Source organism: Novosphingobium sp. BL-S-33, assembly GCF_056857025.1.
Genome location: NZ_CM166475.1, coordinates 747,979 through 863,321, shown reverse-complemented (window position 1 = coordinate 863,321; position 115,343 = coordinate 747,979). Strand labels below are relative to the sequence as shown.

At 64.2% G+C, this 115,343-nt stretch carries 88 protein-coding genes (2 of these 88 only partly in view); 42 read left to right on the top strand and 46 right to left on the bottom strand.

All coding sequences use genetic code 11. The features are described from left to right. From AC1VVM_RS20505 to AC1VVM_RS20495, 3 genes are all read left to right on the top strand, one after another. Positions 1-81 carry the 3' portion of a dienelactone hydrolase family protein gene (locus AC1VVM_RS20505; RefSeq protein ID WP_482905594.1) on the top strand. The gene continues 663 nt to the left of window position 1, outside the view, so only the last 81 of its 744 coding nucleotides appear in the window; the start codon falls outside the window, past its left edge; the stop codon is at positions 79-81. 559 nt (positions 82-640) lie between these two features. Next, positions 641-1,360 (top strand): cold-shock protein, encoded by a 720-nt coding sequence (locus AC1VVM_RS20500; protein WP_482905593.1) that lies wholly within the window; start codon positions 641-643, stop codon positions 1,358-1,360. A 964-nt stretch (positions 1,361-2,324) separates the two neighbouring features. Next, complete coding sequence (locus AC1VVM_RS20495; protein ID WP_482957268.1) at positions 2,325-3,218, top strand: CsgG/HfaB family protein; 894 nt, start codon at positions 2,325-2,327, stop codon at positions 3,216-3,218. A gap of 145 nt (positions 3,219-3,363) precedes the next feature. Here the strand turns inward: AC1VVM_RS20495 and AC1VVM_RS20490 are convergent, their stop codons facing one another. From AC1VVM_RS20490 to AC1VVM_RS20460, 7 genes are all read right to left on the bottom strand, one after another. After that, a complete protein-coding gene (locus AC1VVM_RS20490; RefSeq protein WP_482957267.1) occupies positions 3,364-5,619 on the bottom strand; it encodes an FdhF/YdeP family oxidoreductase in 2,256 nt (751 codons plus the stop codon). 227 nt (positions 5,620-5,846) lie between these two features. Next, positions 5,847-9,272 carry an SbcC/MukB-like Walker B domain-containing protein gene (locus AC1VVM_RS20485; protein ID WP_482957266.1) on the bottom strand — a complete coding sequence of 1,142 codons (3,426 nt, stop codon included), beginning with the start codon at positions 9,270-9,272 and terminating at the stop codon, positions 5,847-5,849. Continuing rightward, entirely contained in the window at positions 9,269-10,015 is a 747-nt protein-coding gene (locus tag AC1VVM_RS20480) for a DUF4194 domain-containing protein (protein WP_482905590.1), read from the bottom strand. The genes AC1VVM_RS20485 and AC1VVM_RS20480 overlap by 4 nt, the downstream gene beginning before the upstream one ends. Beyond that, positions 10,008-11,420 (bottom strand): Wadjet anti-phage system protein JetA family protein, encoded by a 1,413-nt coding sequence (locus tag AC1VVM_RS20475; RefSeq protein ID WP_482957265.1) that lies wholly within the window; start codon positions 11,418-11,420, stop codon positions 10,008-10,010. The genes AC1VVM_RS20480 and AC1VVM_RS20475 overlap by 8 nt, the downstream gene beginning before the upstream one ends. Before the next feature lie 288 nt (positions 11,421-11,708). Further along, positions 11,709-12,548 carry a hypothetical protein gene (locus tag AC1VVM_RS20470; RefSeq protein ID WP_482905588.1) on the bottom strand — a complete coding sequence of 280 codons (840 nt, stop codon included), beginning with the start codon at positions 12,546-12,548 and terminating at the stop codon, positions 11,709-11,711. Positions 12,549-13,040: 492 nt separating this feature from the next. Continuing rightward, on the bottom strand, positions 13,041-13,451 hold the full coding sequence (locus AC1VVM_RS20465; protein ID WP_482905587.1) for a VOC family protein: 411 nt from the start codon (positions 13,449-13,451) through the stop codon (positions 13,041-13,043). Then, positions 13,448-14,056, bottom strand: coding sequence for a pyridoxamine 5'-phosphate oxidase family protein (locus tag AC1VVM_RS20460; RefSeq protein ID WP_482957264.1), 609 nt, complete (start codon positions 14,054-14,056; stop codon positions 13,448-13,450). The genes AC1VVM_RS20465 and AC1VVM_RS20460 overlap by 4 nt, the downstream gene beginning before the upstream one ends. 76 nt (positions 14,057-14,132) lie before the next feature. Between AC1VVM_RS20460 and AC1VVM_RS20455 the strand changes: the two genes are divergently transcribed. The 3 genes from AC1VVM_RS20455 to arcC all read left to right on the top strand — a co-directional run bounded on the left by AC1VVM_RS20455 (position 14,133) and on the right by arcC (position 16,609). Then, entirely contained in the window at positions 14,133-15,026 is an 894-nt protein-coding gene (locus AC1VVM_RS20455; protein ID WP_482957263.1) for a LysR family transcriptional regulator, read from the top strand. Positions 15,027-15,192: 166 nt separating this feature from the next. Beyond that, positions 15,193-15,636, top strand: coding sequence for a DUF2147 domain-containing protein (locus AC1VVM_RS20450; protein ID WP_243652742.1), 444 nt, complete (start codon positions 15,193-15,195; stop codon positions 15,634-15,636). A 34-nt stretch (positions 15,637-15,670) separates the two neighbouring features. Further along, positions 15,671-16,609 carry a carbamate kinase gene (gene arcC / locus AC1VVM_RS20445; protein WP_482957262.1) on the top strand — a complete coding sequence of 313 codons (939 nt, stop codon included), beginning with the start codon at positions 15,671-15,673 and terminating at the stop codon, positions 16,607-16,609. A gap of 9 nt (positions 16,610-16,618) precedes the next feature. Here arcC and AC1VVM_RS20440 read toward each other — a convergent pair whose 3' ends face one another. Then, on the bottom strand, positions 16,619-17,296 hold the full coding sequence (locus AC1VVM_RS20440; protein ID WP_482957261.1) for a FadR/GntR family transcriptional regulator: 678 nt from the start codon (positions 17,294-17,296) through the stop codon (positions 16,619-16,621). 12 nt (positions 17,297-17,308) lie between these two features. Next, positions 17,309-18,655, bottom strand: a complete 1,347-nt coding sequence (locus tag AC1VVM_RS20435; protein WP_482957260.1) for a GntT/GntP/DsdX family permease — start codon at positions 18,653-18,655, stop codon at positions 17,309-17,311. A 451-nt stretch (positions 18,656-19,106) separates the two neighbouring features. On the opposite strand from AC1VVM_RS20435, the gene dxs reads away from it, so the two are divergent. From dxs to AC1VVM_RS20420, 3 genes are read left to right on the top strand one after another with little or no spacing between them, the layout of a single operon-like run. Then, on the top strand, positions 19,107-21,035 hold the full coding sequence (gene dxs, locus AC1VVM_RS20430; protein ID WP_482957259.1) for a 1-deoxy-D-xylulose-5-phosphate synthase: 1,929 nt from the start codon (positions 19,107-19,109) through the stop codon (positions 21,033-21,035). Beyond that, positions 21,016-21,489 (top strand): DUF2141 domain-containing protein, encoded by a 474-nt coding sequence (locus AC1VVM_RS20425; RefSeq protein WP_482957258.1) that lies wholly within the window; start codon positions 21,016-21,018, stop codon positions 21,487-21,489. Before dxs ends, AC1VVM_RS20425 begins: the two co-directional genes overlap by 20 nt. A gap of 32 nt (positions 21,490-21,521) precedes the next feature. Then, positions 21,522-24,095, top strand: coding sequence for an MMPL family transporter (locus AC1VVM_RS20420; protein WP_482957357.1), 2,574 nt, complete (start codon positions 21,522-21,524; stop codon positions 24,093-24,095). Here the strand turns inward: AC1VVM_RS20420 and AC1VVM_RS20415 are convergent. Together AC1VVM_RS20415 and AC1VVM_RS20410 are read right to left on the bottom strand one after the other, a co-directional pair. Beyond that, positions 24,092-25,117 (bottom strand): MlaA family lipoprotein, encoded by a 1,026-nt coding sequence (locus tag AC1VVM_RS20415; protein ID WP_482957257.1) that lies wholly within the window; start codon positions 25,115-25,117, stop codon positions 24,092-24,094. The two genes, AC1VVM_RS20420 and AC1VVM_RS20415, sit on opposite strands and share 4 nt — an antisense overlap. Next, positions 25,114-25,713, bottom strand: a complete 600-nt coding sequence (locus tag AC1VVM_RS20410; protein WP_482905576.1) for an ABC transporter substrate-binding protein — start codon at positions 25,711-25,713, stop codon at positions 25,114-25,116. The genes AC1VVM_RS20415 and AC1VVM_RS20410 overlap by 4 nt, the downstream gene beginning before the upstream one ends. Before the next feature lie 203 nt (positions 25,714-25,916). Here AC1VVM_RS20410 and ispH point away from each other — a divergent pair, with 203 nt between their 5' ends. Then, entirely contained in the window at positions 25,917-26,906 is a 990-nt protein-coding gene (gene ispH / locus AC1VVM_RS20405) for a 4-hydroxy-3-methylbut-2-enyl diphosphate reductase (RefSeq protein WP_132391092.1), read from the top strand. Positions 26,907-26,915: 9 nt separating this feature from the next. Next, on the top strand, positions 26,916-28,061 hold the full coding sequence (gene hpnH, locus AC1VVM_RS20400; protein ID WP_482905575.1) for an adenosyl-hopene transferase HpnH: 1,146 nt from the start codon (positions 26,916-26,918) through the stop codon (positions 28,059-28,061). Positions 28,062-28,067: 6 nt separating this feature from the next. On the opposite strand, the gene AC1VVM_RS20395 is transcribed toward hpnH, so the two are convergent. The 7 genes from AC1VVM_RS20395 to hpnA are packed head-to-tail and all read right to left on the bottom strand — an operon-like array spanning position 28,068 to position 35,727. Then, positions 28,068-28,712, bottom strand: a complete 645-nt coding sequence (locus AC1VVM_RS20395; RefSeq protein WP_482957256.1) for a phosphorylase family protein — start codon at positions 28,710-28,712, stop codon at positions 28,068-28,070. After that, the gene (gene shc / locus AC1VVM_RS20390; protein WP_482957255.1) at positions 28,709-30,646 is read right to left on the bottom strand and encodes a squalene--hopene cyclase; all 1,938 of its coding nucleotides are present in this window, start codon (positions 30,644-30,646) and stop codon (positions 28,709-28,711) included. The genes AC1VVM_RS20395 and shc overlap by 4 nt, the downstream gene beginning before the upstream one ends. A 9-nt stretch (positions 30,647-30,655) precedes the next feature. Continuing rightward, a complete protein-coding gene (hpnE, locus tag AC1VVM_RS20385; RefSeq protein ID WP_482957254.1) occupies positions 30,656-31,912 on the bottom strand; it encodes a hydroxysqualene dehydroxylase HpnE in 1,257 nt (418 codons plus the stop codon). Then, complete coding sequence (gene hpnD, locus AC1VVM_RS20380; protein WP_482957253.1) at positions 31,909-32,736, bottom strand: presqualene diphosphate synthase HpnD; 828 nt, start codon at positions 32,734-32,736, stop codon at positions 31,909-31,911. The genes hpnE and hpnD overlap by 4 nt, the downstream gene beginning before the upstream one ends. Continuing rightward, positions 32,733-33,569 carry a squalene synthase HpnC gene (gene hpnC / locus AC1VVM_RS20375; RefSeq protein WP_482957252.1) on the bottom strand — a complete coding sequence of 279 codons (837 nt, stop codon included), beginning with the start codon at positions 33,567-33,569 and terminating at the stop codon, positions 32,733-32,735. Before hpnC ends, hpnD begins: the two co-directional genes overlap by 4 nt. Beyond that, the gene (locus AC1VVM_RS20370) at positions 33,569-34,711 is read right to left on the bottom strand and encodes a glycosyltransferase (protein ID WP_482957251.1); all 1,143 of its coding nucleotides are present in this window, start codon (positions 34,709-34,711) and stop codon (positions 33,569-33,571) included. The genes hpnC and AC1VVM_RS20370 overlap by 1 nt, the downstream gene beginning before the upstream one ends. Beyond that, the gene (hpnA, locus tag AC1VVM_RS20365; RefSeq protein WP_482957250.1) at positions 34,708-35,727 is read right to left on the bottom strand and encodes a hopanoid-associated sugar epimerase; all 1,020 of its coding nucleotides are present in this window, start codon (positions 35,725-35,727) and stop codon (positions 34,708-34,710) included. The genes AC1VVM_RS20370 and hpnA overlap by 4 nt, the downstream gene beginning before the upstream one ends. Positions 35,728-35,843: 116 nt before the next feature. Between hpnA and hpnI the strand changes: the two genes are divergently transcribed. The 5 genes from hpnI to AC1VVM_RS20340 are packed head-to-tail and all read left to right on the top strand — an operon-like array spanning position 35,844 to position 41,226. After that, complete coding sequence (gene hpnI, locus AC1VVM_RS20360) at positions 35,844-37,007, top strand: bacteriohopanetetrol glucosamine biosynthesis glycosyltransferase HpnI (protein WP_482957249.1); 1,164 nt, start codon at positions 35,844-35,846, stop codon at positions 37,005-37,007. Beyond that, entirely contained in the window at positions 37,004-38,449 is a 1,446-nt protein-coding gene (hpnJ, locus tag AC1VVM_RS20355; RefSeq protein WP_482957248.1) for a hopanoid biosynthesis associated radical SAM protein HpnJ, read from the top strand. The genes hpnI and hpnJ overlap by 4 nt, the downstream gene beginning before the upstream one ends. A 40-nt stretch (positions 38,450-38,489) precedes the next feature. Beyond that, entirely contained in the window at positions 38,490-39,335 is an 846-nt protein-coding gene (hpnK, locus tag AC1VVM_RS20350) for a hopanoid biosynthesis-associated protein HpnK (protein ID WP_482957247.1), read from the top strand. After that, a complete protein-coding gene (locus AC1VVM_RS20345) occupies positions 39,332-40,240 on the top strand; it encodes a ferritin-like domain-containing protein (protein WP_482957246.1) in 909 nt (302 codons plus the stop codon). The genes hpnK and AC1VVM_RS20345 overlap by 4 nt, the downstream gene beginning before the upstream one ends. Next, positions 40,237-41,226, top strand: coding sequence for a lysylphosphatidylglycerol synthase domain-containing protein (locus AC1VVM_RS20340; protein ID WP_482957356.1), 990 nt, complete (start codon positions 40,237-40,239; stop codon positions 41,224-41,226). The genes AC1VVM_RS20345 and AC1VVM_RS20340 overlap by 4 nt, the downstream gene beginning before the upstream one ends. Before the next feature lie 67 nt (positions 41,227-41,293). Here AC1VVM_RS20340 and AC1VVM_RS20335 read toward each other — a convergent pair whose 3' ends face one another. From AC1VVM_RS20335 to AC1VVM_RS20310, 6 genes are all read right to left on the bottom strand, one after another. Next, entirely contained in the window at positions 41,294-41,926 is a 633-nt protein-coding gene (locus AC1VVM_RS20335) for a glutathione S-transferase (protein ID WP_482957245.1), read from the bottom strand. A gap of 126 nt (positions 41,927-42,052) precedes the next feature. Further along, positions 42,053-44,173: a TonB-dependent siderophore receptor gene (locus AC1VVM_RS20330; RefSeq protein WP_482957244.1), complete on the bottom strand. Its 2,121-nt coding sequence runs from the start codon at positions 44,171-44,173 to the stop codon at positions 42,053-42,055. A 685-nt stretch (positions 44,174-44,858) separates the two neighbouring features. Further along, entirely contained in the window at positions 44,859-46,718 is a 1,860-nt protein-coding gene (locus AC1VVM_RS20325) for a glycoside hydrolase family 84 protein (RefSeq protein WP_482957243.1), read from the bottom strand. Positions 46,719-47,070: 352 nt separating this feature from the next. Continuing rightward, positions 47,071-50,097 carry a TonB-dependent receptor domain-containing protein gene (locus tag AC1VVM_RS20320; RefSeq protein ID WP_482957242.1) on the bottom strand — a complete coding sequence of 1,009 codons (3,027 nt, stop codon included), beginning with the start codon at positions 50,095-50,097 and terminating at the stop codon, positions 47,071-47,073. 107 nt (positions 50,098-50,204) lie between these two features. Continuing rightward, positions 50,205-51,215 (bottom strand): glycosylasparaginase, encoded by a 1,011-nt coding sequence (locus tag AC1VVM_RS20315; RefSeq protein WP_482905558.1) that lies wholly within the window; start codon positions 51,213-51,215, stop codon positions 50,205-50,207. Between the two features lie 254 nt (positions 51,216-51,469). Then, positions 51,470-53,812: a GH92 family glycosyl hydrolase gene (locus AC1VVM_RS20310; protein WP_482905557.1), complete on the bottom strand. Its 2,343-nt coding sequence runs from the start codon at positions 53,810-53,812 to the stop codon at positions 51,470-51,472. Positions 53,813-54,362: 550 nt separating this feature from the next. On the opposite strand from AC1VVM_RS20310, the gene AC1VVM_RS20305 reads away from it, so the two are divergent. The 5 genes from AC1VVM_RS20305 to nagE all read left to right on the top strand — a co-directional run bounded on the left by AC1VVM_RS20305 (position 54,363) and on the right by nagE (position 61,877). Beyond that, entirely contained in the window at positions 54,363-55,112 is a 750-nt protein-coding gene (locus tag AC1VVM_RS20305) for a copper homeostasis protein CutC (protein WP_482957241.1), read from the top strand. 210 nt (positions 55,113-55,322) lie between these two features. Next, positions 55,323-56,381, top strand: coding sequence for an SIS domain-containing protein (locus AC1VVM_RS20300; protein ID WP_482957240.1), 1,059 nt, complete (start codon positions 55,323-55,325; stop codon positions 56,379-56,381). Continuing rightward, positions 56,381-57,511 carry an N-acetylglucosamine-6-phosphate deacetylase gene (nagA, locus tag AC1VVM_RS20295; RefSeq protein ID WP_482957239.1) on the top strand — a complete coding sequence of 377 codons (1,131 nt, stop codon included), beginning with the start codon at positions 56,381-56,383 and terminating at the stop codon, positions 57,509-57,511. The genes AC1VVM_RS20300 and nagA overlap by 1 nt, the downstream gene beginning before the upstream one ends. A 29-nt stretch (positions 57,512-57,540) precedes the next feature. Next, positions 57,541-60,147, top strand: coding sequence for a phosphoenolpyruvate--protein phosphotransferase (gene ptsP / locus AC1VVM_RS20290; protein ID WP_482957238.1), 2,607 nt, complete (start codon positions 57,541-57,543; stop codon positions 60,145-60,147). Continuing rightward, positions 60,144-61,877, top strand: a complete 1,734-nt coding sequence (gene nagE, locus AC1VVM_RS20285) for an N-acetylglucosamine-specific PTS transporter subunit IIBC (protein ID WP_482957237.1) — start codon at positions 60,144-60,146, stop codon at positions 61,875-61,877. Before ptsP ends, nagE begins: the two co-directional genes overlap by 4 nt. 15 nt (positions 61,878-61,892) lie before the next feature. Here the strand turns inward: nagE and AC1VVM_RS20280 are convergent, their stop codons facing one another. From AC1VVM_RS20280 to rpoD, 9 genes are all read right to left on the bottom strand, one after another. After that, positions 61,893-62,738, bottom strand: a complete 846-nt coding sequence (locus AC1VVM_RS20280; RefSeq protein ID WP_482957236.1) for a hypothetical protein — start codon at positions 62,736-62,738, stop codon at positions 61,893-61,895. A gap of 133 nt (positions 62,739-62,871) precedes the next feature. Beyond that, the gene (locus AC1VVM_RS20275; protein ID WP_482957235.1) at positions 62,872-65,172 is read right to left on the bottom strand and encodes an arylsulfatase; all 2,301 of its coding nucleotides are present in this window, start codon (positions 65,170-65,172) and stop codon (positions 62,872-62,874) included. A 116-nt stretch (positions 65,173-65,288) separates the two neighbouring features. After that, the gene (alkB, locus tag AC1VVM_RS20270) at positions 65,289-65,930 is read right to left on the bottom strand and encodes a DNA oxidative demethylase AlkB (RefSeq protein ID WP_482905549.1); all 642 of its coding nucleotides are present in this window, start codon (positions 65,928-65,930) and stop codon (positions 65,289-65,291) included. Beyond that, the gene (locus AC1VVM_RS20265) at positions 65,920-66,621 is read right to left on the bottom strand and encodes a 2OG-Fe(II) oxygenase (protein ID WP_482905548.1); all 702 of its coding nucleotides are present in this window, start codon (positions 66,619-66,621) and stop codon (positions 65,920-65,922) included. The genes alkB and AC1VVM_RS20265 overlap by 11 nt, the downstream gene beginning before the upstream one ends. Positions 66,622-66,644: 23 nt before the next feature. Continuing rightward, positions 66,645-67,199, bottom strand: a complete 555-nt coding sequence (locus tag AC1VVM_RS20260; protein ID WP_482957234.1) for a methylated-DNA--[protein]-cysteine S-methyltransferase — start codon at positions 67,197-67,199, stop codon at positions 66,645-66,647. 194 nt (positions 67,200-67,393) lie between these two features. Further along, a complete protein-coding gene (locus AC1VVM_RS20255) occupies positions 67,394-67,927 on the bottom strand; it encodes a CAP domain-containing protein (protein ID WP_482905546.1) in 534 nt (177 codons plus the stop codon). Between the two features lie 100 nt (positions 67,928-68,027). After that, positions 68,028-69,437 (bottom strand): methyl-accepting chemotaxis protein, encoded by a 1,410-nt coding sequence (locus tag AC1VVM_RS20250; RefSeq protein WP_482957233.1) that lies wholly within the window; start codon positions 69,435-69,437, stop codon positions 68,028-68,030. A 178-nt stretch (positions 69,438-69,615) separates the two neighbouring features. Then, entirely contained in the window at positions 69,616-70,719 is a 1,104-nt protein-coding gene (locus AC1VVM_RS20245) for a GGDEF domain-containing protein (RefSeq protein ID WP_482957232.1), read from the bottom strand. Between the two features lie 328 nt (positions 70,720-71,047). Next, on the bottom strand, positions 71,048-73,096 hold the full coding sequence (gene rpoD, locus AC1VVM_RS20240; RefSeq protein WP_482957231.1) for an RNA polymerase sigma factor RpoD: 2,049 nt from the start codon (positions 73,094-73,096) through the stop codon (positions 71,048-71,050). Between the two features lie 362 nt (positions 73,097-73,458). On the opposite strand from rpoD, the gene AC1VVM_RS20235 reads away from it, so the two are divergent. Both AC1VVM_RS20235 and AC1VVM_RS20230 read left to right on the top strand, forming a co-directional pair. After that, positions 73,459-73,674 carry a hypothetical protein gene (locus tag AC1VVM_RS20235; RefSeq protein WP_132391034.1) on the top strand — a complete coding sequence of 72 codons (216 nt, stop codon included), beginning with the start codon at positions 73,459-73,461 and terminating at the stop codon, positions 73,672-73,674. Positions 73,675-73,906: 232 nt separating this feature from the next. After that, a complete protein-coding gene (locus AC1VVM_RS20230) occupies positions 73,907-74,248 on the top strand; it encodes a hypothetical protein (protein ID WP_132391032.1) in 342 nt (113 codons plus the stop codon). Between the two features lie 99 nt (positions 74,249-74,347). Here AC1VVM_RS20230 and AC1VVM_RS20225 read toward each other — a convergent pair whose 3' ends face one another. Together AC1VVM_RS20225 and AC1VVM_RS20220 are read right to left on the bottom strand one after the other, a co-directional pair. Continuing rightward, entirely contained in the window at positions 74,348-76,153 is a 1,806-nt protein-coding gene (locus AC1VVM_RS20225; RefSeq protein WP_482957355.1) for an IlvD/Edd family dehydratase, read from the bottom strand. A 5-nt stretch (positions 76,154-76,158) separates the two neighbouring features. Beyond that, positions 76,159-77,730: an aldehyde dehydrogenase (NADP(+)) gene (locus AC1VVM_RS20220; RefSeq protein WP_482957230.1), complete on the bottom strand. Its 1,572-nt coding sequence runs from the start codon at positions 77,728-77,730 to the stop codon at positions 76,159-76,161. A gap of 365 nt (positions 77,731-78,095) precedes the next feature. On the opposite strand from AC1VVM_RS20220, the gene AC1VVM_RS20215 reads away from it, so the two are divergent. The 3 genes from AC1VVM_RS20215 (at position 78,096) to AC1VVM_RS20205 (ending at position 87,775) form a co-directional block, all read left to right on the top strand. Beyond that, complete coding sequence (locus AC1VVM_RS20215) at positions 78,096-78,626, top strand: nuclear transport factor 2 family protein (RefSeq protein ID WP_482957229.1); 531 nt, start codon at positions 78,096-78,098, stop codon at positions 78,624-78,626. Between the two features lie 167 nt (positions 78,627-78,793). Then, complete coding sequence (locus AC1VVM_RS20210; RefSeq protein WP_482957228.1) at positions 78,794-80,563, top strand: ShlB/FhaC/HecB family hemolysin secretion/activation protein; 1,770 nt, start codon at positions 78,794-78,796, stop codon at positions 80,561-80,563. A 15-nt stretch (positions 80,564-80,578) separates the two neighbouring features. Then, complete coding sequence (locus AC1VVM_RS20205) at positions 80,579-87,775, top strand: MBG domain-containing protein (RefSeq protein WP_482957227.1); 7,197 nt, start codon at positions 80,579-80,581, stop codon at positions 87,773-87,775. Positions 87,776-87,832: 57 nt separating this feature from the next. On the opposite strand, the gene AC1VVM_RS20200 is transcribed toward AC1VVM_RS20205, so the two are convergent. Next, a complete protein-coding gene (locus tag AC1VVM_RS20200) occupies positions 87,833-89,590 on the bottom strand; it encodes a chloride channel protein (RefSeq protein WP_482905537.1) in 1,758 nt (585 codons plus the stop codon). Positions 89,591-89,693: 103 nt separating this feature from the next. Between AC1VVM_RS20200 and AC1VVM_RS20195 the strand changes: the two genes are divergently transcribed. From AC1VVM_RS20195 to AC1VVM_RS20185, 3 genes are all read left to right on the top strand, one after another. Next, on the top strand, positions 89,694-90,101 hold the full coding sequence (locus AC1VVM_RS20195) for a MarR family winged helix-turn-helix transcriptional regulator (RefSeq protein WP_482905536.1): 408 nt from the start codon (positions 89,694-89,696) through the stop codon (positions 90,099-90,101). 178 nt (positions 90,102-90,279) lie between these two features. Next, positions 90,280-90,678 (top strand): nuclear transport factor 2 family protein, encoded by a 399-nt coding sequence (locus tag AC1VVM_RS20190; protein ID WP_482905535.1) that lies wholly within the window; start codon positions 90,280-90,282, stop codon positions 90,676-90,678. Between the two features lie 58 nt (positions 90,679-90,736). Beyond that, entirely contained in the window at positions 90,737-91,405 is a 669-nt protein-coding gene (locus tag AC1VVM_RS20185) for a hypothetical protein (RefSeq protein ID WP_482905534.1), read from the top strand. Positions 91,406-91,410: 5 nt separating this feature from the next. Here AC1VVM_RS20185 and AC1VVM_RS20180 read toward each other — a convergent pair whose 3' ends face one another. The 8 genes from AC1VVM_RS20180 to AC1VVM_RS20145 are packed head-to-tail and all read right to left on the bottom strand — an operon-like array spanning position 91,411 to position 98,174. Continuing rightward, complete coding sequence (locus AC1VVM_RS20180; RefSeq protein ID WP_482905533.1) at positions 91,411-93,126, bottom strand: complex I subunit 5 family protein; 1,716 nt, start codon at positions 93,124-93,126, stop codon at positions 91,411-91,413. Then, the gene (locus AC1VVM_RS20175; RefSeq protein WP_482905532.1) at positions 93,123-93,458 is read right to left on the bottom strand and encodes an NADH-quinone oxidoreductase subunit K; all 336 of its coding nucleotides are present in this window, start codon (positions 93,456-93,458) and stop codon (positions 93,123-93,125) included. The genes AC1VVM_RS20180 and AC1VVM_RS20175 overlap by 4 nt, the downstream gene beginning before the upstream one ends. Then, on the bottom strand, positions 93,455-94,387 hold the full coding sequence (locus AC1VVM_RS20170; RefSeq protein ID WP_482957226.1) for a hydrogenase subunit MbhD domain-containing protein: 933 nt from the start codon (positions 94,385-94,387) through the stop codon (positions 93,455-93,457). Before AC1VVM_RS20170 ends, AC1VVM_RS20175 begins: the two co-directional genes overlap by 4 nt. Then, positions 94,384-94,680 (bottom strand): monovalent cation/H(+) antiporter subunit G, encoded by a 297-nt coding sequence (locus AC1VVM_RS20165; RefSeq protein WP_482905530.1) that lies wholly within the window; start codon positions 94,678-94,680, stop codon positions 94,384-94,386. The genes AC1VVM_RS20170 and AC1VVM_RS20165 overlap by 4 nt, the downstream gene beginning before the upstream one ends. Continuing rightward, a complete protein-coding gene (locus AC1VVM_RS20160; RefSeq protein ID WP_482905529.1) occupies positions 94,677-94,949 on the bottom strand; it encodes an MrpF/PhaF family protein in 273 nt (90 codons plus the stop codon). Before AC1VVM_RS20160 ends, AC1VVM_RS20165 begins: the two co-directional genes overlap by 4 nt. After that, the gene (locus tag AC1VVM_RS20155) at positions 94,942-95,463 is read right to left on the bottom strand and encodes a Na+/H+ antiporter subunit E (protein WP_482905528.1); all 522 of its coding nucleotides are present in this window, start codon (positions 95,461-95,463) and stop codon (positions 94,942-94,944) included. Before AC1VVM_RS20155 ends, AC1VVM_RS20160 begins: the two co-directional genes overlap by 8 nt. A gap of 13 nt (positions 95,464-95,476) precedes the next feature. Further along, the gene (locus AC1VVM_RS20150; protein WP_482957225.1) at positions 95,477-96,718 is read right to left on the bottom strand and encodes an arginine deiminase; all 1,242 of its coding nucleotides are present in this window, start codon (positions 96,716-96,718) and stop codon (positions 95,477-95,479) included. A gap of 25 nt (positions 96,719-96,743) precedes the next feature. Then, a complete protein-coding gene (locus tag AC1VVM_RS20145) occupies positions 96,744-98,174 on the bottom strand; it encodes a basic amino acid/polyamine antiporter (protein WP_482957224.1) in 1,431 nt (476 codons plus the stop codon). A gap of 682 nt (positions 98,175-98,856) precedes the next feature. Between AC1VVM_RS20145 and AC1VVM_RS20140 the strand changes: the two genes are divergently transcribed. From AC1VVM_RS20140 to AC1VVM_RS20120, 5 genes are read left to right on the top strand one after another with little or no spacing between them, the layout of a single operon-like run. Next, positions 98,857-99,660, top strand: coding sequence for an SDR family NAD(P)-dependent oxidoreductase (locus AC1VVM_RS20140; protein WP_482957223.1), 804 nt, complete (start codon positions 98,857-98,859; stop codon positions 99,658-99,660). A gap of 14 nt (positions 99,661-99,674) precedes the next feature. Continuing rightward, positions 99,675-100,205 carry a nuclear transport factor 2 family protein gene (locus AC1VVM_RS20135; protein ID WP_482905524.1) on the top strand — a complete coding sequence of 177 codons (531 nt, stop codon included), beginning with the start codon at positions 99,675-99,677 and terminating at the stop codon, positions 100,203-100,205. Further along, positions 100,202-101,236: a zinc-binding dehydrogenase gene (locus AC1VVM_RS20130; protein ID WP_482957222.1), complete on the top strand. Its 1,035-nt coding sequence runs from the start codon at positions 100,202-100,204 to the stop codon at positions 101,234-101,236. Before AC1VVM_RS20135 ends, AC1VVM_RS20130 begins: the two co-directional genes overlap by 4 nt. 17 nt (positions 101,237-101,253) lie before the next feature. Next, positions 101,254-102,090: a sugar phosphate isomerase/epimerase family protein gene (locus tag AC1VVM_RS20125; protein WP_482957221.1), complete on the top strand. Its 837-nt coding sequence runs from the start codon at positions 101,254-101,256 to the stop codon at positions 102,088-102,090. Continuing rightward, positions 102,083-102,889 carry an SDR family NAD(P)-dependent oxidoreductase gene (locus AC1VVM_RS20120; RefSeq protein WP_482957220.1) on the top strand — a complete coding sequence of 269 codons (807 nt, stop codon included), beginning with the start codon at positions 102,083-102,085 and terminating at the stop codon, positions 102,887-102,889. The genes AC1VVM_RS20125 and AC1VVM_RS20120 overlap by 8 nt, the downstream gene beginning before the upstream one ends. Before the next feature lie 10 nt (positions 102,890-102,899). Here AC1VVM_RS20120 and AC1VVM_RS20115 read toward each other — a convergent pair whose 3' ends face one another. Next, the gene (locus AC1VVM_RS20115; protein WP_482957219.1) at positions 102,900-103,538 is read right to left on the bottom strand and encodes a TetR/AcrR family transcriptional regulator; all 639 of its coding nucleotides are present in this window, start codon (positions 103,536-103,538) and stop codon (positions 102,900-102,902) included. A gap of 151 nt (positions 103,539-103,689) precedes the next feature. Between AC1VVM_RS20115 and AC1VVM_RS20110 the strand changes: the two genes are divergently transcribed. Genes AC1VVM_RS20110 through AC1VVM_RS20100 form a run of 3 tightly spaced genes read left to right on the top strand, consistent with a single transcriptional unit; the run spans position 103,690 to position 109,333 of the window. After that, positions 103,690-105,144, top strand: coding sequence for an efflux transporter outer membrane subunit (locus tag AC1VVM_RS20110; protein ID WP_482957218.1), 1,455 nt, complete (start codon positions 103,690-103,692; stop codon positions 105,142-105,144). Continuing rightward, positions 105,144-106,229, top strand: coding sequence for an efflux RND transporter periplasmic adaptor subunit (locus tag AC1VVM_RS20105; RefSeq protein WP_482905518.1), 1,086 nt, complete (start codon positions 105,144-105,146; stop codon positions 106,227-106,229). Before AC1VVM_RS20110 ends, AC1VVM_RS20105 begins: the two co-directional genes overlap by 1 nt. Beyond that, complete coding sequence (locus tag AC1VVM_RS20100; RefSeq protein WP_482905517.1) at positions 106,226-109,333, top strand: efflux RND transporter permease subunit; 3,108 nt, start codon at positions 106,226-106,228, stop codon at positions 109,331-109,333. Before AC1VVM_RS20105 ends, AC1VVM_RS20100 begins: the two co-directional genes overlap by 4 nt. Positions 109,334-109,341: 8 nt before the next feature. Here AC1VVM_RS20100 and AC1VVM_RS20095 read toward each other — a convergent pair whose 3' ends face one another. After that, a complete protein-coding gene (locus AC1VVM_RS20095; RefSeq protein WP_482957217.1) occupies positions 109,342-110,376 on the bottom strand; it encodes an endonuclease/exonuclease/phosphatase family protein in 1,035 nt (344 codons plus the stop codon). 145 nt (positions 110,377-110,521) lie between these two features. On the opposite strand from AC1VVM_RS20095, the gene AC1VVM_RS20090 reads away from it, so the two are divergent. The 5 genes in view from AC1VVM_RS20090 to AC1VVM_RS20070 are tightly spaced (at most 42 nt apart) and all read left to right on the top strand, a layout consistent with a single transcriptional unit that may run on beyond the window. Next, positions 110,522-111,238, top strand: coding sequence for a hypothetical protein (locus AC1VVM_RS20090; protein ID WP_482905515.1), 717 nt, complete (start codon positions 110,522-110,524; stop codon positions 111,236-111,238). Positions 111,239-111,245: 7 nt separating this feature from the next. Next, on the top strand, positions 111,246-111,968 hold the full coding sequence (locus AC1VVM_RS20085) for an RNA polymerase sigma factor (protein ID WP_482905514.1): 723 nt from the start codon (positions 111,246-111,248) through the stop codon (positions 111,966-111,968). Next, positions 111,952-112,908 (top strand): FecR family protein, encoded by a 957-nt coding sequence (locus AC1VVM_RS20080; RefSeq protein ID WP_482905513.1) that lies wholly within the window; start codon positions 111,952-111,954, stop codon positions 112,906-112,908. The genes AC1VVM_RS20085 and AC1VVM_RS20080 overlap by 17 nt, the downstream gene beginning before the upstream one ends. Further along, a complete protein-coding gene (locus AC1VVM_RS20075) occupies positions 112,886-115,288 on the top strand; it encodes a TonB-dependent receptor (protein ID WP_482957216.1) in 2,403 nt (800 codons plus the stop codon). Before AC1VVM_RS20080 ends, AC1VVM_RS20075 begins: the two co-directional genes overlap by 23 nt. A gap of 42 nt (positions 115,289-115,330) precedes the next feature. Then, a protein-coding gene (locus AC1VVM_RS20070) for a glycosyltransferase (protein ID WP_482957215.1) crosses the window boundary here: on the top strand, positions 115,331-115,343 show its beginning. 1,160 nt of this gene lie beyond the right edge of the window; the window shows 13 of its 1,173 coding nt (coding positions 1-13); the start codon lies at positions 115,331-115,333; its stop codon lies beyond the right edge, outside the window.

Below are 115,343 nucleotides of genomic sequence, written 5' to 3'. Positions count from 1 at the left end.
GATTTCCCGATTTTCGACGCTGAAGCGACGGAACGCGGCTGGGGTGAAGCGCTGGCACTGTTCGATGCCCACATGAAGTAAGCGGACGCCATCCGTGCCAAGGCCCGGAATCGGATAAATCTTCGTTGGAGCGTGATCCGAACGCTGAATCGGATCACGCTCTTTATTCTTTGTTCTCCGCATATTCCGAGTCGCCGGAGGATGTCTGGAAATTCGCCGAAAGCGAGTTTTCCGGCACCGACCGGCATTTTCCAACAGACTCTCAGGGGCTTAGGCCGCGATTGAAAATGCCCAAAAATTCGTAGCATACGACAGAGTTTTTTCGGAGGGTGAAAACCCGGATTATGTGCTGTCGAGGCTCGAATCACCTCTGTCCGATATGGTCAGACAAGGCCGCCGATCACCGTATTTGCGATGGAATTCGCGGTTTTTCTCATTCGCGATGGCGGCGGCGGATACCGAAATTGGCCGCCTTACGGAATTACTTAGCTATTGATCTTCTGCCGCTGCCATAGGCATAATCGCTTTACAGGTACGCGCTGGGCTTTTTTCCTGCTACTACGTCCTGACGCCCTGCGTGCTGCGTCCACGCGCATGGGTGAATTTTTTTACTGAGCGCAGCGAAGGTACGTTCGTAGTCATGGCATTTGACAGAGGAAATCGCGGGAACGGCCGCGGCAAGCGGGATCGTTTCGGAGAGGGCGATTCGAACCCATTTGGTGGTGATCGTTTCGGCGGTTCCGACCGGTTTGGCGGCGGTGGTGACCGCTTTGGTGGCGGCGGCGATCGCTTTGGCGGCGGCGGCGGCGGTTTCGGCGGCCCGCGCGGCGGCGGCGGTGGCGGCTTCGGCGGCCCGCGCGGCGGCGGTGCCCCCTCGGTAGTCGTTGGCGAAGGCCGCGGCGTTGTGAAGTTCTTCAACTCGGATAAGGGCTTCGGCTTCATCCAGCGCGAAGACGGTGGCGACGATGTGTTCGTGCACATCAGCTCGGTTGAGCGCGCCGGTCTCAGCGGTCTGGCCGAAGGTCAGCAGCTTGAATTCCAGCTCGTCGATCGCGGCGGCAAGATCTCGGCCAGCGAACTGGTGGTCGTGGGCGAAGTGATCGCCGTTGCCAAGCGCGAATCGGCTGCGCCGCAGCGCCAGCTGACCGGCGAAAAGGCCACCGGCACCGTGAAGTTCTTCAACTCCATGAAGGGCTTCGGCTTCATCACGCGTGATGATGGCCAGCCGGACGCCTTCGTGCACATCAGCGCTGTCGAGCGTGCGGGCCTCTCGGGCTTGAACGAAGGCGATCAGCTTGAGTTCGAGATCGAAGTCGACCGCCGTGGCAAGACCTCGGCTGTAAACCTGGCGGCACGCTGAGTTTACACCGACTGCGAGCCGCTCTTGCGAGACGGCTCGGGAGCTTGATGCTCTGATAATGTTCTCGCGGTGGAGCGATTTGGGCGGCTACGTCCGAAGTCTCTCCACCGCGTAGGGCTCGGCCGACGGGCTGCGCGGGCCCAAATTCATCCCCACTCGAATTTCAGCGGACGCGAAGAGACATGTCCTCGCGTGATGCGTTCTGCTGTCCGAATATCCGGATGGTTTGTTCGCCGGACGCTGGCGATCCCCTTGGCAACGCGCGCTCAGACTCATGTCGTCCACGGCCACTACCCGGACCGTCCGCGAAGAAGGCGCCGCCTTTACCGCGTTGTAGCGCTACATGTCCGTCTCAATCGTCGATCCGCAATGGTGGCTTTATTCATCAAGGCCACTGAATAGATCATCCAAGATGGCGGATCCTCAACGGGCGGCGGCGGCCGCATTCCATTTTCCAGTAGCCGATTTGACGTTCTGTTTTCCCATCGATCCGATTGGGGGGCGGGATGAGGGCTTCATCTGCCTGCCAAGAGCACTGTCGTGCACTGGTGAGACGTTCGTCCCTCGCAGCGCCACAGTCCGGAAAAGCCGTTTGTTAATGAAAAATAACGAAAAATGAATATACGGGCACCCGAACATGCCGGGTGCCCTTTTTGTAAGATAACGATTTGGCCTTCTCGATGGCGGCATTGCGCATTGGAAGAATTTTTTTTGAATCTCGCGAAACAAAATAAAGAGTAATAAAATTAAAATAAATATCCAGATGAATAGCATTTTATTTCTTATAATTCGTCATATTCAGAAAAACTATTCGACCGAAATCAAATAATTCGTGTTCGGAAGATGTTTTCCAAATATATCCGTGTTGATGGAATAATTTATTGTTTCCAAAAGGAGGACTTCATTGCTTCGGTTTGTTTTAATTTCGTCGGCCGCAATTTTGCTCGCCCCTTCCACTTCGGCGTTGGCTGCACAGCCAACGGGCGCGCAGAAGGCGCAGGTCGCAGCCGAGAATGACGTTCCCCACTGTGAGCGCAAGCTGGGCACCGTGTCGGTAGCTGATGGAGACGATCCGTTTGGATGGACCCAATTCAGCCTTGCGCCGCCTTCCAAGCTGCTCAAGGTGCTGATCCAGCGGTCGGGCTGCTTCAATCTGGTCGATCGCGGCACGGGCCTTCGCGCGGCCGAACAGGAGCGCAACATCGGCAACGGCCTCGGTTTGCAACGCGGGGCCAATGTCGGCGTGGGTCAGATCAAGGCCGCCGATTATGTCCTTGTGGCCGAGGTTCAGGCCGCGAACCGCAACGCCAGCGGAAGTTCCGTCGGTGGTCTTGTGGGCGGTCTGGTCGGAGGGCGCTTCGGAGCGCTGGCAGGCGGTATCAATAGCCGCAAGATGGAGGCGAACACGGTGTTGTCGCTTACCAACGTGCGGACCACCGAGACTGTACAGACCGCCGAAGGCTATGCGGTCAAGAACAGTCTCTCGTTCGGTGCGGGCGGCGGATCCGGGTTCTTTGGAGGCGGTATCGGCGCGGTCGGCGGCGGGTATGACAATACCGACATCGGCAAGATCGTGACGATGGCCTTCATCCAGGCCTATTCGAAGATGGTGACCGATCTCGGTCTGCTCCAGCCGGGTTCAGCTGCCACGGCCGAGGCCGCCCCGACCAAGACCTTCACGGCGATCGGTCCGGTCGCGATGCACAAGACGGCCGCCGCTGGCGGGGTCATTCGCACCCTGCCATCGGGTGCGATGGTCTACCAGACCGGCAAAAAGAATGGCCTGTGGTGGGAAATCGCCGACGAGAACGACAATGTCGGCTGGGTGCTCAATACCAAGCTCGCGCCTACGCAGTAATTCCCGGCCCGATGGCCCGATAATCGCCTGACGTTGCCGGCCTCATTGAAGAGAGCCGGCAGCGCTTGGTTGGCGCGGCATGCCGCCGCCCGCTGGACTGAGCAGCGACCGGCTATTGAGATGTACGAAGCGACACTTCCTGCATTTATGCATCCGCCGTCGATCGGGACATGGATACCGCGATCGATTTGTAGGCAGGCGTGCCGCTGGCGGGATCGAAATCCTCCAGCGGAACAAGGCAGTTCGCCTCCGGATAGTAAGCCGCCAGCGAGCCTCGGGCGATGGCGTGCTTGATTACCGTAAAGCCCTTGAGCGCGCGCCCGGAGGGCGTAGTCACGTCCACCACATCGCCATGGGCAAGGCCCAGCATGCTGAGGTCTACTTCGTTGGCGAAGATCACGTCGCGCCGCCCGGTCACGCCGCGATAGCGGTCGTCCAGGCTGTAGATCGTGGTGTTGTACTGGTCATGGCTGCGGATGGTGGTGAGCAGCAGCGGCCGCGCGCCTTCGTGCGGCACGATGGGATGGGCGATGAACTGCGCCTTGCCGCTGGGCGTGCTCCACACGCGGTTGGTCGGCCCGATGGTCAGGCGAAAGCCGCCGGGCTCTCGCACGCGGATGTTGAAATCGTGGAAGTCGGGATAGACCTGCTCGATGCCCTCGCGAATGCGGTCGTAGTCGGCCACGAGCGCGTCCCAGTCCACCTGTGTATGCGGCATCGCCGCCTTGGCCAGACCCGCGACGATGGCAGGTTCGGACCGGACATGCGGCCCCGGCGCCTTCAGCTTCCCGCGCGAGGCGTGGACCATGGACATGCTGTCTTCCACGGTGACGAACTGCGGGCCCGCCGCCTGCACGTCCAGTTCCGTCCGGCCGAGGCAGGGCAGCACCAGCGTTTCCTTGGCGATCAGCAGGCAAGTGCGGTTGAACTTGGTGAGGATGTTTACCGAGAGATCCAGCTTGCGTACAGCCGCGAAGCAGGCCTCGGGATCGGGCATGGCTACGGCAAGGTTGCCGCCCAGCGCGATCAGGGCCTTGGAGTGGCCGTCGCGCATGGCTTCCAGCGCCTCGACCGCGTTGTGGCCGTGTTTGCGGGGGGCGGCGATCCCGTAGGCGGCGTCCAGCCGTTCGAGCATCGCCTCGGCCGGGATCTCGGTAATGCCCACCGTGCGGTCGCCCTGCACATTGCTATGGCCGCGCAGTGGGCAGATCCCGGCGCCCGCCTTGCCGAAATTGCCGCGCAGCAGCAGGAGATTGGCGATCGACTGCACGTTCTGCGTGCCATGGCGATGCTGGGTGATGCCCATGCCGTAGCAAACGATCACCCGCTCGGCGTTCATGTAGACTTTCGCCATCGCTTCGATGGCATCGCGGGTCAGGCCGGACGTGGTCTCGATCCAGTCCCACGAGGTTGCGTCGAGATCGGCCCTGAGCGCCTCGATCCCCTCGGTGTGTTCGGCGATGAAGGCATGGTCGAGCGCATCCGCCTCGATCACCAGCTTCATCATGCCCTTCAGCATCGCCATGTCGCCGCCGATCCGCACCTGATGATAGGCGGAGGCCAGCGGCGTCGCATGGGTGGAGAGCATCTCGGTGGGATGCTGCGGAGACTTGAAGCGCTCCAGCCCGCGTTCGCGCATCGGATTGGCGACCACGATCGGCACGCCCCGCTTCGATGCTGCGGCCAGCGTGGAGAGCATGCGCGGATGGTTGGTGCCGGGATTGTGGCCGATGCAGAAGATGGCGTCCGCATGGTCGAAGTCTTCCAGCGTCACCGTGCCCTTGCCGATGCCGATCGACTTGGGCAGGCCCACGCTCGTCGCCTCGTGGCACATGTTGGAGCAGTCGGGGAAGTTGTTGGTCCCCAACTCGCGCGCGAAAAGCTGGTAAAGGAATGCCGCCTCGTTGGAGGCGCGGCCCGAGCAGTAGAATTCGCAGGCGTCCGCATGGTCCAGCCCTTGAAGCACCGCTCCGGCGCGCGCGAAGGCCTCGTCCCATGGGATCGGCACGAAATGGTCGGTCTCGGAATCGTAGCGCAGCGGCTCGGTCAGGCGGCCCGCGTCCTCCAGCGCGTGATCGCTCCAGGTCCACAGCTCGCTGACCGTATGGCGGGCGAAGAAGTCGGGATCGACACGCTTGACGGTGGCCTCCCAGGTCACCGCCTTGGCGCCGTTCTCGCAGAATTCGAACGAGGACGTGTGCTTGGGATCGGGCCAGGCGCAGCCGGGACAGTCGAACCCGTCCGGCTGGTTCATCTGCAACAGCGCGCGGGTATCGGGGCTGGCCTTCATCTGCTCGCGCACAGTGCGCGCAACGGCGCCCAGTGCGCCCCAGCCGCCGGCCGGGCCCCTGTAGTCGCTAATGCCCGTAAGCGTGTCATCGGCGGTCCGATTGTCGGCCATTGCTGGGGTTCCTTCCGGTTATCCTCGATCCCGCTCGTGCGGCGGATTCCAGCTTCGCAGGGATGGTGGATGATTCCGCCAAGGGTTCAAGCACGATGTGACCAAACGCGCTATTGCTGACGGAAACGTGGTAGTGTCGGTGGGGATCCTGCGCCATCGATGTTGCCCCAGTGTCAGTACTCAGGCGGGCTGGCCGCGCCGGGAAGTCCCCTTATAAGTCAGGCACGTCACTGGGCAGCATCGGCGGCTTGTGCTTCCTGCGAGAATCTCTCCTTGAAGAGGTCAAAGGGCTCGTTGCCGGGATTGGCCTCGCGGAACGCCTCGCGGCCGGCGTCTTTGAGATAGTCGGCATAAAGCATTGTCGTGGTGCCGATGCGCCGCACGGAGAGGACGGTGTCCATTTGCTCCATGAATACGCCGAGCTTTTCAATTGGCGCGCAGGCGATGACCTGGAGATTGAACTCTCGAAGCAATGCCAGGCAGCTGTTCACGTTTCCGCCGTCGAGCGCGTTGAATGCCTCGTCGAACAGGATGATCCCGAGCCCAAGCCTGTCCCGATTGTCTTCCGACGAGTGGCACACGTTCGACATCGCGCAGGCCATGGCGATGTAGAACGGTACTTGCTTCTCGCCGCCTGAGCCGCTGCCCTGGCGCTTGGCGTAGTCCGAAGTGACGCGCTCGCCGTCGAGCGTGGTGGTTTGCAGATCGAAGTGCAGATAATTGCGATAATCGCTGATCTGCTCGACGTTGTCGCCCTCGTCGATCATCCGCTTGATGCGCTCGACGCCTTTCATCAGACTCGGTTCGATTCCCGAATTTGCATCGTCGAACAGCGTGCTGACATCGATGCTGTTGAGTTGCACCCGGCGTGCAATCTCTACGATCTCGGCAAAGAAGCGATCGGGCTTCACGTCAAACCGATAGAGTTCACCATGGAACGGTCGCATCTGGAGGCTGCGATTGAGACTGCGGATTTGCCGTTTCGCGCCTTCGATGCGGTCATGCAGTTTGACCAGCATGTCCGTTTTGAGCGACGTCTCGATCGACGTACGCGCTTCCTGGGCTTGCTCGCGGTAGTCGCTTAGCGCGTTGTTGACGATGGCTGCCAGTTGCTTCTCAAGCCATTCCAGCTGGATGGCCGGGGCATCCTCGCGTCGGAACTGGTCGGAAATACCGGCTTCGAAGGCGTAAGCGTAAGCTTTCTGCGGCGCCTGCACTGCCAGGTGACTGACGCGGCTGCGTGCTCTGGTGGCCATGTCCTGCGCCGCGATCTGCACGTTTTCGAGCAGCCCGCCCTGTTCACGCATCAGGTGCTCGAAATCGGCCATGGCCGCGTCGCGCTCGTCGGACGGCAGGATATCGCGGTCGGCGAACACGCCTTGCGCCTTTTCGAGACCTGCTTCGGCGCCCGACAGTTTTTCCTTCACAATCCCCACCATGGGGCCGGCGACGCGTTCGGCGGCCGCGTCGGCTTCAAGTTGCTGACGCAGATCTTCGAGATCGGATTTCAGCCCTTCGAGGCGGTCCTGAATTTCAACGGGCCGCTCACCTTCCAGAGTTCGGATGTTGTCCCGGATCTGTGCGACCGCTTCAGCGGCATGATGGCGAATGCGTTCCAGCTCTTCGAGGTTGCGACTGCCGCCGACTTCCAGGAATTTCTGGATGCCTTCGATAAGACCCTTCAGCGCTGCGGCATCGGCCTCGTGACGCGTATAGGCGCGCTCCTGCGATTCCAGCAGGTTTTCGAGGATGGGGATGTTCTTGCGATTGGCGTCCTTGCCGAGCCGGTGGACCCGGGCCGGGCGCCGATTCTCGATCGAGCCGCCCGACGCAACGAGACAGTCGGGCGTAACCGCGCGGTCGAAGCGGAGCAAGTCGTGCTCGCTGTCGACCCGGCGCACCGCGTTCAACCGGCGGTTGATGAAGGCTCGCGCATGAACGCTCTCGGTGGCGATGATGTCGGCCAGGCTGCCTGCCGTCGGCGCTTGTCCAATTTCTCCGGTCTTCGTGGTGTTTACGATCTGCGTGCCGGGATAATCCCTGCGTTGCTGGCGGAGCAGGGTAATCGCGCGCTGCGCTTGATCGGGCTCGACCACCAGCGCTTCGCCTGCCGCACCCAGCAGCGTTTCGGCGGCATCGGTCCAAAGCTCGTCGGTGACTTCGACGAGTTCTGCGATAGGGGTGGCTTCGATGTCGTGCGCGGCCAGATACTGAATGAGCCGCAATGTCGGGTCCGCGATCAGCGCCTTGCCGCCGGAGAGACGCTGCAACTGCTCCCGGTTTTCGCGGATCTGGGATCTCAGCGTGACGAGATTGGTGAGGTGGCTGTCCCGTGCGCCCTGAGCTGCGACGGCATAGCGCTCCAGCGGCTCGAGCGTGCGATGAACGATCTGATCGACATCGCGCGCGGCAAGGCTGGTCTCGCCGCCTACTCTGGCGCGCAAGGCCGCCAGTGCATCGCGTGCCTGTTGATATTCGTCCTGCGCATAGACCAGCACCAGTTTGTCGGCGAGGCTGGCCGCGGCCGCGACGGAGGCGAAATAGGCCTGATAGGCTTGCTCGGCATCCGTATGCGCGCGCTCGGCATTCGGCAGGTTGATCTCGCGAAACCCGCGGATCGCCTGCTCCCGGCTATCGTTGTCGAGAGCCCGGGTGATTTCCTTGATCTCGTCCTGCGTCCGCGTGAGCGCCTCGCGGGTTTGCTTCACCCGGCGCTCCGCCAGTTCCCACTCTTCCTGCTTGCGGGCGAGCTGATCGGTTACCGCCTTGACCCGCTCGGCCAGTCGGTCGCGTTCGGCCTTGCCCGCCACCCAGCGCATGCGGACTTCTTCCGACATGCGGTCGAGCAGTTCGCGGTAGGCTGTTACCGCTTCGGTGACTTGCTGCTTCTGCTTCTCCAGCTCGTCGATCTTTTTGAGTAGGCCGCGCCAGGTCGCGACCGACTTTCTCAGCTCCTCGATATTGAGCCCGGCCGGATCGAGTAGGAATTCACGCACGAACTCGGTCGCCGACTTCATCTCGCGGATGCGCAGGCCGTTTTTCAGCGTCTTGAGAAACTTCTCGGCATCGGCGTGATGGCCTTTGCCGCCCAGCGCCATGAGCACGCGCCGGGTGAAATGGGTGGGGCGATGCCCGAGATTATCGAACCCCGGCACGCGCCTGAGCCGTGTTACCAGCTCGTCGTACGGCACGACATAGGGCTTGCCGTCGATGTCCTGAAGAAAATCGGTGTCACGCAGGGCCTGATCGGGCGCGATGAACGCCCCCAGTACCTCTTCGCTTTGCTGTCCTTCCACGGCGCTCATGCCGACGCCGATCGTCCAGCATTTGCCATCGCGTTCCCGTTCGAACACGAGCGAAACGTAGCTGATGCAATTGCTCCGCAGCGTCTCTCCGGCGACCCTGCCAAGGCAATAATCGTACACCGAGCGAGTTTCGCCGACTTTGCGGGTCTGGCCCGCCGTGACGTTGGCGCTGGCGTTCAGCTGGAAATAATTCCTGTTGTTGCCGGTCAGCACGACCTGGATGGCGTCGAGTATTGACGATTTGCCCGCCCCGTTCGGGCCGATCAACGACGTGCTGCCGCGCACGTCGATGGTCAGGCTTTCAAAGGTGTACCAGTTGATCAGATTGATGCGGCTGAGTTTGATCATTGCACAATTGCCTCGTCCGCGAGGGCGTCTTCGCCCTCATCCGATGTAAAGGCGGCGTCATCGACGGGGGTGCCGTCGTCGCCGTCATCTTCTGCGAAGTCGGAGAGCCCGCCGGGGATTTCTGCGGTGTCCTGCCGCGCATGGGTGGCGGCAATCCACTCCGCGATCCGTGCCTGATAGGCCTCGCCGGTGACGCTTCGGATCGCCGGCCGGATGGTGATGGCGACCCCGTTCTCCAGCGGAATATCCTCGCCAAGGTCGATGAAGCGGCGCTTGCGGAATGCCTCAAGGATCTTGCGAACGCGCGGCCACGGCGGCCGGGGCCGTGCAACCCACTGGTCGTAGCGCTCCAGAACTTCCATGGAAGTCGTCGCGATGAGGCCGAATTCTTCCTGGCTCATCGACACGACGCCCTGCTCGAAGGTGGCTCGCAGGGCGAGGAGAATGATCGTCTCGTCAAGCGAGAGCATCGTGCGGGTCAGGCTGTCCTGAGGCCGCAGTTCGATCATCATCTCGTCGGGCTTTATCACGAGGTCGCGTCCGAGTGCATCGAACAGCCCGCCAAAATAGCCTTTGTGGCGCACGATCAGGTCATAGGTTCCCGAGGCATTGTAATCGTCGCGGAAGAGGCATTGTTGCGCCAACAGACGATCTGCCGCTTTGACCATCATCTCCTTGGTGAGATCGCGGTTCTGAGGACGGTCGAGCAGCTCTTCGAGATCGTAGAGCGTTGCGTTAGCCATGATCGATTTCCAGATTTTCGGGAAGATTGCGGTAGACGCTGAAGGCCGAAAACGCCGACCAATCGGTGTCTACCAAGGTGTCGAGATCGTGCGACACGCGGAACCGGCGCAGCAATTCCTTGCTGCCGAACATATCGAGTTGCCGGACCCCTTGCAGAAGCAGGGCATCCTCGGGTGTTTCGACGACAAAATCACGGGCATGAAGTTCCGCCGCGGATCCGAGGTTGCGCTCGATGTAGCCGGCGATCTTGTCCGGGGTGACGGAGAGACGCACCAGATAGGCCTGCTGCGCCCGGTCGTAAGCGTAGAGCGCAGGATCGATTTGCGTTTTCTGTACCGAAGTAGGTGTTGCCGTGACGCGCCGGGATGATGGGCTGGCCAGGTTTCCGGGCCCCCAGTGACGCACCGGATCGGCGAGGTCGGATGGAACGGGAAGCAGGGCGTCCCAATCGAGATCGGTCGCGCCGACATCCCGCAGCAAATGGGTCAGGCGTACGAGAGTAGAGCCATCTATCTCGTTCATATAGCTGATGGTCCGCGCAATGCGCTGTTCCAAACGGCTGCGAAAGGCGTCGATGTCATCCAGCCGTTCCTCGGCGGCATCGAAGATCCGCTTCACCTGGCCGAGATGCTGACGCACTTTGGAAATCGCGATTTCGTACGAGGAGGCAAGGCCCTGGGCGACATACCCCTCGGCAAAGGCGGCAACGATCTCGTTGTCGTGTTCGTAATCGGAAATGATCTGGATGATCCGATTGCGATGACGAAACGGATTGTTGGTCGTCTTGATGGCGCGGTAGTCCGAGATCAGCACTTCTTCGACGAATTGAAAGAAGCTTGCCAGGATCCGCGTGGGCTGGGGATCGGCAACGATGCGCTGCTCATGCGCGCGCAAATTCCCGATGATGGCCGACAGGTGCTGCTGGAAACGACGGGCCCGCGCAGCACTGTCCGCCAGGGATGAGGCCTTGTCGAGCGGGTTGTCGCCCAGTCGCTCGATGACGCTTTCGAGCGCGGCGATCGTGCCGCCGAAATGAACTGCCTCGCCCTCTTCGATCGCGCTTAGCGTTTCGAGAAGCATCGAAACCGAGGCTTCAAGATCGACCATCTGCACATAGCCGCGGCGATGTTCGACCAGCCAACCGGCCTGCTTCAGGCGGAGATAGACGTTATTCGGGTTCTGGCTTGCATCCGCGTTTGCAGCGTCCGCGGCAAAGTCCTCCACGAGATCGGACAACCTGTCGATCTGCACGGCAATGAAGGCAACAAGCTCGTCCTTGCGAACAGGCTTGGCGTAATTCTCTCCGAAGAACTCGCGATAGATCCACAAGATCAGCCGGGCATAGTCACGCTTGGCAGCGGACGCCAGAATACCAAACAGACTCGGCGGAAGATGCCCAAACAACGTATCTTTTATTGTACCGTCTTGCTCTGACTCGCTTGCTTCGTACATCGTAACCTTGTCGGGTGTGGGCGGCCCATTCGCTGCGCGGCGGTTCTTTCGCAGCGCGGGCTGGGGCGGATAGAGCGCGCCGTTTATGACCGCAACCAAGTCCGATTTTCTATGAACATGTTATAGCATCGGGCAGCGCGGGCGTGCACGCCCCCGCTGCCCGTGAAGGGGATGAACCCATCCTCCGGCGCGGGATCGAGGCCGCATTTGGCCGCGTTCCAGCGCCGAGACATGTTCCGGTCAGCGATGCGGGCCGCGGTAGTAGCCGTGATAACCGCCCCGGTACCCGTATCCCGGGCGACCGTAGTTATAGTGGCGATAATAAAAGGCGTGATAGGGATAAGGCCGGTAGGTCCAGCGGTTGTCGATGAATATCCACGGACGATACCATTCCGGTGCGGCATAATAATAAGGCTGGCCATAGCCTTCGTAATAGAAGGCCGGCGCGCCGCCGCGCATGACATAGCCCGGCGGGCAGCCCGGGCTGGTTTCCCCGGTGCTGGCGCTGCCTACCGCTGCCCCGCCTACCGCACCCATGGCGCCGCCGACGATTGCGCCCGTGCCATGGTCATGCCGTCCCGCGACACTGGATCCAAGCAGGGCGCCGAGCAACCCGCCGATCAAGGCGCCCGATCCGGCATTGTTGCCCGAACGCACGCAATAATGCTGGGCCCAATCTTCGGCACGGGCTTCGTAATAACGATCCTGCTGGATCTGCTGCGCGTAAGCCGGGTCCTGCTGATAGCCCGGCGGCGGCGGGGGCGGTTGCGATCCATCATAGCCGCGCGGCGCCGCGGCGGCATAGCTGTCAGGCGGCGGCGGCGCGTATTGCCCGCCGTACTGGCCCCCATACTGGCCCTGATACTGGTTTGGATATTGGCCTTGATACTGGCCGTCCGGCCGCGGCGGGCTGTATTGCTGGTCGTACTGGCTCTGATTTTGCGCAGGATATTGCCCCGGATCCTGACCATTCGGCGCAGGCGGCGGAGGCGGATAATTGCCGGACGATTCGGGCGGCGGGTAGTCCTGCGCCGAAGCGGAGGCGAGCGGTGTCGCGACCGCGACCAGACCCACCATCATATACGCTCCTGCTTTTTGCAGCCTGCCAGTCATGTCCACTCGTCCTGTCCAATTTCGAGCGGCGAATCTGCCATCCCAAGTGTGAACTGCCGCTGACGCGCAATGTTATGAAATATCTTCAAATGTAACAGGCGGGTCGCAAGACCCTTCGGTTGCGGTGCCGGACCGAGATCCGCTGCGCGCGTCCTGCGGTCGGGAGAGGGGAGGGAGAAGCAAATCGACGTGATTTCCATCACGCGCGTCCTGCGGGCTTCGCATTATCGGAGGGTCTGGGTGCGACGCGAAAAGACATATGGACTTTGAAATGATCGCAATTGCGGCGCGAATTTTGTGCCACTTCAATCAGCACGGCCGGGGCGAACATGCGCGCTGGAACGGTGTTCGCTGGGAAAGCGATTGCAGCCGGTGCGGCGCGCCCATCGTGCGCATCGCACATCGGGTCTGGCACCGGCGGCAGTAGCTGAAGCCCTTTCCGGTTCGGCGGGCATCGCTTCACACAAAGGGTGTGGCGAATTCCATCCGGATGCCGCCGGGAATGAACACCAGGAAATGACGCGTTGTTGCCCCCGGGCGGATCGGGCTGGGCGGGACATCGACAATGACTTCCGGATGAGCGCTCACCTTGCGCCATGCCTCTTCCAGCGCATCGTCGTCCGCCACGGCCAGGGAAAGGTGGTGCAGGCCGATATTGGCGCGCCGGTCGAATACGCGGGCGGTCATCGGGTCGGCGGCGCGCCAAAGGGTCAGCAGGACGGTGCCGTCCGACACGAAGATCGAGGGGTAGTCCGGTACCCCGCCGACTTCATCGAACCCCAGAACACCGCAGAAGAACGCGCGCGCCTGATTGAGGTCCGGGACAGTCAGGCCAACGTGATGGACGCCGTGTGTTAGTGTGTCGGTCATGAGTTCATTCCTTCCAGTTCGGAGACGCGGGCGCGCAGCCGGGCCAGTTCGTCGAGCAGGGGCCGGACGCCCTGCGCGATCTGTGCTTCGGTGAAACGCGGGGTGATGTGCTGGGGGCAATTCCAGTCGAAACCGACCACATCGATCACGAAAGCCCGTTCCGGCTCGGCGTCGTAGTCGGGTACCATCAGCGCCGCGATGTCCGCCGGATCCTCGCTGGCATGGGCATGGCCGATCATCTTGAGCCGGCGCCGGCTTGGATAGTCCATAAGGAACAGTGATACGCGGTCGTCAGCGGAGAGGTTTGCGGCTGACAGATACTGCCGATTGCCGCGATAGTCGGCAAAGCCGATGCGATTGCCCGCGAGCTGCCGAAGAAACCCGGCCGGACCGCCGCGATGCTGGATGTAGGGCCAGCCGTCTTCGCTGACGCTGGCCATGTAGAAGCTGTCACGGGCGGTGATGAAGTCCAGCTCGCGCTGGGTCAGAATGTCCATTTCGCCCGCGTGGGCTTCCATTCGCGCGTAAGAGCTGCGCGAACCCGCCGCCTCCTGCAAAGCGCGAGCCCCGGGGCCGAACATGGTGTGGAGGAAAGTCTGTGCCATGCGACGGAACGTAATGCATTGCCGTTGACATTATAATCGGTGAGGATCGGCGTTCACTATTCCGGTTTGGAGAATAATGGATCGCTTCGAAACTCTGACCGCGTTTGTCGCCGTGGCCGACAAGCGCGGCTTCGCAGCGGCGGCGCGTGCTTTGGACGTCTCGCCTCCGGCCGTGACGCGGGCCGTCGCGGCGCTGGAACGGCACTTTGGCGTGTCTCTGTTTCACCGCTCCACCCGGGCGGTTTCGCTGACTGACGAAGGGGCGGCCTTTCTCGACCGGGCGCGCCGGATTCTGGCTGACTTGCGTGAGGCGGAGCAGGTCGTCATGGGCGGACGATCGGTGCCGCGCGGGCAACTCTATATCACCGCGCCGGTCATGTTCGGGCGGCTGCACGTGTTGCCGGCGATCGGTGCGCTTCTGGCAAAACATGACGGCTTGAGCGCGCGGATGATGCTGCTCGACCGCAATGTGCGCATCGTGGAGGAAGGGATCGACGTGGCCGTGCGGATCGGAGCGCTTGCGGACAGCGCGCTGCGCGTTGTCGCAATCGGGTCGGTGCAGCAGACGATCGTGGCGAGCCCGGCTTATCTCGCAAGTCACGGCATTCCGGCACTCCCCTCCGACCTGAAAGGCCATAGCTGTATCGTCGGCAGCGGTGTCCGGATCGGCAGCGCGTGGCCGTTCGGGGGCAAGGATGAGCCACCCGTTGAAATCGTGCCCCGCCTCACAGTCAATACGGTCGATGCTGCGATCGAGGCGGCTGAGGTCGGGCTCGGATTCGCCAATGTGCTGAGCTATCAGTCAGCCGAAGCCATTGCGGCCGGGCGACTGGTCCGGGTGCTAGCGGATCATGCGCCTGCGCCGATGCCGGTGAATTTGCTCTACGATGCCGGTCGCGCGGCGATGCCCTCGGTCCGAGCATTCATCGATGTCATGCGCGAGCGGGCGCGGCAAAGAGCGTGGAGTTAGCGAGCAGCCCGAAGTTGAGACATTCAAGCAAGCTGTCATTCGGATCACGGACCAGATTTGAGTTGCGCGACCTTGCCGGCTTCGGCAGTCTGAAACTGCGGCGAACAAAGGCAAACTCCATCGGTGAGAATGCGCTCAGCGGCAACGCTGATCGAGCCTGACGGAGATGACCGAAAGGGTGCTGCGCAACGAAGGGAAGGTCCACGCCATGGGTCGTTACCTGCTTTTGGCAATCTCGTTGGTACTGGCATCGCCTGCTTGGGCAAAGTCAGACAGTCAGTCTCTGGGAGTCTGGAAAAATCCACAGAACAGCGTGCATGTCCGCGCTGAACGGTGCGGCAATCAGATGTGCGGTGTCGTCGTTTGGGCAAACGACAAGGCAAAGGCCGATGCAAAACGCGGCGGCACCAATAACCTGGTGGGCATGAACCTCTTCCGGGATTTCACGCAAGAGAAGCCCGGCGTGTGGCGTGGCCGGGTGTTCGTGCCTGACATGAATCGCACGTTCTCCGGCAGAGTCACGATGCTCGATCACAATCGGCTGGAAGGGAGAGGCTGCCTTACCGGAAATATCGGCTGCCGATCTCAGACCTGGACGCGGCTGAATTAAAGCAAGGTTGGTTGAGGCTTCGGGGCGAGGTGCGATGGGGCGCATAGTCGTGGCGCTTGGCGGCAATGCGCTGCTGAAACGCGGCGAGCCGATGACGGCTGAAAACCAGCGCCGCAATGCACGCATAGCCGCCGAAGCCTTGGCGGGACTGTGCGAGACTGAGCAAACCGTCATCACGCACGGGAATGGCCCGCAGGTTGGCCTCCTTGCCTTGCAGGAAGTGCTGAACACCGACATCGAGGACTATCCGCTCGACGTGCTCGTCAGCGAGACGATGGGGATGATCGGCTACATGATCGAGCAGGAACTGGGCAATATCCTGCCGCTCGAACATCACATCGTCACGCTGTTGACGATGATCGAGGTCGATCCCGACGATCCTGCCTTCGGCGATCCTGCCAAGTTCATCGGCAAGCTCTATACTGCGGATCAGGCGAAAGCCGCCGCCACCGCGAACGGATGGACCATGAAGGTGGACGGCGCTCACTGGCGGCGCGTCGTTCCCTCACCGAAGCCGAAGCACATCGTTCAGACTCAGGCGATCGAATGGCTGCTCGAAAAGGGGGCCACGGTGATCGCCGCCGGTGGCGGCGGCATTCCGACGATGCATAAGTCCCCTACCGATCACCGGCTGATTGGCGTTCAGGCGGTGATCGACAAGGACCTGGCATCTTGCCTGCTTGCCAAGGTGATCGGCGCCGATTGCCTTGTCATCGCGACGGACACGGATGCAGTCTATCTGGACTGGGGCAAACCCGGACAGCGCGGTATCCGGTCGATCACACCGGATGCGTTGGACAGTTATGAATTTCCGGCGGGCTCGATGGGCCCCAAAGTCGAAGCGGCGCAGGATTTCGCCCGTGCGACGGGCCAGCGCGCGGTGATTTGCGCACTCGGCGATGTTCCGGCAGCGATCCGGCGCGAAAAGGGGACTACGGTCGATATCCACGCGGGGGAAACGACGTTTCATTGATGGCGTAATCTACGGCATCAGTCGGCGGCGTCCTTCCCAGAGATGCCAACGCATCGCCAGCGCCGCGCCATCGCCATCCTGCACCCGGATGGCTTCCACGATTACCTCGTGCTCGCGCAGCATGGTGGCAATGACGTCCGGATGTCGGGAGCGCGAGATATCGAGGCCCGCGCGCATGACTTTCTCGATGCCGGACCGGAGCGCGTCAAAGGCGATCAGGAATGCGGGATTGCCCGTTGCACTGGCGATGCGGCGGTGGAGTTCCATGTCCTCGGCATGAGCCGGCGCGCCCGACAGCAGGGCGGAGCGCAGCATGTCCATGCCTTCCTCGACATGGGCCATCTCCGGCGATGTGCGCCGGGTAGCGGCGAGCCGGGCGGCTTCCGCTTCCAGCACGAACCGCACCTCGAAGCTGCCCATCGTCGCGGAAAGCTCGCTCATCGGCATGAACGCTGCCAGTCGTTCCGAAGGACGGTTCTTGACGAACGAGCCGGCTCCCCGCCGGGCTTCGGTGATGCCGTCCGATGCGAGCCGGACCAGCGCTTCGCGCACGATTGCCCGCGAGACGCCGAACATCTCGGCCAGTCCCGCTTCGGAGGGCAATCGCGCGCCGACTTCGAGGTTCCTCGACTTGATGATCTCGACGATGCCCGCATAGGCGTGATCGGAAAGCCGTGGCTGGTTCATGCTCCTGCTGCCCTAGAAGACGCTGCTGGCCAGAAGTACCAGCAAGAGCCCGACCACAGCGACGACGGTTTCCATGATCGACCATGTGCGGAAAGTGCCGGGCATGTCGGTGCCGAGATAGCTCTTTACCAGCCAGAAACCCGGATCGTTGACGTGCGAGAAGAACAGCGATCCGGCACCGATGGCCAGCACCATCCACTCGGGTTCGACACCCGAACTGGCGGCCAGACCTTGCATGACCCCCGCCGTGGTGATCGTGGCGACAGTGGCCGAGCCGGTCGCGAGACGGATGCAGACAGATACGCCCCAAGCAAGCAGCAGGGGAGAGATCGCGCCGTCACCAGCAAGACGAACCAGCATGTCCGACAGGCCGGCGGTCACCAGAACTTGCTTGAGCGCGCCGCCGGCGCCGATGGCAAGGAGGATGCCGCCTGCAGGGGTCATCGCTTCCAGCCAGATCGCGTCCTGGATGCGGCGCTCACCAAGGCGCCATCCAAACAGCAGCGGCAAGGCGAAGAGGTTGGCGAGCAGCAGGGCGATGACCGGATTGCTTACCCAGCCCAGCCAGGCCAATCGGGCTGCGACGGGGGGCGGGGCGATAGCGACGGCCTGCCCTGCGGCGATCAGCACGACCGGCAGCAGGACGGCAGTCAGCGCGCGGCCGACGGAGGGCGTGTCTATGTCGATCGTCTTGGGCGCGAGCAGGGGCGGGCTGAGCTTGACGCCGCGCACGGTGAAGCGAGCGAGCACGGGGCCGGCGACCACGGCGGTGGGAATGCCCACCAAAAGCCCGTAGGCGAGCGTCAGGCCGAGGTTCGCGCCGAGCGCGTTGACCGCCAGCAATGGCCCCGGATGCGGCGGCACGAGCGCATGGACCACAGAGAGACCCGCCAGCGCGGGCAGCATTAGGCGCAGCTTGGATTCGTCATCGTCGAGCCCCTTCGGAAGCGCCGCGGCGGCAGAGGCGATGATCGGCAGCATCAGGACGAGGCCGGTTTCGAAGAACAGCGGCAGTCCGATCAGCAGCGCGGTGAAAAGGCTGGCCCATGGCGCCCCTTTGACGCCCGACACGCCCAGTACCGCGCGTGCCAGCCCAGCCGCGCCGTTCGACAGTTGCAGCATGGCACCTAGGCCAAGCCCCAAGGCAACGACCAGTCCGGTACCGCCAAGGATCGTGCCGGCACCTTTCTCCACGGCCTTTGCAGTCTCATCCAGCGGAATTCCGGCGAGTATGCCGACCGTGAAGGCGCCGCAGAGCAGCCCGACGAAGGGGTGGAGGCGGCCGCGTACGATAAGGGCAATCGACAATGCGATGCCCGCCACGGCGGAAAGGACGAGCCTGACGTCTTCAGGGGTCATGACCGGCCCGCTTCGGATGCGTGGAACGCGGCAATCCTTCTCCTGCCGAGCGCTCGTGCCCGGCAAAATGACAGCGCCATTCCTTACCTCTCCCTCTTTTCTCATTCGGCCGGTGTCATGGTTCGACCCGGATCTGTTGGACAGGCTATAGCCGGGACATCGGCATAATCTATAGAATTTCGCCATTCCGTCAGATTTCATCAAAATCTGTCAGACCAATTATCGCTTGCCCACGGCCAACCAGCATGGGTTTGGTAAGTCTTCAGAGCACGCCTGCATACGAAGTCGCTCTTTTCGCGCCGATCCAACGCGTCCGGAGGCCCGGTTTCGCGCGGAAACCTTGTTCATTCCGCCTCAATGACATGATTCATATAGCTTCTGCCGATCAGTTGATTTAGCTCTTCGGGTATCGAGCGCTGTGCAGCCTGCTGAATTCAGGGAGCCCAAGCTTATGACGCCAAAGCCGAGCCTTCTTGATCAGGTAGTCTGGCCTGCGGATTTACGCGCATTGCAACCTGAACAGTTGCGGCAATTGGCCGATGAATTGCGGCAGGAAGTCATTTCCGCCGTGGGTGTCACCGGTGGTCATTTGGGATCCGGTCTGGGCGTCGTGGAATTGACCACCGCCATCCATTATGTGTTCGACACGCCAAGCGACAGGCTGGTGTGGGATGTCGGGCATCAATGCTACCCCCACAAGATCCTGACGGGGCGGCGTGACCGTATCCGGACCTTGCGGCAGGGCGGCGGGCTGAGCGGCTTCACCAAGCGGGATGAAAGCCCGTACGATCCGTTCGGCGCGGCGCACAGTTCCACCTCGATCAGCGCTGCGCTGGGGTTCGCGGTCGCGAAGAAGCTGAGCGGCGAGCGCGGCAAGGCGATTGCGGTCATCGGTGACGGATCGATGTCCGCAGGCATGGCCTATGAGGCGATGAACAATGCGCGTCAGGCGGGTAACCGGCTGATCGTGATCCTCAACGACAACGACATGTCGATTGCCCCGCCTGTCGGCGGATTGTCGGCCTATCTGGCGCGGCTGGCATCGAGCCGCGAATTTCTGGGCCTGCGCGATCTCGCCAAAAAGCTGGCGCGGGGGCTGCCTCGTCCGCTGCACATCGCTGCGCGCAAGACCGAATCCTTCGCGCGCGGCATGGCGATGGGGGGGACCCTGTTCGACGAATTGGGCTTCTACTATGTCGGGCCGATAGACGGTCATAATCTCGACCAGTTGATCCCGGTGCTGGAAAATGTCCGCGATGCGGCGGAGGGACCGTGCCTCGTCCATGTCGTGACGCAAAAGGGCAAAGGCTATGCGCCGGCCGAGGCGGCGGCGGACAAGTACCATGGCGTGCAGAAGTTCGATGTCGTTACAGGCACGCAGGCCAAAGCGCCGCCGGGGCCGCCCAGCTATACCAGCGTCTTTGCCCAGGCGCTGATTGCCGAGGCGACGCGTGACGAGCGCGTCTGCGCGATTACCGCCGCGATGCCTGCGGGCACCGGGCTCGACAAATTCGCGGAAGCCTTTCCCGATCGCGCTTTCGACGTGGGCATTGCCGAACAGCATGCCGTGACATTCGCCGCAGGCCTGGCCGCGCAGGGCATGCGGCCGTTTTGCGCGATCTATTCCACCTTCCTGCAACGTGCCTACGATCAGGTGGTGCACGATGTGGCGATCCAGAATCTGCCCGTACGCTTCGCGATAGACCGGGCGGGACTGGTCGGCGCGGATGGATCGACCCATGCCGGCAGTTTCGACATCACCTATCTGGCGACTTTGCCCAACATGGTGCTGATGGCGGCGGCCGACGAGGTCGAGCTGGTCCACATGGTCCATACCTGCGCTGTCCATGATGAAGGCCCCATTGCCGTGCGCTATCCGCGCGGCAATGGCGTGGGCATGGAACTGCCGAAGACGCCCGAGCGGCTGGAGATCGGCAAGGGCCGCGTGGTGCGGGACGGGCGGCAGGTCGCGATCCTGTCGCTCGGCACGAGGCTGGAAGAGGCACTGAAGGCCGCAGACGCGCTGGAGGCCAAGGGACTGTCCACCACTGTGGCCGACTTGCGCTTTGCGAAGCCGCTGGATGAAGATCTGATCAGAAAGCTGCTGGTCACGCACGAGGTTGCCGTCACCATCGAGGAGGGCTCCATCGGCGGCCTGGGCGCACATGTGCTGACACTGGCGAGCGACCTTGGCCTGATCGATACCGGTCTGAAGATCCGCACGATGCGTCTGCCCGATATCTTCCAAAGCCAGGACAAGCCCGAGAAACAATATGCCGAGGCCGGGCTCGATGCGGGGGCCATTGTTGACATGGTCCTCGGTGCGCTTGGTCAGGATGACTCAGGATTTCAATGGCACCGTGAATCCAACATTCCCTAAGCTGAAAGTCCTTGCGTGCCTTGCGCCCTGTTTGCTGGGAGCATCACCGCCCGCCAGCGACGGTGGCGTCGTGCTTACCGTCGATGTCGGCAATGTTCGCGTCAGTAAGGGCTACGTACGTGTCGCCATTTGCCCAGAGAGCCAGTTTCTGAAGGATGATTGCCCGTTCTCGGGCGAAGCGCCTGCTCGCGTCGGTGTTACTCGCGTCCTCGTTCATTCGCTGCCGCCTGGACGCTATGCCGCACAGGCCTTTCTGGACGAAAACAGCAACGGCAAGGTGGATCGGGCGCTGTTCGGCATTCCGAAGGAAGGAGTTGGGTTTTCCAACGACGCTAAAATCGTGTTGGGCCCACCCAAATTCTCGGAAGCCGCGTTCCACTTCGATGGCGCGGCGCAGACCATACATTTCAATCTGCGTTATTTCATGGGCGCCAAAGGACCGGGCGGACAGTGACAAGCTTGCGTTTCGGGCCCGCCTCGCTCGTGATGGCGAGCGTTCGCCGCCCTTGGCTGACCCTTGTGCTGGGGCTCGTCGTCACCGCATTGGCGCTGTGGATCGCAGCCGATCGCATTGCCATGACGACGGATACGTCGGCCCTGATCTCCCCCAAGGTTAGCTGGCGGCAGCAGGAAGAGCGGATGGAATCCGCTTTTCCGCAACTGCGCGACAATATGCTCATCGTCATCGATGGTGAGACTCCGGAACTGGCCGAGGATGCCGCCGCCCGGCTCTCGGTCGCACTGGGTGCGGACAAGACGCATTTTCGCCTGGTCACGCGGCCCGATGGCGGCGAATTCTTTGCCCGTGAGGGCCTGCTGTTCGGATCCGTCGAAGATGTCCGCAGTGCGACGCGGGCGATGATCGATGCACAGCCGATGCTGGGGCCACTTGCCGCCGATCCCAGCCTGCGCGGCGTAACGGTCGCGCTTTCGACCATGCTGGACGGCGTTGACGCGGGAGAAATACCGCTCAGTCGCATCGACCGGCCGCTCCACGCACTGAGCACGGCCATCGGTGGTTCGCTGGACGGCAAGAAACCGCATTTCTCTTGGCAAAGGCTGTTTGCGGAAGACGGCAAGGGAGTGAGCCCGCCGACAAGGCGCCTGATCCTGACCCAGCCCGTCCTCGATCATGGCGCACTGATGCCCGGCGAAGCCGCGAGCGAGGCGGTGATCGCCGCCGCCGGAAAACTCTCCATCGATCACGCGCACGGCGTGCGGATCAGCCTCACCGGCGAAGTCCCGCTGGCCGATGAAGAGTTTGCCACGCTTCAGGAGAACATCGGTGTAGTCGGGGCCGTCATGTTGGGCGCGATGTTGCTGACGCTCTGGTTCGCCACCCGTTCGGTGCGGCTGGTGGCGGCGATCATGACGACCATCCTGTCCGGCCTGATTGTCACCGCTGCAATCGGATTGCTGGCGATCGGGCGCTTCAACCTGATCTCGGTGGCCTTCATCCCGCTGTTCGTCGGTCTGGGCGTCGATTTCGGGATTCAGATCTGCGTGCGTTTCAATGCGGACCGGGCAGCTGGGGCCGAACCCAAAGAGGCTTTGCGACTGGCGGCAATGGCGCTGGGCGCGCCGCTGCTGCTGGCGGCCGGGGCTATTTTCCTCGGCTTCGGGGCGTTCCTGCCCACGGCCTATATCGGCATTGCCGAACTCGGCGTGATCGCCGGGCTGGGCATGATCGTGGCGCTGCTGTTCAGTCTGACGCTGTTGCCCGCGCTGATAATGCTGCTGCGCCCCGGCGCGCCCCGCAGCGATGTCGGCTTCAAGGCTCTCGCCCCCGTAGACAGCTTTCTGGAACGCAAGCGCCGCACCGTTCTTTGGGCTTTCGGCGCGGCGATGGCCGTGGGGATCGCGCTGCTGCCTTGGGCGGTGTTTGATTTCAATCCGCTGGACTTGCGCGACCCGAATGCGCCCGCGATGCGCGCGCTCAAGGACCTGACGCGCGATCCCGACCGCACGCCCAATGTGATCGACGTACTTGCCGCCAATCCGGCCGAGGCGCGTCAATTGTCGCAGCGCCTGTCGGCATTGCCCGAAGTCGCGCAGGTCGTTTCGCTCGACAGTTTCGTTCCGGAGCAACAGGATGAGAAGCTGGCGCTGATTCAGGATGCGTCGCTGCTGCTCGACCTGACGATCAACCCGTTCGACATCGCTCCCCCCCCCACCGACTCCGAATTGCAGCAGGCCATTGCGAGCACGGAAGCGAAGCTGCGAGGCGTGATCGCCGCGCACCCCGGCCCCGAAGGGAACGAGGCGAGCCGCCTGGCAACGTCGCTAAACCGGCTGGGCTCGGCTTCGGAAGCCCAGCGGGCCGCCGTTAACGACATGCTGTCCCGTCCGCTGGGTGTCATGCTCGATCAGATCAGGCAGGCACTGCAAGCCGGGCCAATCACGCGCGAGACTCTGCCGCCCGATCTGGTCCGCGATTGGGTCACGCCAACTGGTCTGGCCCGCTTGCAGGTGTTCCCGAGCGGCAATGCCAACGACAATGCCGTGATCCGCCAGTTCCGCAATGCCGTGGCCACGGTCACGCCTGCTATTTCCGGGTTGCCGGTGGCGACACAGGCTGCGGCCGGGACTGTTGCAGGTGCTTTCGTGCAGGCCGGCGTTTTGGCCCTCCTGCTGGTCAGCGTCCTGCTGTTCCTTGTGCTGCGCGATGTGAAGGAGGTGGCGTTCACACTCGCACCCGTCGTCCTTTCCATCTTCCTGACGCTGGGGAGCTGCGTGCTGATCGGCCAGCCGATCAACTTTGCCAACATCATTGCCTTTCCCCTGCTGTTCGGCGTGGGCGTGGCATTCCATATCTATTTCGTGATGGCTTGGCGCGGCGGCGCGACCGGTTTGCTGCAATCGAGTCTGGCGCGTGCGGTCATGTTCAGCGCGCTTGCCACGGGCACTGCCTTCGGCAGCCTGTGGCTCTCCCATCATCCCGGAACCGCCAGCATGGGGAAGATCCTGATGATCTCGCTGATCTGGACGCTGATCTGTGCGCTGATCTTCGAACCCGCGCTGCTGGGGCCGCCGCGCAAGAAAGCGCAGAGCGGGCTCTAATTTCGCGCGGGATCGAGTAGCGGGTCGTGCAATTCCGGCGCATCGGACGGCGCGGGCCGTGCGGTGGCGCCCGCCGGATCGTCAAGCGGATCGCCCAGTTCTGCGGGGGCGTTGCCTGCCTTCGGCTTGTGCTTGCCGCGGATCTCCTCGATCTCGGCGGCACGATTTTGGAGATAGACGGACCGCAGTGTCGCGTAAGGGTCGATCGCGTCCGCTAGCAGGGTGCGCAGTTCCGGATCGGCCTCGGCGCGTATCTCCAAACCGTCCGCCACGCCGGTTGAAAGCTGATATTGCCAGGTCGAGAATGGCTTGCCGATTGCCAGCGGCAACAGGCTGTCATCGGCCGCGTTGCTCAGCGCATCGCGAAGCGTCGTCGGGCCCATGAACGGTATGAACAGATAAGGCCCGGATTTGACACCGTAAATCGCCAGCGTCGTGCCGAAGCCGTTCGGCCTGTACGGCAGATTGAAGTCCTTCGTTTTCGCCACATCGAACAGTCCGCCGATCCCTAGCGTCGTATTGATCGTGAAGCGGGCGAGGGTTTCCATCGCCTTGCCCGGTTTCGCCTGCAACAGGAAATTCACGAAAACAAAGGGTTCGGTCAGGTTGCTGATGAGGTTATGTATTCCCGAGCGGACGGGCTTGGGCACGATATGCTCGTACCCCATTGCGGCCGGCCGCCATATCGCCTTGTCCATTGCCTCGTAAATGCCGAACATCGTTCGGTTAAAGCCTTCGAGCGGATCTCTTTCGGCCCGGATTTCATCCGCTTCGATGACGTCAGCGGTTTCCGTTGCCACTTCCTCCGCCGGATCGGGAAGGGCGTCGGTGACCGGAGCCGGATCAGCAGCCGCAGCGTCGGCCGGTATGGCCTCCGGCGCGGGCGGGGGAACCGTAACCGGCGTGTCGTCGGGCGGCGGCGAATCGGCTGGCTGCTCGACTTGAGCCACCGCATCATAGGGCAGGGAAAGATCAGCCGATGCCGCCAGCAGCGCCACCGGCATGATTAGCGGCGTGATCAAAATTTCTCGCCCTTTGCCGCTATGGCATCCATGTGGGCAACCAGCGAAGCCGCTCCGCCCTTTTGCAACACCGACGCGAAATCGGAACGGCGTGTCGCGATCTGGCTGATCGCATTGCGATAGAACACGTCGATGATCTTCCAGTCGTTCCCGCTCTGGCGCAGGCGATAGCTGATGGCGACGGGCGCCTGTTTGGGCACATTCAGCGTCGTACGCACCAGCTTGTCACCGCCACGCTGCTGCACTTGCGGGTCCATGGTGAAGCTTTCGCCCGACCAACTGTCGAAATTGCGGGCATATTGGGAAATGGTCATGCGCCGGAAACTGCGCGTCAATGCCTGTTGGTCGGCGGCATTCAGCGATGTCCATGTCGGCCCGACGGCCAGCCGCGTCATCAGCGGCAGGTCGAACGTCCGGTCCAGAGTGGGACCAAGCGTGGCCGTTCGCGTCTGCACGGTGCCGCCCGCCTTCATCACCCGGATCAGATCGTCGTTCAGCTGCTGAACGGTGGCTCGCGCCGGATCGACGGCCTGCGCGCTGGCAACGGAAGGGGTAAGCGACAACAATAGGCCAAGCGTTAATATTGGATGGCGCATGCATTAACTCCATCAATGGCAGCTCGCTATCCCCTCTGCGGGGACCGTGGTGCACCATCATCTGTCTACATGGCAAGAACCAGCTGCATTCCCGTCTCACTTCTTTACTTTTAAATACAATGCCGCTGCCTCTTTCCTCGGCGACGTTTAACCAGTATCAGAGGGGCGATGCCAAGCCCGTCAGGGCCAATCCCATAAGGGAGATGTCGGTGGTAGCGGATAGTCCGAATTCCAACGTAGGCGAACCGTTGCAGATAGTGCTCGCCAACCCCCGCGGCTTTTGCGCGGGTGTTACACGGGCCATCGAAATCGTCGAACGCGCGCTCGAACGCTATGGCGCGCCGGTCTATGTCCGGCACGAGATCGTCCACAACAAACATGTTGTCGATCAATTGCGGAGCAAGGGCGCGGTTTTCGTGGACGAACTGTCCGAAATCCCGTCCGGTGCGATGACGATCTTCAGCGCGCACGGCGTTGCCCGCACGGTCGAGGACGAGGCGCGGGAACGCAACTTGCCAACCATCGACGCCACGTGCCCGCTGGTGACCAAGGTCCATTTCCAGGGTCGCCGTTACGCCAAGGCCGGGCGAACGCTGGTCCTGATCGGCCACCCCGGCCATGCCGAAGTGATTGGCACGATGGGCCAGATCGAGGCGCCGATTCACCTCGTCTCCACGCCCGAAGATGTCATGGCGCTGCCGCTGGGCGAGGATGTTCCTCTGGCTTACGTCACACAGACCACGCTCAGCATCGACGATACGCGCAGCGTGATTGCCGCGCTGCATGAACGCTTCGTCGATGTGGCCGGGCCCGAGGTCAGCGATATCTGCTATGCCACGCAAAACCGCCAGACGGCGGTGCGCGAACTGGCCTCGATCAGCGACCTGCTGCTGGTTGTCGGCGCACGCAATAGCTCCAATTCGATGCGGTTGCGGGAGATCGGCACGGAAATGGGCGTGGAAAGCCACCTTATCGACGATGGCAGCGCCATCGATCCGCAATGGCTGGATAATGTGCGGACGGTGGGCATTACCGCTGGCGCATCCGCGCCCGACGAACTGATCGACAGTGTGATCACTGCTCTCAGCGCGCTTCGCCCGGTTGCGGTTTCCGAACTGGAGGGGGTGAAGGAAACCATCCAGTTCCGCCTGCCCCCTGCGCTGCGCTACCCGGCCGCCCCGGCCGCGGAATAGGAGACTTTCATGGGCCTGCCCTTGTCTCAGGTGGCGCGCATCGGCGCCTATACGCTCAGCCGGCACATCCGGGGCGGGAAATATCCGCTGGTGCTGATGCTGGAACCACTGCTTCGCTGCAACCTCGCCTGCCCCGGTTGCGGCAAGATCGACTATCCCGACGCCATTCTCAATCAGCGCCTCAGCTACGATCAGTGCATGGAGGCGATCGAGGAATGCGGCGCGCCTGCAGTGTCCATCGCGGGCGGCGAACCGCTGCTCCATCGGGACATGCCGCGTATTGTGGAAGGCTTCATTGCACGCAAGAAGCTGGTGATCCTGTGCACCAACGCCCTGTTGCTCAAGAAGAAGATCGACGATTATCGGCCTTCGCCGTTCTTCACATGGTCGATCCATCTCGACGGCGACAGGCAGATGCACGACGAAGCCGTCGATCTGGACGGCACTTACGACGTTGCGATTGAGGCCATTCATCTCGCGAAATCCAAGGGATTTCGCGTGCAGGTGAACTGCACGGTGTTCGAAGGCGCGGATCCCGCGCGGCTCGCGGCCTTTTTCGACCAGATGGAGACCCTTGGCGTCGAAATCACCGTTTCGCCTGGCTATGCCTATGAACGAGCGGCGGATCAGGAACACTTCCTCAACCGCGAACGCACCAAAAAGTTCTTCCGCAATGTCTTCAGCCGGGGGCAGGGCGGGAAGGCCTGGACTTTCACCAACTCGCCGCTGTTCCTCGATTTTCTGGCGGGTAACCAGACGTACGAATGCACGCCCTGGTCGATGCCGCTGCGCACGGTCTTCGGTTGGCAAAAGCCCTGCTATCTGGTGGGCGAAGGCTATGTCGGCAGCTTCCGGGAGCTGATGGAAGGCACCGATTGGGAGCAATATGGCGTCGGCAAGTACGAGAAATGCGCCAATTGCATGACCCATTGCGGTTTTGAAGGAACCGCCGCCACCGATGCGATCCGCCATCCGCTCAAGATGCTGTCGCTTGCGCGCAAGGGTGTCCGCACGGAGGGGGAGATGGCGCCCGATATCGACCTTTCGCACCAGAGGCCGGCGGAACAGGTCTATTCGTCCCACCTCGAACGGGAACTGGCGAAGATCAACGCCGCCGATCCCACTGCGGCGAAACACGTCGCGGGCAGGGGCTGAGTCGCCTTACGCCAGATCGAGACGATCGAACCCCGCACGGACAAGCGTGTCAAAAGCGTCCGACAGGCGGCGTAGCGCCTGATCGGTCTGCCGCCCGGTATGAAGAAGCGCCGGTAGCTGGCCGGGGCGTCGCGCAAGCGAACTCAACACCGCACCCAGCGCCAGACCGCCATCGGGACGCATCCCGACTAACGCTGCGGGCGGCAGGTCATCCTCGGCACAATCGGCAACCACGCGGATCGCCGCGAAGGGCAGTTGCCTGCGCATAGCGACCCTCCGGGCGATATGGCTTTCCATGTCGGCAGCAATGGCGCCGCTTTGCCGGGCCAGATCCCGCTTATCGGCTGCGGTCGCCACAATCGTGTCGCTGCCGCAGATCGCGCCGGTAATCGCGTGGGGCAAGTCTTGCCGCAAGCGATCGACCAGCGTGCTGTCCCCATCGACGATCAGATCGCCCGACCGCAATGCCCGAGACAGCGCGCCCGCAATGCCGCAGGAGAGGACGATGCCGGGGTGGGTTTCGGCAAGATCGTCCAGTTCCCGCTCCAATCGCACCGAGTCGCCCCCGCCTGCCACCACGAACACATTGCGGCCGGGCCGGTCGAAAAGGCGCGCCTCACGCTTCAGTCCGCAGGCGATCAGCAGCGTCACATTCCGGCCGTGACGCGGCGCGCGTTGGAGCGCTTGAGATTGCGGTAGCGGGCCATCGCCCAGAGCGGGAAATACTTGGGATAGCCGTGATAGCGGAGGTAGAACACGCGCGGAAAGCCGCCGCCGGTATAGTGTTCCTGCCCCCAGAGGCCGTCCGCATCCTGATTGTCCATCAGCCATGCCGCCCCGCGTTCGACAGCGTCGCTGTCCACGTCGCCTGCGGCCATCAGACCCAGCATGGCCCAGGCCGTTTGCGAGGCGGTGGACGGAGCCGGGACGTGCCCCTTGCGGTCCAGCGCATAGCTGTCGCAACTCTCTCCCCAACCGCCGTCCGCGTTCTGGATCCGTTTGAGCCAACGCGCCGCCCCGTCCACCGCTGGATCGGCGGCGTTTAGCCCTGCCGCATTCAGGGCGCAGAGCACCGACCATGTGCCGTAGATATGATTGACGCCCCAGCGGCCGAACCAGCCGCCCTCCGGTTCCTGTTCCCGGCGCAGATAGTCCAGCGCGGCGGCCATGCGCGGGCTGTCCAATGGCTCGCCTAACTGTGCCAGCATCGATACGCAGCGCGCCGATACGTCGGCGGTCGGCGGGTCGAGCAGCGCGCCGTGGTCGGCAAAGGGCAGGTTGTTGAGATAGTCGTAAGCGTTGTCGGCGTCGAAAGCGCCCCAGCCGCCGTTTTTCGACTGAAGTCCAACCGTCCATTCGACGCCCCGGTCGATCGGCATGCGATCCGCGACTTGTGCGCGGTCCATGGCCATGACCACGACGGCCGTGTCATCCAGATCGGGGTAGTGGTCATTATTGTACTGGAAAGCCCAGCCGCCGGGACGCACGCCGGGACGTTCTTCCGCCCAGTCACCGGCGACATCAAGTATCTGGCGTGGTTTCAGCCAGTCGAGCGCGGCTTCCGCCCGCGCCGCGTTCGCGTCCCCGCCCGCCTCCATCATCGCATGGCAGGCAAGGGCGGTGTCCCACACCGGAGAGACACAGGGCTGGCAATAGGCCTCCTCCTCACCGATCACGAGCAAGTTTTCTACGGACTTGCGGGCGATAGCGCGATGCGGGTGATCTTCAGCGTAGCCCAGCAGATCGAACATCATCACGCTGTTGGCCATGGCCGGATAGATGGCGCCCAGACCATCCTCGCCATTGAGGCGCTCGCTCACCCATGCAACGCAGGTGTCGATGGCGCGCTGCCGTAGCTTTCGCGGCCAGAGTCCATCGCCCAGCTTCAGCAATCGGTCCAGCGTATTGAAGCCCGTCGTCCAGAGCCATTTGGGATCGGCGGCCTGCGTCTGCCGCGAGGCGGCCTTGCCGGTGTAGAGTTCGTCGACCTTGATGCCCTTGGCATTCCGCGCGGCCGGCTTTCGCGTGCAGAGCACCAGTAGCGGGACGACCACCGTCCGTGCCCAATAGGACATCTTGGACAAGTGGATCGGAAACCAGCGCGGCAGCAGGATCAGTTCGGGCGGCAGCGTCGGCACTGCGGACCACAGCCCGGCGTCGAACAGCGCGAGCTGGATGCGGGTGAAGACATTGGCCGCTTCCGCCCCGCCCGCCGCCAGTATCGCAGCACGGGCGCGGGCCATGTGCGGGGCGTCTACATCGTCCCCGATCATCTTGAGCGCATAATAGGCCTTGATGCTGGCGCTGACGTCGAAGGGGCCGGCATGGAACAGGCCCCAACCATGATCATCGCCGGACTGGACGCGGCGCAGATAGCGCGCGATCTTCGCTTCCAGCAGGTTATCGACGGGCTCGCCCAGATAATGACGCAGCAGCACGTATTCGGCCGGAATCGTGCAGTCCGCCTCCAGTTCGAACACCCAATGCCCGTCCGGCCTCTGCACTTTGGCAAGGGCAGCAGCGGCGCGATCGACCACCGCATCGATATCGACCAGCGACGGATGGGATGCGGAAAGCGTCGCCATGGAGGTCTCCTATGCTCCGACCCGTTCGATGACCATCCGCGCCGCCGTTTCGCCGGAGCGGATGGCGCCTTCTATCGTGGCGGGCAGCCTGGTCTGCGTCCAGTCACCTGCGAGGAACAGGTTGCGTAAGGCCGTTCGGGCGCCGGGACGGCGGGCATCCTGCTCAGGCGTGGCGGAAAAGGTCGCGCGCTTTTCCTTCACGATCTGCCAGCGCGGCATTGGCGCCGAAAAGCGATAGGCAGACTGGATCTCGTCCCAGAACCGCCGGGCCAAGGCGTCGCGCTCCATGTCCACCAGACCGTCGGCGGCCGAAACCGTGACGGAAATGCGATCCGGAAAGGCAAAGAGCCACTGCGCCGTGCCGCCCAACACGCCGAGCATCGGCGGAGCGTCGGCTGGCGGTGCCATGGCGAAATGTGCGTTGACGATAGCGTGGAAGGCGTCGGGCACGGTCAGTCCCGGCAGGAGTGTCGCCGCGACGGTGGGCGGCACGGCAAGCACTATCGCTTCATACTCTTGCACGGCTTCCGGGCCTTGCCCCCAGTCCAGTGTCGCGACGCGGTCACCGTCCACCGCGATACCACGGAGACGGCGACCCAGCGTGACCGACGCGCCTTGCGAAGCGAGCCAGCCCAGCGCCGGATTGATGAAAGCGGCGGCCAGACTGGGATGGGCAATGCGCGGCAGGCTCGCTCGTCCGCCGCGCAGCAGCGATTCCCGCATGACCGCGGCCGTCAGCTTTGCCGATCCCTTCGCGGCAGGCGTATTGAGAATGGCCAGCAGCACCGGATCGAGCAATCGGGACCACAGCTTGCCGGTGGCGTGGATCCGGTCGCCCACGGTTTCCTCACCGCCGCCAGAGAGCAGCTTGCCGAGAGCCAGATAGTCCTTCAATTCCGTGCCCGGCACGCGTCGTTTGCGGGAGAGAACCCACCACGGCGCGGCAGCGTCATTGATGCGAACCGTCCAGCGCTCATCACAGGTGAGGTCCACGAAGGGGAAATCCGCATGTTCGGGCCCGGACAGTGGCTCGTTGGCGCCCACTCTTTCGCGAAAGCGGCGCACTGCATCGTTTCCGGCCAGCACCAGATGATTGCCATTGTCGATCGTCAGGTCGATCTGCGGATCGTGATAGGAGCGGCAGCGCCCCCCGGCCTGCGCAGCGGCTTCGATCACGCGCACGGTCACGCCCGCTTCGGTCAGCCGAACGGCGGCGGAAAGGCCCGCGAGACCGGCCCCAACAACAATCGCCCGTCCAGCCTTCACCCCGTCACCAACAGCCGCGCCACGGTCAGGATCAGTCGGACCTTGTTGGTGCGCACGCGTGTTCGCGGCGGCGCCCAGCCGGCCAGAAGCATCTGCCTGAGCAGCCGTGCATAGGCGCTCTCCATTAGCCGGGGCGCAAGCAATAGCCCCTTCGGGCGAGAGGCGAGCAGCCGGGCTGCCTCGTCGAAATGCCGCTGGGCATGGGCCGCCAGCCAGCGGCCGGCCGGATCCATGCGCGGATCGGCTGCGACCTGTTCCGGCGTGGTCGGCACGATCCCGGCCACTGCCAGCGCCTCGGCCGGAATATAGACGCGGCCGATGGCGGCATCCTCGTCTATGTCGCGCAGGATATTGGTCAGCTGTAACGCCCGGCCAAGGTGGTGGGCCAAGGCGAGGCCCGGTTCCCGCTCCATGCCGAAAATGCGCACGGACAGCCGCCCCACGGCGGAGGCGACGCGGTCGCAATAGAGATCCAGCTCCGCTTCGCTTGGCCAGCAAATGTCGCGCTCCACGTCCATCGCCATGCCGTCGATCACCGCTTCGAAGTCGCGGCGATCAAGGTCGAAGCGCTTCACGCCAGAGGCCAGGAAATTGGCCTGCCCGGCATCGCGCCCGGCATAGAGCGCGTCGATATCGCGGCGCCACTGATCCAGCTGGCGTGCTCGCGAAACGCGGTCGCCGTGCTGGTCGTCGGCAATGTCGTCGACGATACGGCAGAAGTCGTAGACTGCAAAAATGGCGCTCCGTTCGACTTTGGGCAGCACGCGCATGCCCGCGTAGAAGGAACTGCGCGAGGCGCTGCTTGCCATGGCCGCCTCGCTCATGCGGGCCGCCGCAGCAGAGCGGGAAGGGCGGCCCCGGCGGCCAGGAACAGCGCTTCCACTTTACCGTGATGCACGCGCTCGCTCAGCGGATCGCGGGCTTCCAGCCGGTATGTCAGGCTGCGGGCGAGCCGGTGGATCACCGCCACTTCTGCTGTCAGTCGCCGGTCGCGGACGTGCGCTGCAAAGTCCGCCGATTGATCGAGCAAGCCGCGCGTCCTGCGGGCCAGATCGGCGATGATGGCGCGCAGGCTTTGACCGGCCTTGTTCGCGCCCAGTTCAGCCACGTCCAGTCCAGTGTCGAGCGGAATATAGACTCGGTTGAGCATACGATAATCCTTGCCGCAGTCCTGAAGGTGGTTGATGATCTGCAATGCCGCGCACAGCGCATCGTTCTTGGGCCAGAGCTGCCTGTCCTCGCCATGCACGTCGAGCACGAACCGCCCGACCGGCATTGCCGAATAGCGGCAATAGCCGATCAGATCGTCCCAATCGGCATAGCGCGTTACACTGACGTCGCGGACGAAGGCATCCAGCAGGTCGTGCGCGTGGATCGGATTGAGTCTCCGCGCCGCCATGGCCTCGCGTAATGCCATGGCTTCCGGTGCGCCGTCGCCGTCCAGCCCGGTGCGCATGCGAGCGAGCAGGGCCAGCTTTTCCTCTGGCGCGGCGGAAGGGTGGTCGGCAATATCGTCCGCAGCCCGGGCGAAGCGGTAGAAGGCCATGATCGGCGGGCGATACTCCGCCTTGACCAGCAGGCTGGCGACAGGGAAATTCTCGCCGCGATGGTCCTTGCCGGACGACAACGTGGCCGATGCCTGAATGGCCGCATCCATCAGCTTTTCGCTCCTGCTTGCGCCCGGCCCTTCCACATACCTCCCCGCCCGCGTGCATGTTGCCAGGCCGAAAGCAAGGTGCATCCCGCATAGAAGGCCGCAATCGCCGGCAAGGCGAGTCCCCAAAGCGGGCTGCGACGATAGAAGCGCAGCACCGGCTGAAAAGACAAGGCCATGGCCAGCCACGCTGCCAGTCCCAGCCAGTCCGCCAGCCCGTGGCCGAACAGGGCGAGGAAGGGCGGTACACCGTAGACCAGCAGTAATCCCGCCAGCGTAGCGCCCAGCAGCCACGGCGAATAGCGCAGCTGGGCATAGGCCGAGCGCGAGATCATCGCGGCGACGGAAGCAAAATTCTCATAGGGCCGAATGCTGACGGAACGGTCGGTCAGGCCCAGCCAGACCGGCCCCTGCCGCTTGAGCAGCGTGCCCAGCGTGCAATCGTCGATCAGCGCGCCCCGGATCGCGCCGATGCCGCCCGCCTGCTCCAACGCCGTGCGCCGCACGAGCATGCAGCCGCCCGCCGCCGCGCCCAGCTTTCCCGGCCGGTTCACCTGACCGAACGGATAGAGCATCTGAAAAAAGAACACGAAGGCAGGCACCAGCATCCGTTCGGCAAAGGTCTCGCAGCGCAGCCGGGCCATCAGGCTGACCAGTGACAGGCGATTCGTCTCGCCCCGCGTCACCAGCGTGCGCAAGGTGTCCGGTGCATGGGCAATGTCTGCATCGGTGAGCCAGAGCCAGACAGGCGCGGTTCCAGCCTTTTCGATGCCCTGCTGCAAGGCCCAGAGCTTGCCGGTCCACTCCTGCGCCAGCGGTTTGCCGGTCAGCACCTCGACCCGATCCGATCCCAGTGCGCGGGCCACGGCGCCGGTTCCGTCACTGCTGGAATCGTCGACCAGCAGGATGCGGAAACGCCCGGGATAGTCCTGCGCGATGAGGCTGCCGAGGGAGCGGGCAATGACATCTGCCTCGTCGCGGGCGGGCACAACTGCCGTCACGTCGGGCCAGTGAGAGGGCGGGGGCGGCAAGTGCCTGTCGTCCCGCTCCCGCGTCATCCAGAAGCCATCACGGCCCAGCAGCAGGCCCAGCCATATCGCCAGCACAGCGATGCCCAGACCTGTTGCCGGATCGGGGGCGATCATCGGATCATCTCCGCCTGCCGGAACCAGTCCATGGCGTCGCCGATCGCCTGCTGCCAAGGCCGCGCGGAATAGCCCAACTCGCGCTCGGCCTTGGCCGAGCTGAAGAACATCCGGTGCCGTCCCATGCGCAGCGAATCCATCGTGAGGAACGGTTCGCTGCCGCCGGACAGCCGCGCGACGCACTCGTTAGCCCAGGCCAGCGGCATCAGCGGTGCGCGCGGCAGACGCACCCGGGGCGGCTTTCGTCCGAGACGGATCGCGATTTCGGCCAGAATGTCGCCCAGCATCACGTCCTGCCCGCCAAGGATATAGCGTTCGCCGATCTTGCCTTTCTCAAGCGCGAGAACATGCCCTTCGGCCACATCGTCGACATGGGCAAGGTTGAGGCCGGAATCGATATAGGCAGGCATCCTCCCCAGCGCGGCTTCGACGATGATCCTGCCGGTAGGCGTGGGACGGACATCGCGCGGGCCTATGGGGGTGGATGGCTGGACGATCACGGCGGGCAGGCCCTCTTCAGCCACCATCCGTTCCACCAGCCGCTCGGCCACCACTTTGCTGCGCTTGTAGGCGCCGATCGCTTCGGAGGGGGCTGCCACGGCCCGTTCGTCCACCGCACCGCTGTCCGAAGGTTTGAGCGTGGCGACGCTGCTGGTGTAGACGATCCGAGGCACAGCGGCCTTCAGCGCCGCCTGCATGACGCTTTGCGTGCCGGACAGATTGTTGCGAACGATCTGCTCTGGATCGGGCGCCCAAAGCCGGTAGTCTGCCGCGACGTGGAACAGCGTGTCGACGCCCTGCATCGCGCGCTCCATGGCCGCAGCGTCGCGCAGATCGCCTTCGACCAGTTCACCGGGAAAGCCTGCGAGGTTCACGCGGGAACTCTGGGCACGGGCAAGGCCGCGCAGCCGGAATCCACGGCTGGAGAGCGCCCGGGCCACTGCCGAGCCAACGAAGCCTGAAACGCCGGTAACGAGGGTCAATCGATTGGATTCAGACATTTTCCGGCCGAACATCCGAATGGTTGCCGACAGACTATGCTATTCCTATTCCCGTGAAGCGAACTGGCAAGTATCTTCTTTGAGTTTCCGAATGTTTTCATCATGCCGTGCTCGGCTGGCGAAGGAAGCGAATGACGGTTCTGACCATCGTGATGACCGCTGTCGGATGGATCCTGCTGCTGATGGCCGTGATCGGCGCGGCCTATTTGGCGGCTGCGGCGTTCGCGCTGGACCGGTTCTTGCGGGCTGGGGAAGCACCAGAGCCGGGAAGCGAGGCGGTTACGATCCTGAAACCGCTCTATGGCCGGGAACCGCGCCTTCTGGAAAACCTCGCGAGCTTCGTCGAACAGGATCACGACGGCAGGATACAGATCCTGTGCGGCGTGCAGCGGCCCGACGATCCCGCAATTGAAACTGTCAGGGCGCTTCAGGCCCTCTTTCCGGAGGCCCGCATCGACCTTGTCGTGGATGGCACCCGCCACGGGCCGAACGGGAAAATCTCGAACCTCGTGAACATGATGGGCCATGCGGCACATGACACCCTGGTCCTCAGCGACAGCGACATGGCGGTGGAGGGCGATTATCTGTCCCGGCTGCTCCCGGCTCTCCGTCAGACGGGAACCGGCGCCGTCACCTGCCTCTATCGCGGGCGTGGGGATGGCGGCTTCTGGTCCCGACTGGCCGCTGCGGGAAGCAGCTATCAGTTCCTGCCCAACCTCGTCGTCGCGAAAACCCGTGGCATGGCGGCGCCCTGCATGGGATCGACCATCGCCCTCAGGCGCGAGACGCTGGATGCGATCGGCGGATTTGCCCGCTTCGCCGACGTGCTGGCCGACGATCACGCCATGGGGCAAGCGATCGCGCGGCTCGGCCTTTCTGTAGACGTTCCCCCCATGGTGCTGACTCACGCATTCGCCGATGCCCGGTTTCGCGAGGTATGGCGGCATGAATTGCGCTGGGCGGCGACGGTGCGCGGCATAGCCCCGGCCGGTTATGCCGGATCGTTCATCACCATTCCGTTTCCACTGGCGCTGATAGCGCTGCCCTTTCACCCCGTTGCAGGACTGGTGGCCGTGGTTGGGACGGCCCTTGTACGGCTCTGCACGAAGCGGGTGGTCGATCGTCACGCGGGCGCCAGTTCCGCGCCATTTTGGTCCTTGCCGCTGCGTGACATATTGAGTTTCGCGATTTTTCTTGCCAGCTTCTTCGTCCGCTCTGTTGATTGGCGCGGAACGGCGCTTAATATGGTAGGGCAAGGGCGCGTCACGGTTTCTTCGGAGATTGCCAGGACATGAAGTCTACGCTTTTTCTTCAAGCCCCCTCCTTCGACGGGTATGACGGCGGCGCCGGCGCGCGGTACCAGATGAAGCGCGAGGTGAAGTCCTTCTGGTATCCCACCTGGCTGGCCCAGCCCGCCGCGATGGTAGTGGGTTCGAAGCTGATCGACGCCCCCGCGCACGATCTGTCGTGGGACGATATCGCGCATGAGGTGGACGGTCGGGATCTGGTGATCCTGCACACCTCCACCCCCAGCTTCAATCAGGACGTGCGCACGGCCGAACTTATCAAGGCGCGCAATCCCAAGGTGCTGATCGGCATGATCGGAGCCAAGGTGGCAGTCGAAAGCGAAAAGGCGCTGGCCGCCAGCACCGCGATCGATTTCGTCTGCCGCAACGAATTCGACTTCACGATCGTCGATGTCGCGAACGGCATGCCACTGCGCGAAGTAGACGGGATTTCGTGGCGCGATGCCGATGGGTCTATCGTCCACAACCGGGACCGCAAGGTGCTGGAAGACATGGACTCACTGCCCTTCGTCTCACCGATCTACAAGCGCGACCTGACGATCGAGAAGTACTTCGGCGGCTATCTGAAGCACCCTTACGTCAGCTTCTACACGGGTCGCGGCTGCAAGAGCCGCTGCACCTTCTGCCTCTGGCCGCAGACCGTGGGCGGGCACAATTACCGCACCCGCTCGATCGCGCATGTGATCGAGGAAGTGAAATACGTCATGGAGAATATCCCCCAGACCAAGGAGATATTCTTCGACGACGACACGCTGACCGACAACGCCCCTCGCGTAGAAGAACTGGCCATCGCGCTGGGCAAGCTGGGTTTCGGCAAGCCGGGCTTCCCGATGAGCTGGAGCTGCAATGCCAAGGCCAACGTCCCGCGCAAGACGCTGGAAGTGCTGAAGGCCAACGGGTTGCGTCTGCTCCTGGTCGGCTATGAAAGCGGCAACCAGCAGATCCTGCACAATATCAAGAAGGGCCTGCGCGTCGATGTCGCGCGGCAATTCACCAAAAACTGCCACGAACTGGGCATCGTGATCCACGGCACTTTCATCCTGGGCCTTCCTGGCGAAACGGAAGAGACCATCGAGGAGACGATCAACTACGCCAAGGAGATCGATCCGCACACGATCCAGGTCTCGCTGGCGGCGCCTTATCCGGGCACGTATCTCTACAAGCAGGCGATGGACAACGGCTGGTTCGACGGCACCGATCACCTGCTGACCGATGGCGGCAACCAGATCGCGCAATTGAGCTACGAACATCTGCCCGCGCCGGTGATCTTCGACAAGGTTGAGGAGTTTTACAAGCGCTTCTACTTCCGCCCGTCCAAGATCGGATCGATCGTGTGGGAAATGGTGCGCGACTGGGACATGATGAAACGCCGTCTGCGCGAAGGCGTTGAATTCTTCGATTTCCTGCGCCGCCGCAAGGTGGTCGCGTGATGCGCAGACCCATCTCAGCCCGCCGGTTCTGAGCCGGACCGTGAAACGCCTGGTCGTCACTGCCGACGATTTCGGAGCGTCGCTGGAAGTCAACGAAGCGGTCGAGCGCGCGCATCGGGACGGCATTCTGACCGCTGCCAGCCTGATGGTCGGCGGCGCGGCCATGGACGACGCGGTGGAGCGGGCAAAGCGGCTGCCTTCGCTTGGAGTCGGCCTGCATGTCGTGCTGGTGGATGGGCGGCCCGTGCTGCCCTCGAACCGCGTTCCCGCGCTGGTCGATTCCGGGGGCAAGTTCCGTACCGACATGGTGCGTGCAGCCATGCGGATTTTCGCCTCACCCGCCGCGCGCCGCCAGCTTGCGGCGGAAGTCGAAGCGCAGTTCGATGCCTTTGCCGCCACCGGGCTGCCGCTCGATCATGTCAACGCGCACAAGCATTTCCATCTGCACCCCACCATTGCCGCGACTTTGGTGAAAGTGGGCAAGGCGCACGGCATGCGGACCGTTCGCGCACCCGTCGAACCGCGTGCCGTGCTGCGCGCGGTCGAAAGCGACAGCGTGCGTGCAGGAGTGGAGGGGATCTGGGCGCAGCAGGTGCAGCGCCTGATGCGTCGCGCCAGTCTGACCACACCGGATCAGGTCTTCGGCCTCGCCTGGTCTGGCGCGATGACCACATCGCGTATCCAGGGCCTGCTGAAGCATTTGCCCGACGGTCTCAGCGAAATCTACGCGCATCCCGCGACCGGCCCCTATGCTGGATCGGCGCCCGGCTACCGCTACGCCGAAGAGCTGGCCGCGCTCACCGACTCACTTGCCAAACAGGCGGTGGCGCGCAATGCCATCGTTCTCGGACGCTTTACGGACTTCATTGAAGGAGAGCGCTCATGACTCTGGCCAGTTCCTGGGTCGACTACGACAAGACGGTTCCGCTCCCGACCGGACGGCTCAAATATGGCAGTCCCGAACACTTGCTGCTGATGAGCCGGACGCTGCTGGATACGCACGATCCCTATCGCCCGGCGTTGATCGACTGGCCGAAGCTGGACGACGATACGCGAAACAAGATCGTCTCCCTGCCGATCTGGGACATTGCCGTTGCCACCGAAGGCCGAGCCGGCATGAACGTCCGGACTTTTGCCGAAGGCGTGAACGATCCGCTGCTGAAGTCCGCCGTGGAAATGAACGCCTTCGAGGAATCACGCCACAAGCTGGTGCTGTCCGACATGGTGCAGGCCTACGGCATCGAACTGGTACCGGAGCCCGCGTATGTGCGGCCCGCCGATCCCGAATTCGCCTTCATGCGCACCGGCTATTCGGAATGCATCGACAGCTTCTTCGGCTTCGGCCTGTTCAAGGTGGCCAAGGATTCGGGCTTCTTTCCGCCCGAACTGGTCGATACCTTCGAGCCCGTGATGCGTGAGGAAGGGCGGCATATCCTGTTCTTCGTGAACTGGGTGGCCTGGTGGCGGCGCAACATGCCGCTGTGGCGACGGCCGTGGTTCGAACTCAAGGTCATCGCGGTCTGGGCGTTCCTGATCTGGGAACGGATCGACATGGCCAAGGGCATGGGCAAGGACAATACCCGCGCGCAGGAGAACAATTTCACGCTCAACGGGTCCAAGGAACTGGGCGTGGAGATCACTTTCCCCGAACTGGCGCGCCTCTGCCTGGCGGAGAACGACCGGCGGCTGTCTGCCTATGATGGGCGCCTGCTGCGCCCGCGTTTCGTGCCGAGCATGATCCGTTTCGCGCTGCGCTTCGTGAAAGGCCCCAAGCCGGGAGAAAGCGGCTGAAACACTGGGCGCGGATCGGCATATTACTGGCGACCGTAGTCGGTCTTGCGATTGCGGCTTGGACGATCGGCGCCGCCGGACTGCGAGATGTGCTGGCAATTGCCGCGCGCATGGGGCTGGCGGGGTTCGTGCTCTATTGCTTCTGGTCGCTGGGCGTCTTCGTCTTGCTCGGGGCGGCCTGGCTCGCGGCGGCGCCCGGTGAGAAGGCGCGCACTCTTCCGCTGTTCGCCTGGGCGCGGATGGTGCGCGAGGCTGCTTCCGACTTGCTGCCGTTTTCCCAGTTGGGCGGAGTCATCGTCAGCGCCCGGACGCTGACAGCCGCATCGCTGCCGCCCCACCGCGTCCACGGCTCGCTGGTCGTCGACATGACCACCGAAATGGCGAGCCAGTTGGTCTACACCCTGTTCGGACTGTCGCTGATGGGCTCGCTGCTGATCGGCGACGGCGCGGCGGTTCAATTGCGCCCGGCGATCCTGGGCGGCACGTTCGTGATGGTCGCAATCATCCTGCTGTTCTTTGCCATGCAGCGAACCGCGCTGGATTTCGCCGCGGCCATTGCCGCTCGCTTCCTGCCGGAATCGACCGCCATGGCCGGTATGCGATCGGAGCTTTCGCGGATCTATGCGCAAAGGGACCGGGTGGCACTTGCCTTGGTCATCAATCTGGCAGCCTGGGTAGCCAGCGGTATTGGGGCCTGGCTCGCTTTGCGGTGGATGGGAACGCAGGCGTCGATCTGGGACATTCTCGCGCTGGAAAGTCTGATTTTCACGCTGCGCAGCGTTGCCTTCGTCATTCCGGGAGCGCTTGGAGTGCAGGAGGCCGCGTATGCTTTTGCAGGTCCGCTGTTCGGCTTGCCGCCGGAAACGGCTCTCGCCCTGTCCCTTGCCAAACGCGCCCGCGATCTGGCGATTGGCCTGCCCACGCTGCTCATCTGGCAAGTGATCGAATTGCGCGGCGTGACGGCACGACGCGAACGGGCCCTGTAAATGTATTGCCAAATCGGCTCGCTGCTCAGGTTGACGGTCCCTGCCGAGCGCGCGCCGTACCGTTCCCTTACTGCCTCGCGGGGAAGAACACCGGGGCTGCCCCGGGTGACCAAACCGGAACACGCAGCATGATTGCGGCGAACAGCGGCGATGCCAGATAGTCGGACAGCCATCGCTGTACATGGGGAAGCGGCTGACTTTCGAACCACCCGCTATCCACCGCCGCAAATTGCCGGACGAACGGGATGATGGCAGCGTCCGTGAGACCGCGCGTAGAGCCGCAAAGGAATGGGCTGGATGCCAGCCTGCTTTCCACTTCACGCAGGAATTCCAGCCCGCTCGCCCTGTGCGCCAAAGCATCGCCGTCGTGGCGCTCGGGATATTTGTAGCGGTCGAGATCATGCTTGAACAGGCCGTCGTTGATCGCGATCAGGGCGGCATCGCCGCGATCCAGCCAGCTTTCGGGATCGTTCCGCCCCAATGCGGCGTGCATGATGTCGAGGCTCTGTTCGATCGTTTCACCATTGGCTTGCACCAATACGGGCACCGTGCCTTTCGGCGAGGCGCGAAGCATGTCCGCCGGTTTCGCCGAAAGCTTGATCTCTCGCAGTTCGCAGGTGGTCGCGCTGACGGCCAGAGCCAGCCTTGCCCGCATCGCGTAAGGGCATCGCCTGAAGCTGTAGAGGACCGGCTCAACCATCGTACTTCTCATTGCCAATGCTGCTTGGTCGGCTCCCCTAGCAGCCATCGCCACTCGAAATCACCCGGAAACGCATCGGCGGAATCTGACGGGGAACGCCGTTCGAGACGTTCCCCGCATGGAGGCTTACCAAGTGAAGCCGATGGTTCCCTGCACCGTCCGGCGGTTGCCGTACCAGCACCAGCTATAGGCCGCAAAGCAGCTGGTCAGGTACTTCTTGTCGAAGATGTTGGTGGCGTTGAGGCCCAGAGTGACGCCGGAAAGGCTGGGGCTCACCTTGGCGAGGTTATAGCGGATCAACCCGTCGAACACGGTGTATGCGGGCGTGTAGATAGTCGTTTCGCCATCGAGGCTACCCGCATAGACCTTGTCCACATGGCGAACCGCGCCGCCGAGGGAGAGGCCCTGGAACGTGCCTTCCCTTGGCTCCCAAGCAAGGTTTGCGCTGATGCCGCCCTTGCCAACGGTGGCGATGCCCTTGCCGACATTGTCGGGATTGACGTCCTTGAGGACCTTCACGTTCTGGCTGCTGAACGCGAGGCGGAAGTTGAAGTCGTAAGGTAGCGAGCCGCTGGCCTCGACCTCGACCCCGCGCGAACGCACTTCGCCCGACTGGAACGAGGCGAAAGTCACCGGGTTGGAGACGACCACATTGGTCTGGTTGATCTGGAACCAGGCGCCTGTCAGCAGGATGTCCGTGCCCGGGATCACGTACTTTGCACCGGCCTCGATCTGCTTGCCGAGCGAGGGCTTGGCAAGCTCGCCGTTGTCCAGAATGGCAGACTGCGGTTCGAACGAGGTCGAGTAAGTGACATAGGGCGAAAGCCCAAGGTCCGTCTTGTAGAGCGCCGCGGCGCGCCAGGTGAACTTCCTGTCGTGCTGGACGGACCCGCTCTGCTCAAGCCGCGCCCAGTCCTGACGGCCGCTCAGCGTAACGTCGAGCTTGCCGACCGAAATGCGATCCTGCGCGTAGACGCCTTGCTGACGCTGCCGGGTGGCGACATAGGTGGGATCAACAAGACTGTTCGGATCGTAATTGAAGTCCGCGTCAAAGCCGGGAACTACATAGGGGTTCCGCGGCGTCGGCATCGTGTCGTAGACGGGGTTGTAGGCATCGATCGTGTTGGCAGAGCCGAACGCATAGAGTTCGTTCGAATGCGCGACCTGCCGGTCCAGACCGAACAGCACACTATGCTCCAGCGGACCGGTGCTGAACTTGCCGCTGAGCTGGTTGTCGAAGGTCCAGTTGTTCAGGTTTTCGTTCGTCGCATAGGACGCGCGGTTGTAGACGGTGCCGCCCTCTTCAACCGGCGAGCCCGACGTATAGACGATGCCGAGGCTGCTCTTCACGTACTGGTAGCGGCCGGAGGCGCGGAACGCCCAGTTGTCGCCGAATTCGTGGCGGAAGATGAAGGTTCCGGCGGCCTGTTCGCGCTTGAAGAAGTCATCCGGCTCGCCGCCGTAGAACTTCGTGGAGATCTTGCCGTTGGGATTGTCGAACAGCGTGCCGCTGGCCGGGAACACGCCGTAGTTGCCGTTGTAGGGATCGTGCGAGTAGGCGCCGAGGACGGTAAACGTGGTCGGAGTGCCTGCCCCAAGCGTCACTGCGCCCGAAACGGTCTGGCGGCGGCGCTTGCCGATGTCCTGCTGGGAGTCTGCGCCATTGACGCTGCCGTTGATGCGCCACAGCACGGTCTCGCCGATTTTCCCGCCGATGTCGCCGTCGACACGGTAGAGATTGTAGCTGCCGTAGGACCCCGAGACCGCGCCGTAGAAATCGCGATCGATCGGCAGTTTGCTCTGCATGTTGACGAAGCCGCCCGGGCTGGACGAACCGTAAAGCGCCGAGGCCGGGCCCTTCACGACTTCGATGCGATCGAGCCGCGACATGTCGACCTGCGGGGTCGCATAGCCGGTGGCGCTGCCGAACATCTTCAGACCATCGAGATAGGTCGGCGCATCGAAGCCGCGCAGCTTGAACTGGTCGTAGACTTCGGCCGAGGAACCGCGCGTTTCGGGTGTAACGCCGGCGACGAAACGCAGCGCCTGGTTGAGGTTCTGGATGCCCAGATCGGAGATCGTCCCGGAATCGATCACCGAGATCGACTGGGGCGTCAGGGCGATGGGCGTGTCGCTCTTGGTTCCAGACGAGGCGACGGTCGCAGGGCGATCGCCCTTGACGACGATATCGTCGTTCTCGGCAGCCGCCGCGTGAGCGAAGGCAGGGAGAATGGAAACCGCCATCATGCCGGTGGCCGCTCCCAGAAGAAGCCGTCCGCGGACCGTCGTTCGAAACATTGTATGCCTTTCGAGAATGAGTCGCAGCTGGCCACTAGTGCTAATGCGAATTGATCGCAATATAATCGAAGCGGTGCGGGATCTTTCCGGGATGTAGGCGCGAACTTGTGGGAAATGGGCAACAGATGCGCGAATTGCAGCTGCCGGGCGATGGCGATCCGTGCGGCAGACCGAGGGAAGCCGACACGTGGGAGCAGATCGACTGGGCACGGCGGGTACGCGGGCGCGCGACGTGTGCTGGGTAACGCGAACGGGCGGATCGGGCATTGTCGATCTGATCGACCTAAACTGCCGGCAGGCTGCGGCGCTTATTGTGTCGCGTGATGGCCCGGAACTGCTGGCATCTTCCATGCGAAACCAGCGGCGGTACGCTTTCACTGGCTGGAGGCTGGTGCAAACGAGGAGGATTGCGATGCCCGGATCGGGCGAGTCTATGCTGAAGGCACCGCGTTTTCAGTGACACCGTCTGGCAAGCGCGACGTGCCACGCGGATCAGCATCATCAATTGGTGAAGTCGGGCGAAGGCGTGGCAGCGACCATTGGCACCGTCTCGCGCGTGCCGTCTGGAATCCGTTCTTGAGAGAGGGCACTCGCAGGAAGCGCCACGTTTTCGACGCGGCGCTTCCTGCCGCGATTATGGCGTCGCGATCAGGCCGGGTGCGTCGGCGATGAATACATCGAGCACGCCGTCGGCGATCTTGACCGGTCCTTCGAAGCGAGTCGCACCGGGGATTGACCGTATCGCGGCGGCCTCGTCCGCCATGCGCTTGGCATCGGCGAAGAACGGCTGTGCCGTGCCGCTGCCTTCGTCGGCGGCGCTCAAGCCTGCGGCCGTCAGTTGCAGGGCGCGGCCCCAGCGCTGCATTGCGTCGAGCCACGGCGCCGATTGGGCAACGAAGCCCTTGTCCGCCACGCCCGCGCGGATGATGTCCGGCGCATTGGCAATATCGTCCGCCTGACGCGCGAGATCTTTCAGCGCGGCCTTGCGCGCGGCGGCGTCGCCTTGTGCCAGCGCCTCCCGCACATGGTCCAGCACCGTCTTCAGCTTGGGCGCCTGCGGTTGCCAGGGCTGGGTGCCGAACGTCGGGGCGAGGTGCTGCGTGTCGAAGAAGGTGAGCAGCGCCGCCGTTGTGCGCGGATCATCGGATGCGAGTTCCCGCGCCGCCGCGTGCCAGGTCAGTTCCGCGTCATAGGCCTTGTCGTTCCACGCAAAGGCGGTGAGCCCCATCACCGCCACGCGGCTGGGCGCTTCCTGATTCATCGGATTGGCGACGATGCCGGTCAGTTCGCTCGAAAGGCCCGCCTCGCGCCGTGCGTAAGGGGCGACCAGCAGCCGGCCCGTCGACTGGGCGTAATCGTTGACCGGATAGTTGTCCCACAGCAGCGTCTTGCGGCCGAACGCCTTGGTCGCGGCCTTGGCGTCGGGGATAGAGATCGCGGGCGGCACGACATCGGTACCGGTCCATTGGACGATAATCCGGGGATCGAGCTTCTCGCGCAGGCCTGCCTTGTAGGGCGATTCCGTGGCGTTGTAATATTCGGTCGGCACCATGATCAGCGACGGCCCGGCCGCGTTACCGGAGGCGAGATCAGCCTGGACCGCGTTCAGCAGATAGGCCTGCGCCGCTGCGGCGGCTTTGTCGCTGGCGGGGCCGAACTTCTCCTTGTCGGCATCGCAGTTCCACTTGGTATATTCGATATCGTCGAGCGCTACGTAGAAGGTGCGCACGGTCAGCCCCCGGATCGCCTCGAACTTGCGGCGCAGCGCCTGAAGATCGGCCGGGCTGGAATAGCAGACCGACGGGCCGGGCGAGATCGCGTAGACGAAATCGATGTGATTGCGCTCTGCCTGATGCACCAGTTCGCCCAGTTGCTTCAGTGTCGCGGCGGGATAATCGTCGCGCCATTTGTCGCGCGCGAAGGGATCGTCCTTGGGGCTGTAGATATAGGTATTGGCCTTTGCGCGGCCGAGAAATGCGAGGTGCGCGCTGCGGTCCTGCATCGTCCACGGGGCGCCGTAGAAGCCCTCGATGGTTCCGCGCACCGGCATGGACGGATAGTCGTGAATGCGTACGGCGGGGAAACTGGCGCGCTTCGCCAACTGGCGCAGCGACTGGGCGGCGTGGAACAGGCCGTCGCCATCGAAGCCGGCGAGGACGGTCAGGTTGCCGCCGTCTTCAACCGTACTGGCGAGAGTGTAGCCTTCCTTTTCCGTGGGCAGGGCGGCTTTCGCCCGGCTGACGGCACTGCGCAGGATCGCGGAATTGCCGGTACCAATGACGATATAGCTCTGATCTAGCCGGGCAGGGACGTGCGTGGCCGTGCGGATGCGGGTGACGCCGGCATTGCTCAAGATCTGCCGTACGAGTTCGACGGTTTCGGCATCAGTCTTCGCCGCTTGCACCAACACGACCGAGGTGCCGAGCGTGACCGTGCCGCCATTCAATTGCATCGAGGTCGGGGTAGGGAAGATGCCGGGCAGCGATTCCGTCATTGCGCTGGCGTGCGGTGCGGCAGCGGTGGCGGCCAGGATGAGGGGGAGGGCCGCTCTGACGCTTTGATTCAGGCGGCGACGATAGTGATTCACCCAGACTCTCCGGTATTAGAATGGTGTTATATAGGTCTTGTAAATCAGACCCGTCACCACAATGCAAGCGCTGCGGCCAGCCGATTTATCTTTCACGGGATGTAATGGGTTTGGGAGGTCTGCGTCGGCGAATTGGCCGGAAAGACCCGCCCCTAAAAGGGGCTGTAGCGCCGGGCGGGGCGCTTCGTCTCGGATGTTCGAGACGATCTAACGGCAAATGCCGGAACCCCGTTTCGGAGGTTCCGGCACATTGCTCTTATCAGAAGTTGACGGTCGCGCCGATCGCCAGCTGGCGGCCGAGCGAGTCGTAACGGGCCGACAGAGTGTTGCTCCGCGACAATGCGTAGCTGTACGAATTGGGGATCAGCGGCGGCAGCTTGTCGAAGATGTTGTTCGCCGACATGCGCAGCGAGAACTGCTCGTTGACGCGGACCGTGAGGGCCAGGTCGAAGTAGTTCTGCGCACCGATGCGGTAGAACGTCTCACGCTCGGTGCTCTCGCTCCAGCCGAGTGCCGGGTCGCCCGAGTTCGACACGTTCGTCAGCGGGCCCACATAGCGCCAGTTGAACGATGCGTTGAAGACGCGGTCGTCGGTCGTGTAGGTGGCGCGAAGGCTGTGGGTCCACTTGGGGATCAGCTGCCCGCAAGGACCGCCGTAGTAACCGGCGCAATTGTACTTCGCGAGGATCGGCGAATCCTGCCCGCCGGCCAGGGTCGTGAGCGAACCCGAGAAGTCGAACGCAACGCTGCCGTACTTGCCGAAGCCAAGGTTGTACTGGCCCTGGAAGTCCCAGCCGTGCGACTTGCTCTTGTAGTAGTTCGTCGTGCCGCCACGGATGTAGCCGGTGTCCGGGTTCGTGTTGGGGTTGCTCGAAAGCGTACCGTCCGCATTGCGCACGAACATCGAGCAGAAGAACTCGCTACCGGTCTGGAGACAGCCGTTCGAGAAGTAGTCGTAGTCGTTGTAGCCGATCGAGTCGTTGAGATCGATCAGGAAGCGGTCGACCGAGACGGTCAGGCCGCGGATGAACGACGGCTTGAGGACGACGCCGAAGGTCTTGGTATAAGCCGTTTCGGGATCGACGGTGTAGCCGCCGTGACGCACCGTGCAGCCGATGTCGGTCGGGCAGATCAGGGTCGGGCTGCCGTAGAGGTTATCGGCGAGGCCCGTTGCCTTGCAGACCTCGCGCGAGGCGGCGGGGGCACCGTAGACCGGAACGCGCTGACCGTTGGCACCGGTCGTGTAGCTGACCGTGGGCGCGCAGATGTCGTTGTAGGCCGTGTCGATGCGGCCGTAGCTGATGTTGGAGCCCTGATAGGCTTCCACCACCGTTGGGGCGCGCTGGGCGCGGTTGATCGAGCCGCGGAAGGTGATGTCCGGGATCGGGGCCCAGATCGCCTCGGCCTTCCAGGTCGAGAAGACGCTGGGGTTCGAGCTGTACTTGGACAGACGATAGGCGCCGTTGAACTGGATCAGGTCGGCGAAGGGCTTGTGCTCGGCAATCGGAACCTGAAGTTCCACGTTGCCTTCCCACGCGTGCTGCGAAAGGTTGCTGTCCGATCCGCCGTTCTGTTCGCGCCAGATGTCGTCGGCATAGCTCTGCAGCTTGTCCTCGCGGAACTCGGCGCCAAAGGCCACGGCCACGCCCTGTTCGGCCCACGGCGTCTTGATACCGTAAGTGCCCAGATCGCCCTGAACCGTGCCGACGACGTTGTAGAGCGAGTTGATCGTGGTGCTGGTGCCGAAGTTGCCCGAGATCAGGTAGTTGTAGAGCGACTGCGTGTTCATTGCCGAGTTGGCGCTGAAGGCGTCGAAGGGAAGGCAGCCGTCGGCCGAACCGCTGGCGCACTGAAGCTGGCCGTTGACGTTGACGACATTGAGCGCGTTGTTCACGCGGTCATAGTCCGGCTGGCCCCAGGTGATGTCCTGACGGTTGCGCGCGTAAACGCCGCCGAGGTCGTAGTTCCACCCTTGCGCGAACTGGCCGCGTACGCCGGCGGTCGCGCGCAGGCCGGTGTTGACGTAGACGTCGTCGAGCGGCGCTACGTTGTTGAGGCGATAGCGCAGTTCGATCGGCACGAGCGCGGAAGTGCCCGCAGCGGAGCCGCAGACAGTCTGCGCCTGGGAGGCCGACATCAGCGGATTGTTGCAGTTCACGTAGTACGACGAGGAACCGTCGCCATAAGCGCTGGGGCTGTAGACGCGCGCGGGGAAGGGGTTCGTCGAACGGTCGCGGAACCACATCACGCTGCCGTAGAGTTCGGCCGCGTCGGAGATCTCGAACGAGGTGAAGCCGCCGGCGTTCCAGCGCTTGTCGGCACGCTGGAAGGAATAGCCGTCATAGGGATTGGCGGCCACGGCATCGCTGTAGGGAACGAAAGTCCGCGATCCGTCGGGATTGTTGACGTACTGCTCGCCGCTGGCCGCGCCCGTGCGGGGCGAGACGTAGCCGTCGGGCGTGTAGGTCGAGACGGTGCAACCCAGCGGGCCGTCCTTGCTGCTTTCGACCAGCTGGCAGCCGGAGGTTTCGCGCGCCGAGAGCGGGACCAGTGCGGCCTCGCGGTAGTTGACGTAGCCGCTGATGTGGAAGCGGTTGTCGAACAGCTTCTTGCCGAAGGTCACCGAGACGTCGGTGCGGCCGCCGTCGGTGGTGGTGCCGCTGGCCGGCTGCTGGAAGCCGTACTGACTGGCGACGTCCGAAATCAGCGTGCGCTTGTTGCTGTGGGCGTAGAAGTTGTAGTTGCCGTTGACCTGGAGGCCTTCGAAATCGTCATCCATGACGAAGTTCACGACACCGGCGATGGCGTCCGAGCCGTAGACGGCCGAAGCGCCGCCGGTCAGCACGTCCACGCGCTTGATCAGCGAGGTGGGGATCATGTTGGCATCGACACCGTTCATGGTGCCCACGCGCTTGCCGTCGATCAGGGTCAGGGTGCGCTCGAAGCCAAGGTTGCGCAGCTTGATGCGCTGGCGGCCGTCGGAATCCTGGTAGTTCTGCTGGCTGTCCGGCGAGATCTGCGGGATGCGGTTGAGAACTTCCTCGATATTGACGGCGGCCTGCGCGCGGATCGCGTCGTTGGTGACGGACGTGATCGGTGCGGCGGCCGTGGCATTCGGGCGATTGATGCGCGAACCGGTAACGACGATGGATCCGGCGGGGGATGCGGAACTGCCGCCTGCGTTATCGGCGGTGGCGTCGCCGGGCGTATTGTCCTGCGCCAGCGCCGGAGCGGCGAGACCGGTAATGCAGGTCGTCGCCAACAGTATCTTCGTGATCTTCCTCATTCGTTGACCCATCTTCTTCCCTGGAATTGATACGACTTTTACTGGATGCATCCGTCCTCCCTTCCGGCGCGGGGGCGCCAGGCAGAGGTTCGAATTCGGTAGGTAATTCAGGCGGAGCGGAGACTGCCCGCGGGATGTACGACCGTGCGGCCGGCGGCATCGGTGACGGCGTAAGTGAAGCCCGGCTGGATCGCGAAGGCGCCGACCCGGCCGTCCTTGTCGATGGCGATGAAGGCCACTTGCGCGTCCTTCACGGCGTCTCCCCGCAGTTTGACGATGTGCTCGATCGCTTCCCGGCAGGCCGCCATTGCCGACAGGCCCATGCGCATGGACCCTACCACGCGCGCTGCGCCGGCAATGCGCGTCACTTCCTCGCCCACGCCCGTTGCCGAGGCGGCGCCGACGCCGGGTTCGACCAGCAGTCCGCAACCGGACTGGGGAGAGTCGCCCACCCGTCCCCGCAACTTGAAGGCCATGCCGGACGTGGTGCAGGCACCGGCGAGGCGCCCGTCCGGGCTGCGTGCAAGGATACCAATGGTGTCATGATCGAGCGCGGAACCGCGCTGGTTCTCGATATTGGCGACCGGCTTGTATTCCGCCTTCTTCAGCCATTCGCGCCATCCGGCCTCGGCTTCGGGCGTCAGCAGGTTCTGCGATGTGAAACCTTGCTCGCGGGCGAACTGCGCTGCGCCTTCGCCCACCAGCATCGTGTGCGGCGTGCGCTCCATGACCCGGCGGGCGACGGAGATCGCGTGGACATACCCTTCGAGAGCGGCAACGGCGCCGGCATGGCCGCGATCGTCCATGATGATCGCGTCAAGCGTGACGTGGCCGTCGCGATCGGGGTAGCCGCCAAGGCCGACCGAATGATTGGTGACATCGGCTTCCGGCACCCGCGCTCCGGCTTCCACCGCATCGATCAGCGTGCCGCCGGCTTTCCAGGTGCTATAGGCCGCCGCGTTGGCCGCAGCGCCAAAGTCCCATGTCGAAATCACCAGCGCGGGATCGCCGGCGCTCTGCATGGAAGTGCCCTTTACGGCAGGCGCGGCCCGCGCGGTTGCAGCGGCGACCGAGCCGACCAAGGCAAATCCCAAGGTATCGCGACGCGAAATTCCCATGCCCATTTTTCCCCTGCCGACAAGGCCACGCCGGGTCCCTTCCTGGACCGGCATGCCCTTCCCAAAGCGTGTCCTGCAACAAAGCTGTCATAGGGATTAAATCAATTCAATACCAAAATTCGCCGTGGGCTATATTTTTGCAACCAAGGTTGCATATTTGTCGCCAATTGGTCTCACTTGTCAGGGTAATGGAATGACCCACAAGGCTGGCTCCCCTCGCGGGGAGGCAGGTTTTCAGCCGAAAAGGGGGCGATTCAGGCCTGACGCGGCGGTCGGTTGCGCGATTCGCGTCCGAACGAAAGGTCCGGTGTGGTCTGCATGTGGAACGTCAGCTGACCACCCTGCATGATCTCGTCATGGCGGATCCAGCACCGGCTGTACGCCTTGCCGTTCCATTCCACGCGGCCGTAATAGGGCCGGTCCGAGCGATTGCCCGGGGCGCTGACGACAAGTTCGCGGCCGTTGCCCAGCTTCACCCGCGCCTCTTCGAACAGCGGACTGCCGAAGATATAGATGCCGCTGACCGGATCGACGGGATAGAACCCGAGCGCGGAGAGAACGTACCAGGCGCTCATCTGCCCGCAATCGTCGTTGCCGATCACGCCGCCCGGCCGGGCGCGGTACATCATGGCAAGCAGGCGGCGGGCCATGCCCTGCGTCTTCCAGTGCGCGCCGGTCCATGCATAGAGATAGGCAACGTGATGCGACGGTTCGTTGCCGTGCGCGTACTGGCCGACCATACCGCTGATGTCCGGCGGCGCGTTCTTCGGCAGCGCGGAGGGCGCGTTGAAGAAGGCGTCCAGCTTGGCCTCCAGTGCGGCGGGGCCGCCCATCGCTTCGGCAAGGCCGTGGACATCGTGCTGGTTGAGGAACGTCGCCTGCCAGCCGTTGCTCTCGGTAAAGTCCCGCCACTTCGCGGAATGGCCAAGCTCAACGGGGTCGTAGGGTTCCGCCCAGGTCCCGTCGTCAAGGCGCGGGCGCGCGAAACCCGTTGCGGTGTCGAACACGTTCTTCCAGTTACCCGCCCGCGCTTCCAGCCGCCTGGCATCGTCCAGCGCCCCTGCGGCGCGCGCGATCCGGGCGGCGGCATAGTCGTCATAGGCATATTCGAGCGTGCGGCTTACGCCCTCGAAAACCTTGTCGGCCGGGACGTAACCCTTGGCGTCGTAAAGCGGAATGCCCAGCGCGTTGTCCTGCGCGGGTGTGGCAAAGTCGAACGCGCGCTTGCGAATGCCCGGCCAGGCGGCGGAATACTCGCCCGGAATGCCCTTGGCCATGGCTTCGGCCAGAACCGGCACCGAGTGCCAGCCGATCATGCAGCCGGTTTCCACGCCCTGTAGCGGCCAGACCGGCGGCCCATAGGGGCTCTGCTGGGTCTGGCGAATGAGATCGCCGACGAACTGTTCCGCCTGCTTTGGCCGCAGCAGGATCTGCAACGGATGGACGGCGCGGTAGGTGTCCCAGAGCGAATAGGCGCTGTAGGCGGTCTGTCCCGGCGCGAGCTGCTGGACCTTGCGGTCTAGCCCCATCGTGCGGCCGTCCACATCGGAAAACAGCGTCGGGCTGATGGCCGCATGATAGAGCGCCGTCGTCATGATCGCGCGCTGGTCGGCGGTGCCGCCGCGCACGGTGATCTGGCCCAGTTCCTCGGCCCAGACGCGGCTCGCAGCTTGCCGGTATGCGTCGAAATCGAAGTGCGGCGCCTCGGCGACGAGGTTGGCGCGGGCGCCTGCGACATCCACGGCCGAAACGGCGGTGCGCACGATGATCGGGGCTGCCGCAGCGTCATCGAAATGGACTGCGGCCTTCAGGCGACGGCCTTTGACGCCCTGCGTTCCGGGCGCTTGCGGAGCGTCCGCATCGCCGAAGAATTCGACCCGGCTTGGCGGCCGCGAGAACTGCATCGCGAAGTAGATGTGCCGCCCCTTAGCCCAGCGGAAGACCCGGCGCTGCCCGGTGAGCGTGCCTTCGGCGTCCAGCGCGAGTTCGGCGTCGTCGATCAGCGGGTGAGCCTCTGAGGAATCCAGCACGAGGTGCGAGAGGTCGATCAGCAGATGGCCGGATCCGGCCTCTCCTGCCGGATAGGTATGGCGTTGGATCCCGGTCCGAAGCGTGGCGGTAAGCTCGCTGGCGACGCCGTTTTCCAACTGGACCCGGTAGTAGCCGGGCTCCGCCACCTCATCGGTGTAGCGCAGCCGGTAGCCTTCCTCCGGCCGGTCCAGCGGGCCGGGCTGGAGCCGCACGTCGCCCCGGCAGGGCTGCACCAGTACGTCCAGCATGTCGCCGATGCCGGTGCCCGAAAGATGCGTGTGCGAAAAGCCCAGCATCGAGGCGTCGCCATGATGGTAGCCAGAGCAGGTGTCCCACCGCGCGGTGTCCGTATCCGGACTGAGCTGAACCATGCCGAAGGGCAGGGTGGCGCCGGGGAAAGTGTGGCCGTCGCCGCCGGTACCGATGAAGGGGTCAGCTTTCGTCGGAGCCTCGGGATCGGTCGTTTCGGCTGCCATCGCACGTGTCGCGCCGGCCGAACCGGCGGCGGCGAGCAGCGCAAGGCGGCAGGAACCGGCCATCAGGCGGCGGCGGCTGAAAGCTGTCATGATAAAGAATCCTTAAAAGGACGGCGCCTGCCTATCCGGTCGAAACCGTGAGGCAGGCGCCGGCCCGTGTGCATGCAGGTCTCGGGAGGAGGAGAGTGAGACCTGCCGGCTTTGCACGGGACTTAGAAGCTGAACTGGGCAGTCGCCGAGGATTCGGCGTGGCCAAGCGAGCTGACATGTGTTGCCAGCAGCTTGATGCACGCAGGTTTCATCATAATTTCCTCGTGACCCGACCCGGGACCCGCGTTTCGACCGTTTCCGTTTGCGAAATGCGAGCCCGCTGAAATTTTCTTACGGCAATGCCAATATCATTCCAATCTTCGCAGTCAATGTCACCAAAATAGATCCTTGTGTCCACTGGAAATTTTTCCTCGATCCCCGAATGTCGCCGGATCGCTAGGGATTTGGGGAAATTTTTGAAATCATCGCTCTCCGGCTGCGTCGAGCGGTCTGTTGAACCCGCTGGTCTGGTAAGCCAAAGTATGTCCAATTTGCGATAACGCGAATCACCGGTTGCAAAGCCGGCGGGGCAGTCTGTGGGGGGGATAAAATGCTCGAGGTCTGTGTGGAGGATGCCGCCGGCATCGCGGCTGCCGTCATGGGCGGCGGAGACCGCGTGGAGCTGTGCAGTGCGCTGGCGCTGGGCGGTTTGACGCCGCCGCGCTCGCTGGTCCGTTTGGCTGCCGAGGCGCCGATTCCCGTCCACATGCTGTGCCGCCCGCGTGAAGGCGATTTCGTTTATGACGCGCGGGAAGTGGCGCAAGTCCGTGATGATATCGATCTGGCGGCCGGGGCCGGACTGGCGGGAATCGTGATCGGTGCGGGCAGCGCCGGAGGTCTCGACCTGCCGGTTCTGGACGAGTGGCTCGATCATGCCGGGCGCGCCGGTGCTGCACGCGGCGCGCGGCTTTCGCTGACGTTGCACCGGGTGTTCGACTTGCTGGACGACATGGAAAACGGGCTGGAGCAGGCCGTGGCGATGGGCTTCGATCGCATCCTGACCTCCGGCGGTGCCGCGCGGGCGGCGGAGGGTGCGCGGATGCTGGCCTATCTTGGCGAACTGGCGGCCGGGCGCATCGTGATTCTTGCCGGTTCTGGCGTTTCCGCCGAAACGATTCCGGTGCTGGGAGCGGCTGGAATCAGGGAGTTCCACGGCTCCTGCCGAACGGCGCAAGCGGTACCGGATGGTGGCGAACGCCTTGAGCAACTGGGCTTCCAGAAGGGCGCGCGGATGGTGACGGATGCGCGGGAAGTGGCGCGCGTAAAGGCGGCGATCGAAGCTCGCGCAAGCGGTACCTGAAAGGAACAGAACCGCACATGAAGTGCACGGACAGCCGCGAATGGGAAGGCTGGGCGCACAAGAAAAATGATCGCCGTGCGCAAAACCAATTGCGCATGGCCTTGAGTTCGTGAATACCAATATAGAACTTATATCGACATTGGTAGGTGGTCGTCCCCGATTGGTGCATAGCCCGCCGATCGGAAGGCGGGCCAGGGAGATTTCACCGTAATGCAGTCCGACGCCGCAAATCCTCCTCTTTCCCTCATGGCCCGCGAGGCCGCAGAGGCACCGCAGGCCGTGCGGGCGTTTCTGGAGGCCAACCGCGCAGCCCTTGCGGCGCTGGCGCGGGACCTGCGCGACAATCCGCCATCGGTCGTGGTTACTTGCGCGCGCGGATCGTCCGACAACGCGGCGACTTATGCCAAGTACCTGATCGAGACCATGGTGGGCCTGCCGGTCTCGTCCTCTGCGCTCAGCGTTTCTTCCGTGTTTGGCGCCGAGATGCAGCCGGGCCGCGTGCTCGTGCTGGCGATCTCGCAGAGCGGGCGCAGCCCCGACCTGCTGGCCGCCGTCGAGGCGCATCGCCGCGCCGGAGCCTGCGTTGTCGCGCTGGTGAATGACGAGACCGCGCCGCTCGCCGATCTGGCGCAGTGGGTGCTACCGCTTCACGCCGGGCCGGAAAAGTCGGTTGCGGCCACCAAGTCCTTCATCGCCTCGCTGGCCGGCGTTGCCGCGCTGGTGGCGCACTGGTCCGGCGAGACCGAGCCCGGAGCCGCGCTGGGCAAGGCCATGGACGGTCTGCCCGAAGCGATGGAAGCGGCCGCGAAGATCGCCCCGTTCGATCTGGTCGAGCGGCTCTCCGATGCCGCCAATCTCTTCGTGATCGCACGCGGCTATGGCTTTGCCGTGGCACAGGAAGGGGCACTCAAGCTCAAGGAAACCTGCGCGCTCCACGCCGAGGCCTATAGCGCCGCCGAAGTGCGCCATGGCCCGATGACGATCATCGACGGCGGCTTTCCCATCGTCGCTTTCGCGACCTCCGATGCCAGCGGCGAGAGCGTGCGCGAAGCCGCCAGCGAGTTCGCCGGGCGCGGCGCGCAAGTCTCGCTGCTCGATGCCACGGTTCCGGTCGGCGCGCAGACTTTCGCCGCACTCGCAGGCCATCCCGCGCTGGAGCCACTGCTCATGATCCAGGCCTTCTATCCGCAAGTGAACGCGCTTTCGCTGGCGCGCGGTCTGGATCCCGACAAGCCCGCGCACTTGCGCAAGGTTACCGAGACTCTCTGATGAAAACTGCCTTCGTCAACGGCAACGTCTACCTTGGCCGCGCATGGGCGCGCGATGTCGTGCTGACCGTGGAGCAGGGCCGCATCGCCGCCACCGAGAGCGGCGCGGACGCCGATGAAGTCATCGATCTCGATGGAGGCTGGCTGGTGCCGGGCTTCATCGACGTGCAGGTGAACGGCGGCGGCGGCGTGCTGCTCAACGACAGCCCGACGGTTGTGGGCATCGCGACGATTGCCGCCGCGCACGCGCGCTTCGGCACCACGGCCATGCTGCCCACGCTGATCAGCGCCACGCCGGACGTGATCGCGGCGGGGCTGGACGCAACCGACGATGCCGTGTCCTCGGGCGTGAAGGGCTGCATCGGCATCCACGTCGAAGGGCCGGTACTCAACGCCAAGCGCCGGGGTATCCATTCCGAAGGCAATCTGCGCAAGCTGGACGACAGTCTAGTCGAACTGCTCACCAGGCCCCGCGCGGGCCGCGTGCTCTTCACTATCGCGCCCGAATATCTCGATGCGGATCAGGCGCGCGCGCTGATCGACGCGGGCGTCGTGCTCGCCATGGGCCACTCCGATGCCGATTACGAGACGGCACGCGCCGCTTTCGATATGGGCGTGACCGGTGTGACCCACTTGTTCAACGCCATGTCCGCGCTGCACCATCGCAATCCCGGCATGGTCGGGGCGGCGCTTGAGAACCGGTCCGCGTGGTGCGGGCTGATCGCGGACGGATACCACGTCCACCCCGCCGTGATGCGCGTGGCGCTGGCAAGCCGCCCGATCGACCGCTTCATGCTGGTGACGGACGCCATGCCCTGCGTCGGTTCCGACCTTGCGAGCTTCCAACTGGATGGGCGGGAGATCACTGTGGCGGAAGGGCGCTGCGTGGGCGCGGACGGCACGTTGGCGGGCGCTTCGCTGAATATGGCCGATGCGGTGCGCAATGTCGTCGACATGGCGGGTGTTTCGCTTGCGCAAGCCGTTGAAATGGCCACCTTGCAGCCTGCCGCGTTTCTGGGGCTTGCCTCTGAACGAGGTACCATTGCCGCCGGCCGCACCGCCGACTTCGTCCGCCTCGACCGCACCATGGCGCCGCAGGCGACGTGGATCGGCGGCGAGCGGGTGTTCTGAGATCCGTCTCCAGGAGACAAGCCAGTCCGATGTCTGCCTCCGTTTCCCCTATTTTGAGCGCCACACGCGCAAACACGCCAGCCGAACCGCAGAGGATCGCCGTTGCCGCGCCTCTCGAAGGGTGGCTGGGTCCGCTTGACGAGATTCCCGATCCGGCCTTTGCGAGTGGCATGGTCGGCGACGGCGTTGCCATCGATCCCACCGGCTCGGTGCTCCATGCGCCTTGCGAGGGCGTGATCGCCTCGATCGCGGCGACGGGGCATGCTGTGACCTTGCGCCTTGAAGGCGGGGCGGAACTGCTGGTCCATCTCGGTGTCGATACCGTGGCGATGGGCGGGCGGGGTTTCACGCCGCTGGTGGATCAGGACCAGAGCGTTGCGGCGGGCGAGCCGCTGATCCGCTTCGACCTTGATGCAATCGTGACCGGCGCGCCGAGCGCGATGACGCCGGTGCTGCTGCTTTCGGGCGAGGAATGGGCGCTGGAATCGAAGCGCGAGCCGGGCCCGGTGGCGGTTGGCGACGTGGTGATGACGCTGCGGCACATCGGCGCGGCAGCAGGCGAGGCGTCACAGCCTACCGCGTCCGCTGATGACGAACTGGTGCGCGAGGTTTCCGTGCCGCTGCGTCACGGCATCCACGCGCGCCCGGCGGCACGCCTGCGGCAGGTGGCGACGTCTTTCGATGCGGGCGTGCGGATGGAAATCGCCGGCAAGTCGGCCAGTTTGCGCAGCCCGGTGGGTGTGCTGGCGCTGGGCGTCAAGCTGGGTGACCGCATTTCGCTCCACGCGCGCGGCGCGCAGGCGGCGGAAGTGCTGGACGCGTTGGAAGCGCTGATCGCCAGTGGCATGGGCGAACTGGCGCATGCGGATGAAAAGATCGACGAGAAGTCCGGTGTCGAGCCCGCGCGCGTGACCGCGTCGGTGCTCCGCCGGGCGACTGCAATCGCGGCGGACGGCACGCTGGCGGGCGTCGTTGCCGCGCCGGGTGTGGCCGTGGGGCAGGCGGTTCGCTATCGCCTTGGCGAGGTAGAGGTGTCCGCTGGGTCGGGCGATGCCGCCACCGAACGCGCTCTGCTGGACGAAACGCTGGCACAATTGCGCCTGAAGATCGCGGCGGAAAGCGAAGGCGCTCCGGCGCATGCGGCCTCGATCCTTGCTGCCCATGCGGTGATGCTGGAAGACGAGGACCTGCTCGCTGCCGCGCATGAGGCTATCGACAAGGGCGCGAGCGCGGGCGAGGGCTGGCGCATCGCCATCGGCACGCAGGTCGAGCTACTGCTGCGATCCGGCGATGCCCGCCTTGCCGAGCGTGTGGACGACATGCGTGATCTGGAGCGACAGGTTCTCTGCGCGCTGGTCGGCGGCGATGTGGCGGGCTTTGCGCTTCCCGAAAATGCCGTGGTCATTGCAGAGGACCTCATGCCCTCGCAGCTCATGGCGCTCGATCCGCAGCGACTGACGGCGATTTGCCTCGTCAATGGCGGACCCACTTCGCATGTCGCGATCCTTGCTGCCGGGCTCGGCGTGCCGATGCTTGTGGCGATGGGAACGGCGCTGGACGGGATCCCGGACGGTGCGGTTCTGGTGGTGGACGCCGCCGCTGCGCGGATCGAAACCGACGCTTCGGAAGACCGCATCGCGCGTGTTCGCCAGCAGCTTGCGGCACTCGCCGCACGCCGCGCCGCCGCGCGCGAGGCCAAGGGGCCGTGCCATACGGCGGACGGCACCCGGATCGAGGTTTTCGCCAATCTCGGCTCGCTGGCCGATGCGCGTCAGGCGATGGAAAACGGCGCCGAGGGTTGCGGCCTGCTGCGCAGCGAGTTCCTGTTCGTCGAACGTCCGCAGGCCCCGAGCGTGGCCGAGCAGGCCGAGACCTATCAGGCCATCGCCGATGCGCTGGAGGGCCGCCCGCTGATCGTGCGCCTGCTCGACATCGGCGGTGACAAGCCCGCGCCGTTCCTGCCGATCCCGGCCGAGGAAAACCCGGCGCTGGGCCTGCGCGGCATTCGCGTCTGCCTCGCCCATCCTGAACTGCTGGAGCAGCAGGTCGAGGCGATCTTGCGCGTGCGCCCCGCCGGTCAGTGCCGGATCATGGTGCCGATGGTGGCCAGCCTTGCGGAGCTGCGCGCGGTGCGGGCGGTGGTCGATAGCGTCGCCCTGCGCCTTGGCCTGACCGAGCCGGTCTCGCTGGGGATCATGGTGGAAACGCCCGCTGCTGCCGCAACGGCCGACATTTTCGCGCGCGAGGCCGATTTCCTCTCGATCGGGACCAACGACCTCACGCAATATACGCTGGCGATGGACCGCGGCAATGCGGCGGTTGCGGCGGATATCGACGGGCTCCACCCGGCCGTGCTGCGCCTGATCGGCCTGACGTGCGAGGGCGGTTCGCGCGGTGGCCGCTGGACGGGCGTTTGCGGTTCGCTGGCGTCCGATCCCATGGCCGTGCCGCTGCTGCTGGGCCTTGGCGTGGCCGAACTTTCGGCAACGCCCGCGCAAGTGCCGGATATCAAGGCGCTTGTCGCCGGGTTGCAGATCGAGCGCTGCCGCCAGCTTGCCGCCGACGCACTGGAATGCGCCTCGGCCGGGGAAGTGCGCGAATTGATGCGGAAATTCTTGGAGGAGCAGGGGGCATGAGGCGCATTCTCGAAGCATTGCAGCCGCTGGGCCGTGCGCTCATGCTGCCGATTGCGGTGCTTCCGGTCGCGGGCTTGCTCCTGCGTCTGGGGCAACCGGACCTGCTCAATATCGCGCTGCTGAGCGCGGCGGGCGATGCGCTGTTCTCGCACCTTGGCCTGTTGTTCTCCATCGGTGTCGCCACCGGCTACGCGCGGGACGGCAACGGCGCGGCGTGCCTTGCGGGTATCGTCTGCTTCCTCGTCGGCACCGAAGGCGCCAAAGTGCTGATGCCGGTGCCGCTGGGCGTCGATCTCTCGCTATCGGGTGAGGCGCTCGCGGCGGCGGTGGCGGCGGCCAAGAGCCAGGCCATCGGGCGGCTGGACGTGCCGATCGGCATCGTCTCCGGCCTTGTTGGGGGCACTTTCTACAACCGTTTCGCGGCGATGAAGCTGCCGGAATACCTCGCTTTCTTCGGCGGGCGGCGGTTCGTGCCGATCGTCTCGGGCGTGGCCGGTCTGGCGATTGCCCTGGTGGTGGGCATGGGCTTCCATCCCATCGTGGTCGGCATCGACGGCGTCAGCCACGGCATCACCGACCTTGGCGGCGTGGGGCTGTTCCTGTTCGGGCTGATCAACCGCCTGCTGCTGGTCACCGGCCTGCACCACGTCTTCAACAACCTCTTCTGGTTCGTCTTTGGCGACTACAACGGCGCGCATGGCGACATTCGCCGGTTCTTCGCGGGCGATCCCACGGCCGGAAGCTTCATGACCGGCTTCTTCCCGGTGATGATGTTCGGCCTGCCCGCCGCGTGCCTTGCGATGTACCGCGCGGCCCTGCCCGAGCGGCGCAAGGCGGTGGGCGGCATGCTCTTCAGCCTCGCGCTCACCTCGCTGCTGACCGGCGTGACCGAGCCCATCGAATTCAGCTTCATGTTCCTCGCCCCGGTGCTCTACGCCATCCACGCCGTGCTGACCGGCCTTTCGATGTGGCTGACGGACGCGCTGGGCATGCACCTTGGCTTCGGCTTCTCGGCGGGCCTGTTCGATTACGTGCTGAACTTCGGCAAGGCCACGCGCCCGCTGCTGCTGCTGCCGGTGGGGCTGTTCTATTTCGCGGTCTATTACGGCGTGTTCTCCTTCGCGATCCGCAAGCTGGACCTCAAGACACCCGGCCGCGAGGACGAGGATATGTCTGCCGTTACGCCCGCCACCGCCGACAGCCCGGCGAGCGAGGGACGCGGGGCCGCCTTCCTCGCGGCACTGGGCGGCAGTGCCAATATCGTGGAAGTCTCCGCCTGCACCACCCGTCTGCGGCTCATCATCGTCGATCATGGCGCGGTGGCAGACGTGCGGCTCAAGGCCCTCGGAGCGCGCGGGTTGATCCGCCCTTCGGACAAGGCGCTTCAGGTGATCCTGGGCCCGGTGGCCGATATCGTATCCGTGGAAATCCGCGAGGCGATTGCGGCAGGCCCGGCCGTAGAGCGCAAGGTTGCCGTATCAGCCGCGGCCTCGTCGTCGGTGGGTTCGGTCGTGACGATCCCCGGCGCGATGCAGCAGGCGCTGGGCGGCGCGGCGAATGTGCTGGGCGCGCAGCGTTACGGCAATCGCCTGAGGGTGGAGCTGCAGGATCCCGCCCTGCTCGATGCGCCCGCCTTGGCTGCTGCCGGTGTTCGCGGCGTGGCAGCCGCCGCAGGCCGCACCGTCCACCTGTTGTTTGCGCCCGAAGACCTCGACAGTTTCGCGGCCTGAGGTCAGGGGGCGGAGTCAGGGAGCTTGGGGCGCGTCGGCAGCGCGCGAGCGGGCCATCTGATCGGCAATTCGCTGGCGCTGGAGGGGCTGGGCCATGTCCGCCCGAACGGTGTAGAACGCAGAGAGGAACGCGCGGTCCGCTTCGGTGAGGCCACCGGGAGCCGCCGCGCCCGCCTCCGGCGTGAACAGGGTCAGGATCGTCGGCTGCGTTGCCACGTGGTCCAGCCGGGCGCCGGTGAGCGCGCGGAGGGCGGCATAGTCCGCGATCTGCCGCAAGTCACGGTCGGCAACGGCCTCGCGGTCGATCAGGACGATGGAACTGACGATATCCCGGCGGACAGCCATCGACAGGCGTGTCGATGTCGCGGTCTTCTGGATCATCAAGCCCTTCTCTGTATAGCTCTGGGGATCACCGTCACGGCTGCGCGTTTCGACTTCGCTCCACGCCCGCGCGGGGCCGGGCTCGGCGAGAATGTGGCCAATATCGGCGTGGGACTGGCTCAGGATCGCTCCGGATCCCGACTGCGCCAGTGTGCGCACGGCATCGCGGCTGTCCGGCACGAAGACGACCATCACATTATGGGCGCAACCGGGCCGGTCGATCCGCAGGCCAATGGATGCAGCGACCTCCTTGATCCGGTCCGCCACGACGGCGTCCGCACCCGGCGGCAGCCCGACGCTGCTCACGCAAATCGGGTCGGTGAACCTTGCGAGCGGCTCGTCGTTCTCGGCCGCAATCGCGACTTGCGCGACGAAGCGCCGGGCATCGCCCTCTGCCTCCGGTCGGGCCGCGTCGACGACCACAACGGGCGGGGCAGTGGCAGAAGCGGCCGCAAGCAGGCTGCCGAGTACGAGGCTCATGCCGGTTCTCCTTTGCCGAGCGAACCTACTGAACCCGCGTGGTTATTCCTAGGTTTCCCGACCTGCCGGGATCAGGATTATGATCTTTTAACCGCCGCGCGGAGAACGTGGAAAGCGACATTGCAACATCGATCTACTGACCGGGCTTCAACTCGATTTCCACGCGCTCGACTTTGCCGGTCAGCTTGAATGGCAGCTTGTACGTGAAATCGATCGGCGATCCGGTGTCCATGCCGATGTCCAGCCCTTCGCCCAGCGAGAATTGAATGGGCACGGTTCGCTCCAGCCGCCCTCCGGCAACTTTGGTACCATTGGCGGAGATGGTAATCTCGCCGCCCTTGCCCATCCCGCCGCCGTCATATTTGAAATCGACGGCGAGCGTCGTTTTTCCCTTGGGCAGGGGAGCCTCGGCCGCGAATGTGGGCCGGTCGATCGAGAGGAAGTTGTAGACGAAGACGGGCTTGCCCTCGCGCAGATAGAGCCCGTAGCCGCCTTCAAGGCCGCCATGTGTGACGATCATGCCCTCGGCGTGGTCGCTCGGCAGGTCGATCTCGGCGGTAATCGTCCAGCTCTTGTTGAGCATCGGCAGGCAGGCAGCGTCCGGAAGCGCGATCTGCCCTTCATAATAGACGGCCTTGGTCCGCTTGCCGACGAGGCTTGGCCTGCCCATCGCCTCTGCATTCATGCGGATCGTGGCGCGCCAGTCGAGCGGCAGCACGCTATACTTGGCAGCCTCCACCCACCACATGTCCTGCAATTCGCGCAGCTTCTCGGGATGCTGCGCGGCGAGATCCTTCGCCTGCGAAAAGTCCTCGTCTAGCTTGTACAGTTCCCACACCTGTTCATCGGGGCTCCAATCCTCGGATCGGACCGGCTGCCAGGGCACGAACGAGGGGGCCGAAGCCATCCATCCGTCGTGATAGAGCCCGCGATTGACGCCCAGTTCGAAATATTGCGTCTTGCGTTTGCTGGCAACGCTGGCGTCTTCGAAGGTGGCGGCGAAGCTGACGCCCTCGATGGGTTTTTGCTGCACGCCGTTGAGTGTGCCGGGCGCGGTAATTCCGCAGATTTCATAGAGTGTCGGCACGATGTCGATCGTGTGGATGAACTGATCGCGCAGGCCGCCCTTGTCCTTGATGGCGTCGGGCCATGAGATGATCATCGGGTTGCGCGTTCCGCCGAAGTGGCTGGCGACTTGCTTGGTCCATTGGAACGGCGTGTTCATGGCGTGGGCCCAGGCGGACGGGAAGTGATTGAAGTGCTTGGGGCTGCCCAGTTCGTCGATCGCCTTGATGTTGTCTTCCCACTTCTCCGGAAGGCCGTTGAAGAACATGTTCTCGCACAGCGAGCCTTCAAGGCCGCCTTCGGCGCTCGAACCGTTGTCACCGGCGATGTAGAGGATGATCGTGTTGTCCGCGTCGGGCAGTTCCTTGACCGCGTCGATCACCCGGCCCATCGCCACGTCGACTTGCGCACCGTAGCCGGCGAAGACTTCCATCATCCGGGAATAGAGACGCTTCTGGTCGTCGTTGAGCGAATCCCATGCCGGAAGGCCCTTCGACCGGGTGGTCAATTCAGTATCCTGCGGGACCACCCCCAGATCCTTCTGGCGGGCGAGGGTCTGCTCGCGATAGGCGTCCCAGCCTTGATCGAACTGGCCCTTGAATTTGTCGATCCACTCCTTGGACGCATGGTGCGGCGCGTGCGTGGCGCCGGGCGCGACATAGAGGAAGAACGGCTTGTCCGGCGCAATGCTCTTGACCTGACGCAGCCAGGTTATCGCCCGGTCGGCAATGTCCTCGGTCAGGTGATAATCGGGATCTTCCGAGGGCGGGACGAGGTTGTGGTTCTCGTAGAGGATCGGGTTCCAGTGATTCATGTCACCGGCGTTGAAACCGTAGAAATAGTCGAACCCAAGCCCGTTGGCCCAACGGTCGAACGGGCCTGCGGCGCTGGTTTCCCACGTCGGCGTATTGTGGTTCTTGCCGATCCAGGCGGTCATGTAGCCGTTCTGGCGCAGGACTTCGCCCACTGTTCCGCAATTCTTCGGCAGGATGCAGCAATAGCCGTCATAGCCGGTCGCGAGTTCGGTGATGCCGGCGAAAGACGCCGAATGGTGATTGCGCCCGGTGATGAGCGCCGCCCGTGTCGGGCTGCACAGCGCCGTCGTGTGGAAGTAGTTGTAGCGCAGGCCCTCCTTGGCGAGCCTGTCCATCGTCGGTGAGGGGACGCCGCCGCCAAAAGTCGAAAACTGGCCGAAACCGACATCGTCGAGGAGGATCAGCACGATGTTCGGCGCGCCCTTGGGCGGCTGCACGGGCTGCGGAAATGTCGCGGGGTCTGAGTCCTGATACGTGCGGCCGATTTCGCCGGTGAAATGGAAGTCGGGACGCGGCAGGATGCCGGGGGTTTGAGCAGGACGATCGATGGGCATGTGGGGGCTCCGTGCCGCGAATGTCCCGAAAAAATAGCCGGGCCTTGAGGGCGATCCATCGGGATAAACCCCCAAAAGTGCGCGGCTCGGGCCCGGCGGCTACCGAAGATCGGCGATCAGCGCGCCTTCCGGAACGTGAGATTGTAGCGTGCTTCGCCCGTGGCGGGATGGTCTCCGGCCTTGAGTTCGCCAACGCCGTGGAAGGTCATGCGCGAAGGGCCGCCCCACACGACGACATCGCCATGGACCACCCGGAGGCGGGCAGGGCGGTCGCTGCGGTGCCGGCCGCCCCACAGGAACGTTGCGGGCAACCCGAGCGAGACCGAGACGATCGGCGCAGAGTGATCCCGCTCGTCCATGTCCTGATGAAGGGAAAGCCTTGAACCAGGGATATAACGATTGACCAGGCAGGCGTCGGGCACGAAGCCGCTGAAGCCAAGCGCTTCGGCGGCCCGACCGGCAAGGTCGAGAAACAGCGGCGGGAGTGCCGGCCATGGCCTGTTCGTCTCAGGGTCGATGGCGTCGTAGCGATAGCCCGACCGATCGGACACCCAGCCCAGCGGGCCGCAGTTGAACATGGCGACCGACAGGCGCTTGCCGCCCCGGGTCTCCATGTGGCGGAAGGGCGCGAGCGCGGACATGTGCCGGACATGCGCGACCAGCGCGTCCGCCACGTCGAGCGCGAAGCCGCCAAGGATGGCCGCGCCCGGTCCGAGTGCCACGTCTCGATGATCGTCCGCGAAGAGGTCAGGCAGCATCGTGGAAAATGATCCCCAGCGTATGCCGCTTGCCCGAACGCACCATGCTGACACCGTGGCGCAGGTTGACCCGATAACTGCCGCGCGAGCCCCGCTGCGGGCGGGCATTCACCGCGAAGAGCACGGCATCACCCTTGCCGAGCGGTACCACCGCGGCGCGAGACTGCATGCGGGGACGCTGTTCGGTCAGAACGAACTCGCCGCCCGTGAAGTCCTTGCCCGGCTCCGAAAGGAGCACGGCGATCTGGAGCGGGAAAACATGATCGCCGTAGAGGTCCTGATGCAGGCAATTGTAGTCGCCCTTGCCATATTCCAGCAGCAGCGGCGTCGATCGCTTTTGGCCGGCTTCGTGGCAGCGTTCCAGGAATGTCGTATGGTCGGCGGGGAAGCGGACGTCGATCCCCATCCGCTCATGCCAGCCATTGGCGATCGGCGCGATGCGCCGATAGAGTTCGGTGCGCGCCGCCTCGATCAGCGGCGGCAGCGGATAGGCGAAATAGCGATACTCGCCTTTTCCGAAGCCATGGCGGGCCATGTGGATGTGGCTGCGAAAGACAGGGGTCGGTCCATAGAGGTCCGCCACCGCGTCGCATTCGGCGTCTTCGAAAAACGCCGGCAGGATCGCCCAGCCTTCCTCGTCGAGACTGGCCGCGATTGCACCCCAATCGTAAGCGGCAAGGCGCGCGTTCATGGAACTGCCTTGATGACGCACCTTTAGAATCCGAAGCCGATCTGGCGGTTCGAGGGAGAGGCAACCCCCTCCAGCGAGAGCATGTGCGCTTTCGTATCGGAGCCGCCCGGGGCCGAAAAGCCTCCGATCTTTCCGCCGGCAGCCGTCACGCGGTGGCATGGCACTATCAGCGGCACGGGATTGCGCGCCATCGCCTCGCCCACGGTCCGCGCGGTCTGGGGTTCTTCCCCCAAGGCCTTGGCGACGGCGCCGTAAGTCGTGGTTTCGCCGTAATCTAGCGCACGCACGAAGCCATAGATGCGTTCGAACAGGGGTTCCTGTTCGCCCAGGTCGATCTCGACGGCAGAAAAATCCACCCGCTCGCCTTCGAAATAGCGCTGGGCGTCATGGATGACGGCCTGCAGGAATGCCGGGGGAGCCGTTCGTATCGACGTGGGAAAACGACGAAGCAGCGCGCTTTCGGCTGCTTCGGCTGTCCGTGACGGAAGGCGAAAGCTTGAGACGCTCGATCCTCGCCAGCCGATGGCGGCAAAGCCGTACGAGGTCTCGAAGATAACGTGTTGCGGCGATCGATCCACAATCGGGTCCTTCAGTATGCCGGACGCCGAGCCTTGCAGGACGGAATGGCCGTCAACGGCGCCTCATGATCGGAGGTATATGGGCGCATCTTGCCGCTGCCGCACTCCGATCCTTGCTTTCAAACCGGTTTTTTCCGCAATTGTCGCGAGATTTCCGGATGGGTGGAAGGCGGCGTACCGTTCTGAAATCGGGCTTATTGGGCGCTGACAACCGTTCGCTGGCGATAGGGGCTCTCATTCATGACGTTCCCCGGCGGATCGTATCGGCACACCAGGTATTCGTACCCTCTCCCTTTTGACAGGGCGCAACCGACCGACGTCGTTCCGGCCCAGATCATCTGCGTATAATGGCCAACGCGGTGATAATCGTCCTGCCACGAACGCATCCGGCGCAGCGGGATCTTTTCAGCCGCCCAACCCGAGACCATCTCTTCGAGGCGATAGCCGCCGCGGGTCCCCATCCAGAGGTTCTCGCCCTCCAGCCGGTTGGAGGCATCGTGCCGGAACACTGCCGATGATGCCAGCCGGTCTGCCCAGTAACCGGCATCACGCGCCAGCTTGGCACTCCAGCGCAGCGGCGCCGAGCCTACCGCCGCGCGCTCCCGGTTATGAATGGCGAGCACGATATCCTGAAATTGGGCTTCATTGACAGCCGGCCGAGTGCTGGAGGCGGCAACCGCCGCAGCAGCAAGTACGCCAAACACCATGAAAACTCCCGAATCAGCCACCTTTTGGCCGCGTTACACCCGGAATCCTGTCATTTTGTGGAACAGAGGCAAACCATTCCGGAGTATGATCCGTTCACCCCGAATCCGCCTTGAAAACGCTCTAGAATTCGGACCAGTCCTCGCCCGAGTGCGCGGGACTGATCGCCAGATTCCCACGCACCGGCAGCGACGCGTGACGCGGCGATGCCGCAGTCAGGGCAGGCGGATCGCGCCGGGACATGAGGCGCACAGGTCCGTTGGAAGCCGAATACAGCCTGAAGCGCGTGGTCAGTTCGGCAAGCTCTGCCGCTTTGGAGGCGAGGCCGCGCGCGGCGGCGGCGGTCTGCTCCACCATTGCGGCGTTCTGCTGCACCATCTGGTCCATGCTGACGACGCCGCCGCCGATGTCGGTCAAAGCTTCGGACTGCACTTCGGCGCCTCGGGCGATCGCATCGACCAGCCTGTTGACTTCGGCGATCTTCGTACCGATCCGCTCAAGCATACGCCCGGTCTGCCCGACCAGATCGACCCCTTCCGCGACTTGCGTGGACGACGTGGTGATAAGCGCGCGAATTTCCCGCGCGGCGTCGGACGATCGCTGCGCCAGCGCCCGCACTTCGTTGGCGACCACGGCGAAACCACGGCCGGCATCGCCTGCACGCGCCGCTTCCACGCCCGCGTTCAGAGCCAGAAGATTGGTCTGGAAGGCGATGCCGTCGATCAGGTCGATGATCTGGTTGATCTGGAGCGAACTCTGCTCGATCGCGTTCATCGCGTCGACGGCATTGCGGACGACTTTGGCGCCGTCATCGGCATCGCCGCTGGCCGCACTCACCGCAATGCGGACCTCGCCGGCGCTGCCAGCGGTCACTTCCACCATCCCCGTCACGTTCTTCATGGAGGCAGAGGTGCGTTCCAGCGTCGCCGCCTGACTTGCCGTGCGCTGGGCAAGATCGTCCGACGCCGCGCGGATTTCGGCCGAACCCGTCCGCACGCATTCGGCGGAGGATACGACTTGCGCGATGCTGGCCTCCAGACCGACGACGGCGCGGTTGAAACCGGCGCGCAGGCTTTCGTATTCTTCCGCGAAGGCCGTTTCCAGCTTGATGGTCATGTCGCCGCCTTCCAGCGCGAGCAGACCGCGCTCCAGCGCCTCGACCATCTGCTGGCGGGTGGAATTGAGCTGGACCTGCACGGCATTGTCCCGGAACACGGCCATGGCGTTGGTCATCCGGCCCACGCAGTCGCTGTGATCGGTGAACCTGATCGGACTGGCAAGATCGCCTGCCGCCAGCCCTTCCATGCGCACGACCGTCTCGACATAGGGATCGCAGATCAGCTTGCCGCTGATCTTCACGGTGGCCAGTGTCGCCACCAGTGACAGGACCGCCAGCCCGATTCCGGGCGCGGTGAAATTGCGGGCGGCGAGAGCCGCGCCGGCTACGGAGAGCAGGCCCCAGAATCCGTGCAGATAGAACAGGGTGCGGAACTTGACCCGGATGGGGGCATATTTCTCGAGCCAATTGAACATCGTCGGCCTCGCTGAGCATTTTTCCGCGAGGACGGAATGCCTCGGGCGAGACGACGGTTTACCGGGGATTTGCGAAGGATTGGCAGTATCGCCGCTAGGGACTTTCAAGTAGCGAGGCGCGCCACTTGGGCGAAATTGGCCTGCATGCCGCACAATCTAGCGACCGGCAGCGCTGCCGCTAAGCGCGCATTTCAAGAGCACAGGCAGACTTGTCGGCGGCCGGCGGTTCCGCAGGCTCGATCCGGTTGCGACCGCCGATTTTGGCCCTGTAGAGCGCGGCGTCCGCGGCCGAGAGGAGATCCGCAAGATTGTTGCCGTCGCGTCCCAGTTCCGCAAGGCCGATGCTGACGGTTGCCGTGACGTCCACGCCATTTTCTCGATCTATGACGATCTCCGCAAAGCCGCTCACCACGCCTTGGGCGATAGCGGCGGCCTCCGCATCGGATTTGCAGGTCAACAATGCGGCGAATTCCTCACCGCCGATTCGCGCGAGAATGGCAGCCGGCCCGACGATGCCCCTGACGAAACCTGCGAACAGCTTGAGCACCCGGTCGCCCGTCGCATGGCCAAACCGGTCGTTGATGGCCTTGAAGTGGTCGAGATCGAAAGCGAGCAGAAAGGTACGCGCGTCCGCGTTTGCATTGCGAATGTGGCTCTCGGCTTCCTCGAAGAACCAGCGCCGATTACCCAGGCCGGTCAGATAGTCCGTGCGCGAGGCTTGCAGCAACTGGTCCTGTGTTTCCTCTCGCAGGAGCGCCATCAGCGCCATGGGCAGGCCGACCGAGTAGAGCACGCCTTCGTACATCGTGAAGACGCTGGAGATCGCAAGCAGTCGCGGCCCGAAACCCGGTACCGCCAGAGGCAGGACAAAGGCTCTGCCTATGTAGAAGAGCGAATGCATGGCCGCGAAGGCCAGCGCAACACGGCGGGATCGCAAGAAGCGGAAGCGATCGTTCGTCCACAGCTCCCAGGCTGTTAGGCCGCTGACCAGCGCGATGGGAAATGCGCTGATATAGTTCCAGATAATATCCCGGCAGCATTCGCCCATGACGATCCAGATCAGGGCCTGGAAAGCGAAAATAGCCAGCGAAATCGCGCCGCGCTTGCGGCCGGCCAGGCGCGCTACGCCCTGAAAAATCAGAAGATACCCGCCCATCATGGCCATATTGGCCAAACTTGCGCCAAGGGCACCGGCGAACATCGTTCGCCCCATCGCCAATGCGCACCCGGCAGCCAGCGCCGAATAGCCGGCGGCGAGTATGCCGAGTTCATTCCTGCGCAAGGGCCGTGCATGCCGCTCCCAGAGCGTCATGACTGCACTGAGAGCCAAAGTGCCTATGGCAAGGAAATACAAAGTGGAGAGATCAAACCGCATCGCAGGCACCGAAGATTGGCGGTCCTTTACCTGCAATCTGGAAATTTCCCATCACTTAATCGGCCACGGGCCTCTGGCCCGTAGCTTCGGATGGGTGTCTCTCCGATTTCCTGATAGTGGCTGGAGCGCTACCGCCGCCCCTACCGGCATTGGGCCGGTAGGGGCGGCGCTGTAGCCAAGGGCATTTTCTCATCAGGTGGAACCACTTGATGACCCGGAAAACGCCGAAACCGTCTTAGTCCAAGAAGCTGCGCATGATGCGCGACCGGCTCGGGTGCTTGAGCTTGCGCAGCGCCTTGGCCTCGATCTGGCGGATACGTTCGCGGGTCACCGAGAACTGCTGGCCCACTTCCTCAAGCGTATGGTCGGTGTTCATGCCGATGCCGAAGCGCATGCGCAGCACGCGCTCTTCGCGCGGGGTGAGCGAGGCGAGGGTGCGGGTGATCATTTCCTTGAGGTTGGACTCGATCGCCGCATCCACCGGGATGACCGCATTCGAATCCTGAATGAAGTCACCCAGATGGCTGTCTTCCTCGTCACCCACGGGGGTTTCGAGCGAGATCGGCTCCTTGGCGATCTTCAGGACCCGCTTGACCTTTTCGAGCGGCATCGACAGGCGCTCGGCCATTTCTTCCGGCGTGGGCTCGCGGCCATGGTCGTGCAGGAAGCGGCGGTTGGTGCGGACCAGCTTGTTGATCGTCTCGATCATGTGGACCGGGATACGGATCGTGCGGGCCTGATCCGCGATCGAGCGCGTGATCGCCTGACGAATCCACCAGGTGGCATAAGTCGAGAACTTGTAGCCGCGGCGGTACTCGAACTTGTCGACCGCCTTCATCAGGCCGATGTTGCCTTCCTGGATGAGGTCCAGGAACTGCAGGCCGCGGTTCATGTACTTCTTGGCGATCGAGATCACCAGACGCAGGTTCGCCTCGACCATTTCCTTCTTGGCGATGCGCGCCTCGCGCTCACCCTTCTGGACCATGTTGACGATGCGGCGGAACTCGGGAAGCGCCATGCCGGTGGCGGCGGCGATGTCCGAGACTTCGAGGCGGATACGCTCGGCCGGATCGGCTTCGTTGGCCGCGAAAGCCGCCCACTTCTTGTCCTTCGTCGCCATTTCGCCGATCCAGGTGTCGTCCAGTTCGCGGCCGACATAGGTTTCGAGGAAGTCGGCGCGCTTCACCTTGTGGCGCTCTACCAGGCGCAGCATCTGGCCGCCCAGCGTGGTGAGCCGGCGGTTGAACGAGTAGAGATTGTCGACGAGGTATTCGATCTTCGCCGCGTGGAATTTCACCGATTCGACTTGCGCGGTCAGGTCTTCGCGCAGCTGCTGGTACTGCTCTTCCTTGGCGACCGGGAAGTCGATGCCCAGCGCCAGCGCGTCGAGACGCTCCGACTGGAGGCGCTCGAAGGCCTGGAACAGCTCGGTGATGAGCGAGAATTTCTCAAGCGCTTCCGGCTTGAGGGCCGCTTCCATCTGCGCAAGGCTGATGGTGTTGTCCTCGTCCTCGTCCTCGGCCTCGGCCGCGCGCTTGGCGATCGGATTGCCGTCTTCGTCCAGCTCGGTGGTGGTTTCCTCTTCCTCGGCCTCGTCGTCCTCCTTGAAGGAGGGGCCGGCGATCTTTTCGCTGATCTCGCCGTCGTCGTCGCCTTCACCGTCTTCCGACAGGCTTTCGGGCGCAGGCTCCTTGGTCAGCATTGCATCGAGATCGAGGATCTCGCGCAGCTGCATCTCGCCGTTGTTGAGCGCTTCGGACCACTGGATGATGGCGTGGAAGGTGAGCGGGCTCTCGCAGAGGCCCATGATCATCATGTCGCGGCCGGCTTCGATGCGCTTGGCAATCGCCGCTTCGCCCGCACGGGAAAGCATTTCCACCGCGCCCATCTCGCGCAGGTACATGCGCACCGGATCGTCGGTGCGGCCGAGGGCGTCCGCTTTCTTGCTGTCCGGCGTGCGGCGCTGGGAGATTTCGCCGTCGTCGCCGGCGTCATCATCCATATCGCGATCGTCGTCGTTTTGCGAATCGGCCTGAGAATCGGTCTCGTCGCCGTCCTCGCCTTCATCCTCGTTCTCGACGATCTTGATGCCCATCTCCGAGATCGCGGCCATGATGTCCTCGATCTGGTCGGTGGACATCTGATCCTGCGGCAGGGCAGCGTTCAGCTCGCTTACGGTGATGGTACCACGGCTCTTGGCGCGGGCGATAAACCGCGCAACCGCGCCCTTGCCACTCTCAATAAGCGGTGCATCGAAATCCGCCGCGTTCTCGTTCTTGCTCATAGGTATGCCATTGTCTCATTTGCGCGGCCCATGACGGTCACTTCGCCAGGACAAAAAATAGGTATGGGGCCCCTTGCCTGACAAGGGCAGTAAATTCCAGTGGTCTCTCGCCCAAACCCAATTCGATGCCCTTATGGCCTTTATGAAGCGTTTGAAAGGCTGAGGTACGGGGGCCGTGAAGCGGCGTAGCAGGGCCCTGTTGCCATCGCCGTCATTGGCGACGAATGGGCTTCATCGAATCGGGTGTGGGTTACATGTTACAATAGGTCCATGCCGGAGGCGAGAAATCGCGGGTCCGTCGGCTCAAGGCCGGGGTGCGCGGGCGCGGCAGCCGATTGCCGTCAATCAGCAGGAGTAAGTCGATGGTTCCAGGAAGTTCAAGCCCCGCTCACGAGCGGAATACGGCCATTTACGTGGCGGTGATCGATGGCGCGACGTTTGGTGCACTTGCCGAACGATATGGCATCAGCAGGGTTCGCGTGCAGCAGGTCTATGCCCGCGAGCGGGCAAACGCCTGGGAAGCGCGCAGCCGGGGAGCGACCAGCTACCTTGATCGGCCCATCCCCAAGGATGTCTGATGCTCGCGTTCCATCGCGATGACGCTGCTTTGAGCATGTCCGCACCGTCCATTTGGCGATGCGAACGAGGTTCCGATCCTTCGACGGGCTCAGGATAAGCAGTGGGCGGGAGGGGCGGCGGGATCCCTTTGGGCAGAACATGGCGCGCTTTCAAAACGAGGACGCAGGTGTGGTAATGCTGGCCGCCCCGCTGTAGGCGGGCGGCGCAAGTTCAGACAATTCAGGCAGACGCATGGCCCGCAAGCATTCGAAACATGGCCCCTACGAAGACCTCCATAGCGAGGAGGATGAGGCTCCGGCTCCCGTTGAGCCTTGCTGGCTCTGCGGCCGCCCCACCGGCAAGACTATCGTCTGGCACCATCCGGTACCCAAGAGCCGGGGCGGGCGCGATGTCGTGCCCATGCACTCGATCTGCCAGCAGACGCTGATCGCCAATTTCACCAATTCCGAATTGCAGCGCCACGGAATGGATGTGGAGGGTTTGCTGGCCGATCCGAACGTGCGCAAGTTCGTCGATTGGGTGGCGAACAAGGACCCCGATTTCACCGCGACCATCACCAAGAAGAAACGCTGATCGGGCCGGAATCGCCCGTCTTTGATCGCCTGCTTTTCCGGTCTCCCGCTGCCTTCGTGGTCCGGACTGTCACAGTCCGGACCACGCCAGGTCAGATAATCAGTGGTTATGCCGTGGCGTCTTGGCGGAAATCTGGCGGTATTTCACGGCCATTTCCAGCACGGCGCCTTCGGCCATCTGCCCGGTCTTCTCGCGGAAGAGTTCCTCCCACGGGGTATGGCTTTCCGGCACCGGCGGAGGCGTCTCCGTCTTGCGGCGGGCGATCTCCGCTTCGTCCACCAGCGCGTTGCAAGAGCCTGCACGGACATCGATGCGGATCACGTCGCCGGTGCGCAGCCATGAGAGACCGCCGCCGGCGGCGCTCTCGGGCGAGCAGTTGAGGATCGAAGGGCTGTCCGAAGTACCGGACTGGCGCCCGTCGCCCAGCGTCGGCAGCCACTGCACGCCGCGACGGATCAGCGCGTCTGGCGGCTGCATGTTGACGACCTCGGCCGAGCCGGGCCAGCCCAGCGGTCCGGCGCCGCGCATCACGAGGATGCAGTTCTCGTCGATTTCCAGCGAGGGATCGTTGATCCGGTGGTGATAGTCGTCACCGCCCTCGAACACGACCGCGCGGCCTTCGAACACGCCTTCCGAGCCGGGGCGCGAGAGGTAGCGTTCGTGGAATTCGGCGCTGATGACGGAAGTCTTCATGATGCCGAAGTCGAACAGGTTGCCGGAAAGGACGAGGAAGCCCGCCTTTTCGCGCAGCGGTTCGGCGAAAGGACGGATTACCTCGCGGTCGCGTGCTTCGCGGCCGGTAAGGTTTTCGGCCAGCGTCTCGCCGGTCACCGTCAGGCAGTCGTCCGCGAGCACGCCCGCCTGTTGCAGTTCCCACATGACCGACGGCACGCCGCCCGCGCGGTGGAAGCGCTCGCCGAGGAACCGCCCGGCGGGCTGCATGTCGACGATCAGCGGCAGGTCGTAGCCATGCTCGGTCCAGTCCGAGGCGTGGAGTTCGACGCCCGCGTGACGGGCCATCGCCATGACGTGCGGCTGGGCATTGCTCGAACCGCCGATGGCGCTGACCACGCGGATCGCGTTGAGGAAGCTCTCACGCGTCAGGATGGCCGATGGGCGCAGGTCTTCATAGGCCATCTCGACAATGCGGCGGCCGGTTTCGTAGGCGATCTGGCCGCGTTCGCGGTAGGGCGCCGGGACCGCCGCACAGCCGGGGAGCGAGAGGCCCAGCGCCTCGGCCACGGCGTTCATGGTCGAAGCGGTGCCCATGGTGTTGCAGTGCCCGGCCGAAGGGGCGCTGTCGCAGGCGCGCTGGAGGAATTCTTCCTCGTCGATCTGGCCCGCTGCCAGCTTGCGGCGGCTGCGCCAGATCACCGTGCCCGAGCCGACGAGGTCGCCTTCGTGCCAGCCGTCGAGCATCGGGCCGCCCGAGAGGACGATGGCCGGAATGTCCACGGTGGAGGCGGCCATAACCTGCGACGGCGTCGTCTTGTCGCAGCCCGTCGTCAGCACCACACCATCGATGGGGTAGCCGTAGAGGATCTCGACAAGGCCCATATAGGCGAGGTTGCGGTCGAGCGCGGCGGTGGGGCGGCGGCAATTCTCGAAGATCGGGTGGACCGGGAACTCCATCGCGATGCCGCCCGCGTCGCGGATGCCGTCGCGCACACGCTTCGCCAGATCGATATGGATGCGGTTGCACGGCGAAAGGTCGCTGCCCGACTGGGCGATGCCGATGATCGGGCGTCCCGACCGCAGTTCTGCGGGCGTGATGCCGTAGTTCATGAAGCGTTCGAGATAGAGCGCGACCATGTCCGAACGGGCAGGATCGGCGAACCAATCCTGCGAACGGAAGCGGCGCGGTGCCGCGGAGTCGTTGCCCGCAGTGTCGTTATGGTTGTCCATGGTCATCAGCCCAGCTTGAGCACGCCGTCGATGCGGCGCGGTGCGTTCCAGGGATTGCCGTCGCGCAGACCCTCGGGGAGCAGGGCGGACGGCATGTTCTGATAGCACACCGGGCGCAGGAAGCGATCGATCGCCTTGGCCCCGACCGAGGTGGTGCGGCCATCCGAAGTCGAGGGGAACGGCCCGCCATGAACCATTGCGTGGCACACTTCGACGCCGGTGGGCCAGCCGTTGACGAGGATGCGGCCGACCTTGCGCTCCAGCACGGGGAGCAGTTCGGCAGCGGCGTCTTCGTCCTCGGCATCGAGGATCAGCGTGGCGGTGAGTTGGCCTTCGAGCGCGGCGATGACTTGCTTGGCCTCACTCATGTCGGTGACGGTGATGACGAGCGAGGAGGAGCCGAAGACTTCCGCGCCCAGTGCCGCGTCGGCCAGGAAATCGGCGGCGCTGGTCTTGAACAGTGCGCCCTGTGCCTGATGCGGGCCGGTCGGCTCGACACCGCGTGCGAGCGTGGTGACGGCCGAGTGGTCTGCCAGGGCTTCGACGCCATCGACGTAAGCCGCGTGGATGCCCGGCGTCAGCATGTCCTGCGCTGCGCTGCCGACCATGGCAGCGGCGGCCGAGGCGAGGAAGGTGTCGAGGTCCGGGCCGTCCATGGCGATGACGAGGCCGGGATTGGTGCAGAACTGGCCCGCGCCCATCGTCAGCGAGCCGACGAAAGCGGCGCCCAGCGCTTCACCGCGTGCGGCGAGAGCGGCGGGGAACAGCACGACGGGGTTGATCGAGCTCATCTCGGCATAGACCGGGATCGGCTCCGGGCGGCTGGCGGCGGTGCGCATCAGCGCCATGCCGCCGCCGCGCGATCCGGTAAAGCCCACGGCCTTGATGCGGTGGTCGGCGACGAGCGCGGTACCGGCCTCGCGGTTGGCGGGCAGGTAGGAGAACACGCCCTCGGGCAGGTGGCACAGCGCTACCGCGCGCTGGATCGCGCGGGCGACCAGTTCGCCGGTGCCGGGGTGGGCCGAGTGACCCTTGACGATCACCGGGCAACCCGCCGCGAAGGCCGAGGCCGTGTCACCGCCGGCGACGGAGAAGGCGAGGGGGAAGTTGCTCGCGCCGAACACCACGACCGGGCCGAGCGAGACCTTGCGGACGCGCAGGTCCGGGCGGGGCAGCGGTGCGCGTTCGGGCAGGGCGGGATCGATGGTGAGGTCAGCCCAACTGCCTTCGCGCAGGACCTGGGCGAAGAGGCGAAGCTGGCCGGTGGTGCGGCCGCGTTCGCCTTCGAGGCGGGCGCGCGGCAGGCCGGTTTCGGCCATGGCGCGCTCGATCAGGTCATCGCCAATGCGCACGATCTCGTCCGCAATGGTTTCCAGGAACACGGCGCGGGTTTCCGGCGCGGCTTCCGCGAAGGCAATTGCAGCGGCATCGGCCAGCGCGCAGGCGCGCTCCACTTCCGGCAGGCCGGCGGTGGTGAACCGGGGTTCGATGGCGGCGCCCGTGGCAGGGCTTACCGCGGTATAAGTGGTCTCGGTATGCTCTTCGCTGCGGCCGATGAGAATGGCGCCGGTGATCATCGTAACAGTCCTTCCACCCACGGGGATTTGCGGAGGCCGCCGCCAAACAGCGCACAGGTGTCCGGGAATCGCGCGCACGGGCAGGGCACGTACGGAGCAATCTCGATCACATCGGCATCCTCAACGATTTCGTTTTGGTAGCGCTATCATTTACCCGGTGCGCAGCCGCCGTCAAGGGCAAATGGGAGGGACGGCCGAGAGCAATCGGGCAACGGCGAACGATGCGCATCGGCGGGTTGGCGCGCGCGGGATCCTCTCTGACCGATCGGCAGATCATCTCCAGTCAAATCGCGGGGGAGGTTTGTTGCTTTCGGCGGAATTAAGAGCGTCGCGTGACTTCCGGGTACTTCAAAGGACAGAGCGCCATGACCACATTCGTAAGCAGGATCGCCGCCGAACTCGCCGACCGCGAGGCGATCCGCGAATGCCTTTCGCGCTATGCGCGCGGTGTGGATCGGCTCGATGCCGACATGGTCCGCAGCGCTTACTGGCCGGATTGCATCGACGAGCACCTGAGCTTCCGGGGCAATGCCGAGGAGTTCATTGACTGGTCCTTTGCGGCGATGGGCACGATGGACCAGACCATGCACTTCGTCTGCAATGTGCTGATGACCATTGATGGCAACACTGCCGAAGTGGAATCCTATTTCTACGGCATCCATCGCATCAACACGCCGGACGGCAAGCGGGACGTTATCGGCGCGGGCCGTTATGTCGATCGCTTCGAGAAGCGCGATGACGAATGGCGCATCAAGGAACGGCTCGTTGTCACCGACTGGTTTCGTGAATACTCGGACTCGGCGGATTGGTCGAAGGGCCTGATGGGCATCCCCATCACACCGGGCGGCCGCTACCCTCACGACGAGAGCTACAAGCGCATCGCGCTGGATCGGTGACGCGGCGCGGCGCCCTCATTCCGGGGTCGCGTTAATCCTTTAACTTTGGCGAGTTTCCATAAATGGCGTGACCGATGTCACGCAAAATTAACGCGGCATATGGTCATAGGCGCCCGCTTCAAGAGTGAACCCTTTGATTCGGAGGGGGAGTTCCCAAGGGGGAAATTTTGACCAAGAATTCGTATAACTGCCTCAAGCAGCAGGGGCGGCGCCTGCGTGTGGGCGGTACTCGCACGTCGTCGATTGCTCTTGCTCTGTCGGCCAGCGCGATTGCCTTGTTTGCCGTTCCGGCCATAGCGCAAAGTGTTCCGAACGCGGGCAGCCTTCAGAGAGAGCTTCGGCAGGGCCTTCCCGGCGGCGTTCCCCGCCAGTCGCCGCTGCCCTTGGCGCCTTCGGAAGCAGACACGGCCACCGGCGGCGAAACCGTTCGGGTCGAACGCTTCGTGATCGAGGGAGCCACTTTGCTTCCGGAAAGCGAACTGGCAACCGCGACCCAATCCTATATCGGCCGAGATCTCACGCTTCGTGGCCTTCAGGCGGCCGCCCAGGCGGTTGCCGATGTCTATCGCCGCCACGGCTTCTTTGCACGCACGGTGCTGCCGCCGCAGGACGTGACCACCGGCATCGTCCACATCCGCGTGATCGAAGGCCGCTTTGGTCGCATCGTCACCGAAGACAAGGCGGCGCGTGCTGACGGTGCCTTCGTGGAACGCGTGGTCGGCGGCCGCCTCACGCAAGGCGCGCCCTATTCGGATCAGGCGCTCGAACGCGGCCTGCTGGTCGCCAACGATCTCCCGGGCATCCGCGCTGACGGCGTGCTCAAGGCGGGCAGCGCCCCCGGCACCAGCGATCTTGCTCTTACCGTAACCGACACGGCATTGGTGACCGGCAGCATCAGCGCGGACAATGGCGGCGTCGATGCCACTGGTCTTTACCGGGGGATCGCCTCGCTGGCGCTCAACAACCTCACCGGCAAGGGCGATCAAGTCACGCTGCTGGGGCTGGGATCGCGCGATCTCGGCTATGGCCAGATCGGTTGGAACGTGCCGCTCGGCACGGGCGGGTGGCGCGCGGGCGTCTATGCCAGCTACATGCGCTACACGCTGGGCGGCGACTTTGCCGACCTTGACGGGCGCGGCAATGCCGACACCCAGGGGTTGGAGGTCACCTATCCCGTGATCCGCAGCGCCACCCAGACGCTGCAACTTCGTGCCGCTTACGAACACGGTCATTATCACGATGATCTGCTTGGCGAAGCGGCCCATCGCAAGCAGGTAAACCGTCTGGCCCTTTCGCTGAGCGGCGAAGGCAGCGACAGGTTGGGCGGGGGTGGCCGCACGCGCTACGCGCTGACGATGACGCTTGGGTCGCTAGACCTGAACGGTCTTCCCAGCGACCGCATTCTCGACAGTCTGACGACCGATGCCAACGGCGCCTACGGCAAGCTTCAGGCCGAACTCACGCGGGACCAGCGGCTTGCAGGGCCATTCTTCCTGCGCGTTCGCGTCACCGGGCAGTGGGCGATGAACAATCTCGATTCTTCAGAGCAGTTCTCGCTGGGCGGCCCCTATGGCGTCCGCGCTTTCCCCGTCAACGAGGCGATGGGCGATCGCGGCGCGCTGGCCAATGCCGAACTGCACGTGCCCGTCAGCGGCGGCGCGCTCAAGGGGCTTGACCTCTATGGCTTCGTCGATGGCGGCGCCATCCGCCTGCATACGCGGACATGGGCTGGCTGGAACGATCCGGGCGCGGACAATGTCTACGCGCTTGCCGGGGCCGGCGCGGGCGTGACCTATGCTCTGCCCTACGGGTTCTCGATCGCAGCCGTGGTTGCCGCGCCGATCACCGACAATCCGGGCGGTCCCGACAAGCAGCACAACGAAGATGGCAGCAAGCGCAACGTGCGCGGCTGGTTCAACCTCTCCAAGACATTCTGATCGGACAGACCTCCAATGATCACCCGGACCCGCCGCCTTGCCATGAACGCAAGCGTTTCGCTTTTCAGCCTTGCACTTGCCACGCCGGCGCTTGCCAATCCCGCGACCAATGCGCTGCCGACGGGGGGCGAAGTCGCCGCCGGACAAGTGTCCATTGGCACCAGCGGCGCCGCTATGACTGTAACCCAGTCGAGCCAGCGCGGCATCGTCAACTGGCAGGGCTTTGACATCGGCAAGGATGCCTCGGTTTCCTTCGTGCAACCTGACGCCAACGCGGTCACGCTGAACCGCGTGCTTTCGTCGGCGGGATCGACAATCGCGGGCACGCTCACGTCGAACGGCAAGGTCTATGTCGTCAATCCTAACGGCGTGCTGTTCACCTCGACCGCACAAGTCAACGTGGGCGGACTGGTTGCGGCGGCGGGATCGATTTCGGATGCCGACTTCCTCGCGGGCACGGATCGCTTCACGCTGAACGAGGGCGGTTCGGTGATCAATCAGGGCCTGATTGCGGCCCATGAGGGCGGCCAGGTCGTGCTGGTTGGCGGAACCGTCTCGAACCTCGGTTCGATCTCGGCCAGCAAGGGCGACATCGTGCTCGCCTCCGGTGCCGGGGTGCTGCTCGATGCTGGGGCCAACGGACACCTGCAAGTGCAGGTCGATGGCGCGACGACACAGGCGCTGGTCGAGAACGGCGGCCTGATCGCAGCCGGTGGCGGCCAGGTGCTGCTCAGCGCACAAGGCGCCAGCGCGGCGGTGTCGTCGGTGGTATCGAACACCGGCACGATCGAGGCGCATACGCTGGCCAACCAGTCGGGACGGATCCTCCTGCTGGCAGGCATGGCGGGCGGCACCGTCAATGCCGGCGGCGTGCTTGATGCTTCTGCGCCCGATGGCGGGGATGGCGGCTTTGTCGAGACTTCGGCCGCGAAGGTTGCCGTAAGCGACGACATCAAGGTTTCCACCAAGGCGGCCTCCGGTGCGTTCGGCACCTGGTTGATCGATCCCACCGACGTTGAGATCTCATCCACTCAGGATGCGGCTGGCCTGCTCAACAATGCGACGCTTTCCGCCAGTCTTGAAAACGGCAATGTCGCAATCTCGCTGGGGGTTAGCGGCAGCTTGACGGTGAAGGATGCGGTCAGCTGGAATGCGTCGACCACGCTGTCCCTGACCTCGGCCGGAAGCTTGTCCGTCGCGGCCGATATCACGGCGACAGGTGCCTCGGCGGGGCTCCAGCTCGTGAGCAATTCCGGCGCCATCGGCATTTCCGGCGACATCACGTTAAGCGGCGCGAATGCGTCACTCAGTCTCAATGCGGGTGGTGCAGGTTATAACCTGATCGATGGCGCCCGCATCTCGCTTCCGGGGAGCAATGCCGGTCTGACGATCGACAGTCAGGCATATACGCTGATCCACGATGTCAACCAGCTGCAGGCGACGAGCGGGAGTGGATACATCGCTCTGGCCAATGACATTGATGCCTCCAGCATCGCGAACTTCGTCCCGATCGCGAACCAGGCCGGCACATTCGCGGGGCTTGGCCACTTCATCGACAGGCTGACGATCAATAAACCATCGTCCGCTTATGTCGGGCTGTTCTCTAGGGCCAGCGGGACAATTCGGGACGTGACCCTTTCCAACGTCTCCGTTATTGGCGGCGCTGTAACAGGATCACTCGTTGGATATCGTATCGCCGGAACCGTTTCCAACGCCCACGTGACCGGAAGTGTTTCGGGAAGTGATCATGTTGGCGGTCTCGTGGGAGGGAGCGTCGGCGGTACCATCGACAATTCTTCGTCATCAGCCAGCGTCACCGGCAGGCAATATGTCGGAGGGTTGTCCGGCGAAGAAGATAATGGCACCATTAGAAATTCCTATGCCACCGGAACAGTCTCGGCATCGATTGGCTATGCAGGCGGTCTTGTTGGATTTGGATCCAATGAAACGATTGCGAATGTCTATGCCAGCGGCGCCGTCTCGGGGAGCACTTTTACCGGAGGTCTTGTAGGATATTCCGGGATCATGGCCGGCGTAAGCAATGCGTATTGGGATATTCAAAGCACCGGTCAAAGTTCCAGCGCTGTCGGCACCGGCATCTCCAACAGCCAGGCCTACACCGCCGCGACCTACAGCGGCTTTGACTTCGCCAATACATGGACCATGGTTGACGGCAACACGCGCCCCATGTTGCGCAGTGAGGCATCGAGCGTAATCGCAACCCCGCACGCCCTCCAGCTCGCCAATCTGGACTTGGCCGGAAATTACGAACTCGGCGCGGATATCGATCTTGCAGGCAGCTTTACCGTCAACGGCGGCAACAACTATTACTCCGATGTCTGGGCCCCGGCCGGGTTCAGCCCCATCGGTAACGTCGGTGTCGCCTTCACCGGATCGTTCGACGGCCGGAATCACACTATCACCGGTCTTAAGATCAATCGCGGCAACGAGAGCTATGTCGGCCTCTTCGGCAGCACCTCGGGCGCGGCGATCAAGGATGTCGTGCTTTCCGGCGGCAGTGTAACCGGATTGGACCATGTCGGCGCGCTTGTCGGCGCATCGCAGGACGGAAGCATCACCGGCGCGGGATCCTCGGCGACGGTGACGGGAACATCGTCCGGCGAAGTCGACACAGGCGGACTCGCTGGTTATGTGAACGGGACCAGCATTACCGCCGCATGGGCCAGCGGAAATGTGGTCAGTCAGGGGCGCAATATCGGCGGCCTTGTCGGATATCTCAATTCCGGCACGATCGGCCAGTCCTATGCTACCGGCAATATCGCCGGCAGTCAGGGGCCGTTGGGCAACGCGGTTGCTGGCGGATTTGTCGGTCTGAACAGGGGAACGATCTCCAATTCCTTTGCTACGGGTTCCGTAACCTCAAGCATGAGCTATCTCGGCGGCTTTGTGGGTTACAATAACGGTTCGATTACGAACGCTTACGCCACCGGCAACGTCAACGGCTTGATCCTTGCAAGTTCGATTGGCGGATTTGTGGGCTCGAACGACTTCAACGGAACTATCGTGAACGCCTTTGCAACAGGCATGGTGGTCGGCGGCGCGGTGACGGGCGGCTTCGCTGGATACAATGCCGCTGGGCCAAGTATCACGGGGGCCTATTATAACGCGAGTACGAGCGGTCAAGTCTTGGGAATTGGGGGAGGTCCCGGCAACGCTGTCGGCCTCACGTCGGAAGGCATGACCTCGCTGGCCAATTTCACAGCGGCCGGCTGGAGCATTGACGATGAGGGCGGAACGGCTTCGGTCTGGCGGATCTACGATGGAAGCACCACGCCGATGCTCCGTTCGTTCCTCACGCAACTGACCGTCACGAACCAGTCCGCGACCAAGACTTACGATGGCCTTGCTTACTCCGTCGGCAATACCGTCTCGTACAGCGGCTTTACCAGCAATGATACGGTTGCGAACCTTGGCGGATCGTTGACCGTTGGCGGCGCGGCGAATGGTGCTATCGACGCCGGAACCTATGCCATTACGGCATCGGGTCTCTACTCGACCAAGTATGACATCGTCAGCGTCGACGGGACGCTCACGGTCGACAAGGCTGCTCTGACGGTGACAGCCAATGACGCGACCAAGACGTATGACGGACTGGCTTACGACGGCAGTTCGGGCCTCTCGTACAGCGGCTTCGTCCACGGCGAAACCGCTTCGGTCCTCGGGGGAGCAGCCGCGTACTCCAGCGGCATCAATGCCGGAACCTCTGCGATCAGCGCTTCAGGGCTGACCTCGAACAACTACGCGATCACTTACGTCGATGGTGCCCTTACGGTGAGCAAGGCGGCACTGACCGTCACTGCGAGCGATGCCAGCAAGACTTACGACGGCCTCGCCTACAGCGGCGGCGCCGGGGTGACCTATAGCGGCTTCGTCAATGGCGAAACGTCGTCGGTGCTCGGCGGCACGCTGGCTTACGGCGGCACCGCACAGGGCGCGACGAACGCAGGGACATACACGCTGAGCGCGTCTGGTCTGACGTCTGGCAACTATGCGATCAGCTACGTCGGCGGCGGTCTCACGGTGAACAAGGCGGCACTGACCGTGACCGCGAGCGATGCCAGCAAGACCTATGACGGCCTTGCCTACAGCGGCGGCGCCGGGGTGACCTATAGCGGCCTCGTCAATGGCGAAACGTCGTCGGTGCTCGGCGGCACGCTGGCTTATGGTGGCACCGCACAGGGCGCGACGAACGCAGGGACATACACGCTGAGCGCGTCTGGTCTGACGTCTGGCAACTATGCGATTAGCTACGTCGGCGGCGGTCTCACGGTGAACAAGGCGGCACTGACCGTGACCGCGAGCGATGCCAGCAAGACCTATGACGGCCTTGCCTACAGCGGCGGCGCCGGGGTGACCTATAGCGGCCTTGTCAATGGCGAGACATCCTCGGTGCTCGGCGGCACGCTGGCTTACGGCGGCACCGCACAGGGCGCGACGAACGCCGGGACATACACGCTGAGCGCGTCTGGTCTGACGTCTGGCAACTATGCGATCAGCTACGTCGGCGGCGGTCTCACGGTGAACAAGGCGGCACTGACCGTGACTGCGAGCGATGCCAGCAAGACCTATGACGGCCTTGCCTACAGCGGCGGCGCCGGGGTGACCTATAGCGGCCTCGTCAATGGCGAGACATCCTCGGTGCTCGGCGGCACGCTGGCTTACGGCGGCACCGCACAGGGCGCGACGAACGCAGGGACATACACGCTGAGCGCGTCTGGTCTGACGTCTGGCAACTATGCGATTAGCTACGTCGGCGGCGGTCTCACGGTGAACAAGGCGGCACTGACCGTGACCGCGAGCGATGCCAGCAAGACCTATGACGGCCTCGCCTACGGCGGCGGCGCCGGGGTGACCTATAGCGGCCTCGTCAATGGCGAGACATCCTCGGTGCTCGGCGGCACGCTGGCTTACGGCGGCACCGCACAGGGCGCGACGAACGCCGGGACATACACGCTGAGCGCGTCTGGTCTGACGTCTGGCAACTATGCGATCAGCTACGTCGGCGGCGGTCTCACGGTGAACAAGGCGTCACTGACCGTGACTGCGAGCGATGCCAGCAAGACTTACGACGGCCTCGCCTACAGCGGCGGCGCCGGGGTGACCTATAGCGGCCTCGTCAATGGCGAGACATCCTCGGTGCTCGGCGGCACGCTGGCTTACGGCGGCACCGCACAGGGCGCGACGAACGCAGGGACATACACGCTGAGCGCGTCTGGTCTGACGTCTGGCAACTATGCGATTAGCTACGTCGGCGGCGGTCTCACGGTGAACAAGGCGGCACTGACCGTGACCGCGAGCGATGCCAGCAAGACCTATGACGGCCTTGTCTACAGCGGCGGCGCCGGGGTGACCTATAGCGGCCTCGTCAATGGCGAGACATCCTCGGTGCTCGGCGGCACGCTGGCTTACGGCGGCACCGCACAGGGCGCGACGAACGCCGGGACATACACGCTGAGCGCGTCTGGTCTGACGTCTGGCAACTATGCGATTAGCTACGTCGGCGGCGGTCTCACGGTGAACAAGGCGGCACTGACCGTGACCGCGAGCGATGCCAGCAAGACCTATGACGGCCTTGTCTACAGCGGCGGCGCCGGGGTGACCTATAGCGGCCTCGTCAATGGCGAGACATCCTCGGTGCTCGGCGGCACGCTGGCTTACGGCGGCACCGCACAGGGCGCGACGAACGCCGGGACATACACGCTGAGCGCGTCTGGTCTGACGTCTGGCAACTATGCGATCAGCTACGTCGGCGGCGGTCTCACGGTGAACAAGGCGGCACTGACCGTGACTGCGAGCGATGCCAGCAAGACCTATGACGGCCTTGCCTACAGCGGCGGCGCCGGGGTGACCTATAGCGGCCTCGTCAATGGCGAGACATCCTCGGTGCTCGGCGGCACGCTGGCTTATGGTGGCACCGCACAGGGCGCGACGAACGCAGGGACATACGCGCTGAGCGCGTCTGGTCTGACGTCTGGCAACTATGCGATTAGCTACGTCGGCGGCGGTCTCACGGTGAACAAGGCGGCACTGACCGTGACTGCGAGCGATGCCAGCAAGACCTATGACGGCCTTGCCTACAGCGGCGGCGCCGGGGTGACCTATAGCGGCCTCGTCAATGGCGAGACATCCTCGGTGCTCGGCGGCACGCTGGCTTATGGTGGCACCGCACAGGGCGCGACGAACGCCGGGACATACACGCTGAGCGCGTCTGGTCTGACGTCTGGCAACTATGCGATTAGCTACGTCGGCGGCGGTCTCACGGTGAACAAGGCGGCACTGACCGTGACCGCGAGCGATGCCAGCAAGACCTATGACGGCCTCGCCTACGGCGGCGGCGCCGGGGTGACCTATAGCGGCCTCGTCAATGGCGAGACATCCTCGGTGCTCGGCGGCACGCTGGCTTACGGCGGCACCGCACAGGGCGCGACGAACGCCGGGACATACACGCTGAGCGCGTCTGGTCTGACGTCTGGCAACTATGCGATCAGCTACGTCGGCGGCGGTCTCACGGTGAACAAGGCGGCACTGACCGTGACCGCGAGCGATGCCAGCAAGACCTATGACGGCCTTGCCTACAGCGGCGGCGCTGGCGTGACCTATAGCGGCTTCGCGAATGGCGAAGATGCCACCGTTCTCGTCGGCAATCTCATGTACGGAGGGAGCTCGCAGGGGGCTCGCAATGCCGGTTCGTACGGGATCGCCGTTTCTGGCCTTGCTTCCGCCAACTACGCGATTTCCTATACCGATGGTGTCCTTTCCATCGACCCGGCGAAGCTTGCGATCGCGGCGGATTCAAAGACGATCCCCGCGCTGGGAAGCTTGCCGCCCCTGACCTATACGGTCGATGGTCTCGTTGCTGGAGACAGCGCCAATTCCGTGATTACGGGAGCGCTGCTCACCGATGCGGATACGAACCGGCCGGGAAGCTATGCGATCCTGCAGGGAACGCTGGCCGTTGCCGATAGCAACTATCAGCTTGCGGGCTTTACGCCGGGCGTCCTCACCGTCGACGGCACGCAGGCTCATGCCGACGCGCCGATCAGCAGCGAACTGCAAGTGTCTCTGCAGCAATCCTCATCCGCCAACCACACTCGCGGCAATTCGGCGCCGTTCGTTCCGGGGGCAATGGGGCAGTCGGCCGGTACCATGATCGACGGTCACCTCGGCTTCGAGGGTGATTTCATTCCCTAAAACGGTAAGACCTGCGCCGGCACAACTGGCGCAGGTCTTACTGCCTTGACGCTGTGGTCAGGATTGCCGCCTGCTCCGCGCGCGCTCCGCACTGCCGTGGGCGCGGCGGACCTTGAGCAGGTCGTGGCGGCTCAAAATGCCTGAAACGCGGCCGGTTTCAGAATCGACGATAGGAATGCGTCCCACATCGGCCTCCACCATCATGTCGGCAATCCGGCTGATCGGATCGAATTGGCAGCCGAATGGAATGGATGCGTCCGAGGCGACTTCGGCCAAAGTCGCGTCCGTTTCCGCGCCGTGCACTTTCCAGCGCAGGATGTCGGATCGGGAGACCATTCCAGCCAACTTGCCGTGCGCATCGATCACCGGATAGCTGCGGAACTGCGCGTCGGTGCTGAAGAAGGCGATGGCGTCGGCGACGGGCATAGTGCCGGGCAAGGTCTGGGGATCCGGCGTCATGACCTGCAGTGCCTGAAGGAAATCGAACGGATCGACTGTGTATTCCTGAAGGATATGGCGGCCGCGCCGCGCGATCTTTTCGGTCAGGATCGAGCGGCGCATCATGAGGACGCTGACGGTGTAGGCTCCGCCAGCCGCTGCAAGCGTAAGGGGCAGCATGGCGAAATCGCCGGTCAGTTCCACCGCGAAGAGCGTGGCCATCAGCGGCGCTCGCATCGCGCCGCTGAGGATGCCCGCCATGCCGGCCAGCGCCCAGACTGCCGCACCACCGGGCAGGTAATGCCCGAGCAGGAAGCCCAGCGCTCCGCCAATCAGCAGCAGCGGCGCAAGAACGCCGCCCGACGTGCCCGAACCCAGGGCGATCAGCCATACGGTCGCCTTGACCAGAAGCAGCGCCACCGCCACGCGGATCGCCAGCGATCCATCGAGCAGGCCGCGGATGCTTTCGTAACCCGCGCCCAGAACGTGGGCATCGATCAGGCCGCCGATCCCGACCGCCAGACCGCCAAGCGCGGGCCACCACATCCAGTGGATCGGCAGGCGGGCGAACTGGTCCTCCACTTTGTAGAGCAGTGCGGAGAGCAGGCACGCCTGCCCGCCTGCGAGCATGCCGATGGCCAGCGCGACGCCGATCAGCCCAGGTGCGAGCGGCAATGCATGATGCACCGGGAACAGCGGGCCCGTGCTGACCAGCAATGGCCGCCAGAGCCATGAGACCAGAACTGCCATCACCACGGGTACGAAGCTGCGCGGTTTCCATTCGAACAAGAGCACCTCAATGGCGAGCAGGATTGCCGCTATCGGTGTGCCGAAGATGGCGGTCATGCCCGCAGCGGCGCCGGAGACCAGCAGCGTCTTACGCTCCGCCGCGCTGAAGCTGAAGAATTGGGCGAACAGCGAACCGATGGCGCCGCCGGTCATGATGATCGGGCCTTCGGCGCCGAACGGGCCGCCGCTGCCGATGGAAATGGCGGAAGACAGCGGCTTCAGCACGGCGACTTTCAAGGACAGACGGCTTTCGCCGTAAAGGATCGCCTCGATCGCCTCGGGAATGCCGTGGCCTCGGATTTTTTCCGAACCGAAGCGCGCCATCAGGCCGACGATCAGGCTGCCGATGGCAGGCACCGCGACCAGCCATACGCCCAGCGCATTGTCGGTGATGGCCGAAGGCGCGGCGGAAAGGCGGCCGAACCAGAACAGATTGGTGGCGACCGCGATGGCCTTCAGCAGAACCCACGCGCCCAAGGCGCCGCCCGTGCCCACTGGCAGTGCGGCGAGCGCCAGCATGAGCATGCGCCGGTCCGCGCTGTGATCGCCCAATGGGCGCCGGGACGAAGGTAAATCTTGGAATGTCATGGCATGGCGCTCGAATGGAAGGAGTGGATTGCGCGGCACATATATCGTAATGCGATATTTATCAACGATTGACAAAATTGGCCCCGAACAGGGACTGGAAGGCATGAGCCACGAACTGACCGATGCCGATTATGCGGCGCTAGCCGACTTTCGATTCTCGCTGCGGCAGTTCCAGGCCTTCAGCGAAGCGAAGGCGGCGGAGTGCGGATTGACGCCGCAGCAGCATCAGGCCCTGCTGGTTATCCGGGCGGCACCGGCAGAGGCGGCCACGGTCGGGCATGTGGCCGAACGGCTGATCCTGAAGCCGCACAGCGCGACGGGGCTGGTTGATCGGCTGGTTTCGCTCGGCCTTGTCCAGAGAGCGCCGTCGCGCGATGACAAGCGCCGCGCACTGCTTGCATTGACCGAGCAGGCGCACCGCACGCTGGAAACGCTCAGCGCGACGCACCGTGAGGAAATCGGCCGCCTGAAGCCGATGCTGATCGCGCTGTTGGACAAGCTTCAGGTGTGATTGCGTTACTTGCACGTGTGGCGAAATAATCGCGACGCGGGTGCTAATTGAGAATAATTTTCAAATTAACTACTGAGATTATAGTTCTGAATGATGTTGATGAGCGGTTTTTGTGGATCGCAAGTAAACGGATTTTGGAATATATTCGGCGCGCTGTCTTAGTATCATGGAGATGGTCATGCTTGACCGCGACGCCGCGTTGCAGACAATTCGGGATGTCTATGCTGCCCGTGTTTCGGGAGATAAGGAAGCATTGGCAACCTATTGGGCCGATGATGCGCGCTTCGATTTTGTCGGAGCGCGATCGCTGTTGGAACCTGTCGGTTTCAGTTCTGAATCTTCGATGGATCAGATCGGCCAGTTGATCGATCGCTTTCGGTTCAGCGATCTTGAACTTCTGGATGCGGTGGTCGAAGGTGAAAAGATCGCGGCGCGCTGGGAAGTTACCGTTGCGGCCGAAGGAAAAGAACCGGTTCGTACGCAACTGTTCGACCTGATCACTTTGGATGAAGAGGGCAAAATCCGGTCCTTCATCCAATTTACCGATACCGCTTTGGTCCGGCACGTGGCGGCCTGAAGACAATTGCGGCTCACAAACGTCTCGCGGCAATTCCGGTAAGGTTTTATGCTGCGGCATGATTTTCGCTCGTGCCGTTCTTGCCATGATGCTCGCTTCGGCTGCTGCCGCAGGGTGCCCCATCGCCGCTGCCCAATCGGCGGATGTAGTGGGGGTTTACGACGGCGGACAAACCGAGATGGCCGCCGGTATCGAACTGCACGCGGACGGCCGTTTCCTTTATGGAATGTACTATGGCGCGCTTGATGAACAGGCGCAGGGCACTTGGACGTCCGATGGAAGTCAGGTGCTGCTCACCAGCGATCCGGTCGTCCCGCCCCGATTTGTCCTGATCGACCACCACGATGCGCCTGCCGGGCAGATCAGGCTTCTGCTGGACCTGCCCGAGGGGATGTCCCGGCAATATTTCAACGCGGAATTCCGGCTCCCGGACGGAAGCGTGACCGACCGCCAACTCAGCGACGAGCCGGAGCCGCTGGAATTCGATGCGCGCGCAATGCCCGTTTCGGTCACTCTGCGGCTTCCCGTCTTCGATCTTCGCGGCGAAACCATCGAATTGCCGCCACCGATGGGCCACGAGATCCATGTCCGTTTCGAGCCGCACGATCTGGGCGTGGTTGCGTTTACACGGACGCCCCTGCGCAGGGACCATGGCGACCTGATCCTCCAACGATACGATCGCACCATCCGCTTCAGGCGGGTCGCGGCTGCGGAGAGCCCTCGGTAAGAAACCTATGCGGCAGTTCCGGTTTGCAGGAGCCACCCCATTGCTGCCGCAAAAGCGAACAGGGAAAGGCTGGCGGCTGGCCACTGCCGTAACACGCCATCGAAATCTTCGACGAGCCCGCCGAAAAATGCGGCCTTGCCCGGTCGCACGGAAGACGGCCGCTGTGCGAAACCCCAGGCCAAGAGGCAGCCGCCTCCTGTGACGAGGAAGATTGTCAGCAGTTCAACCGGTGCGAGCGGGTTTGAAATCAGCTCGCTTGGCAGACCGATCCCGGGTACGGCTGCCACGAAGCCGAGTAGCAGCGACGCCAGTGCCAGTGCCAGCGCCGTACATTCCGACAACCGCGAGACGCGGGCAATCTCTCGCCCCGGAGCCACGGGACTTGCCAGCAAGCGTCGCAGAACGAGCACCGTATAGCCCGCCGTGAATGCGGCTCCGCCCTGCAAGAACGCTGTCCACCACCATTGGCCCTGGTCGGCCGCCGCTGCCAGAAGCAGCTTCTTGGCAAGATAGGCGCCGCTGGGAACCACGCCCATCAGCGCCAGTCCGGCCACGGCGAAAGTCAGCGTCGTGATCGGCAAGGCCCGCGCCGCACCGCCCAGTTCGGCAATGCGGTCATGCCCGAGCGCTTTGTAGAACAGGCCCGCCGCCATGAACATGCTGGCTTTTGCGGTGGCGTGCGATGCCGCTTGCAGCAGTCCGGCGGTCAGCACGTTGCCGCCCGACATTGCTCCGGCGCTCGCGTCGAAGGCGAGCGGGAACATCAGGAACAGATAACCGATCTGCGCAACCGTTGAATAGGCGACCAGCAGCTTGAGCCGTTGCTGCCGCAGCGCAACGATGCTTCCAACCACGATCGCCGCCGCCCCCATCGCACCGAGCAGCTGCGCAGCGCCGAACGTGACGACGCCGGGCATGACATCGAACCATAACCGCACGATCAGGAACCACGATCCCTTGATGACAAGGCCGGAAAGGATCGCGCTCGCCGCCGCCGGGGCCCCGGCATGGGCCGGCGGCAGCCAGATGTGGAGCGGAAACAGCGCCGTCTTGGCAAGCAGTCCGGCGGTCATCAGCGCGAGCACGGTCCGCGTCACAAGGCTCGGCTGGATCACGCGTGACAGCAGTTCGATGTCGAGCGTGCCGTAGACGCCAAAGATCAGCACCGTGCCCAGCAGATAGAGCAGCGAACCCATCAGCGCGAACAGCAGGTAACGCAAGGCCGCTCGCAAGGTCTCGGCGCGGCCGTCGAGGCAGACCAGCGGGACTCCGGCAAAAGTCAGAAGCTCCAGCCCCACGTAAAGCGTGAATAGATCACCGCTGACAAAGATGAGATTGAGCGATCCCCACACCGCGAGCAACAGCAGCCAGAAGGCCAGCGGTGCCCGGGCTTCCACCAGGCCTTCGGGCACCGCAAAATCGCGGCGCGCGTAAAGCGCGATGGCGGCTACGACACCTATCACCACCGCCATCATCCCCGCCGCCAGCCCGTCGGCGCGCAGCGCTACGCCCAGCGGAGGTGCCCAACCGCCGAGCCGGTAGACCAAGGGAGCGTGGGCAACCTGAGGCCCGATTGCCGCGACTGTCACGACCACGCAGACAATAGTGATGGCGGCAACGCGAGGCGTATTGCGGCCGCCCGCCATCAGCGCCAGCATCATGCCCACGAAGGGCAGCAATACGGCCAGAACGATGAGCAGCCCTGCCGGAGTTTCCGTCATGCAGGAGGATCGGCGTCATGGCGGGGCGGCGTTTCGGCCAAAGTGGTCCGGTCGGTCACCGAACGCAGCCGCAGCAGCATCGCCGTCGCCATTGCCGTGGCCGAGAACGCCACGACAATGCCGGTAATCAATATGGCGTGCAGGACGGGATCGCCGCCGAACCCAGCCTCGGTGCCGCGACGGGCGAGGGTTCCCGCCAATAGGAACACGCCGCTTCCCACGATGTTGAAGGCGAGGATCTTGCGCAAAGGCGAGGCGTGGGCGATCAGCCCGAACACACCCAGCCCGATCAGTATGGCGGCGGCGAGGCCGTGAAGTGTGGCGCTGGTCATGCTTCGGCCCGTTTCCGCAGCGGGGGCGGGATCAGCAGTGCCAGTATCAAGGTCAGGGTGGGCAGCAAGGCGATCTCGATCGTCACGATCAGCGGCTTGGCATAGGCGGCGGGTAGCCCGAGAAACGCTCCGGTGCTCGCTACGCCATAGGCGCCGACAAGAATGAAGCCGATGGGACCGGCGATCAGTCCCGCCCGCAGCCATCTGGAGCTTACCGGCGGCGTCTTGCCGAGCCCGGCGGATATGATCAGCAACCACATGGCCGCGAGGATCGTTGCTGCCTGGAATTTGCCGCCCGGCTGGTCGGCGCCCGCCCAGAAGATATAGATCCCGATCACCAGCCCGATCGGAGGCAGCACGCGCGCGATATAGGCGAGGATGCCGTTGGGATTGGCGGTTTGCGGTGCCCCGATCCGCCCGGGCCACTCGGCATCGGGCGCCAGAGACCAGACGGCGATCAGCGCGAGCAGCAGCACCACGGCTTCGAGCAGGGTATCCATCGACCGAAATGCCAGCAGCACGGCGGTGATGGGATTCTGGACGCCCGTTGCCGCGATATTCCCGGCCACCAGGGACGCCAAACTCGGCGCCGGAGAAGGCAAGGCCAGGACGCATGCGGCCAGAATTGCGGCCATGGCGGCACCAACCCCAATAGCGATGACGAGAGTTCCTACGGTTGCAGGCGCCACCGGCGCCGCCGATTTCAACCGCCGCGCGGCGCCGATCATCAGCGCGCCGGTGAGCCCTCCACCGATTGCGGCCTCGGTCATGGCAACATCGATGCCCTGCAATTGCACCCACACCAGACCCAGCAGCATCCCGTAGGCAATGAAACCCGCCACGGCTGCAAACGTGTTCGTGCCCAGCACGACCCATGCCGCTAGCCCGATCAGCAGCAGGAGTGCCGCGCTGTCCAGCCACGCGGTCACGGCTTGAAGTCTCCGGATTGGCGGATCAGGTGCGCAACCAACTGGGCTAGGCATGCTCCGGACAGCATCGCCAGCAGCCAGACGAAGATCATCTTGGCGCCGTCCGCAATGCCTGCGAGCCTCGGCAGCAGTCCGATCACCACCAGCCCGAGGCCCAGATTATCGGCCTTCGTAAGTGCATGAAGCCGCGAAAGCGCATCGGGGAAGCGCAGCAGGCCCACGGTTCCGGCAAGAAAGAACACGACGCCCGTGCTCACCAGAACGATCGTCCAGAGATCGAGGAGCAAGGTCATTCGTCTCCTCCTCCGCTGTTCGGGCTGATGCCTCGCACGAAGGCCAGCCCGGCAAACGCCGAGAGCAGAGCGACGATAAGCGCGACATCAATCACCGCCGGCTGCCGTGTCACGGCGCCGAAGATCAGCATTACCGCCGTGCTGCCGGTGCCGAGCAATTGCACCGCCATCATGCGATCGGCCTCGCCGGGGCCGCGCAGGAGGCGCACCAGCCCGACCGCGACCACCACCAGGATGGCGCAAGCCGAGCCGAGCAGAAATTCAGTCATGCCTGCGGCCCGCAATCAGGGCGCGCGCCATCAGTCTTTCCTCTGCCCACAACTGCTGGACGACAGGGTTGCGGAGATCGAGGCAGTGATAGGTGAGAACGCCATCAACCTCGCCGCAGGGCACCGTGCCGGGGATCAGGCTCGTAATGGTGGCGAACGTGTTGCGTGCCAGACCTTCCGGAAAGCCAAGCGGGCAGGCGATGAAACCGGGCTGGATCGGCAATCTCGGGTCAAAGACGCGGCGGGCGATGTCGAAACCGGCCCGCACCGATTGCCAGATGAAATGGGGCATCAGGGCCGCCATGCTGACGAAATGCAGGCAGCCGGTCGCGGGCGGGAATGTGCGCAAGCTGAGCCATGTTGCCGCGCTGGCAGCGCCGGCGCCGACCAGCAGGTCGGTAGGCCGGGCGCTGGGCATCATGATGAGCCAGAGTGCAAGATAGCTGATCCCGCGCGCGATCGTGGCCGCGCTGCGTGACGGCAATTTTCCGGTCGATGCCGTGCCGTCCGTCATTTCGGATTTGCCGTTACTCAGCGGCATCGCGAATGATGGGGCACGTCATGCAATGCCCGCCGCCCCGTCCGCGTCCGAGTTCGGCGCCGGAGATGGTGATGACCTCGATCCCGGCCTTGCGCAGCAGGGTGTTGGTATAGACGTTGCGGTCATAGGCGAGCACCACGCCGGGCGAGACGCAGACGAGGTTCGCGCCCGAATCCCACTGCGTGCGCTCGCGCATGTAGTGGGTGCCGCCGGTCTCCACCACGCGCATGTTGTCGACCTTGAGCGCGCGGGCGACTGCCGCCACCCAGCCACCTTCCTCGCGCCGCACGTCGAAGCCGCCGTTGGCGCCGGGGCGGATCATGTAGGGCGTGATGGTGTCGACGATGTCGGGATAGATCAGCACGCAGTCGCGGTCGGCAAAGGTGAAGATCGTGTCGAGGTGCATCGCCGCGCGCAGCCGGGGCATGCCCGCCACCAGGATCTGGTCCACCACGTCCTGCTGGAACAGCGAGCGCGCGAGCAGGGCGATGCCCTGGCGTGAGGTGCGCTCGGACATGCCGATCAGCAAGGTGCGGTTGCCCGCCGGCATCACGTCGCCGCCCTCGATCGTGGCCAGGCCGTGGTCCTCTTCGGGATTGCCGTGCCAGATCTTGGTCTTGCCCGCGAAGTCGGGGTGGAACTTGTAGATCGCCGTGGTCAGCAGCGTCTCGTCCTTGCGCGCGGGCCAGTAGAGCGGGTTCACCGTGCAGCCGCCGTAGATCCAGCAGGTGGTGTCGCGGGTGTAGAGCGTGTTGGGCAGGGGGGTGATGAGGTACTGCGTGATCCCCGGCGTCTCGCGGATCAGCGCCATCAGCGCGCTGGAGTGGCTCTCGGGGAACTCCTCCACCGACAGGCCGCCGATCAGGATCTCGGCCAGTTCGCGGTGGGGCAGGCCTTCGAGATAGCTGCGCACATCGGTCAGCAGGCCGAGCCCGACCTCGTTTTCGGTGACGCGGTGGTCGAGGATCCACTTGCGCGCATCGGGGATGCCGACAGTGGTGGTCAGCAGGTCGTGCATCTCCACCACATCGACGCCGCGGTCGCGCATCTTCTGCTGGAAATCGAGGTGGTCGCGCTTGGCCGCGTCCACCCAGAGCACGTCATCGAACAGCAGGTCGTCGCAGTTGGACGGGGTCAGCCGCTGGTGCGCGCGGCCCGGCGCGCAGACCATGACCTTGCGCAGCTTGCCGACTTCGGAGTGAACGCCATAGGGAGTGTCAGTAGACATGGGGGGAGGCTCCTGTTGGATCGGATCACGGAACGATGCGGCCGGTGAGCAGCCCGGCAAGGCCGACCAGCCCTCCGGCCAGCACCACCAGGAAGATCACCAGCTCGACCGGCTTGAACAGCCGCACGCCCTGTTCGCGCCGGGCCCAGACGTAGAGGATCAGGGTGCCCGGGATCAGCAGGATCGCCACGAGCATCACATGCTCCAGCCCCGCCGCCACGAACATCACGACCGAATAGAACGCCGCCACCCAGGCGATGAACTGGTCGCGTCCGGCCTCCGCCCCATCGGCGCCATAACCCTCGCGGCGGCGGGCGATCAGCACGCCGTAGCCCGCCACCAGCAGGTAAGGCAGCAGCGCGCTGACGCTGGTGAGGTCCAGCATCAGGTTGAAGGCATCCTGCGACCAGTAAGTCGAGATGACGAAGAGCGAGACGACGATGTTGGACAGCCACAGCGCATTGGCGGGCACGCGGTTGCGGTTCTCTTCGGAAAACAGCCGGGGCATGTCGCGCGACTTGGCGGCGGCGAACAGCACTTCGGCGCAGATCAGCGACCAGGCGAGATAGGCGCCCAGCACCGAGACCAGCACGCCCACCGAGATGAACACGCTGCCCCACGGGCCCACCACTTCCGCCAGCGCGCTGGCGAGCGAGGGCTGGCGCAGCCCGGCCACCGCCGCCTGCGGCATCACCGCATAAGGCAGCAGCGTGACCGCGACCATCAGCCCGGTCACCCCCACGAAGCCCAGGATCGTGGCGGTGCCGACATCGGCGCGGGTGCGGGCAAAGCGCGAATAGACGCTGGCGCCCTCGATGCCGAGGAACACGAAGACGGTGATGAGCATGGTATCGCGCACCTGCGCCACCAGCGTCTTCTCTGGCATGCCTTCGCCGCCCCAGAAGTTGGCGGCGAACGTGTCCCAGTGGAACGCCAGCAGCATCAGCAGCAGCGCCGCCAGGATCGGCACGATCTTGGCGATGGTGACGACGAAGTTGATGAAAGTGGCCTGCTCGATCCCGCGCAGGATCATGAAGTGGAAGGCCCAGATGCCGACCAGCGAGACGCCGATGGCCACCGCCGAACTGCCGTCTCCGAACACCGGGAAGAACTTGCCGAGCGTCGCGCCGATCAGGACCCAGTAGAACACGTTGCCGAGAATGGAGCCGAGCCAGTACCCGAAGGCGGAAAGGAACCCCATGTAGTCCCCGAAGCCGGCCTTGGCATAAGCGAAGACGCCGGCATCGATATCGGGCTTGCGCGCGGCGAGCGCCTGGAAGACCCGGGCCAGCGCGTACATGCCGGTGCCGGCGATGAGCCAGGCGATGATCGCCCCGAACGGCCCCGTCGCCGAACCGAACCGCGCCGGCAGATTGAAGATCCCCGCCCCGATCATCGAACCCACCACCATCGAGGTGAGCGAAAACAGCGAGATCTTGTTATCCTGGCTCGGCATCTACGTCTCCCGGCGTGGAATTTCGATGGGTCGCGGCAGTATCCGGTAAAAAGCTGCTTCAGGGGGCGAGAGACGTTCGACGTTGCATGGCCGTACGGATTTGGGAGGCGAGCGCGTTCTTTGAAAACTGCCGATGAAGTGGATCGGCTACTGCATTGGGACGGAAAGCCGATCCTTCGACTTCTTCTGCACCGGCTGGAGACGGCGCGGGAGCCGCCTGCCAGGCGGCAAGAATGGTGGAGTCGGAGTTCATCCTGCTCTCCCGGGCAGTCGCGACCAAGGGTGAAAGCAGCCCTAAGCGACGCATTGCCAAAAGAAATAGTTGTATAAAATCGGTCCCTTGGCAAGCGGCAAATAGTTCTCTTTATTTCTGGTAAACTCTCTTGGCAGCCTGCCTGTAAACCAAGAGCAACATTGAAAATTCCAATCTATTTGTGCCGAGATCGCATCGTATCCAGTGCGCAAGTCATTACGATCTTTAGGCCGCGAAAGCGCGCACGGCCATCACGGGGTCAGCTTGCGTGAGCGATGGCATTGATGGGGGCGAGCACGGACCTTGCCCGAACGACAGTCGGGCAGTCCGACCTTACTATGCCGGATGGTTATAATGATTTGACGCATATTATAGTATCGGCATTCCGATCGGGCTGCCTAGAACTCGCCTCAGGAGAGGTGAGAACGCATGGACAGCAAGGAACGCTATGGCCCTTGGGCCGTCATTTCCGGTGCATCGGAAGGGACAGGCAAGGCTTTTGCCCATCTGCTTGCAAGCAAGGGCATCCATTGCCTGCTGATCGCGCGTCGGGAAGCGCCGCTCGAAGAACTCGCGGATGACCTGACGCGGCAATATGGCATTGAGACGGTCATAGCCGCGATCGATCTTGCCAAGCCCGACGCCTGCGACCGGATGATGACTGCAGTTGGCGATCGCGACGTCGGGTTGTTCGTCAGCAATGCCGGCTCCGATCCGAACGCGGCCCGCTTTCTGGAACAGGACCTCTCGGCATGGGTCGATCTGGTCGAGCGCAACGTCACCACAATGATGAAATGCAGCTATCATTTGGCCGGGCCGATGAAGGCGCGCGGCCGGGGCGGTGTGCTGCTGGTCAATTCGGGTGCCTGTTACGGCGGTTCTACCGCCATGGGGACCTATTCCGGCAGCAAGGCCTTCACCCTGTGCTTCGCCGAAGGGCTCTGGGCCGAATTGCGGCCTCACGGTGTGGATGTCCTCACTTTGGTGATGAGCCGGACCGATACGCCCGAATTCCGCCGCGTTCTCGCCCAGCAGGGCATGCCTGTTCCGGACGATATCGCATCGCCGAACGATGTCGCCCGTCTGGGCCTTGAGCGATTGCCGCATGGCCCGATCTGCAACTGGGGCGAGGAGGATGACGAGAGCGGCATGTCGGCCACGTCCGCGGCGCAAAGACGCGAAAGGGTTGTCATGATCGACAAGGTTACCAGCCAGCTTTTCGGCCGTTCGTGATGGAGGACGTGCAAATGAATTCCGCAGCTCTCGTCGAGGATCTCGCCGCGCGGCAGGCGATCACCGATCAGATCTATCGCTATTGCCGGGCAATGGACCGGATCGACCATGAACTGGGCTATGCAGTCTGGCACGCAGACGGAACCGCCGACTATGGAGAGGCCGTGTTCCAGGGGCTCGGCCGGGACTTCGTGGACCACGTCTGCAAGCAGCACGGCGGGCTGCTGACCCACTCGCATCAGGTGACGAACATCGTCATTGAACTGGACGGTGCGCAAGCGGCGAGCGAGGCCTATGTCACAGCAACCCTGCGGATGGAGCGCGGCGGCAAGCTGCTGCAAATGACCGTGCTCAGTCGCTACGTCGACCGCTGGTCGCGGCGGGAAGGCCGCTGGGCGATCGACCATCGCATCACCGTCACTGACATGGACGAAATCCGCGAAGTCACCCCGATGAAGGCGCACGATCGCGGCAGGAGGGACATGGACGACCCATCCTACGCGGTTTTGACCGCAGGACAGACGAATTACGGAGACAGGACATGAAGGCAGCCTATATCGAAAACGGCAAGGTGCTGGTCGGCGAAATGGCCGACCCGACCCCCGGCAAGGGGCAGGCGCTGGTCAGGACGCACAGCTGCGGCATGTGTGCATCGGAAGCGCACTTCCTCCACGCCGGGCAGAATATCATCGATCTGTCGCGGCGGCTCGGCGGGCCTTATGCGGCGCTCGATTTTGCGCGCCCGTTCGTGCCCGGCCATGAATATGTCGGCGAGGTTCTCGATTACGGTCCGGGCAGCAAGCGTACGGTGAAGCCGGGACGCAAGGTGACCTCGGTGCCGATCATGCGGCAGGACGGCGCCCATGCTGTGATCGGCTTCAGTCACGACTGCCCCGGCGGTTGGGGAGAGCTGATGCTCCTTGACGAGGACATCATGATGGAAGTGCCGTCCGACATGGACGACGATCATGCCGCGATGATCGAGCCGCTGGCGGTGGGGTTGGAACATGCCCGTCGCGGGCGTCCGGACAAGAACGATGCCGCGCTGGTCCTCGGCTGCGGGGCGATCGGCCTCGGCGTGATCGCGGGGCTCAGGATGATGGGCGTCGCGCCGATTGTCGCCGCCGATTTCCATGAGGAGCGTCGCAAGCAGGCGATAGCGATGGGCGCCGATATCGCCGTCGATCCGCGCGAAATCGATCCCTATGCGCCGCTGCCCGCCTTTGGCGGACGCAAGGTCAACCTGATCTACGAGAATGTCGGCCAGCCCGGCATGCTCCAGCGGATCATCGAGGCGGCGCCTTTCGAAGGGCGGATCGTCATGGGCGGATATTGCATGGAGCAGGAGCATCTGCTGGTGTTCGCCGCGCAGAACAAGCGGCTCAATATCCAGTTCGCGGGCGGCGAGGAACCGCAGGACATGGAACTGGCCATGCGTGCGATTGCCGATGGACGCATCGACGTGACGCCCTGGCTGGGAGCCCGCATCGGACTCTCGGGCGTTGCGAAAGCGGTAGGCGAAATGTCCGGACCCGTCGCGCCGGTGCGGACCGTCGTCGATCCGCGAACGATCTGACGGCAGGGAGAACGCCCATGGCCCGACTGGGTATCGAAATGATCACCGTGTTCGGTCTGCCCCCGGTCGAATTCGTGCACCTGGCGGCCGATCTCGGGTGCCGGCACATCTCGACCGGGCTGACCGCGGTGGGATACAACCCCCACGGCTATGCGCCGTTCTCCCTGCGCGATGACGCGGCGCTGCGGCGGGCGACGACTGCGGCGATGCAGGAGCGGGGCATCACCATTTCGCTGGGCGAGGGCATGAATGTCCGCGCGGGCAGCGATGTGCGGGATCTTGCCGGCGACCTTGATGTAATGGCCGAACTGGGCGCCGAGCGGATCAACACGGTCAGTCTCGATCCGGACCTCGCCCGCAGTTTCGACCAGTTCGGCATCCTTGCGGAGATGGTTGCGGCGCGCGGGATGGAGACGATGGTCGAGTTCGCGCCGTCGCTGTCGGTCGCGGACCTGTCCACCGCGCTGGCGGCGCTGCGCCATGTCGGGCGGGCGGATTTCCGGCTGTTGATCGATACCATGCACCTTGTCCGGTCCGGGGCCGGGGCGGCTGACCTCGCGGCGCTGGATCCCGATCTGATCGGCTACATCCAGTTCTGCGATGCCCCGCTGGAACCGCGATTTGAAAGCTATTTCGAGGAATCGATGTTCGAACGGGTGGCTCCGGGCGAGGGTGAACTCGGCCTTCGCGAGATCGTCGCGGCGTTGCCGCACGACCGGGTCTATGCGCTGGAGCTGCCCTTGCGTAGCGAGGCGGAAGTGGGTGTCGGCCCGCATGCGCGGCTGTCCAAATGCGTGGAGGCCGCGCGGCGGCTTTTGGCTGAAGTACATGGGGAGAGCACCGCGAATGCCTGATTTCAAGGAGCGCTACGGTCCTGTCGCGCTGGTCACCGGGGCATCTTCGGGCATCGGCTCGGCTTTTGCGGAGGCATTGGCGGCGCGGGGGCTGGACCTTGTGCTGGTGGCGCGGCGTGTCGAGCGCTTGCAGGACCTCGCGGGAGGTTTGGCGCGTGACCATGGCGTGGGTGTGGAGGTCTGCCCGGTCGACCTTGCGCGGCCAGACGCTGCTGAACGGATGCTTTCGGCCACGGCGGCGCTCGACGTGGGGCTTGTCGTCAGCAACGCAGGCTTCGGAATGAAGGGGGATCACGCCGACAACGATCCGCTGGCGATGGCCGAGATGTTGCAGGTCAACTGCAATGTGCCGATGCAACTGACGCGCGGCTTTGCGCCCAGGCTGCGGGAGCGGGGCAGGGGCGGCTTCATTCTCACCAGTTCGGTGGAGGGCCTGATCGGGTGCCCCTATTCAGCCGCCTATTCCGCGACCAAGGCCCTGGTGAAATCGCTGGGTGAGGCGTTGTGGGCGGAATTGCAGCCGGACGGGGTTGACGTGCTGACGGTGTGCCCCGGTGCCACGGAATCGGAAGCGGCGGCGCGCGCCGGTGTCGATCCTGCGACTCTGCGCAACGTGATGAAGGCCGAGGATGTTGCCGAACTTGCGCTCGACAATATCCGCAACGGGCCCACGTTCGTCAGCAGCGAGCATTATCGCGCGACGTTCGACAAGCTGCTGTCGATGCCCAGGCGAGACGCGTTGATGGCGATGGCGGCCGGAATGAAAGGTTCGGCGACGGGCCAGCATCGCGGAGGCTGAGGCTTTCCCGCTATTGCGGTGCCGCTGGCCTGCCGATCCCGTTGACAATCAGCGCGGCGAGGAAACGGGCGTGGTGGGCATTGCCGCGCGCATCTTCGGACGGATCGGCACGGATCTCCGTGCCCAGCAGAGTCATCACCATGATAAGCCGGGCGCATTCCTCACGGTCCGTATTGTCGGCCAGCTCGCCGCGTGTCTGTGCGTCGGCCAGCATTGCGCTCAGCGGGGCGTGGAACATCGCGTGTGACGCCTCGATCAGTTCGTCGCGCAGTTCCGCCATCGAGCCGGGGTTCATCGACAGCGCTTTCCGGAACGCCTGGGCGTGGGGGCGCGCAAGGACTGCCAGCGCTTCCAGCACATAGCTGCTCAGGCGCTGCTCCAGCGAACCGGACAAGTCGAACGTGATCGGCCCGGCATTGCCCAGCACTTCACGCACGGCATCGACGAAGAGATCGGTCTTGTTGGAGTACCGCGCATAGACGGTCTTGCGCGACAGTCCCGCAGCCTTGGCAACGGCATTCAGCGAGGCGGCCTCACCCTTTTCCAGCAGTTCGTGGAGCGCGGCGTCGCGGATCGCGCGGTCTATCGAGGCAGCTTCCTCCAGACTGGGCCTACCCTTGCTGCGGGCTTCCTGAACGGACTCTTCCATTGTCGCTGCTGCCCCCTCCGGCGTTCGTCGATGGCTGTCATAGCCGCATCCGCGATCGGTGGCCAAGGATTAAAGAAACATCATTGTATATTTAAATTCGCGCTGCTACCCGCAGCCCATTGAGCAACATCGTGGGCGCAAGGTTCAAGGAATGCGGGCGAATCTCCGAAACGGGGCGGAACGGGCGGCGAGGCTCTCAGTCTCTGCCATCGCGGTGCTGCTCTGCGGCTGCGCGCCGCAAGTCCACCTTCCGCAGGCCGACACGGCGCTGCCCCCCGCTTTCGAAGCGAATGCGGCACCGGCCGGGACGCTGCCCGAAGCCTCGCTCGACCGCTGGTGGGAGAGCTTCCGCGATCCTCAGCTCTCCGGGCTGATCGATACCGCGCTGGCCCGCAGCACCACGGCGAGACTGGCCTATGCCCGCCTGTCCGAGGCGCGGGCGACCCGCTCGGTCAACCGCGCCAGCACTTTGCCGACCGGCAGCCTTTCCGCCACCGCCACCGAGCAGGGGACGCGCCGGATCTCGGGGCAGGGGGCAAACGTGCCCGGCGACGACAGCTATCAGGTTACATTCTACCCGAGTTGGGAGGTTGACCTGTTCGGCCGCCTCTCCGCGATCCGTGAGCAGGCGGATGTGCAATATGCGTCCTCCACGCTCGACTGGCACGGCGTGCGGCTCGCCTTGGCAGCGGACGTGGCGACCGCGCTTTTTCAGGCGCGCGGCACGGCGATCGATCTTGGAACCGCTCGCGAACGCCTCAAGATCGCGACCGATCTGGCCAAGAGTGCCCAACTCGGCGAAGCGCACGGACTGACTTCGGGGCAAGACGCGGCACGGCTCGACGCCGATCTTGCCAGTGCCGCTGCCGAAGTGACGAGGCTTGAGGGCGAATTGCAGGCGTCCAAGCGCTCGCTGCTGATCCTCGTCGGCACGCCGAACGCGCCGACCGAAAGCCTTCCCATCGAGGCGCGGGTGGACGACGCACCGGTGCTGCCCGCCGTGACGCCGGGATTGCTTCTCGCGCGGCGGCCCGATGTTTTGTCGGCGGGCCTCGACGTGGAATCGGCGGTGCTGGGCGTGCAGGTGAACCGGCTCGCGCTGTTCCCCCGTTTCGACATCCAGCCGGGCCTTGCCCTGTCTGCGACGACCGGGCCGGCGGGCGGTGCCAGTGCCTTGTGGTCGCTGGCGGCGGGGCTGACCGTTCCGCTGCTCGATCGCACTCGGCTCATGGCGCAGCTGCGGGTGAGCGAGGCGCAGGGGCAGCAAGCTGTCGTTTCCTACGAACAGACCGTGCAGAACGCTTATGGCGAGGCCGAAAACGCACTCGTCCGGTTGGCCGCGAACCGCAACCGCATGGCCGATCTGGAACGTGCCGAAGCTCGCTCGCGCTTGGCCTATGACAGCGCGCTGCGCGGTTATCGCGCGGGCCTCACCGATCTCACCACCGTTTTGCAGGTTGAGCAGACCTGGCTTCAGGCACGCGCCGCACGCGATCAGGGGCGGCTGGCGCTGCTGACCGGGACGGTTTCGACCGTGCGCGCGCTGGGCGGAGGCTGGGATGCCCAGAATCAGGTGCAGATACAGACCGCGCAAGGAGCGCAATGATGAAGTTGCCCGTTTTCCGCTCCACTGTCGCCGTTTCCGTGCTTGCCGCGTTGACTTTTCTGGCCGGTTGCAAAGGGCACGATGCCGCTCGCAAGGAAGTCATGCCGCCGCAAGCAGTGACAGTGGCCACGGTCACGCAGCGGGCGATGAGCGGCGGCCTGACCGCTTCCGGCCGCTTCGTCCCGCGTGAGGAGATGGCGGTGTCCGCCGATCTCTCTGGCTTCAGGATCGCCAGCGTCTTCGTCGAGGAAGGGGCCGTCGTCCGCGCTGGGCAAGTGCTGGCACAACTCGACGACAGTCTGCTGGTCTCGCAGATCGGGCAGCTCCGCGCGAGCCTTGCGCAGCAGCAGGTCGCCTATGAGCAGGCGCGCGAACAGGCGGGCCGGGTAGACGGCCTGGAAGGGCAGGGCGTCCTCTCCGCCGAGGCGATCGCCACCCGCAAGTTTGCGCAGCGCAATGCCGCCGCGGCCGAGGCGGCCACCAAGGCCCAGCTCAACGACCTGCTCGTGCGGCAGAATCACCTCTCGATCCGGGCACCAGCCGATGGGCTTGTGCTCGAACGCACGGCGCGTCCCGGCGAAACGTCGAGCACAGGCACGGCGATGTTCACGATGGCACGCGACAGCCTGCTGGAGCTTTACGCCGAACTGCCTGAAGTGGACGCTGCCGGCATCAAGATTGGCGATCCGGTACAGGTCACACTGGCATCGGGGCGCACGCTCAACGGCCATGTGCGCCTGATCGGCGAACGCGTGGACAGCAATACCGGAGTCGTCATCGCCCGCATCGCATTGCCGGTGGACCGTGAACTGCGTCAGGGCGGCTTTGCCCGGGCCACGTTCTCGCGCGAGGCGGAAGTGCTGGCGCTGCCCGAGGCAGCGGTGCGCTACGATGCCGATGGCGCCAACGTCATGATTATCGACCGCGACGACCACGTCCATCGCCTCAAGGTCCGCACCGGGCGTCATGCCGATGGCCTGGTGGAGCTGCGTGACGGACCGCCTGCGGGAAGCCGCGTCGCGGTCCGGGGCGCGGCCTTCACGCTGGACGGCGATAAGGTTCGTATCGCGGGAGCCGCCAAGTGAACTTGCGTATTTCCGCTTGGGCGATCCGTAATCCGATCCCCGTCGCGCTACTGTTCATACTGCTTACCGTGTCGGGCGTGGTCGCCTACATGCGGATGCCGGTGAAGCAGTTCCCCAACGTCAACCTGCCCATCGTCACGGTCACCGTCACCCAGAGCGGGGCGGCACCGACCGAGATGGAAAACCAGATCACCCGCCCGATCGAGAACGCGCTGACCGGCGTGCCGGGGATCAAGAACATCAGTTCGACAGTGACGCTGGGCGCATCGACGACCTCGCTCGAATTCGAGCTGGGCAGCGATATCCAGAAGGCCACTGACGATGTCCGCACGGTAGTGGAGCGGACCCGCGTGGAACTGCCGCAGGGTATCGATCCCCCGACCGTGCAGCGCATCGACCTCGACAGCGCGCCGATCGTCACATACGCGGTTACTGCGCCGGAAATGAGCGACACGCAGCTGGCGTGGTTCATCGACAACGAAGTGACGCGCACGCTTCAGGCCGAGCGTGGCGTCGGGCAAGTCTCGCGCATAGGCGGTGCCGAGCGCGAAATCACGGTGATCCTCGATCCCGAGCGCATGGCCGGGCTGGGCGTGACAAGCGCGCAGGTCAATTCCGCGCTGGCCGCCTTCCACACCGACGCGCCGGGCGGCCGGGCCAATATCGGCGCGGTCGAGCAGACGGTGCGCGTGATCGGCTCGGCCGCCGACGTGGCCCGCATCCGCGAGCTGACGATCCCGGTGCAGGGACGCTACGTGCGTCTCTCCGACATTGCCGAAGTGGGTGACGGGCAGGGCGAAGTTCGCGGCTTCGCGCGTCTCTCCGGACGGCCAGTGGTGGCGATCCAGGTGTCCAAGACCAGCGATGCGAGCGACGTGACCGTATCGGACGGCGTGGCGAAGGCCATCGCCGGCCTCTCCGCGAAGCATCCCGGCGTGACGTTCGACAAGATCGTCTCGACGGCGGATCTCACCCGCCGCAGCTTCATGGCCACGGTGGACGTGCTGATCGAGGGCGTGATCCTCGCGATCGTCGTCGTGTTCCTGTTCCTGCGCGACTGGCGGGCGACGGCGATTGCGGCGGTAGCTATGCCGCTCTCGCTGATCCCGACGTTCATCTACATGGCGGCGATGGGGTTCAGCCTGAACGGCATCACCCTGCTGGCGCTGACACTGGTGATCGGCATTCTGGTCGACGACGCCATCGTCGAGATCGAGAACATCGAGAAACGCATCGAGAAGGGCGAAAGCCCCTATCAGGCCGCGCTGATCGGTGCCGATTCCATCGGGCTTGCGGTGATTGCCACTACGGCGACGATCATCGCGGTCTTCGCGCCGGTCTCGCTAATGCCCGGACAGGCGGGGCAGTTCTTTCGCGAATTCGGTCTTACCGTGGCGGCGGCGGTCACGTTCTCGCTGGTGGTGGCGCGGCTGCTGACGCCGCTGATGGCCGCCTATTTCCTCAAGCCCCACCACTTGCGCACCTCGACTGTCGCCGGGGCGCGGCTTCATCCATGGCACGCGCGGGCGCTCGACTGGGCGCTGGCCCGGCCCCGGATCTGCACCGCCATCGGCATGGGGCTGCTGGTGCTGGCACTGGTGATTGCCTCGACACTCCAGATCGGTTTCCAGGCGACGCAGAACCGCAATTACATCTACCTCGCTGTGGAAGGCGCGCCCGGCGCCACGCGGGACGACATGAACCGCGCGGTCGAACAGGCGACGCGGATCCTGATGCACGAGTCCGATGTCGAGGATGTCTTCGCGCAAGTCGGCTCGACGGGCGGCGGGCTGAACAGCGGCGGCACGGACCTCAAGGACGGCACGCTGACGGTGCTGCTGCGCCACGACCGAGACGAGACCTCAGAGCAGTTCCAGGCCCGAATCGGCCCGAAACTGCGCGCTATTCCCGAGGCGCGGTTCTACAATCAGGGCAACTTCGGACAGGCAGCCGTTTCGGTGGTGATCGCCGGTGCCGACGGGCCGACGCTCGAACGCACGCAGATGCAGCTTCTGCGTGAGATGCGCCGCCTGAAGGCAATCGCTGATCCGCGCCCGAGCCCCTCGGCGCCGGGCCCCGAACTGGTGATTACTCCGCGTCCCGAAGAAGCCGCGCGGCTCAACGTCGATACCGTGACGCTCGCCAATGTCGTTCGCATAGCCACTATCGGCGACATCGACGCCTCGGTCGCGAAGTTCTCCGAAGGCGAGCAGCGCCTGCCGATCCGCGTACGCCTGCCCGAAAGCGCGCGGAACGACCTTTCGGCGATCTCCGGCCTGCGTGTGCCCACGCGTGACGGCAACACGACGCCGCTGTCCAGCGTCGCCGATATCCATTTCCACGCCGGTCCCGGCAAGATCGTGCGCTACAACCGCGAGCGCCGCGTCAGCGTGGAGGCGGACCTTGCCGTGGGCGAGGCGATCGGATCGGCCATGCAGTCCGTGCGGACCCTGCCGACGATGCAGCACCTGCCCGCCGGCGTGCATGAGGCGCAGCAGGGCACGACCCAGATCATGGAGGAGATGTTCGTCGGCTTCGTGCTGGCGCTGTTTGCCGGGGTCGGGCTGACTTATACCGTGCTGGTCCTGCTGTTCCGGGGCTTCTTCAAGCCTGCGGTCATCATGGGCGCGCTGCCGCTCAGCCTGCTCGGAGCTTTCGCCGCGCTGCGCCTGCTGGGCTTTGCGATCGACATGCCGGTGCTGATCGGCCTGCTCATGCTCATGGGCCTCTGCGCCAAGAACTCGATCCTGCTGGTGGAATTCGCCATCGAGGCGGAGCGGGCCGGTGCGCCGGTGCGCGAGGCACTGAAGGAAGCCTGTGCGCAGCGAACCCGGCCGATCATCATGACCTCGGTGGCGATGATCGCGGGCATGCTGCCCACAGCATTTGCGATCAGCGAGGGTTCTGAATCCCGGCAGCCCATGGCCATCGCGGTGATCGGTGGCATTCTGACCTCAACGATGCTCTCGCTGGTGCTGGTGCCGGTGATCTACGAGATCATCGACGGCTTCGAGCAGCGGCTTCTGCCCAAGCTGGCCCGGCTGGTGACGCATCCCGACCCGGCGCCGCCGGAAGCGACGGACGCCTCGTCCTCACCGGGTTGAGGCGCTGCCTATCGCAGCGAATATGTCACGACGTAACCGAAGTGGTCGGAGAGCGTGTCGCCGCCGTTCGTCTTGCCGAAGGGCACATGTGCTCCGGTGAAGTGCAGCACCTGGCCGAAGCCAGAGCGGAAATATTGCTTGTCTTTCGCGCGCTTCACCACGGCGGCCAGATCGGCGTTCGGAGCGCCGGCAAACTGTCTGGAAGCCTCGGTGGTCTCCAGTGCCGAGCCCATGGCGGCATCGGCGGCGGCCACGCGCATCGGGTCGTGGCCGACATTGAAGTCGCCCGCGAAGACAAGACTGGTCTGGGACGGCACATTGGCGCCGATGAACGCGCGCGCTTGCGCCAACTGGGCCCGATAGGCGGCGTTGGCCCGCGCAATCGGCACGCCCGACGCGGCGCGGGAATTGAGGTGGGTGTCGGCAATGGCGATCGGTTGGCCTTGTCCGGGAACCCGGATCCAGGCGAGCAGCACGCCCTTGGCGGCCAGACAGTCATATCCGGCGCAGATGTCCTTCGGATAGGCCATGCGGCGCGTCGCCACGATCGGATAGTCGGACATGATGACGAGCCCGCTATCGACCCATTTGCCGTCCGCTTCGCCCTTGCTCCAGGAGGTCTGCCGGATAAGCGCGGTAAGTGAAGGGTCGGTTTGCGATCCTGCCGGAAGGTTCGATGCTTCGGCTTGCTGCGGGCCGGTCGCCACGTAGCGGTAGCCCGCCTCGGCCGCGATGGCCTTGGCTTCGGGAATGAAGGCTTCCTGCAATGCCACGACATGGGGCTGGCTGCCATGGCGTCTCAGGTCCGCCAGTCGCCCGCCGATCCTGGCAAGCTCGGAAGCCCGTCCGAACGCGACAGGGAAGGGCAGACCCTCCACGTTGTAGGTCATTACTGTAAGGCTGCCCGTGGGCGCGGTCGAGATTGGCGCAAAGCCGAAATCCGGCACGGCGGCGGGCAGAGGGCGGGCGAAACTGGCGGCGGCAAGAGCGGCCACCATGGCAACGGCGCAAACGCCAATTCGGTTCAGGCCAAGTCGGATCATGAGGAGAAGACACTCCGAAACAGGATGCCGCTTAGACGCCGCCCCGTGGCCTGACCCGCACTGCGGAAATTCGTGTGCGGGTCTGCCGCTCGGCCGGAGTCTTGCCGATGTCCCGAACTCGGGATGGGGAATGGAGTTGGACGAAATGAGCCGATCCATGGTGACAGGTGTGGCGTTCACTTTGCTGGCGATAGCGCCCGTGAATGTTCAGGCGCAGGGCGAGAAGCTGCGAGGATCGGCGGGGGCCGACTACCTGCCGCAGCTGGTCGAATGGTCGCTGTCGGACCGGGCCGGAGCCGATCAGGCAAAGGCCGTGCATTTCGAGCGCGATTCCGGCGATGCGGGATGGAGCATGGATTTTCTGGCGGTCAAATCGCTCGATCCGGTCGAGCGCGCGGTCGATAGGGACAGCGCCCGCTTTCGCGGCAAGCACATGTCGGTGAATGCCTGGCACGCGCTGGGCGGCGAGGATCTGGTGCGCTTCACCGCGATTGCCGGAAGGGTCAGTCGCCGTGCCGCCGATGCGGTGATGCTCCCGGCCAAAACGCGCGCCAGTTATGTCGGTGCCGAACTGGCGTGGGAGCACGCGCGCGACTGGTCGCTTTCGGCCGGCGTCTACCAGCAGGGCGGCTGGGGCGGCCACTCGATGGAGAGTGACCTGCTGCGCCTGACCAATGGCGAACCGGTCGCCGCCAATGGCCTCCATGCGGCGTGGCGCTTCGCGCTCGACCATGGAGACGCGGCGGGAGAGCCGCGCACTTGGCTGGGGCTGGACGGCCATTCCGGCAACCGCGGCAGCGGCATCGGCACCGGCCTGCGCCATGCCAGCGATGTCAGCCTGCTGCTGACGACACGTTTTTGAGGGCGCCATGACCGCCGCTGGAAGATCATCCGAACATCTGCTTTACCTGATCGAGGAGAGTGCGATTGCGCAAGGAGGACGGGCTATGACGTCGCTGGGGCAGGAAGTGCCTGCCGAGGGCGGTCTGCGGCAGCTCAGTCTGGCGATGCGGGGGGAACTGCGCCGGTTTCTGCTGGCGCGCCGTGTCAGCGAGGCCGATGCCGAGGACGTGCTGCAAGACCTGTTCATCCGCCTTGAGACCAGCGTGACCGGCCCGGTCCGCTCGCCGCGTGCCTATCTCTACCAGATGGTCAACAACATGGCGCATACCCGCCGCCGGACCGAAACGCGCCGTCAGGCCCGCGACGCCGGCTGGATCGAAGTGCGGCCCGATGCCCGGACCAGCACGGGGACTCATGGGCGGGGGGATGCCGCCGAGGAACAGGCCGATGCGGCGCCCGATCCAGAAACCGCGTTGGTCGCGCGCGACCAGCTTGCCCGTGTCGAGGCGAGACTGGCCGAGTTACCGGAACGCACGGCCCATATTTTCCGCCAGTTCCGGGTAGAGGGCGCTTCGCAGAAGGATATCGCCATCGAACAGGGCATCAGCCTGAGCGCGGTGGAAAAGCACTTGCAGCGCGCCTATCGCGCGGTGCTCGAAATTCGAAACCGGCTTGAGGACACGCCCCCATCTACGGGGATGACAGGGCCTACCGGAATGACAGGAGGGTTCGATGGCTCGTCCCGCTGAGCACGACATTCAGTCGCAGGCGATTGCCTGGCACTTGCGCCTCGCCGATGCGAGCGAGGAGGAGTGGAACGAATTCACCCACTGGCTGGAGGCTGACGAGCGCCATAACGACGCTTACGAGGCGATCTGCGATGCCGATCATGCGCTGGAACCCGCCGTCGTGCTGGCCCGGCAGGAACCGGCGGAAGCCGGGGAGCTTCCCGTGGCGGCTGTCGCGGCGGGACGCGGAACGGCAGGTCGGCGGCGCTGGATGTGGCCGGCCATGGCGGCCTCCTTTGCCCTTGTCGCGGTCGGCAGTTGGGCCGTGATGGGCCGTATGGGGCAGGAATATACCGTCAGCACCGCCCCCGGAGAATCGCGGACGTTGGCGCTGTCCGACGGCAGCCGGATCGCGCTCAACGGCGGTACGGAGCTGGTCCTCAGCAAGTCCGATCCGCGCGTGGCCGAACTCAAGTCTGGCGAGGCGCAGTTCTCGATCCGGCACGACGCGGGCAGCCCCTTCGCATTGACGGTGGGCGCGCAGAGGATCGTCGATGTCGGCACTGTGTTCAATGTCCGGTCGAGCGGGCGCGGCTTGCAGGTCGAAGTGGCGGAAGGCGCGGTACGCTTCGAGGACGGGGTAACCCGGCTGCGCCTCAATGCGGGCGATACGCTGGATGCCAGCGGGGACCGGCTGGTCGAAGGCACCCGCGCGCCCGCCGATATCGGCAGCTGGACACGCGGCAAGCTGGTCTACCGCGAGGCGCCGCTTGTCGAAGTTGTGGGTGACATTACCCGGGCACGGGGGATTGCCATCGAACTGGGTCCGGAACTATCGCATGCCAGTTTTACAGGTGTGATACAGTTGGATGGCGACAATGCATCGCTACGCCGGCGTGTCGAACTCCTGATTGGCGCGAAGGTGACCGAAACAGCCGATGGGTGGTCGATTACACGATGACTGGTTTGTTCCCGCGCTCTTTGCGGTCGCCATCAATACTGTCTGCATCACCCCGGCTCTGGCCGGGGAAATCCGCGCCTTCTCGGTGCCTGCGGGACGACTTTCCGATGGCCTGATCACGCTGGCGCAGCAGGGCGGGATTTCGATCGTGCTGGGCGATCCGAAGCTCGACAGCCTGCGCACGCGCGGTCTTTCGGGGCGTTACGAGGCAGCGGACGCGCTGCGGCGGCTCCTTGCGGGCAGCGGCTATGACGCGGTGTTCATCGATGCCCGGACAGTGCGTCTGGTCCGGCGTCCACTTGCGCCGCATGCCGCCCGCGCGCCGGATCGCGTGCCGGTCGTTCCTCCGCACCCCCGACCGGTGCTGGAAACTTCGGGCCCGGACATCGTCGTCACGGCGACCAAGCAGCGTATCGGCCTTGCCGATTATCCTGCCAGCGTTGCCGTCGTCGAACCTACGCGCGAGGAACTCGCGCGGGCCGGAGGGCAGGGCACTGGCTACATTCTCGGCAAGCTTCCGGAGCTTTCCTCCACCAACCTGGGTCCCGGGCGGAACAAGATCTTCATTCGCGGCATTGCCGACAGCAGCTTCAACGGCATCAGTCAGGCAACGATCAGCCAGTACCTCGGCGACTTGCGGCTAATCTACAGCGCCCCGGACCCGGACCTTGCGCTGCACGATATTACGCGGGTGGAAGTGCTCGAAGGGCCGCAAGGCACGCTCTACGGCGCGGGGACGCTGGGCGGGATCATTCGGCTGGTGCCGACGCCGCCCGATCCGAACGGGTGGAGCGCCGAAGGGGCCTTCGGCCTACGCTTCACGCAGAAAGGCGAACCGGGCGGCGATGGTGCGCTGGTCGCCAACGTGCCGATCGTGGCGCGGAAGCTGGCCTTGCGGACCGTGGTCTATCGTACCGTGGACGGCGGTTATATCGACGATGCCCGGCGCGGCCTCAGCGACATCAATCGCAACAGCAGCACCGGCCTTCGCGCAACGCTGCGCTGGCAGCCGGACGCGGCGTGGACAGCCGATCTCACGCTGGTAGGGCAGAACCTCAATTCGCGCGACGGCCAATATACCCTGCGCGGCGAGCCCGATCTGACCCGCTCGTCCTACATTGCCCAGCCGTTCGACAACGACTACCGGCTCATCGGGCTCTCCGTCTCGCGCGACTGGGACCGGATGCAGCTCGTTTCGGCGACGGGCTATGCCCGCCAGAGCATCGATACCGTGTTCGACGCGACGGTCGATCCCGAGGAGATCCGCAAGTACGAGGAGGACATCGGCGTCCGGCTGTTCTCGCACGAGACGCGCCTGAGCGGGCAATGGGGCACGCGCGGCACATGGCTGGCGGGTGTCAGCCTGCTCCACAACACCGACCACGCCGCCCGCAGCCTTGGCGCGCCCGATGTGCCGGCACCGTTGTCCAGCGTCTCGAATGTCACTCTGGACGCCGCCGTGTTCGGGGAGGTCGGCGTGCCGCTTGGCCGTACCTTCCAGCTTACGCTGGGCGGCCGGTACAGCTACGTGCGCCAGACCAGCGAGTTCATGGGCAGCGACAACAGTAACCCCGATGATATCGATTACGAGCCGCTGCGGCGCCAGAAGCGATTCCTGCCCTCGGCGGCGCTGGCGTGGAAGCCCCGGGCGGGACTGCTGCTCTACGGGCGCTATCAGCAGGGCTACCGGCCGGGCGGCCTGCAAGTCACCGGTTCGGCCACCGATCCCAGCGCCGACCGCTTCGTGTCCGACCGTATCGAGACGATGGAAGTGGGCCTGCGCTTCGGCATGGAAAAGGGCGCGCGTCTGTCCGGCAGTCTGGCCGCGTCCGTGGCGCGCTGGCGGGATATTCAGGCGGATCTCGTCGGCGTCGACGGGCTGCCCTATATTGCCAATATCGGTTCGGGACGGGTGCGCAATGTCGCGCTGTCACTCGCATGGCACCCGGTCGACGCGCTGTCTTTCGAGGCTGCGGGCTTCCTCAATTCGAGCAACTTGTCCGATCCGGCGCCGGGGTTCGATAATGTCGATGACCGCGACCTGCCCAACATTGCCGACGAAGGCTGGCGGACGGCGGTCAAGTATACCCATGGCTTCGGCTGGGCGAACCTGACCGCAGACGCCGCCCTGCGCTACGTCGGGCATTCGAAGCTGGCCATCGTGGCGCCCTTCGCATTGGGGCAGGGCCGTTACTACGATCTTTCGATGGGCGCGCGGCTCGGGTTCGGGCGCTGGGGGCTCTCGCTGGATATCGACAATGCGCTCGACCAGCGGGGCAATACGTTCGCTTTCGGCAATCCTTTCACCGTGGCCGACGGGTTGCAACAGACGCCGATGCGCCCGCGCTCCGTGAGACTGGGCGTCGACGCGACGTTTTGATCGGCATGTGCGGGTCCATCGGGCGTCCGGAGTCATGCCGGCATGACCCAGCCTC

Bases quoted from the DNA above. Each gene is read 5' to 3' on its own strand.
- hpnC (WP_482957252.1), bottom strand. From the start codon at position 33,569: ATGGATGCGGCCATTCAGGCATCGGCCACGTTGTCGTCCGGCAAGGAC.
- AC1VVM_RS20110 (WP_482957218.1), top strand. From the start codon at position 103,690: ATGCGGGCGAATCTCCGAAACGGGGCGGAACGGGCGGCGAGGCTCTCA.
- ptsP (WP_482957238.1), top strand. From the start codon at position 57,541: ATGTCTGCCTCCGTTTCCCCTATTTTGAGCGCCACACGCGCAAACACG.
- dxs (WP_482957259.1), top strand. From the start codon at position 19,107: ATGACGCCAAAGCCGAGCCTTCTTGATCAGGTAGTCTGGCCTGCGGAT.
- AC1VVM_RS20310 (WP_482905557.1), bottom strand. From the start codon at position 53,812: ATGACAGCTTTCAGCCGCCGCCGCCTGATGGCCGGTTCCTGCCGCCTT.
- hpnJ (WP_482957248.1), top strand. From the start codon at position 37,004: ATGAAGTCTACGCTTTTTCTTCAAGCCCCCTCCTTCGACGGGTATGAC.
- AC1VVM_RS20195 (WP_482905536.1), top strand. From the start codon at position 89,694: ATGAGCCACGAACTGACCGATGCCGATTATGCGGCGCTAGCCGACTTT.
- hpnD (WP_482957253.1), bottom strand. From the start codon at position 32,736: ATGAGCGAGGCGGCCATGGCAAGCAGCGCCTCGCGCAGTTCCTTCTAC.
- AC1VVM_RS20330 (WP_482957244.1), bottom strand. From the start codon at position 44,173: ATGATGGCGGTTTCCATTCTCCCTGCCTTCGCTCACGCGGCGGCTGCC.
- hpnI (WP_482957249.1), top strand. From the start codon at position 35,844: ATGACGGTTCTGACCATCGTGATGACCGCTGTCGGATGGATCCTGCTG.
- AC1VVM_RS20315 (WP_482905558.1), bottom strand. From the start codon at position 51,215: ATGGGAATTTCGCGTCGCGATACCTTGGGATTTGCCTTGGTCGGCTCG.
- AC1VVM_RS20175 (WP_482905532.1), bottom strand. From the start codon at position 93,458: ATGACCAGCGCCACACTTCACGGCCTCGCCGCCGCCATACTGATCGGG.
- AC1VVM_RS20140 (WP_482957223.1), top strand. From the start codon at position 98,857: ATGGACAGCAAGGAACGCTATGGCCCTTGGGCCGTCATTTCCGGTGCA.
- AC1VVM_RS20120 (WP_482957220.1), top strand. From the start codon at position 102,083: ATGCCTGATTTCAAGGAGCGCTACGGTCCTGTCGCGCTGGTCACCGGG.
- hpnH (WP_482905575.1), top strand. From the start codon at position 26,916: ATGGGCCTGCCCTTGTCTCAGGTGGCGCGCATCGGCGCCTATACGCTC.
- AC1VVM_RS20265 (WP_482905548.1), bottom strand. From the start codon at position 66,621: ATGAACGCGCGCCTTGCCGCTTACGATTGGGGTGCAATCGCGGCCAGT.
- AC1VVM_RS20080 (WP_482905513.1), top strand. From the start codon at position 111,952: ATGGCTCGTCCCGCTGAGCACGACATTCAGTCGCAGGCGATTGCCTGG.
- hpnA (WP_482957250.1), bottom strand. From the start codon at position 35,727: ATGTTCGGCCGGAAAATGTCTGAATCCAATCGATTGACCCTCGTTACC.
- AC1VVM_RS20180 (WP_482905533.1), bottom strand. From the start codon at position 93,126: ATGACGGAAACTCCGGCAGGGCTGCTCATCGTTCTGGCCGTATTGCTG.
- AC1VVM_RS20205 (WP_482957227.1), top strand. From the start codon at position 80,579: ATGATCACCCGGACCCGCCGCCTTGCCATGAACGCAAGCGTTTCGCTT.
- AC1VVM_RS20320 (WP_482957242.1), bottom strand. From the start codon at position 50,097: ATGAGGAAGATCACGAAGATACTGTTGGCGACGACCTGCATTACCGGT.
- AC1VVM_RS20125 (WP_482957221.1), top strand. From the start codon at position 101,254: ATGGCCCGACTGGGTATCGAAATGATCACCGTGTTCGGTCTGCCCCCG.
- AC1VVM_RS20325 (WP_482957243.1), bottom strand. From the start codon at position 46,718: ATGACGGAATCGCTGCCCGGCATCTTCCCTACCCCGACCTCGATGCAA.
- AC1VVM_RS20485 (WP_482957266.1), bottom strand. From the start codon at position 9,272: ATGATCAAACTCAGCCGCATCAATCTGATCAACTGGTACACCTTTGAA.
- AC1VVM_RS20450 (WP_243652742.1), top strand. From the start codon at position 15,193: ATGACCGAAAGGGTGCTGCGCAACGAAGGGAAGGTCCACGCCATGGGT.
- AC1VVM_RS20250 (WP_482957233.1), bottom strand. From the start codon at position 69,437: ATGTTCAATTGGCTCGAGAAATATGCCCCCATCCGGGTCAAGTTCCGC.
- AC1VVM_RS20150 (WP_482957225.1), bottom strand. From the start codon at position 96,718: ATGTCTACTGACACTCCCTATGGCGTTCACTCCGAAGTCGGCAAGCTG.
- AC1VVM_RS20230 (WP_132391032.1), top strand. From the start codon at position 73,907: ATGGCCCGCAAGCATTCGAAACATGGCCCCTACGAAGACCTCCATAGC.
- nagA (WP_482957239.1), top strand. From the start codon at position 56,381: ATGAAAACTGCCTTCGTCAACGGCAACGTCTACCTTGGCCGCGCATGG.
- AC1VVM_RS20235 (WP_132391034.1), top strand. From the start codon at position 73,459: ATGGTTCCAGGAAGTTCAAGCCCCGCTCACGAGCGGAATACGGCCATT.
- AC1VVM_RS20145 (WP_482957224.1), bottom strand. From the start codon at position 98,174: ATGCCGAGCCAGGATAACAAGATCTCGCTGTTTTCGCTCACCTCGATG.
- AC1VVM_RS20440 (WP_482957261.1), bottom strand. From the start codon at position 17,296: ATGAACCAGCCACGGCTTTCCGATCACGCCTATGCGGGCATCGTCGAG.
- ispH (WP_132391092.1), top strand. From the start codon at position 25,917: ATGTCGGTGGTAGCGGATAGTCCGAATTCCAACGTAGGCGAACCGTTG.
- AC1VVM_RS20185 (WP_482905534.1), top strand. From the start codon at position 90,737: ATGATTTTCGCTCGTGCCGTTCTTGCCATGATGCTCGCTTCGGCTGCT.
- AC1VVM_RS20435 (WP_482957260.1), bottom strand. From the start codon at position 18,655: ATGACCCCTGAAGACGTCAGGCTCGTCCTTTCCGCCGTGGCGGGCATC.
- AC1VVM_RS20500 (WP_482905593.1), top strand. From the start codon at position 641: ATGGCATTTGACAGAGGAAATCGCGGGAACGGCCGCGGCAAGCGGGAT.
- nagE (WP_482957237.1), top strand. From the start codon at position 60,144: ATGAGGCGCATTCTCGAAGCATTGCAGCCGCTGGGCCGTGCGCTCATG.
- AC1VVM_RS20095 (WP_482957217.1), bottom strand. From the start codon at position 110,376: ATGATCCGACTTGGCCTGAACCGAATTGGCGTTTGCGCCGTTGCCATG.
- AC1VVM_RS20410 (WP_482905576.1), bottom strand. From the start codon at position 25,713: ATGCGCCATCCAATATTAACGCTTGGCCTATTGTTGTCGCTTACCCCT.
- AC1VVM_RS20085 (WP_482905514.1), top strand. From the start codon at position 111,246: ATGACCGCCGCTGGAAGATCATCCGAACATCTGCTTTACCTGATCGAG.
- AC1VVM_RS20345 (WP_482957246.1), top strand. From the start codon at position 39,332: ATGACTCTGGCCAGTTCCTGGGTCGACTACGACAAGACGGTTCCGCTC.
- AC1VVM_RS20090 (WP_482905515.1), top strand. From the start codon at position 110,522: ATGAGCCGATCCATGGTGACAGGTGTGGCGTTCACTTTGCTGGCGATA.
- AC1VVM_RS20215 (WP_482957229.1), top strand. From the start codon at position 78,096: ATGACCACATTCGTAAGCAGGATCGCCGCCGAACTCGCCGACCGCGAG.
- AC1VVM_RS20130 (WP_482957222.1), top strand. From the start codon at position 100,202: ATGAAGGCAGCCTATATCGAAAACGGCAAGGTGCTGGTCGGCGAAATG.
- AC1VVM_RS20200 (WP_482905537.1), bottom strand. From the start codon at position 89,590: ATGACATTCCAAGATTTACCTTCGTCCCGGCGCCCATTGGGCGATCAC.
- AC1VVM_RS20465 (WP_482905587.1), bottom strand. From the start codon at position 13,451: ATGACCGACACACTAACACACGGCGTCCATCACGTTGGCCTGACTGTC.
- AC1VVM_RS20225 (WP_482957355.1), bottom strand. From the start codon at position 76,153: ATGGACAACCATAACGACACTGCGGGCAACGACTCCGCGGCACCGCGC.
- AC1VVM_RS20460 (WP_482957264.1), bottom strand. From the start codon at position 14,056: ATGGCACAGACTTTCCTCCACACCATGTTCGGCCCCGGGGCTCGCGCT.
- rpoD (WP_482957231.1), bottom strand. From the start codon at position 73,096: ATGAGCAAGAACGAGAACGCGGCGGATTTCGATGCACCGCTTATTGAG.
- alkB (WP_482905549.1), bottom strand. From the start codon at position 65,930: ATGCTGCCTGACCTCTTCGCGGACGATCATCGAGACGTGGCACTCGGA.
- shc (WP_482957255.1), bottom strand. From the start codon at position 30,646: ATGGCGACGCTTTCCGCATCCCATCCGTCGCTGGTCGATATCGATGCG.
- AC1VVM_RS20220 (WP_482957230.1), bottom strand. From the start codon at position 77,730: ATGATCACCGGCGCCATTCTCATCGGCCGCAGCGAAGAGCATACCGAG.
- AC1VVM_RS20335 (WP_482957245.1), bottom strand. From the start codon at position 41,926: ATGGTTGAGCCGGTCCTCTACAGCTTCAGGCGATGCCCTTACGCGATG.
- AC1VVM_RS20275 (WP_482957235.1), bottom strand. From the start codon at position 65,172: ATGCCCATCGATCGTCCTGCTCAAACCCCCGGCATCCTGCCGCGTCCC.
- AC1VVM_RS20105 (WP_482905518.1), top strand. From the start codon at position 105,144: ATGAAGTTGCCCGTTTTCCGCTCCACTGTCGCCGTTTCCGTGCTTGCC.
- AC1VVM_RS20075 (WP_482957216.1), top strand. From the start codon at position 112,886: ATGGGTGGTCGATTACACGATGACTGGTTTGTTCCCGCGCTCTTTGCG.
- AC1VVM_RS20280 (WP_482957236.1), bottom strand. From the start codon at position 62,738: ATGAGCCTCGTACTCGGCAGCCTGCTTGCGGCCGCTTCTGCCACTGCC.
- AC1VVM_RS20300 (WP_482957240.1), top strand. From the start codon at position 55,323: ATGCAGTCCGACGCCGCAAATCCTCCTCTTTCCCTCATGGCCCGCGAG.
- AC1VVM_RS20135 (WP_482905524.1), top strand. From the start codon at position 99,675: ATGAATTCCGCAGCTCTCGTCGAGGATCTCGCCGCGCGGCAGGCGATC.
- AC1VVM_RS20490 (WP_482957267.1), bottom strand. From the start codon at position 5,619: ATGGCCGACAATCGGACCGCCGATGACACGCTTACGGGCATTAGCGAC.
- AC1VVM_RS20165 (WP_482905530.1), bottom strand. From the start codon at position 94,680: ATGACCTTGCTCCTCGATCTCTGGACGATCGTTCTGGTGAGCACGGGC.
- AC1VVM_RS20370 (WP_482957251.1), bottom strand. From the start codon at position 34,711: ATGATCGCCCCCGATCCGGCAACAGGTCTGGGCATCGCTGTGCTGGCG.
- AC1VVM_RS20455 (WP_482957263.1), top strand. From the start codon at position 14,133: ATGGATCGCTTCGAAACTCTGACCGCGTTTGTCGCCGTGGCCGACAAG.
- AC1VVM_RS20155 (WP_482905528.1), bottom strand. From the start codon at position 95,463: ATGACGGACGGCACGGCATCGACCGGAAAATTGCCGTCACGCAGCGCG.
- AC1VVM_RS20160 (WP_482905529.1), bottom strand. From the start codon at position 94,949: ATGACTGAATTTCTGCTCGGCTCGGCTTGCGCCATCCTGGTGGTGGTC.
- AC1VVM_RS20305 (WP_482957241.1), top strand. From the start codon at position 54,363: ATGCTCGAGGTCTGTGTGGAGGATGCCGCCGGCATCGCGGCTGCCGTC.
- AC1VVM_RS20115 (WP_482957219.1), bottom strand. From the start codon at position 103,538: ATGGAAGAGTCCGTTCAGGAAGCCCGCAGCAAGGGTAGGCCCAGTCTG.
- arcC (WP_482957262.1), top strand. From the start codon at position 15,671: ATGGGGCGCATAGTCGTGGCGCTTGGCGGCAATGCGCTGCTGAAACGC.
- AC1VVM_RS20470 (WP_482905588.1), bottom strand. From the start codon at position 12,548: ATGATGGTGGGTCTGGTCGCGGTCGCGACACCGCTCGCCTCCGCTTCG.
- AC1VVM_RS20480 (WP_482905590.1), bottom strand. From the start codon at position 10,015: ATGGCTAACGCAACGCTCTACGATCTCGAAGAGCTGCTCGACCGTCCT.
- AC1VVM_RS20190 (WP_482905535.1), top strand. From the start codon at position 90,280: ATGCTTGACCGCGACGCCGCGTTGCAGACAATTCGGGATGTCTATGCT.
- AC1VVM_RS20420 (WP_482957357.1), top strand. From the start codon at position 21,522: ATGGCGAGCGTTCGCCGCCCTTGGCTGACCCTTGTGCTGGGGCTCGTC.